Genomic DNA, 115,343 nt, shown 5'->3' with positions numbered 1-115,343 from the left:
TCCCAACCACAACTATATCTAAATCTTTCCAACTATTTTTCAAATCTTCAAAATATCTTGATTGCAAAATACCATCTGCTAACAATTTATTTTCTTGCACAATTGTTGCATTCATAAATGTACACTCTCCATGAAATTTTCTAGACATTTCATAAATCAGTGTATTCACATGGTATTTAGCGTGTATGTGACTAGGACCACCTGCTAGAGGATAGAAGTGAACATTTCGGACACTTTTGCTGTGGATTAGATCTACTAAATTACTTAAACTTTTCCCCCAAGAAAAGCCAATTTTCATATTATCATCAATTAAATTCCTAAGGACACCTGCTGCAACTTGAGAAATTCTTTCAGATAAAATTGTTGGAGTATCATCAAATTCATTTGGAATAATTTCTAAACTTTCCAGACCATATTTTTCTTTTACATAATTTTCCAACTTAAACATATTGGTATCAAAATTCTCTATTTCAATTTTAACAATTCCTGCATTCCTTGCTTCTGTTAACATTCTACTAATAGAGGTTCTATAAATTCCTAATTTTGCCGCTATTTGTGACTGATTTAAGTTTTCAATATAATACAGATAAGCAATTTTAGAAAGCAGTTTATTCCTATCTTGATTCATACACTTAACCTCTTACGAAACTACCTTAACCATTATCCCAGCATTTTCTAATGTAGCTATATTTTGTTTAGAAAGTTTTTCGTCTGTTATTACTTCATAGACTTGACTTAAAGCAAATCTTCTTACTGTACCCCTTTTATCAAATTTACTTGAGTCAGTTAGCACAATGACTTTATCCGACGCTGCTGAAATATATTGAACTACCTCACTGCGCATTAAATCTTTTCCTGTAAAGCCCATCTCTTTATCGTAGCCATCTGTCCCAACAAAAGCTTGACGAACATGAAAAGTCTGTATCATTTCTTTTAATAAAGGTCCTACGGTAACCTGTGAATCTTTCTGAAACTCTCCACCAAGAACAATAACACGACATGAATCATAACCTCTTACAAAATTTGCTATAAAAAATGAATTTGTTACAATAGTGACATTTCTTTTTTGCTTGCAAATTTCCTCAGCAAGTAAAGCACAGGTCGATCCAGATTCTATCATTATTGTTTCATTATCTGACACCAATTTTACTGCTTCTTGAACAATTTTTCTCTTAATTTCATAATTAATTGACAAGCGTACATTTAAGTCATCTCCACTATTTAACACAGCATATCCATGCTCTCTGTGTAATAAGCCTTTTGACTCTAATTTATCTAAATCTTTTCTAATCGTTACTTTCGATACATTTAATTTTTCCGATAATGTATTAACATCAATCTTTTCATATTCTGATACTAATTTAATAATTTGTTCCAATCTTTTCATTTTACACCTCCGTTTTATTCTACCAAAATAAAAAGCAAAAAACAACAAATTAAACTTTCGTTCGTAATTGTTTTTCTTTCGTTTTTGTGATAGGATAGAATTATAAAGAGGAGGAACTCTTATGGAAATATCTAAAGGAATTATTTTTAATATTCAACACTTTTCAATTCATGACGGTCCGGGTATTCGTACAACTGTTTTTTTAAAAGGATGTCCTCTGCGCTGTCCATGGTGTTCTAATCCTGAATCTCAAAGAATGAAACCTGAAAAAATGAAAGATGCTCAACGAGAGAAATTCACTTTAGTAGGTGAAGAAAAAACTGTAGAAGAAATTATTACAGAGGTATTAAAAGATAAAGAATTTTACGAAGAATCCGGTGGAGGTTTAACTTTATCAGGGGGTGAAATATTTGCTCAGTTTGAATTTGCTAAAGCCATCTTAAAGTCAGCTAAAGAACATCACATACACACTGCCATTGAAACTACTGCCTTTGTTGATCATGAAAAATTTGTTGATTTAATCCAATATGTGGATTTTATCTATACAGACCTAAAACATTATAATTCTATAAAACATAAAAAAGTGACTGGGGTTTTTAATCAAATGATTATAAAAAACATTCATTATGCTTTTTCTCAAAATAAAACTATCGTTTTAAGAATCCCAGTTATTCCTGATTTTAACAATAGTTTAGAGGATGCAGAAGAATTCGCTACTCTATTTAACTCATTAAATATCGACCAAGTTCAACTACTCCCTTTTCATCAATTTGGTGAAAACAAATATCGTTTATTAAATCGGAAATATGAAATGGATGGAGTCAACGCACTTCATCCTGAAGATCTCATTGAGTATCAAAAGGTATTTCTGAACCATCATATTAATTGTTATTTCTAGTGGCTCTATAATATTTGTAGTGGGTAAATCCCCTATGGATATTATGGAGCCTATTTTGTTGTAGAAAAAAAGTTCCATAAGATCTATAATGAAAAGCGACTAAACAACTCACTAGAAAGAATCATATGGAACCATTACATTTTATCACAAAACTCCTTGATATCAAAGACCCAAATATCCAAATTATAGATATCATCAATAAGGATACACACAAAGAAATCATCGCTAAACTGGACTACGACGCCCCATCTTGTCCTGAGTGTGGAAGTCAAATGAAGAAATATGACTTCCAAAAACCGTCGAAAATTCCTTACCTCGAAACGACTGGTATGCCTACTAGAATTCTCCTTAAAAAGAGACGTTTCAAGTGCTATCAGTGCTCGAAAATGATGGTCGCTGAGACTTCTCTCGTCAAGAAGAATCACCAAATTCCTGAGATTATGTCCTGGAACGTTGAAACAGTCAGGGGAGTGACTGTTTCAATCGGGAGATAAAGATGAGTTTCATTGCGCAAGATTTTGAAAAGCTCAATATCATCACCCTTCTTGAGGGGAGAACACAAGCTATCATCCGAAATCACTTTCTTCGCTACGATAGAGCCGTTCGTTGTCAGGTGAAAATCATTACGATGGATATGTTTAGTCCTTACTATGCCTTGACTAAACAGCTTCGCTTTCGAATTTCTAGGCTCAGGCTAAAACAGTCCACTGGACTGTTTTACTCCAACATCTTAGCCGTGCTATGAGTCGTGTCCGTGTCCAAATCATGAACCAATTCGATCGAAAATCCCATGAATACAAGGCCATCAAACGCTACTGGAAACTCATCCTACAGGATAGTCGAAAACTCAGCGATAAACGTTTTTATCGCCCTACTTTTCGTATGCATCTAACCAACAAAGAGATTCTAGACAAGCTTTTGAGCTATTCAGAACAAGGAGCCAGACAAATTTTTCGGACTCATTGAGGACAATCTTAAGCTGGTTCATCCTCTTTTTCAGACTGTCTTTAAAACCTTCCTCAAGGATAAAGAGAAAATCGTCAACGCCCTTCAACTACCCTATTCTAACGCAAAATTGGAAGCCACTAATAATCTCATCAAACTTATCAAGCGCAATGCATTTGGCTTTCGGAACTTTGAAAACTTCAAAAAACGAATTTTCATCGCTCTAAATATCAAAAAAGAAAGGACGAAATTTGTCCTTTCTAGATCTTAGCTGACTTCAACCCACTACAGTTGACAAAGAGCCGAACTTTCAATTTTTAAAAGGAAAAAGAGAAAGTTTACGAAAACTTCTCTTTAAAAATGTTTTGTTTTTCTGTTTTTATCTCAATTTACATTTATATCCAATTAGATTTCCAAGAATCGACGCATGGAAATCCCTGAACCAATTGAACCAATGAAAATTCCGATTACAAATAGTAGAACTGTCATCAAAGGGACAAACACATCTGGTGTAATCATCGATAAGTTTTGACCTACCAAGGATTTATTGATCGATTGATAAACCATATTGTAAATAAAGAATACAAGGACTGAAGGAATCGCTGCACCAAGCAAGCCAATAAAAGCACCTTCTAGCAAGAATGGACCACGGATATAACCATTTCTCGCTCCAACAAGACGCATAATCTGAATCTCACGACTACGTGAAATAATGGTGATACGAATGGTATTGGAAATAAGGAAGACTGCGATAAAAATCAATAACCCTGCAATAATCAATCCCCAAACACGGATAAAGGAAGCCAGTTCGAAAAGTCGTTGAGTGTTGGCTCCACCATCTTGAACTTCTGACACTCCCTCAATTTTCTTAGCTTCGTCAGCTACCGTTTTAACATCACTCGGAGAATTTGTATCAACGATATAGGCATCATAGAGAGGGTTTGCATCCCCTTCAAAGACCTTCCAATCGTCACCCATTGTTTCCGTCAGTTTCTCGTATTGTTCTTCTTTACTTGAAAAGGTAACACTCTTAACAGCAGGCATCGCCTTTAAAGCATCATAGACCTTGTGGTAGTCATTATTGGTAACTGTCTGACCTTCTTTTACAATCGTCTCACTATTATCAGCTACGTCCTTACGAATGTATACCATTACTCGGACATTATTTTCAATATCTGTAGCTAGTTTCGCTGTATTGAAAATAACAGAAACAAATATTGCCACCAAGGTCAAAGTAATCATGACTGAGCTGACAGCAGCCACTGTCATCCAACCATTTCGTTTCAAGCTTTTTAACGATTCAAATAAATGGCGAAAAAATCTACTAATCATCGTATCCGTACTCTCCTTTTGATTCGTCACGAACAACACGGCCATTTTCAATGGCAATGACACGGTGGCGCAAGGTATTTACAATCTGGCTATTATGAGTCGCCATCAAAATAGTTGTCCCTTGAAGATTGATGCGTTCCAAGAGATTCATAATTTCCCATGAATTATCTGGATCCAAGTTTCCTGTTGGTTCATCAGCAATCAATACTTTAGGATTGTTGACAATCGCACGGGCAATCGCAATCCGTTGCTGTTCTCCACCTGAGAGTTCATTCGGGAAAGAACGAACCTTGTGTTTCAAACCCACTAGGTCCAAGACTTCCATAACCCGTTTCTTAATATTGCGGCGGTTCTCTCCGATAACTTCCATTGCGTAGGCAATATTCTCATAAACCGTTTTCTTTGGCAAGAGTTTGTAATCTTGAAAGACAACCCCAACACTACGACGTAGAAGCGGGATATCTTTCTTCTTGATTTTAACCAAATTAAAGCCTGCAACTGTTAGGCTCCCTTTTTCAATCTTTACTTCTCGATATAAAGATCGAATAAAGGTTGACTTCCCTGCTCCTGAAGGTCCTACGATGTAGGCAAATTCTCCTGGTTCAATGGTGACAGAAACACCACGCAGGGCAGTCGTTCCATTGTCATACTTTTTGACAACATCTCTCATTTCAATGATTGACATATGAGTTCCTTTCTATCTTAGCTAATTCGCCACTTGAGGTAGGCATCGATGAAACCATCAAGATCTCCATCCATGACCTTATCTACTTGGGAAACTTCAAAGCTTGTACGGTGATCTTTTACCATAGTATAAGGTGTGAAGACATAAGAACGGATCTGACTTCCCCATGTGATTTCTTTTTTCTCACCTTTGAGGGAATCGACTTCCGCAGCTTTCTTTTCTTGCTCCATCTGATAGAGTTTAGCCTGCAACATCTTCATGGCACGATCTCTATTTCCATACTGGGTACGATCAACCGTTGACTGGACGACAGTTCCCGTAGGAATGTGTGTCAAACGCACACCTGTTGAAACTTTATTGACGTTTTGTCCACCGGCACCACCTGAACGGAAGGTATCCATCTTGATGTCATCTTCCCGGATTTCCACTTCAATAGTATCATCCAATTCTGGCATCACTTCCACAGATGTGAAAGAGGTATGGCGACGTTTGGCAGAGTCGAACGGCGAAATTCGCACCAAGCGGTGCACACCCATTTCTGACTTGAGAAGGCCATAGGCATTAGGTCCTTCGAATGATAAGGTTACTGACTTAATACCAGCTTCATCACCTGCTTGGTAATCCAATACTTCCACTTTAAAGCCTTTAGCATTACCATAACGAGTATACATACGAAGCAACATATCGCCCCAGTCCTGCGCCTCTGTACCACCAGACCCTGGATGAATTTCCAGAATCGCATTATTATGGTCATAAGGTTCTGACAAGAGTAGAGTCATCTCATAGCTGGTCATCATCTTATCAAGTTCGGCTAACTGCGTTACCAGTTCTTCATTCACTGACTCGTCTTCTGCTAAAAAGTCCAATAAAATCTCAACTTCATCCTGCAACTCTTCCATTTTACGGAAGATGTTGTAGGTGTTTTTTAATTCATTTAATTCTTGCGACGTTTTTTGGGCCGCGATATTATCGTTCCAAAAATCAGGTTCTGTCATCTTGTTTTCCAAGATGGCAATCTCTTCCTCTAAACCTTCGAGGTCAAAGAGACCTCCTAAAAGAAGCTAATTTTTCACGATTTGCATCAATTTTTTGACGAATTTCTGAAATGTCCATAGATACTCCTTTTCATATCATTTTATTATACCATAATCTCTCATTTCTTTCCATATTTTGCCTTTCACCACTTTTTGTGTCAAAAAAATAGAGACCCGAAAGTCTCTGGTTTAAAAGACTTTAGAAGAGGTATGAGTGATTTCCTCCACTTGAATTCCTTCTTTTTCAAACTTATCCTTTAATGAAGTCAAATCGATTTTTCCATCAATTTGCACTTCGATGACGACCTTCCCATCCTTACGTGGAATGTTAACTGTATGCGAGATATTTAGATTTTCTTCTACGATTAAAGCTACAATTTTCCCCAGCACACCGACTTCATTTTCTGTGATAAAACGAACGCGGATTCCCTCTTCTCCGTATCCGGCAATTTCCAAGAAGGCCAGAAAGACATCGCGATCTGTGATTACACCATAAACTTGATGGTTGTCTACGACTGGTAATATCCCAATTTTATTTTTCAGCATCAGATAGGTCGCATCTTCTAGACTAGCATAGCCAGAAACAGTCACGACATCTCGAATCATTACATCTTTTACTTTAGTTTTATTCAAAAGATAATTCATCTCATAGATAGAGAGACTGGTTGCTTTAGATGGGCTGGCTTCCGCAATGGTTCCTTCTGTTACCAATCCGACTAATTGATCATTTTCGATAACAGGTAAACGGTGCAAGCCTTGCTCGCGCATCAAATCTGCTGCGTGTGCTACAGTCGTATCTGGACTGATATAAACTACCTTACGGGTCATGAAATCTTTAACTGCCATGGGACTTCTCCTTCTATATTGCTACTTTTATTATACATTTTCTTAGAAAATCTATCAAACGCTTTCATCTCTTTTTCAAAATTTTGTAACATTCAATCACAAAAAAAGAGAGAAATAGCCTTCTCTCTTAAACTGAAATCGTAACAGAATCTCTATCCTTAATCATATAGCGTTTTAAAGGAGTTAAGCTAGCTAGCCAGTACAATAGACCACCAAAGATTGCAGTAAAACCACTACCGGTTGTGAGCAGAAACATAGGACTCTGGATATGCTTTGTTATAGGGTTGTAAACAAATAGTACTGCAACTAACAAAGAGATGATTACACAAGATAATCCTACCAGATTAAAGCCATTTGTAAACTCATAGGCATCATGTCCTTCAAGGAAATAGGCTGAACGCAAATCGAGTTTTCGTTTTCTTAAGATAAAGTAGTCAACAACAATCATTCCGATAATGGGGCCTTGAATATAGGCAGCCAGCGAGATGAAGGAACCGAAGTATTCATCCACTCCTCCCCAAATAGTAAGCAGGCTCACATAAACCATCGCAATCCAAACCATTAGTTTATAGCTTACTTTGGGCATCCCACTTTTTACAATCATACAATTCACGTACGATCCTGTACCCTGGGTTCCAATATTAGCAAAAGCTACCAGTAATAAACTTAAAAGGGCAAAGGCTGGTGTGCTCAGAGTTGAAAGCATGGTTGTTGGATCACTTTCATAAACACCTGTTTTGACAAACATGGCTAGAGCCATCACCCCACCTATCGCAGCAAAGAATGGCGCAACAACCCCGTATGACAAGGCTGTAGCCCAATAGCCACTACGTTCTGATTTTGCCAAACGTGGTAAGACAAATGCTTGTGTAGACCAAGAAAAGGCTACAGCCACATTTCCTTCCCCTGACATCATAAAACGTTCAATAGGTGTTAAATTTTCTTGAATGGCAGGTTGGACATTCATAATATCCCTAATCGGAACCGCAACAAAACAGATTCCAACGATGATTAGCCCAACAAATAACAAGGCTACCACTAGAAAGCGATTAGTTCCTTTAATCACCTCTGGGCCCCCAAGAGCAATCAGCGTCCCAAGGAAAACACAGAGGGTGCCTAGAATCGGTGCCCATATTCCCTTGTCTAAACCAAGTCCAAAATTATTTGCCAAATGAATCATGGAGCTGGCAAAAAGATTGGCGGTAACGGCGTACCAACCAAAATTTGCCAGACTAATCACGGTTGATAGAACGGCCACCCCTTTTCTACCTAGAACGGCTCTCAACCAAATCCATAAATCAATTCCATATTTAACAGCAAACAAAATTGGAAGACATTCAATAAAGACCCAGATAATATTGAAACTAAAAATATTAATCAACATTTGATTAAAGGTCAAATATTGAGCCACATAAGTCCCTTGGGTATAACACCAAGTTGCGATGGCAAAACCACTTGTCGATAGGAAAAGATCCCAAAAAGAGTATTGGCGATCCTTGTTGGTCATAGGAACGATTCCCGTTATGGTCTCCTGTTGAATGAAGTCATTCATCTTGGACATTTTATTGAATACCTCCTGTCATGGCCAGGATAATCAGGATAAAATTAATTAGAACTAGGACGATAACTATAGTAAAATCACTTTTTAGAAATGGCTGGACAAACACATAGTTTGGTGATTCCATTTCTTCTAGCCTTATTTTCGTTTCATTTGCTATTAATTCTTCAATTTCAGATGTCGGCTTCATCTCAATTCTTCTCCAAATATAAATCTAATGCAAGTTTTCCATACTGTTTGGTATAACGATACCAGATGTAGAGAAATTCACCTACTAGTTTTCCAACGCTTTCTTGGAACAGGGCCCACAAAAACCAATAATATGAAGTCACTGATATATAAGCAAAATAGTGGCGTTTGGTTTTCTTATCTGGAACTTCTTGTAAATAGATTTCCAGTACCTTTTCAACTTCTTCCACTGTATAATTCGAACATCCAATAAAGGTTCCTAAATCTCCTGCTGAATCTCCCATACCAGAATATTCCCAATCAATCAAGCTCATTTCCCCAGCTTCATTCAACAAGAAATTTGGGCTATAAGAATCTCCGTGACAGAGAACCTTTTTCGTCTGTTCTTCCTGTAGAAACTGTTCGAGGACTGAGATATTCTTATCCAACTCTTCAAGTCCATCAAATTCAAAACGATTGCTGGCTTTTAATTTTTGTCTAAAATCATCAATTCCATCAAATTGATTAAAGGAATGATTCGTTTTTTCTCCAGATTGGTGCAAGCGTCTCAAGAGCTCCATTGCTTTTGCTACATCATCCCAATTATCATAATCTAGTTGCTTAGCATTAGGGACAAATTCTGAAATTTTCCAGCCCTCATCCTTGTTCATGGCAACAAAGGTACGGTCAATCTCCAATTTTGCAGCAATTTCCATGGAAGCTGCCTCGCTAGCACGATCGATATAATTTTCCGTTCCTCTACCTGGATGACGGTAAACATATTTCTTCCCTAGGCAGTCAAATGAAAACGAAGTGTTGGTTAAACCGTCTTTTAGGGGTTTAATATTGACAATATCTGAAGCTATACATCCTAATGTCTTACAGATGTTATCAATGATTCCCGAATTAGTATTCACCAAATAGTGTTCATCAAACTGACGCAACTCATCTAGTGAATCAAACTCCTTAACAATGTCTGCTGAATAATGCCGAGCTTCCAAAGGAAGCTCCTTGACGTGACGACTATAATAATCTTCCCAGAGCTGTTCGCGATATGGTTCGTGCTTAAATTCAGTTTCTAAAATATCTACGAACTTTTCACTAAATGCACGATCAAAATAAACGTGCCCCACCATAGCCCAAGTATTAGTTCCACCGATTTGAATGTCGATAATCGTATGATTGGAATCTTCCTTAGAGCAGTATTCGTCTGTGTCCCCTTCTAAAAATATTGTAGAATAGTAACCTCTGTAAATGTATCGTTCAAACGGATTTTCTACAAAATAATTATCCGAAGAGCAAATATAAGTGTTAGAAAGTTGATCTCGAACTAGCATGAGAGAAGAACAGTTATTGTACTTGTAGTAATCATTATTCACAACAATTTTAACGCCAAACTTTTCTGCCAGATAGAACATTTTTTCTTGCAGATAGCCTACGATAACGGTAATGTCCTCTATCCCAGCTTCTTGCAACTGCTTGATTTCTCTCTCAATCAAACGCTCACCTTTAACTTGGAGAAGTCCTTTGGGTAGCTCATAGGACAAAGGAGCAAAGCGGCTACTCATACCTGCAGCCATGATAATGGCATTCTTCACCTGATACGGAGTTAAAGCCTTCTCACCTAAGTCAGTTAAGTGATTTTCCTCACTGATCCACTTCTCTTCTTTACATTCCTTGAGAAGATTATTTACTGTCCCCAAAGCGATATCTAGCTGTTCAGCCAATTGTCTCTGAGTAAAGTTTTCATATTTGTGAGTCAACAAAAAACGTAAAAGTTTAAATTGTTTTTCTGATAGCATATCCTCAGCCTCTTTCGTTCAATATTTTTGTTTATTTAATTATATGATGAACACATGCTTTTGTCAAGTTAGATTCTATATTAAGAAAATGGGTGCTCAAATCAGGTGCATCAAAATAGGGAGCAAACGAAGAAAGAGCCCCAAATTGGAGCTCTTCAAACTCATCTATAAAATAATATACTGGATTAGATGATTGCTTCACAATCTCCATCCACCGACTAAAAAGGTCCCCGGACTATTAATGATGATTACTTCGTAATCTCCATCTACCGACTAAAACAATCCACTGGATTGTTTTAGCCACCTAGATATGCTTTTCTGACTTCTTCTGATGAGGCGAGTTCTTTTCCTGTTCCTGATAGGACAATCTTTCCTGTTTCAAGGACATAACCACGGTCAGAGATAGCGAGGGCCTTGTTAGCGTTCTGTTCAATTAGGAGAACTGTTGTCCCTTGCTTCTGAATATCTTGAATGATATCAAAAATTTCTTGGATAAAGATAGGGGCAAGTCCCATTGACGGTTCATCCAAGAGAAGGAGCTTAGGTGTAGACATGAGAGCGCGTCCCATAGCCAGCATCTGCTGTTCACCGCCTGAAAGAGTTGCCGCATCTTGGTTTTTACGCTCTTCAAGACGTGGGAAGCGTGAGAAAACTTTTTTCAAGTTGGCTTGATTTTCTTCACGATTTTTCTTTAAAAAGGCTCCCATTTCCAAATTTTCCATAACAGTCAAACCTGGGAAAACATGGCGTCCCTCAGGGACTTGTGAAAGACCTCCTGCTACGATTTTTTGCGCTGGTAACTTTTGAATTTCTTTTCCTAAAAACTGAATTTTACCAGCACTTGGACGAACCAAACCTGAAAGGGTACGAAGAATAGTTGTTTTACCAGCACCATTGGCACCGATAAGGGAAACAACTTCTCCTTCATTAACCTCGAAACTCACATCACGAACTGCTTGGATCATACCGTAATGTACAGAGAGGTTTTCAACTTTTAACATGGGCATTAGGCTTCACCTCCTAGATAAGCTTCGATAACGCGTTTATTGATCTTAATTTCGTCAGGAGTTCCCTGAGCAATCAAGCGACCATATTCCAGAACATAGATACACTCAGTGACTTCCATAACCAAATTCATGTCATGTTCGATGAGCATGATGGTAATTTTAAATTCATCTTTGATACGGCGAATCAGTTCTGTCAATTCAGCTGTTTCCTGTGGGTTCATACCTGCTGCTGGTTCATCTAAGAAGAGAATTTTAGGCTCCGTAGCAAGGGCACGAACAATTTCCAAACGACGTTGTTGTCCGTAGGCGAGGTTTTTAGCAAGAGTCTCTGCATCACCATCTAAATCAAAGATTTTCAGCAATTCCAAAGCTTTGGCCTTTAATTCTTTTTCACTCTTGTAAAAAGCTGGTAAGCGTAAGAAACTAGCAAAAACATGTTGTTTGTGATGGTTGCCAAAAGCAATTAAAACATTATCCAAAACTGTTAAATCTTTAAAGAGACGGATATTTTGGAAAGTACGTCCAAGCCCTAAAGAGGCAATCTTATAAGGTGACTTTCCATTCAAAAGGTGACCATCTAAAGTAACTGTTCCCTCACTTGGTTCATAAACACCCGTCAAGAGGTTGAAAAGCGTGGTTTTCCCAGCTCCGTTTGGACCGATTAGTCCAACCAATTCCCCTTCGTTCAATTCAAGAGTCACATCTCCAACAGCTGTTAGACCGCCAAAATGTTTAGTTAACTGTTTTACTTCAAGTAATGCCATTAGTTTTGTCCCTCCTTCTTAGATTTTTTAAAGAAACGTGATAGACTCAATTCCCATGTTCCAAGGAGTCCACCTGGTCTGAAAATCATGACCAATACAAGAGCCAAGGCGTAGATAATCATACGCACGCTAGCTACATCTTGAAGGAGCATATTTAAAATTCCCAAAACAATCGCTGAAACGATGGTACCAGTAATAGATCCAAGTCCACCAAAGACAACAATAATCAATACGTTGATTGAGTTGATGAAGGTGTAGTCTTTCGGTACAACAGAGCCGATAAATCCTGCCTGAAGTGATCCTGCAATACTTGCAGTAATGGCACCAAAGACAAAAGCGATAATTTTAATCTTAGTCGTATTAACCCCAACTGACTCAGCAGCAATTTCATCCTCACGAACGGAGAGGGTTGAACGACCAATTGGACTACGCAAGAAGTTCAAGGTTGCAATGGTTGTAATCACGACAAAGAAGTAAACCATTTGCCAAGTTGTAAAGTTAGGAATTCCCAAGATACCTGCCGCACCATTTGTAAGGCTTCCACCATTGATGATAAAGATACGGATAATTTCAGATACACCGAGAGTTGCTACCGCAAGATAGTCCCCCTTCAAGCGCAAGGTTGGAATTCCGACAAGTAAGGCAACTGCTCCTGAAAGCAAAGCCCCTGCAAGCATAGCTCCAAAGAAGGCACCGTAGGTTGGTGATTTAGAACCAATAATAGCTGCTGCGTAGGCACCAATCGCCATGAAACCAGCATGACCAAGTGAAAATTGACCTGAAAAACCAACGATTAAGTTAAGGCCAACAGCCAAAATAATATTAATTCCAATTTGTTGTAAAATTTGTACATAGAATAGATTGAGTACTCCGACTGAAACCAATACACTAATCAAGCCATAGCCAGCTAACAAAAGGAGTAACCATAGAATATTAACTTTTAAATTTTCTTTCATCGTTTACACCTTCTCTTTCACATTTTTACCAAGGATACCAGCTGGGCGGACAATCAAGATCAACAACAAGATTCCATAAACAATGGCATCACGGAAGTCTGACATCCCAAAGGCTGTCGCAAAGGTTTCCAATAGACCAATTACAAATCCACCAAGCGCCGCACCAGGAATGATTCCGATACCACCAAGTACTGCAGCAACGAAAGACTTAAGACCTGGAGTAACTCCCATCAAAGGCTCAAGAGAGTTATAATAAAGGGCAATCAGAACACCAGCCGCACCCGCAAGAGCAGAACCCAAAGCGAAGGTAAAGCTGATAGTACGGTTCACATTGATCCCCATCAATTGGGCTGCATCGCTATCTACGGATACTGCACGCATGGCTTTCCCCATTTTTGTTTTTTGGACGATTAATTGCAATAAAACCATCAAGAATACAGAAACTGCTAAAATCATCAATTGAACATTTGTCAAGCTAATTGGTCCCAAATCATAGCGAACTGTTTGAATCGCTTGAGGGAAGGCACGGGTATTGGCACCAACCAGATAGACCATTCCATACTCCAGCAGGAAAGAAACCCCAATAGCTGTAATCAAAACAGCAATACGAGTAGAGTGGCGCAAAGGTCGGTAAGCAAGGAACTCAATCACGACACCAAGAATGGCTGTCGCTAGCATAGCTACAATAAGCGCTACAAAGAAATTCATTTGGAAAGAATTAATCAAGAAATAACCGATAAAGGCTCCCATCATATAAATATCACCGTGGGCGAAGTTGATGAGCTTGATAATTCCGTAAACCATGGTATATCCTAGGGCTAACAGCGCATAAACACTACCTAGAATCAAACCATTTACTAGTTGTTGGAGCATAAGATTCACTCTTTCTATTTATAATTTCGAGGGTTTTCCCTCACTTTTTGATAGGTTCTTATACTCAATGAAAATCAAAGAGCAAACTAGGAAACTAGCCGCAGGTTGCTCAAAGCACTGCTTTGAGGTTGTAGATAAGACTGACGAAGTCAGTCACATATATAATCCAAGGCGACATTGACGCGGTTTGAAGAGATTTTCGAAGAGTATTAAACATCGAAACAGGGAGTGAGTCAAAGGCTCATTCCCTATTTCAACATTTTCTATTATGGTTTTACAACTTCTGCTGCTTCAACCTTACCATTGTTCATGGTCATCATGTAAGCAGTTTTGACTGTGTTGTGGTCTGCATCGAAGCTTGTTTGACCAGTTACACCTTCAAAATCTTTGGTTTTAGCAAGGTTATCCTTGATTTCACCTGAATTTTTAGCACCTTTTGCTGCATTTGCTACAAGGTGAACTGAATCATAAGCCAAGGCTGCAAATGTTGAAGGCTCTTCATTGTACTTAGCACGGTAAGCGTCAAGGAAGGCTTTAGCTTTAGCTGAAACTTCTACAGTAGTTGAGAAGCCTGAGATAAAGTAGATGTTTGATGCTTTTTCAGCAGTTGCTTGTTGTACAAACTCCTCACCGTTGAATCCATCACCACCAACGATTGGTTTGTCAATTCCCATACCACGGGCTTGGTTTACAATCTTACCAGCCTCATTATAGTAACCAGGAACAACGATTGCATCAAAGTCTTTTCCTTTCATTTTTGTAAGTGCTGCTTGGAAGTCTGTGTCACCTGCTACGAAAGTTTCATCCGCTACAATCTCACCCTTGTAGGCTTCGCGGAAAGATTTAGCAATACCTTTAGCATAGTCACTAGCATTGTCAGTATAAAGAACAACTTTCTTAGCTTGCAATTTTTCAGAAACATAGTTTGAGATAATTTTTCCTTGGAAGCTATCTTGGAAAGTTCCGATAAAGAGGTAATCTTGACCTTTAGTCAATCCATCTTGAGTCGCACTTGGTGAGATCAATGGAACACCTGCTTTGGTAGCGTTCGCTACCGCAGCTGCAGTCGCACCAGATGTCGCAGGTCCTACGACTGCTGATACTTTAGATTGGGTTACAAGGTTAGTTGTTACTGAAGCCGCCTCAGCTGTTTCGGACTTATTATCTTTATCGACTACTTCGATTTGTTTTCCATCGATACCACCTGCAGCATTGATTTCATCAACGGCCAATTGGGCACCTTTTTGTTCAGCTGTTCCGTAGGCTGCTAAAGAACCTGATTCTTCGAAGTTAAATCCGATTTTGATTGTCTTTTCATCTACTGAGTTACCAGCAGCGTTTGACGCTCCAGACTTCACTTCTCCACAGGCTGCAAGAAGTGCTACACTTGCAAGCGCCACAAACGATAGGGCAAATTTTTTCTTCATCTTTTTGTCTCCTTATTTCTTAAATAAATGGCATATTAAGAATATACCGAATTATCAGAAAATTGTCAACCTTTTTCCACTTTTTTTAAATAATAACGCTTTCTTCGTTTCGATAAAGATTGCCAACAAAGGGAGTTTCCAGCTCTTGGATATGACAAACTCTGACTTTTTTTATAAACTTTTCCTTGCCCAAGCGCCCGACCAATTGCTCCACTTCTTGAGTTGGAACATAAAGCTGTAAGTAACGATGTTTCTTGGAATGATAGGTAATATCTCCATAATCCTGCAGTTTTTTGGCATCCCGATTATAGTAAAGATAGATAATCAAGCCAGATCGATTGACTTTTTCAAACATGATAAATCCTCTTTCTAAGAAATCTCTCCCCATTATACCAAAAAAAGCAAACCCAGTCGAGTTTGCCTTCTTTCATCATTAATTCAATGAATTGTTGGCCATGATTTCATCAATAAAGCCATATTCAAGTGTTTCTTGGGCACTCATCCAGTTATCACGTTCTGCATCTGCATGGACTTTTTCGATTGACTGACCTGAATTTTCAGCCAAGATTTTTTCCAAGGTGTTACGAGTTTTAAGCAAGTGTTCTGCAGCGATTGCCATATCAGTTTGTTGGGTACCACCACCTGTACCACCCATTGGTTGGTGGATCATATACTCTGCATTTGGAAGCATGAAGCGTTTTCCTTTTGCTCCACTTGATGCAATGACCGTCCCCATAGATGCGGCCATTCCCATAACGATGGTTTGGACATCTGCCTTAATAAAGTTCATGGTATCAACGATTGCCAAACCAGCTGAAACGGAACCACCAGGTGTATTGACATAAAGGTAAATATCTTTTGTACTATCCTGGGCATCCAAGAAAAGTAACTGGGCAATAACGGAGTTGGCCATATTGTCTTCAACTGGACCTGTCAGCATAATGATGCGGTCTTTGAGAAGACGTGAGTAAATATCGTAAGAACGTTCTCCACGGCTTGTTTGTTCAATAACTACAGGAATCATTCATTTCTCCTTTTGAATTTTAATTTTGTTGGTCATACGACTCAATACAGAACTATTATATCTTTTTGGTCAAAAAAGGTCAAATTTTTGCTCTATTCTCTAAACAGAAACAAAAATTCAACCTCCTTTCAAGTCAAAAACGAACTCTCAGTTCCATTATTTACTTTGGGATTTTATTTGGTACCGAACAAGCGGTCTCCAGCATCTCCAAGACCTGGAACGATATAACCGTGTTCATTCAAGCGTTCATCCAAGGCTGCAGTAAAGATTTCTACATCAGGGTGAGCTTCTTGAAGAGCTTTCACTCCTTCTGGAGCAGATACCAGGCAGACAAACTTGATATTGGATGCGCCACGTTTTTTAAGCGAATCTACTGCCAAGATTGCTGAACCACCTGTTGCCAACATTGGGTCTACCACAAAAATTTGACGTTGGTCAATATCTTCAGGCAATTTCACCAAGTACTCAACTGGTTGAAGTGTTTCTTCATCACGGTACATACCGATATGACCAACTTTAGCAGCTGGAACCAAGCTCAAGAGCCCATCAACCATCCCGATACCTGCACGCAAGATTGGAACGATGGCCAATTTCTTACCTGCCAATTGTTTTTGAACTGTTTTTGTGATTGGTGTTTCGATTTCCACATCTTCTAGTGGAAGATCACGAAGTACTTCATACCCCATCAACATTGCAATCTCATCTACTAGCTCACGAAAAGCTTTTGTAGAAGTATCTGTACGACGCAAGATTGACAATTTGTGTTGAATCAGTGGATGATTAATAACTTCAATTTTTCCCATTTTTGGAATTCCTTCTTTCAATTTATTCTTCTTATTATACCAAAAAACGGTTTAAAAATCTTTCTAAACCATTTATTTTTGATAATTTTTACATTAGATCTGCCTCTTTAAGAGCGGACTGTACTGTCTCAAGTGGTAAATGGGTCAATTCTGTCCCTTTTTCTTGATAAAGGTATTGGGCATAGTCATCCATTCGGTACTGGTTGATATAAACCACGCGCTTGCAACCGACCTGCAGCAATTGTTTTGTACAGTTGAGACAAGGAAAATGGGTCACATAGGCTGTAAAGCCTTTGGGAACACCTCGTTCTGCACCTTGAAGGATAGCATTGACCTCAGCGTGAAGGGTACGAACACAGTGACCTTCAATGACCAGACATTCGTGATCGATACAGTGCTCCGTTCCTGATACGGAACCATTGTAGCCTGTTGAAATGACCTTATTATCCTTGACTAGGACAGCCCCCACTTTGGCACGTTTACAGGTTGAACGATTAGCAATCAGTAGGGCTTGAGCCGCAAAATACTCATCCCAGGCTAGTCTTTTTTCAGTCATATCTCTTCTCCTTTTTCTCTATTTTTTAAAAAATGGTAACCGTAAATCCGCTATCTTTTCAGCAGGTACCTTCATGCCATCCTTGATCCATTTTAGAAGGACAGAGACGATGGCCGAGCTCCAAAAGGAATGAAGATAAGAGCTGACACCTTTTGATTTTCCATGGTATTTTTCCAGAAACTCCTGCATGGCTTGGACAAAGATTTTTTCCAGATGGTAATCCAAGGCCAGTTGAATCACTCTGGCTTCCTTTCTTGCTTCTCGGAAAAGGTGAACCCAGACTAGATAAAGGTCTGTCTTTAAATCATAATGATGCAACTGTTCCATAATATTGTGAACAGTTCGTTTAAAGACGCTCTCTAAAATCTCCTCTTTGGAATCATAATTACGGTAAAAGGCTGCACGCGAAACGCCAGCACGCTTAACCAATTCAGAAATACTAATCTTGGTCAGGTCCTTTTTTTCCAAGAGTTGCAAGAGAGCTGTTTCAATGGCTTCTCTGGTTAATAAATTGGATTCTTGGTTTGATTTTCTGAGATTTTCAAGAGACTTTTCAGAGATTCTACGTTCAGACATAACAATTTCTTTCTACTTGTGACAACAGAGAGGTGGTGCTTTTGTTTCAAGGTCTTTCATGATATAATTGTAAAAAAAGGCAGAACCTTTGTCAATGTATAAGTGACAAAGATGGAGAATTTCTATGACTTGGAAGATTGTAGCTGACTCTGGTTGTGATTATCGTCAACTGGCAACTCCTGCTATTGATACTGAATTTGTTAGTGTTCCTTTAACCATTCAAGTAGCTGATCAGGTCTTTATCGATGATGCCAATCTTGACATTGACCAAATGATGGAAACCATGTATGCGACTTCTGAAGCTTCAAAATCAGCTTGTCCTAGCCCTGATGATTACTTGCGTGCATTTGAAGGTGCTAAGCATATCTTTGTCGTTACCATCACTGGTACTCTTTCAGGCAGTCATAACAGTGCACAGCTCGCTAAGAATATCTATCTTGAAGAACACCCTGACACTCAGATTCATGTAATCGATACATTGTCTGCAGGTGGTGAGGTTGACTTAATTGTCGAAAAAATCAATAGTTTGATTGATCAGGGACTTTCTTATGAGGAAATTGTTGAAGCTATCACTGCCTATCAAGAAAAAACCAAGTTGCTCTTTGTCCTAGCTAAAGTCGATAACTTGGTGAAAAACGGCCGTTTGAGTAAACTTATCGGTACAGTCGTTGGTCTTCTCAACATCCGTATGATCGGAGAAGCTAGTGAAACTGGAACCCTTGAATTGCTACAAAAAGCACGAGGACCAAAGAAATCGATTCAGGCAGCCTATGAGGAGTTAATAAAAGCTGGTTATGCTGGTGGCCGTATTGTCATGGCCCAACGCAATAACGAGAAATGTTGCCAACAGCTTTCAGACCAAATCCGTGAAAATTTCCCACAGGCGGATATTAAAATTCTCCCAACCTCTGGTCTCTGCAGTTTCTATGCAGAAGATGGTGGTTTGCTGATGGGATATGAAATTGATTAATTGCATTCTTGACAAGAGGTGACCATCATCTCTTGTTTTTTTGTGGTACAATAGAGCCATGAAACATTTTGATACTATTGTCATCGGTGGAGGTCCTGCTGGCATGATGGCTACGATTTCCAGTAGCCTTTACGGGCAGAAAACACTTCTCATCGAAAAAAATCGGAAACTTGGAAAAAAATTAGCTAGAACTGGCGGTGGTCGTTGCAATGTCACCAATAACGGAAGCTTAGATGACCTACTAGCTGGAATTCCTGGAAATGGGCGCTTTCTCTATAGTGTCTTCTCTCAGTTTGATAACCATGATATCATTAACTTTTTTACGGAAAATGGGGTCAAACTCAAGGTCGAAGACTACGGACGCGTCTTTCCTGCTAGTGACAAGTCTCGGACCATTATCGAGGCCTTAGAGAAGAAAATCACTGAGTTAGGTGGACAAGTTGCTACTCAAACAGAAATCGTTTCTGTTAAAAAAGTAGATGATCAGTTTGTCCTTAAATCAGCTAATCAAACCTTCACTTGCGATAAACTCATTGTCACAACTGGTGGTAAATCCTATCCTTCTACTGGTTCAACTGGGTTTGGTCACGAGATAGCCCGCCATTTTAAGCATACCATCACCGAGCTTGAGGCTGCTGAAAGTCCTTTATTGACAGATTTTCCACACAAGGCCTTGCAGGGAATTTCGCTGGACGATGTAACCCTAAGCTATGGTAAGCATGTCATCACTCACGATTTGCTCTTTACCCACTTTGGTTTGTCAGGTCCTGCTGCCCTACGTATGTCTAGCTTTGTCAAAGGTGGGGAGCTTCTCTCTCTCGATGTCTTACCTCAACTTTCTGAGAAGGGCTTGGTTGTATTTTTAGAAGAAAATCGCGAAAAATCTCTAAAAAACGCCTTAAAAACTTTGCTTCCAGAACGCTTGACAGAATTTTTTGTTCAAGAATATCCTGACAAAGTTAAACAGCTGACTGAAAAGGAACGAGACCAACTTCTCCAGTCTATCAAAGCACTCAAAATCCCTGTGACTGGCAAAATGTCCCTTGCCAAGTCCTTTGTCACTAAAGGAGGCATCAGGCTTAAGGAAATCTATCCTAAAACTCTGGAAAGTAAACTAGTCTCTGGACTCCACTTTGCTGGCGAGGTACTAGATATCAATGCCCACACAGGGGGCTTTAACATCACTTCCGCCCTCTGTACCGGATGGGTGACAGGCTCAAATCCAATATATAAATAATTGAATAACTAAAATACCAAATAAGAAAGGAAGTCCTTTGGAACATATTATTTTACTAAGAACCTGTATTCACAAAATGATAGAGCCTTTAAAAGCCGATTAATGTGTGAAAGTTTGACAAAAGCAAGCTCTGACGATAGGGATTTTTCAACATCCTTAGCTAATCTTCGAGAGTGATTCAACCAAGAAAAAGTTCGCTCAACAACCCAAGGTTTGGGGATGATTTGCCAGCTGTCCTTGATTTTTTCAGAAATATCTACTGGGCAACCAAACTCCTTCACCATCATCTCCTCAGAGCTTTTACGATAACCAGCATCGGCTGAAAAAGCCTTGATGGTTGGGAATTGTAGCATCACTTTGCGAGCCACTAAAAAACCTGATTTTGTGCCGTGCAAATGAGCTGCATGAACCACCACATCGAGAAGATTTCCCACAGTATCCACAAGGATGTGGCGCTTCCTCCCTTTGACCTTCTTACCGCCATCAATCCCACGTTCCTCTGCGGCATCTGTTGTTTTCACGCTTTGAGAATCAATGATAGCATAGGTTGGAGTGGCTGCTCTACCAGCTTTCAGTCGCTTTTTTTAACCAGTTCCGTCAAAATGGTGTCCCACAAGCCGCTCTCTCTGGCACGACGAAAGAAACTCCAGACAGTTGGGGAAGGAGGGAAATCATGAGGGAGCATACGCCATTGGCAACCTGTTTTAGTGATATACAAGGTGGCGTTCACGAGTTCTCGTTTAGCCCACTTATAGGTGCGATGTTGGGAGAAATAGGGTTCAAGTTTAGCCCATTCTTGATCGGTTAAATCGGTATCATATGCTTTTCGTATCATATCTTTAGTTTAACATTTTTTTGTGAATACAGATTCTAAGAGGTGTTACTCCTAATGGAAAAAATGCTATCCCGAAAATGTCTTATTTGATAGATATTTTAACAGAAGCTGGGTCTCAGCACGTTCGAACCTATATTCAAAGTGGGAATATCATTCTTGAAAGTGACTTAGATTTAGAAGAAATACGAGAACGTGTTCATACTCTGATAAAGGAAAAAATTGGGGTCAACTTAAAAATGGTTATCAAAAATAAGAACGATCTTGAAGAGATTGTTCATGAGAATCCGTTTAGAGAAGACTATCTTCATAATCGTGTACAGAAGAAGAAATTTGTATAGGCGATTACTGTCTCTACCTCTATCTCCCTAGAACTGCAAAACGAAAAAAGCTCAATACCAACTATCTTGAAAAACTTTTTGGTGTGGATCTGACCATGCGAAAGTTAAACGTAGTTGAAAAACTATTAACCAAATAGTACTTGAAACCAGAAAAAATCAGCAGAGGTAACTCCGCTGATTTTTATTTTGTCTGTGTCCGAACGTAAGCCGCAATGGCATCTGACGTGTACTGGGCTGTTCCAGAACCAAACTTATCAATGTTTTCCTTAAACTCTGGGTTGTAGACGTAACCTTTACCGATATGACCGAATACCTCAATAGAGCAGTCGAATCCATAAGTACGAATGGCCTGCAAGAGTTTGGCTGCCTCGTCTTGGTTTTTAGCTGCTCTTGCAGCTAGTCCATTTTTAAGGTTTTGAGCCAAAGCCTGAAAAACTTGGTTAAAGGCGACCGTAGCCTCGTCTTCGTGACCTTTTTGGCGTTCAAGCGCTTGTCCCATGACTTCTTGACCATATTTCTCTACCGCCTCTTGGTAGTATTTTTGATTGTCTTGATAACTAAATCCAGTGAATTTTTCCTCAATCGTCATTTTTCTTTCTCCTTTTTGTTCTTGAATGGTTTTTTGCAAGGTGGAAATCAAGGTATCCAGATGTTGCCTTTCTCGAGTTAGATAGTCCAACTGCCTAGTCAAATGGGGCAATAAATCTGTCCTTTCTTCGTGTAACAGCTCTGCTATTTTTTCCAAAGAAAAGCCTAGATATTTGTAGTAAAGAATGATCTGAAGGCGTTCCAAATCCTCTTGAATATAGGTTCGATAGCCGTTTTCCGACTTTAAGGGGACCAAGAGTCCTATCTTGTCATAGTGATGCAGGGTCTTGACAGAGACACCTGAAAGCTGCGCAACTTCTTTTATACGGTACATGATTTCCTCCTTACAATGATAGTATAACCCCTCCCCTTAGGTCAGAGTCAAGCGCTTTTGCGAAAATTTTTTAACTTTTTGAGAAAGGTGTGAAAACTTGAAAATGGTTTTCTTGACAGGCCTTAGAAAACATGATAGGATAGTCAAATCTATCAATCAAACAGTAGGCTCATAGAGAGTAATTGAGAGAAGGCTATTTGACAACTCAAGTAGCCTTTTCTTATTTAAAAAACGAGATTGGAGTTTCAACTATGTCAGAAAAATCACAATGGGGTTCAAAACTAGGCTTTATTCTAGCATCTGCTGGTTCAGCCATCGGGCTTGGTGCCGTTTGGAAGTTTCCCTACATGACTGCTGCTAATGGCGGTGGAGACTTTTTACTGGTCTTTCTCATTTCCACTATTTTAATTGGTTTCCCGCTCCTGCTGGCTGAATTTGCCCTTGTGGCGTTTCCACTATCAAAACCTTTGGAAAACTTGGCAACAATAACAAGTACAACTTTATCGGTTGGATTGGTGCCTTTGCCCTTTTTATCCTCTTATCCTTTTACAGTGTTATTGGAGCTTGGATTTTAGTCTATCTGGGTATTGAGTTCGGGAAATTATTCCAGCTTTGCGGAACGGGTGATTACGCTCAGTTATTTACTTCAATCATTTCAAATCCAGCCATTGCCCTTAGCGCACAAGTTGCCTTTATCCTATTGAATATCTTTATTGAATCACGTGGGGTTCAAAAAGGGATTGAAAGAGCTTCTAAGGTCATGATGCCTATGCTCTTTATCATCTTTGTTGTCATCATCGGTCGCTCTCTCAGCTTGCCAAATGCCATGGAAGGCGTTCTCTACTTCCTCAAACCAGACTTTTCTAAGCTGACAAGTGCTGGTCTCCTCTATGCTCTGGGACAATCTTTCTTTGCCCTTTCACTAGGGGTCACAGCCATGTTGACCTATGCGTCCTACTTGGACAAGAAAACCAATCTGGTCCAGTCGGGGATTTCCATCGTTGCCATGAATATCTCGGCACCCATCATGGCAGGTCTAGCTATTTTCCCAGCCATGTCAGCCTTCAATATCCAGTCTGAAGGGGGACCAAGCCTGCTCTTTATCGTCTTGCCCCAACTCTTTGATAAGATGCCTCTTGGAACCATTTTCTACATTCTCTTCCTCTTTGCGACGGTCACTTCTTCTGTCGTGATGCTGGAAATCAATGTGGGCAATATCACCAATCAGGACAACAGCAAGCGTGCCAAGTGGAGTACCATTTTAGGAATCTTGACCTTTGTTTTTGGAATTCCTTCAGCCCTATCCTATGGAGTCATAGCGGATGTTCATATCTTTGAGAAGACCTTCTTTGATGCTATGGACTTCTTGGTTTCCAATCTTCTCATGCCATTTGGAGCCCTCTGCCTGTCACTTTTTACAGGCTACATCTTCAAAAAGACTCTTGCCATGGAGGAGCTCCATCTTGATGAAAGAGCATGGAAACAGGGACTTTTCCAAGTCTGGCTCTTCCTTCTTCGCTTTATCATTCCTATCATCATTGTGGTTTTTATCGCCCAATTTATGTAATCAAAAAGGAATTGAGTAATGACTCAGGCCCTTTCTTTTTTATGGATGACTAACAATCAATTCCAAGTCTTGCCCTTCCAAGGTCCAAGCTTCAACATCACTTGGTAGGATAAAGTGGCTACCTTTTTGGATTGGATAGTTTTTTCCGTCAACAGCAAGCTGACCTTGACCAGCCAAGGCACTCAACAAGCTGTAGTCAGCTGTTTTTTCGAAATCAACTTTTCCTGTAATTTCCCACTTGTAAACTGCAAAGAAATCATTGGATACAAGAAGGGTTGAACGCAAATCATCAGCTTTGACAGTCATAGGACGACTGTTAGCAGGATCGCCAATATTCAAGACATCGATGGATTTTTCAAGGTGAAGTTCACGCAAGTTGCCATTATCATCCTTGCGGTCAAAGTCATAGACACGGTAAGTTGTATCGCTAGACTGCTGGGTTTCAAGGATTAAGATACCTGCTCCGATGGCGTGCATGGTACCACTTGGTACGTAGAAGAAATCTCCAGCCTTAACAGGCATTTTTGTCAGCAAGGCATCCCAGTTCTTGTCCTCAATTTCCTGGCGAAGTTCTTCTTTTGATTTGGCATTGTGACCGTAGATAATCTCTGAACCTTCGTCCGCAGCGATAATGTACCAACACTCTGTTTTCCCTAACTCGCCTTCATGCTCTAGCCCATAGGCATCATCTGGGTGAACTTGGACACTGAGCCAGTCGTTGGCATCGAGAATCTTAGTCAAGAGTGGAAACACAGGTTCTGGACGGTTGCCAAACAATTCACGGTGTTCCGCATACAAAGTAGCTAGGTCTGTTCCCTCAAAACGACCATTGGCAACCTTGGAAACCCCATTTGAATGAGCTGAGATGGCCCAGTATTCTCCGATTTTTTCACTTGGAATGTCATAGCCAAACTCATCACGTAGCTTGGTTCCACCCCAGATTTTTTCTTGCATGACTGATTGTAAAAATAATGGTTCTGACATCTTGATCTCCTGTCTGATTTTTCTTCCTTCATTATAGCAAAAAAAGAGTTCCATTTGAACTCTTTTTCATGTCTTATAAAGTAGGGAGAAGATTTTATAAAAATAGTAACGATATACTTTTTTCTTTGATAGAGACGAACATAAAAGACCCTCATAAAGCTAGCTGTCACTGGACTTTTTCCCTCAACTCTCATTCAAAAATTACTTTAATGAAGCATCTATTTTCATAAACGAACAAAACTGAAACCAGTCTTCTTTTTAAATCAATGCCGTAATAGCTGTTACTAAGCCAAAAACGATACCTGGTGCATTAGCAGCTGCAAGTGGAATGTCTCTTTCCTTCTTGAAAAGACCGTAATAAGACCATAGACAACAGTTAATAGATGCAACTAAGGTTGAATGAAGTTGCCTTTTTGACCAGCCAGATTGTTCATGATTTGTGGGAAATATGGCACATACATCATAACAGACATAAAGGTCGTTACCCAGCCCAACACTTTCATTTGTTTTACAGACATTTGCAAAACCTCTTTTATCTTTACTGAATCTTATTTTATAATCTTCTCACAAAACAATCAAGTTTTTTAACTTTTTATTAGAATAATGTAAACTATCGCAGTCTGGTGATAAGAAAGAAGAAACAGAAAAAGACCGGACTACTCCGATCTTTTAATAATTCACATTCTCAATTTCTGTTTTAAAAATAGCTAAGGTTAACGTCAAATGACTACGCGCCCTATTTCATATGATAAAAATCAATCACTAAACTAGCTGGACCTTTAACTAATAAGGACTCTGTTCCCCAATCGGTTACAGCTGGGTCGTTTAAAACCTGGATACCAAGATCTTTCAACCGTTGGTAGTTCTGGTCTACATCCTCAACCTCGATATGAAGAATAATTCCTGACTGAAAGTTTTCCAAAGGAACCAAATGATTTTGGGACAACATCAGACAGTGACTGCCAATCGTGAACTGAGCAAAACCATCATCAACATAATCAGCTTTTTTATCCAAAATACGCTCCAAGTCAGCACAGACTTGGGGAACATCTGAAACGATGATATCTAATTGATTTAAATCCATTTACTATCCTCCATAAAAAGACCGGATTGCTCCGATCTTTTCAAGTTTCTCTCTATGAAAATCAAAGAATAAACAAGGTGAAACCAAGTTTGATGGCAAATCTTTGCTCATCAAACTACGAAAAATCCTTTGGGACTTTTTCTAGGCTCCACACTAGATTCCATCATTGAAATTTATGGTTTCAATGATGGAATCGTCGGCAGTAATCTAATAAAGAAGTCTATAAATTTATCTTTGATTTTCGACGAGAGAAATTATTTAATTGCGCGTGATTGCAACCCTTCTTCTTCCAAGAAGAGGCGGAATGGTACGAGTTCTTCTGCTTCGTATTTTTCCTTGAAGGCTTTGATTGCTTCTTCTGAGTGAAGTTTTGGATCCAATTCAAGTACTTCTACTGGAAGTGGACGGTGTTGCGTGATGCGAGCATCGATAACAACAGTTTTACCTTCTTTGTTGAGTTTCACAGCTTCTGCGACCACTGCGTCGATGTCTTCGATACGGTCAACTGTAAATCCAACAGCTCCTTGCGCTTCTGCAATTTTAGCGTAGTCAGCGTTAGTGAAATCTACACCAAACAAGTGTTTGTTTGTATCTTCGTATTTGTTCTTGATGAATCCGTACTCAGCATTTGAGAAGACAAGGTTGATAACTGGAAGATCGTATTGAACGTTTGTGATAACGTCTGGGTAGCACATGTTAAACGCACCATCACCCATGATGTTCCATACTTGGCGATCTGGATTGTCTTTCTTAGCAGCGATACCACCAGGAAGGGCAATACCCATTGTCGCAAAGAGTGGAGATGTACGCCACATGTTCTTAGGAGTCATGTGAAGATGACGAGTTGATGTTTGAGTTGTGTTACCTACGTCGATTGAGTAGATAGCATCTTGATCAGCATGTTTGTTGATAGCATTGTAAACTTGGTACAATTGCAACTCACCCTCAGTTTTACCTTCGAGTTTGTTCATGTAATCACGCCAGTTTTGGTTGTTCTTCACGTTTGCACGCCACCATGGAGTAGATTCTACTGGGTTTACTTTGTCAAGGATTGCTTTCGCTGCTTGACCTGCATCACCAAGGATAGAAGCATCAAGGGCATGACGTTTACCAAGTTTGTATGGGTCGATATCGACTTGGATGAATTTTTCAGTGTTCTTGAAGGCTTCGTAAACTTCAGCAAATGGGAAGTTTGAACCAAGGAAAAGAACGGTGTCTGCTTCGAAGACCACTTCGTTGGCTGGTTTCCAACCAACACGGTAAGCAGAACCTGTCAAACCTTCGTAGTTCCATTCGAAAGCTTCAAAGTTTTTACCAGTTGTGATGATTGGTGCTTTGATTTTGCGTGACAATTCAGTGATCACTTCACCAGCTTTAACACCACCAAATCCAGCATAGATAACTGGGCGTTCAGCATTGTTCAAGATTTTAACAGCTTTGTCGATTTCAGCTTCGTTCAAGGCAGGAGCGATGAATGAACGTTCGTATGAACCTGAACCGTAATATGAGTTTTCGTCGATTTCTTGGAAACCGAAGTTTACTGGGATTTCAACAACAGCTGGACCTTTTTTAGAAACTGCAGCACGGCAGGCTTCGTCAATTACTTTTGGCAATTGCTCAGCGTAAGCGACACGTTTGTTGTAAACAGCGATACCGTTGTACATTGGGTTTTGGTTCAATTCTTGGAAGGCATCCATGTTGAGTTCGTTAACTGGACGTGATCCAAGGATAGCAAGGAATGGAGTGTTATCCATAGCTGCATCGTAAACACCGTTAATCAAGTGAGTCGCACCTGGACCACCTGAACCAACTGCAACCCCGATTGAGCCGCCAAATTTAGCTTGCATGACCGCTGCAAGAGCACCTGTTTCTTCGTGGCGAACTTGCAAGAAGCGGATATCTTTGTCTTCAGCCAAAGCGTCCATCAATGAGCTGAGTGTTCCTGATGGGATACCGTAGATTGTGTCTACGCCCCATGTTTTCAATACGTTAAGCATTGCTGCAGATGCAGTAATTTTCCCTTGAGTCATAATAACTCTCCTTCAAATATTTTTAAAACTTGATAAATCCGTTTTCATATACTAATTGGAAACGTTTCAGCAAATTTTTACTCTACTACTTTACCACATTTGTTTTTGGTCTCCTAAGAATGTGCTCAGAAGTTTTTATTCTCTATTACAGTACAGTTTGAAAACGTTTTATATAACTGTTTTATAATAATACTCAATGAAAATCAAAGAGCAAACTAGGAAGCTAGCCGCAGGTTGCTCAAAATACTGTTTTGAGGTTGCAGATAGAGTTGACGTGGTTTGAAGAGATTTTCGAAGAGTATAAAAAGCGAGCAAGCTCGCTTTTAGTCTATTTTACTAAAGTTTAGCATGAGTGAACTGGTTAAAACAGATACAGAACTAAAGGCCATAGCTAGACCAGCCAGTTCTGGATTGAGAACGAGACCAATTCCTGAAAAGACTCCTGCTGCAATCGGAATTCCGATGACATTGTAGATAAAGGCCCAGAAGAGGTTGAGAAGAATTCGATTGAAGGTTTTCTTGCTCATATCAAAGGCACGAACAACTCCTGTCAAATCATTGTGAGTAAGAACAATCCCTGCCGACTCAATGGCAATATCGGTTCCTGCACCCATGGCAATCCCCACATCCGCCACACTGAGAGCTGGCGCATCATTGATACCATCTCCGATAAAGGCTACTTTACCAGCCTGTTGCAGTTGATGGATTTCATGCGCTTTTTCTTCTGGTAGGACGCCTGCAATGACCTCTTCAATGCCAATCTGGTCTGCAATGGCACGCGCCACGCCAGCATTATCTCCTGTCAGCATAACTGTTTTAAGACCTCGTTTTTTCAACTGACTGATGGCAAGCTTAGCATTTTCCTTAGGAATATCTTGCAAAGCAAGCAAGCCTTTGATTTTATTGTCAACAGCCAAGAACACAACTGTCTTAGCTTCTTTTTCTAGTTCTTCTAGTTTATCTTGATAATTACTTGAAATATCCATACCATCTAGCATTTTAGCATTTCCAAGTAAGACTAGTTTCCCATGGATTTGCCCTGAAACACCTTTTCCATGAAGGGCTTGGAAATTTTCTACAGCATGAAGCTCAAGTTCTGCTTCACTCGCTCGCTTGACAATAGCTTGAGCCAATGGGTGTTGAGAAGCTTCTTCCAAGGAGGCTGCCAATCCAAGCACTTCTACTTCGTCGCCGATGATATCTGTGACCACAGGTTTCCCTTCCGTTAAAGTCCCTGTTTTATCAAAGACAAGAGTTTGAACTTTCTGGATTTCCTGTAGAACCGTTCCATTTTTGAGGAGAACTCCCATCTTGGCACTGCGTCCTGTCCCCACCATAAGGGCTGTCGGTGTTGCAAGTCCCAAGGCACAAGGGCAAGCGATAATCAACACTGCCACCCCATAGAGAAGAGAAGATATAAAGCTAGCCTCAAGCAAGACAAACCAAACCCAAAAAGTCAGAATCGCTAAAATGACAACAGCTGGTACAAAAATCCCTGAAATCTTATCTGTCAAATCCTGAATCGGTGCACGACTGGTCTGAGCTTTCTTCACAAAATCTACAATCTGTGCCAAAACAGTCTCTGAGCCAACTTTTTCTGCTCTAAAGACAAGGGTTCCACTATGATTGATGGTGGAGCCAATGACCGTATCTCCAACTGTCTTGTCCACAGGCAGACTCTCACCTGTCACCATGGATTCGTCAATACTAGAGACACCTTCTACTACGACACCATCAACAGCAATCTTTTCACCGGGACGCACTCGAATCAAGTCTCCTACCTTGACTTGCTCCAAAGGAACTTGGACATAGCGATCATCACGCAAGACTTCTGCGGTTTTAGCTTGTAAGTCCAGTAATTTCTCCACAGCTTGGGAAGTATTTTTGCGCATTTTCTCCTCAAAAACCGCCCCCAAAAGAACGAAAAAGAGGATAAATCCAGCACTTTCAAAATAAACAGGGAGACCAGCAAAGAGAGCAACTAGGCTATAGAAATAAGCCACTAGAGTTCCAAGTGCCACCAAGGTATCCATGTTGGCATTGTGCTTTTTAAAACTGGCCCAAGCACTCTGGATATATGGCTTACCTGCAACTAACATAATAGACGTTGTTGCTAAAAAGGTTCCCCAATGCATGACTTGATGACTAATGCTACCTGTCAACATCCCAATCATGAGAATCGCAAGAGGCACAGTAAAGATACTAGTAATCCAAAAACGTTGCAGGAGAGATAGAGATTTTCGAGTCTGCTCAACGACTGTATAGCTTCCCTTTTGCATCTTCATGCCACATGAAAATTCATGTTGACCTAATTCTTGAGGTGTAAAACGAATTATCTTCTCCTCGTCTACACCGATTGGTTCTAAGATGCCTTCTTCTTCAAAAAGAATTTCCTTATAACAGTTTGAAGGAGTGGCACGATGAAAGGTAATCTCAGCTGGAATCCCTTTTTGAAGCTGGATATGGGCTGGATGATAACCTTTTTCAGCTCGGATACGGATTTTTTGAATGCCATTTTCTAGGCTTACTTTTACAATTTCTGTCATCATCTCCTCCTACTCTACAATCATCTTGCCGTGCATCATGTTCATACCACATGCAAAGACAAACTCCCCAACCTGCTCAGGCGTGATTTCCACTACATACTCTTCACCCATAGGCAGGTCTGCATGCACACCAAAATCTGGAAAAACAATCTGTTCCAGGCAAGGTGAAGGATCCTTACGGTCAAAGACAATGCGGGCTGGCACTGATTTCTTGAGGATAATCAACTCTGGCGTATAGCCTCCCATAACCTCCACTCGAATCTCTTGATAGCCGTTTTTTTGCTGGGCCTTCTGTCCAGATTTTTCAGGCTTTTTGAAAAACCAAAACACGATAAATACAATAAGGGCAATACAAATAATGGTTACAATACTATTTAACATGACGTCTCCTTTACATACAATTACATCTTACTTCTGTTACAGTGCTTGATTTCTTCTTAGAAATCACAGCTTCCAAGTCTTCCAAGCCAGCCTGAGTAAAATCACATTCGGCAATCAAATCGGCCAACAAGTCCTTAATCCTACGAGAACAAACCTTGTCCTTGATATCTTGGACAAGCAAATCCCGACTTTGATCTATAGTTAAAAGTGCTGAATAAACAAAGGACTTACCCTCTTTTTTCCTGGTCAGACCCCCTTTCTCAACCAAACGAGCCAAAAGTGTCTGAACCGTGGACTTGGACCAGTCAAACCGCTCCACCAAAACCCTGATCAAATCCGTACTGGTCTGCTCTCCTTGCATCCAAATAATCTTCATGACTTGCCATTCCGCATCTGAAATCTGCATCAGCACACCTCCAAAATCTACAATTGTCAATTACAATTATCAGTATACCCTTAAAGTCTACATTTGTCAATTATAAAAAATCAAATCTTTCTCTTTTTTTAATCTTCATGACAAAAGTGTTTAAAACACAAGCAAAAACCTCCACATTCAGTGGAGGCAATCTGTTTTATCAATACAATTTCAAATCACGAGGGTCAACTGGGAAGGTTGGGTTGTATGGGTTGTGACGGAGTTTGAAATGCTTGACGTCTTCAATAGTCTGAGTTCCAGACAATTGCATGACTGTCTTCAATTCAGCATTCAAGTGTTCAAAGACTTGACGTACACCGACACTACCTCCAAGAGCCAAGCCATAGATAACAGGGCGACCAATAGCTACCAAGTCTGCTCCTGAAGCCAAGGCTTTAAAGACGTGTTGACCGCGACGAATACCTGAGTCAAAGACAATTGGCACACGTTTGTCAACTGCTTCTGCTACTTCTTGAAGTGAGTCAAAGGCAGCTGGTCCACCGTCGATTTGGCGGCCACCGTGGTTGGTTACCCAGATACCAGAAGCTCCTGCAGCAAGCGAACGTTCAACGTCCTCACGGCATTGTGGTCCCTTAACATACACAGGAAGTCCTGAGTATTCAGCGATAAATTCTACATCACGTGGAGACAAGCGTTGTTTAGCTGATTTGTAAACAAAATCCATTGATTTTCCAGCACCTTCTGGCAGGTATTCTTCAACAATCGGCATGCCAACTGGGAAGACAAAACCATTACGCTTATCCACCTCACGATTACCCCCTACAGTAGCATCTGCAGTCAAGACAATCGCCTTATAACCTTCAGCCTTCACACGGTCCATGATGTGGCGGTTAATACCATCATCTTTACTAAAGTAAAATTGGAACCAATGAGGTGTCCCTTGAAGGGCTTCCGTAATTTCTGGAAGGTCGACAGTAGAGTAAGAGCTGGTTGTATAGAGAGAACCAAACTCATGCACACCACGCGCAGTAGCTACTTCACCTTGTTCATTTGCCAATTTATTAGCTGCAACAGGCGCCATAATGATTGGTGAAGACAATTTTTCACCTGCAAATTCAATCTCTGTACTTGGATTTTCAACATCACAAAGAGTATGCGGAACGATGAGTTTGTGGTTAAAAGCACGAATATTCTCGCGTAAAGTGAAAGTATCTTCCGATCCACTAGCTATATAGCCAAAGGCTGCTTTAGGAATAACTTGTTGCGCCATGGGCTCCAAATCATAGGTATTGATGAAATCTACATGGCCTTCTGCATTGCTTGTTTTGTATGACATAAAATGTCCTCCTTAATAAGTAAGCGTTTACTTTTTTCTTACAAAAATATCTTAACTCTTTTTTCGAAACTTTTCAAATACTTTGTTTGGAAATTTTAAAAATTTTATTTCTATGATAAAAAATCCTTATCACGGTAATAAAAAACACCTAGCTTGGGCGCTTGAAAACAAAGGATTTGAAGTCGGAATTACTTCCCTCGGTGATCCAGATACCATCGCAGCAGCAGTTCAAAAAGGAAACCAAGAATTGCTAGACTTCATCAATAAAGATATTGAAAAATTAGGCAAGGAAAACTTCTTCCACAAAGCCTATGAAAAAACACTTCACCCAACCTACAGTGATGCTGCTAAAGCAGATGACCTAGTTGTTGAAGACGGAAAAGTTGACTAATTATTAACTCTTAAAAGGGAACTGGATTTTAAGCTCCAATCCCTTTTTAAGAGTTTTTCTATAACATCCTGAGTCTATCTAAGATGATCAATATGGACACAGTGTGCATACTTTATCTTCTATTGCATATACTTTATCACATAAGATACGAATATCTTCTTCACTATGACTAGCAATCAAAATTGTTGTTCCTTTTTCACTAGAGAGTTTTCTAAACAATACTCTCATATTTTCTACACTAGATTTATCCAAGGCATTCATAGGCTCATCTAGTAAAAGAATAGAGGGATTCTCCATAATTGCTTGAGCAATCCCTAGCTTTTTCCTCATACCCAGCGAATAAGTTTTAACTTTCTGGTCTTTTTGCTCATATAGACCAACTATTTTCAGTGTATCATTAATTTCCTGATTACCAACTACTCCTCGTATGCTTGCTAAATATTGTAAATTCTTAAAGCCACTATAATAATTTATAAAACCAGGTTCTTCAATCAAAGCTCCCAAATTAGCTGGAATTTTTCTCTCAGTAACAATATTTTCCCCATTGATTAACACTTCTCCATAAGACGGACTATATAAACCAGCTATTAATTTAAACAAGACACTTTTCCCTGAGCCATTCGCACCAGTGATTCCTATGATTTCCCCTGGTTTACAACTAAAGTTAAGGTTTTGAAAAACACATGTCTTTTTTAATTTCAACTCAATATTTTTTAATATAATTATTTCATTCATTCTATAAACCTCCTCTTTTGACGAGTGAAATAGAAAATGCTTTGAAAAAGAAAGACTAAAAATAGCAACTGAAGAAACAAATCTCCTCCTACATCCCCATTCCCTCGATTCAAAATATAAAATAGATAATTAGTTCGATTTCCTACAAATAGACCACCAAACACAATCATGAGTAAAAAGAAACTAACGCAAGCAAAGTTCATTTGTACATTCGCTCCTAGTGCGTATAACATAAAGCAAAACAAGACTAACACACAAGCATTCAAAGAATCAACTATAAACAAAACTCCTATATCCCAGTTTGGTAACTGTAACATAAATTGAATCACTAGAACTTTTACCATGATTAAAATGAGTCCATAAAGAAAACAGGTCCAAATCTGATACCTAATCCAGAGCTTAATAGAAGAAAATCGAATCACTTCCATAAAGAAATCGGATGCTCTTCTACGATATACAACTGCTAGAAAAAATGTATGAATAATAAACCAATGAAGCAACCATATAGATAAGACTAAAAAAGAGTTTTGACTCAGATTAGGCCCTTTTAAAATTTCTATAACAAGTCTATCATTTCCTTCTAACCAATACCATAATCCTAAACAAATCAATATCCAAAAAAGAACATAACCCCAAAAGTACTTGGTATAGATTATCTGATTCAACCTCCACATGTGACTACTTAACTTTCCCATTTCCAACTTTTACACTCTCCTCCAGTTTCTATGAACAGAAAATACAGTCAATGGAATTATGATAGATAGTAATGTAAGCCAATAAATCAATGCATACGGATTGGAATTTACCATATACTGAAAAATTGGCAATAATCCAATTATCCCATTGTTCAACTGATAAATCCAGAATAAGGATTCTACAAATAAAAAAGTAAACAGAAATACTAAGCTCATGTTTGATTTTTTAAACCAAGAAAAACTGCTAATAGTAAGTAAGGATAGAAAGAAATAGTATGCTATATAAGAGAAAAAAATCCTATAAAGAAACTAGCATTGTTTGCAATACTTATACCATAAAATTCTCTTAAAAAATCAACCTCCTTTATCTCCAAAGAGAAGCTAAAACCATTACTAAATGCAATTAGAAAAATCAATAAAAATAAAGTCGCCGTCCAAATCCCCGTACTAAGAGCTGCTAATTTGAAACTAAAACTGGTAAAGTGCTTAATTGATTTCAGACGAATGCGACACTCCAACCTATTAAAATAGTTATTCATCAAATAAAAAAAGAACAATATATATATGAACGGAAAGCAATATACTCCAGTTGTCATATCTTGAAGTAAGACTAAGATCCATTCTAATACATTTGGATGGATTGAATATTGGCGACAGCGCAATAAATATACTGTGCTAGATAAAACACAGGATAGCAGTAATATAAAATAAACCAATACTCCTAAGAAATCTTTTTTATAAAATTGAACAAATTGTTTCATTATACATAGTCCTCTGAATGTAGAAAAAATGTACCATAAACAACCAAACAACTAACAAATAAAATAAAAGCAAGATGCCCACTAACTAAGGAAAGACTGATATCTTTCTGGTATCCCAAAGCTAACGTTGTCACAGGTTCTAAGTAAGATAGCCCTAAAATAGCCCATAAAATACCCCCAACCATCATATAGGCAATTGGGATGAAAATAGCTCCTAATTTTTTCTTCACTAGCAAAGCACTAGCTAGTCCAAAAATAGAGAACACAGCTCCCCAAACTCCATACCAGAGAGTCGTCACAAGACTATAGAGCAACTGATTGGAATCAAATAATTCTTTTAAGGCACCACTATAATCTCCAATATAAATTTCCTGATAAGGAGTCACTAAAAGATTAATTCCTAATAATAATAAATAGGGGAGAAAAAAGACTAGAAAAGAAGAAATAATTGCAGTACTACTCACAATAGCTAGATACCTCTTTTTAGAAATTCGGCACAATTGTGCTGTTAGAAAATGACTCTCAGCATCCTCTATTATCTGACTAGAATAAGGCAGTGTACAGATAAGTGCAGCTACTAGACTAATCGGTGAAAATCCTCGAATAGAAGAGGCAGCAAAAAAAATCGATAAACCTTCAATTTTATAAATACCATTGAAAGCAAGAAGATTTCCTAAAAACATGCAAAGAAGGGTCAAAAATAAAGACATATAAAATCGAGGTGATTGAACGACTCGTACAAGATTACAAATGAAAAATTCCATCCTTACTCCTCCTTATAATAAAAATAGGGTGTAGCATTCTTTTTTCATGCTACACCCACAATCAACCATCTTTAAGGCTTACTCTGACAAGTAAGTTAATAAGAATCTGGACTCCAAGAACCTGAAGTATGAATTCTTACATGATTTCCAAACTGTGGCGCCATAGCTAATCTAGTACCAGAACCAATATAATTATCACCACCTCCATTATAGTACATGACAATCCTAGAGCCAGAGCTCAATTGATATACTGGAGTGATATCTGCCCCACTATAGGCGCTACGAATAGAGGTATTTAACGTTTTACCGCCACCAGTGCTGTCATTATTATTAATTCCAGCAGAGGCGTTTTCTTTCTCAAGCTCACTAGTTGTATCCGAACCCCAGCGCGGCAACGTTAAATCATAATCTCCAATCTGTCTAGCTAAAACTGTAGGGAGAAACAAACTAGATGCAATTGTAACTACGCAAAAAAGGGAATATATTTTTCTTCTTTTCATGACATCGTCCTCCTAAGAAGTGATAAACAAGATAGTTGATTGATCAATTTGATACATATTATGTTTTCATTATAACTAAAAAAGAAAGCGTTGTCAATTACTTTTATAAGACCGTATCATATTCATAAAAGCTTATAAAAAGAGACTCGGCACCCTCGTCTCTCTTTATCTTACTAACTTAGCCTTCCAGCCAATTTTCTTGATCTTCTTTAAAGCGTTTTAGGAGAGCGAGTCCTTCTGGTGTGATGTAACCTTCTTCTTGGGCTAGGTGGATGAGTTCGCTGTAATTTGAAAGTGTCACCAATTTCACATCAGCATCCGCAAAATTCTTATCAGCTTTTGGCAATTGATAACTGAAAATCGCTACAACTCCAAGCACATCTGCTCCTTCGCGTTTAGCGGCTGCTACGGCTTCAAGAACTGAACCACCCGTTGAAATGAGGTCTTCAACAACAACCATCTTTTGCCCCTGAGCTACACGACCTTCGATTTGGTTGCCTGCTCCGTGGTCTTTTGGTTTGCTGCGGATATAAGCAAATGGCAAGTTCATCTTGTCAGCGATAATAGCTCCGTGAGGAATCCCTGCTGTTGCAGCTCCTGCAATCACTTCTACTTCTGGAAATTCTGCTTTAATAGCTTCCACAAAACCATTTTCAATTAGGGTACGAGTCTCTGGATAGGCAAGCGTCACACGGTTGTCAGTATAAATCGGCGATTTGATACCAGATGCCCAAGTGAAAGGTTCCTCTGGTTTGAGGTAAACGGCTTGGATTTTCAAGAGGTGGCTAGCGATATCTTTAGCAAGTGTCATAGTATTCTCCTTTTATTTTTATAATCTATTTCTTTAATTTCAGTCTTGGTTCCATTCATCCTTAATAGCATGATAAGCTGCAACAGGATCCTCAGCTTGGGTAATGGGACGTCCTACTACGATATAGTCACTACCGATTTGATAAGCGTCAGCAGGTGTCATGACACGTTTTTGGTCTCCTACCGCAGCTCCCGCCAGACGAATTCCTGGTGTCAGACAGATAAAATCTGGATTGGTGGTCTGCTTGATGAGTTGTACTTCCTGAGCCGAGCAAACGACACCATCCAAGCCCGCTTCAGCTGTCTTCTTGGCATAGTGAATCACAGACTCTTGCAGGCTGGTTTGGATATTTTGAAAATCTTGCATCTGGCTTTCCGACGTCGATGTAAGCTGGGTCACAGCGATCAATTTGGCTTGTGTCCCCAGACCTTCACGCGCAGCCTTCATCATCTCCACACCACCAGCAGCATGAACATTGGTCATGTCCACACCAAGCCGAGACAAGACCTTCATGGCAGATTTGACTGTATTGGGAATGTCATGTAGCTTGAGGTCCAGAAAGACACTATGCCCCAATGACTTCAAATAACGGACAACTTCCGGCCCTTCCGCATAATAAAGCTCCATCCCCACTTTTAGATAAAGACTTTCTTCTGCTGGGAAAAGAGATAAAAATTCCTTGACCGCCTCAAAACTAGGAAAATCAAGAGCAATAACTGGACGATGTTCACGCATACTTTTCTCCTTTTACCTTTGCGAGCAAGAGAGGATGGTCAAAAACAAACCACGAAAAAAGGAACCTGCCAACAGCAAGGTTCCACGAAAAATGGGTAGTCTCCACCCTTTCACCGTCTAACCTTAGCTGCCTCTCTGGACTGCTTTAAAGGTTTTCTATTATTCTATTATTTATAGTAGAACTTGTCAAGCAAAAACTCGAAACTGGACTTCTATACCATTCAAAATCAAGAGGAAAAGTTAGTCTAACGACTCTGTGATTGCTGGCTCGTTTGGCTTTGACTTCCCTGTTCTTCTTGTTTTTTCTTTTCTTCTTCCTGTTTTTTCTTCTCAGCTTCCTTGGCCTCTTGCTTGGCTTTTTCTTCTGCTTCTTCTATCAGCTTATCCGCTATGGTATAGCTGTATGCCCCAGCCTCCATATCGACTACACTCGGTTCGGTCAATTGTGGTTTGATCTTGCTGTAATAAGGCAATTTCTTGCTCAATTCTGACAAGGGAACCAAAATCTCATCTGTGTCCAGCATAGTAATTTTTAAAAGATCTGCTGTTGCCTTGCTTGGCGTTAATTCGATTTTCTGGATTTGACTCTTGATATCCTCACTGATGGTAGACAATCCTGTGATCAGTTCTTTCACCTGTTGCTCGTCATTAAAGGTAACTGTCAGATAAGTCTCGGGCAAGTTTAAGCGATTTACAGGAGTTGACTCACCCCTACCGCTAGAAAGAATTGGATAATATTCTTCACCAGACACATAATAGCCGACAATATCAAACTCCTTAACCTCAATCGTAAAGTTAGTCGGAAATTGATAGTCAATCTTCGCTGATTCTATCCAATGGTTGGACTTGATTCGCTCAGCGTATGTTTCCTTATCCAACAATAGGGCTAAGGTATAGTCACTATCTTGAATTCCAGAAGCCTGTTTGATGTCATCCGCCTGGGTGTTACTATTCCCCTTAACCTCGATATTTTTGATGGTCGACAGCGGAGTCAACAGATAGACTGAAAGAAGGAGGACCAGGACACTGGGTACTAAGATGCTCACAGCTCGCCAAATATGAACAGGTGTAATTTTAGGCTTGGCAGGTTTCTCTGGTTTTTCTTTTTTCTTCTTCTCTTTTTCTTCTTTGACTTTCCGGTCATCCTTTTGAGATTTTTCTTCTTTTTCGAATGATTCTTCGTCTGGAACAGTTTCGTTCTGATCGGAATCACTTGATAACTTCTTACTTTCCTCTAACGACTTAGAGTTGTTCCCCATTCGAGCTTGTTTTTCCTTTTCCTTCTCCTCAGCTAGGGCAGCTTCTTCCTCAGCCTTTTTTTTCAGGTATTCCTGGTTTCGTTTCTGCCATTCAGACAATTCTTGCTTCTGGTTTGATTCTTTGTTCTTATCCTTTGACATTGATATTCCTTATGATAGGTCTTTTCTTAGTAGATCGTAAAAATCCGCAAGAGATTTCAATTCAGTTGATACCTTCATGTTAGCTTGGTACTGATCCTTGTGACTAAGCAAGTGACTGAGTTTCGCCTCCAAGCTTTTCAAGGTCAAGTCGCTTTCTTGAAGTTCTTCCGCGTAGCCTTTCTTAACAAAGTAGGCTGCATTCTCAATCTGGTCTCCTCGACTTGCTTCACGACCCAATGGTACAATGAGATGGAGTTTCGCCATGGCTAAGAGCTCGAAAATCGTATTGGCACCACCACGCGTCACCACCACATCTGCCATCTCCATCAAAGGTTGATAGAGATCCGTCACATAATCAACACGAAAGAGATTTTGACTCAACTCATTGAGGCTTGAATCTCCAGTTAAATTGATAATATTGTAGCGTTCGGTCAGTTCTTGCTTATGATCTGCCACCAATTGGTTAAATACACGAGCTCCTGCAGAACCACCGATAAACAATACCGTTGGCAATTTAGGATTGAAGTGGGTTTGAATATCCACCAATTCATCTGGTTCAGGAGTTTTTTGATCTGAAACCTTGGTCACTGCTCCCACATGCTCAACCTTAGACAAACTTGAAGTTTGCTCAAAGGTTGAATACATCTTCGTCGCAAATTTATAGGCAATTTTATTGGCCAAGCCCATAGACAAGTCAGATTCATGAATAAAGACAGGCACTCCTGACACTCGCGCTGCTATAACCGGCGGCACAGAGACAAAGCCCCCCTTTGAAAAAAGGGCCTGTGGACGCAGTCGTAACATGATAAAGAGGGATTGGACGATTCCCCAGCCAACTTTAAACACGTCCAACATATTTTGCCAAGAGAAATAGCGGCGCAACTTCCCAGTCGCAATGGAGTGGAAGGTAACATTCAAGCCTGATTTGAGGATTTCTTGGTGTTCGATTCCGTGTTTATCACCAATGTAGTGAACTTCCCAGCCATCTTCGATGAACTTGGGCATTAACAAAAGGTTGAGGGTGACGTGTCCAACCGTCCCCCCACCTGTAAAGACAATTTTTTTCATATTATTCCTTTAACTCCGCTACTGTGTCGATAAAGAGGTCGCCACGTACTTCAAAGTTAGCATACATATCCCAGCTAGCATTTGCAGGACTGAGAAGGACTACATCTCCTTGAGTCGCAAGCTCATAGGCCTTGCGGGTCGCATCTGCAATATCAGTGGCATCCACATAAGCCACACCAGCCTTATCCGCTGCCCGTTTGACACGCTCAGCAGATTGACCAAGGATAACCATCTTCTTGAGCCCTGTGATATCTGGTACCAATTCGTCAAACTCATTCCCACGGTCCAAACCACCTGCAATTAAGATGACCTTGCTGTTGTCAAATCCTGATAAGGCTTTTTGAGTAGCCAAGATATTGGTTGACTTGCTATCGTTATAGAATTTGACCCCCTTGATTTCATCCACAAACTGGAGACGGTGTTTGACACCACCAAAGGCTGAAAGAGTTTCCTTGATGGTTTGGTTATCCACACCACGGAGCTTGGCCACAGCAATAGTCACAAGGGCATTTTCTACATTGTGGCTACCTGGAACTCCGATTTCACTAGCTGCCATGACCACTTCCCCACGGAAGTAGAGTTGACCATCTTCCAGATAAGCTCCATCAACCTTTTCCAATGTTGAAAATGGTACAACAGCAGCCTGTGTTTTGCTAGCCAATTCTTTTGCCAAGTCTTGGTTAAAGTTCAAGACAAGGAAATCAGCTGCTGTCATATTATTTTGGATATTCCACTTAGCTGCTACATAGGCCTCAAAAGAACCATGGTAGTCGATATGAGTTGGCATGAGGTTGGTAATAACCGCAATCTCAGGATGGAATTCTTGAACACCCATCAGCTGGAAAGAAGAAAGTTCCATGACAAGCGTGTCCTTGTCTGACGCAGTTTGAGCCACTTGACTGGCAGGATAGCCAATATTTCCTGATAGGAGACCATGTTGCCCAGCAGCTGTCAAAACTTCCCCAATCATGGTCGTTGTAGTTGTTTTACCATTTGAACCAGTGATACCAACAATCGGTGCTTCTGAAATCAAGTAAGCCAATTCCACCTCAGTCAAGACTGGAATTCCCTTGGCCAAAGCCTTTTCAATCATGGAATTGCTGTAGGGAATACCTGGATTTTTCACCATAAGGGCAAACTCTTCATCCAAAAGTTCCAAAGGATGGCCACCTGTGATAACCTTGATCCCTTCTTCCAACAAACTTTGGGCAGCTGGATTGTCCTCAAAAGGCTTCCCATCATTTACTGTCACAATGGCACCCAGCTTATCCAACAAACGAGCTGCAGATTCACCAGACTTGGCCAAACCTAAAACAAGGACTTTCTTATTTTTAAATTGATCGATTACTTTCATGTCTCGAACTCCATTTCTACTCTTACTATTTTACCATTTTTATGGAAATAAAAAAGCCACAAAGTGTGTTTGTGACTCTTTCTTCTAACTGAATCTTGCCATATCATCTATGTGATAAATCGGTAACTCGAATAACTTGGTCCACTTGCTCCCAAATCAGAGGATTGTGGGTCGCAATAATAATGGTTCGATTCGGATTTTTTAAAGATTCTAGGATGGAAAGTAATTCCTCAGAGTTTTTAGGGTCTAAGGAAGCGGTTGGTTCATCTGCAAGAATCAAAGGCGGATCCTTTAATATTATCTTCGCTAGTGCAACACGTTGTGCTTCTCCTCCTGATAACTCAAATATAGGTTGCTTTAAATCCAAATAAGAGAGGTTGACACGGTTTAGAGCTTGTTTCATCAAAGACATTTTCTCTTTTTCTTTCAACTTTTTACCAACTAAACCCAGATTGAGATTCTCTTTGACTGTTTGGCTTTCAATTAAGCCAAAATCTTGAAATAAGTATCCCAAGTAATCCCTAAAGAAAACAGAAGGCCTGATGTCCTTAAGAGAAGTGCCATCATAGATGATTTGTCCTTTGTCATATGGCTCTAATCGTCCAATCATATTCAAGAGTGTTGTCTTACCACAGCCACTTGTACCGATTAAGGCATAAATTTTCCCACCTTCAAAATGAAGATTCGTATCTGAAAATAGCTGACGGCTTCCAAATTTTTTAGATATATTCTTTAGTTCAATCATCCTATTTTCCTTTCATAATTGTCATAGAAACACGAGATTCTTTCTGCGCTTGACGGTAAAGCGTCAGAACTGCACTAGCTAGAAAGACGAATAAAGTGAGCAAGCCAATCACCCAGTCTCGACTGCTTAAAATAAAAAGACTAGCACCAAATACAAAACTGGCAAATTGACTAACCATATACTGAGCATGTGTTTCAAAAAATCGTAAACCTGAAATTCGTTTAATCAAGATATCTCGGCGGAATTGCTCGAAATATAGAAGATTGACAGAATAAAAGAGTAACAAGGAACTAGCTATCCCCACAATAGCTCCTAGGATTAAAGTTGCTGTTTCAGTTTGAACTTCATTATAACGAGTTAGATAAACACTTCTTCCTTCTTTAAGATAGGATACTTGCTCATAAATTCCAGCTTTCTTTAAGAGTTCTAGGCCACTCTCATATCCTTTGATAAAGAGTTGTTTTCCAGCATTGATAGACCAACTAGATTTGGAAATGATACTATCACCTGTAGATGTTGGAGTAAATACAACTAAAATCGGATCGGTTAAGTACTGGATGGATACTGGGCTTTCACCGTTATTATAAATAAATCGCTTTTCTCCAGTTGGAAGATAACTAACAATCGCTCTCATTTCATACTCTAAAGGAGCACTTGCCTCCTCACCAGATTTTCCATAATAACTCAATCTTTCTTCAAAAACTTTCTTAAGTTCTGCTTCTCGAGAGCGCAAATGCTCTGGGAGCAAGAGGATAAACTCACCTTTTTGGAGATGGGCTAACTTCTGTTTGGTCTCAGCATCTACCACGACCTTTTCCTTGTCCAAATAACTGGGACTAACATAGAGCGTATTAGCATCTGGACTATAGGTATCCAGTGTCTCTCCCTGTTCATTTTTTCCTTGTGGATTGGCAAAATGGAGCAGATTATCCTTTACATAAAGGGCTTGTTCTTCTTCGATTGCTTCCTTGGCAAAGGCATACCACTTATTCTGATTTTCTGTATCTTTTCCTCTATCACCTAAGCCAAAAGAAATTTGATAATAGTCTACTCTATCCTGCCATGCTTGTTTTGAAATTTCAAGTTCTTTCAATCGTTGGTAAGACGTCAAGCCTGTCTTAACAGCGTAGCCTACTGTAAAGACAGCTACTAACTGACACAATAGGGTTAAAATCATCAGGCGTTTAAGGGGTAATCTCCCCTTAATAACGGGAACTAATGCTTTGTAACTCAAACTCATTAGATAAAGGAGCATTAGTAAAATTGAAATCGCCAATAAAAACAACAGATAGAAACTAATCCCAAAACCATAGGTGGCTAACAAGATAGGATAAAACAAACCTTGACTAAAAAGAACGACTCCCCCACCTAGGAAGGAAAGGAGGGCTGATAGAAGGAGCCACTTGATATCAGTCGATAAAGAATGCCCCATGATGGATAAGAGAGTCTGACCAGAAAAGAGTTTTATACCTGCAGCTCTCATTTCCTTAATCCGAGTGATAATCACTAAAGCAAAGAAAGATAAGCCAAATATTGCTAAACTAATTAAAATAAGGGGATTTAGTAATATTCGAAAAGCAAGAGAATAGGGCGGTATCTTTCGGTCAGCAATTGCTTTATAACCCAAATCTCCTAATTTATCGGCAAGCTTTTCTTTCGTCAAGGAGCCTGACAAAAGGAGATAACTATTTAGCGGATCACTACGTTCACGACTTTCTTGGCTAGCTTCTTGGAATTCTTTTGGTAAAGTTCCCTGACCATAAGTTGCATAAGTAAAGCGAGTCGTCCCATCCTTACTCGGCTCTACAATTCTTCTAGCTATTAAACTCTGTTCTGAGTTTACAAAATTCTCCAATTCCTGTTCAAATACCTCACGCGTCGGTTCCTGAGTATCCTTTTTGACACGAAGTAAGGAGACGGAATCATAGCTTACATATAAATATTGTGGCGCACGTAAGACAATAATCCAAGCAAGGAAGAAGCTGAGAAAAAAAGTTGATAATAATATGAATAGTTTCTTCATAGTAGACTCCTTGTAAACAAAATTCCCCCTGTAATTTCTTACAAGGGGAATTATATAAGAAAACTAAATATTAGTCATAGTCATAATAAAATGCTACTTGTTCTCCCCATTTAGTCCAAATCCATGCGTAGGAGGTTTTTCCAGCAGGAGCTTCTCCTTTATCAGAATGACCATCCCATCTGCTCACGATGGATGAATAATGATATTTTTTACCATGATAGTAATTTGAAAAAGCCCAACCACCTCCTGAACCTTCTCCATACGTCCATACTCCTCCATCTGGATATTGTACAGCAGCTGATGCAGCTCCCAATAATGTAAAGCTTGAAATAAGAGCTAGAGCAAGTAATCTATGTTTTTTCGTTTTCATTTTATTTTTCCTTTCAAAAAAAGCACACCCTGAGCAGCAATGCAACAAAATAAATCTCTCTCTCTTTTTTTGAAACCGATTTCTTATATGATGAGAATATCATTTTTATTATTTGTTGTCAAGGAAAAAATCGAATTTTTTAGATATTTTACTATATTACCTCTATGAATAATATTATATAGTAGTTTTATTTCAAAATAATATGCAACCAGTACTAACCAAATATAAAATAGATGTCGGAAAAGAATTTTATTCCAGTTTTTCTCATTCATATTATTCAATCAAAAGAGATGGTGATAACTCAAAAATGTAGTGGATTAAAGTTAGAATAGTATAATATGGCTTCTAATTCATTTTTAGAAATTCATTGAAATCAGCTAATCGATTTGTTCACATTTTATTTCAATCCACTATAAATTGAAATCTTGTAAAATTCCTACCAAAAAAAGAGAGCCAAAACTCTCTTTTTATCTTCTTTTACTTTTATTAACCGACATGAGGGTAATATCTCGCAAGCTAAAGTATGCTAGGAAGAGCATGGCGATTGCGATAAAGAATTCTGTCGGTAGCTGAAAGATTTGCAGGATAGACAACATGAGCAAAATCAAAAGTGCTACGAAAGCAAAGACGACAAGGACGATATTGACTGTCCCTTTAATGCTTTCTGGTGTCGCAAATACATAGAGTAGTAACAAGAGGATTCCTATGATTAAATAAACCATCTTTATCTCTTTCTAGCTCTTATTCAGCTGATTTTTTCTTCTTGTTAGCTTTCTCACGCTCTGCTTTGTTAAGGATTTGTTTACGCAAACGGATAGACTCAGGCGTTACTTCCATGTACTCATCATCGTTCAAGAACTCAAGAGACTCTTCAAGTGTCAAGATACGAGGTGTCTTGATAACCGCTGTTTGGTCCTTAGTAGCTGAACGGACGTTGGTCATTTGTTTGGCCTTCGTGATGTTAACTGTCAAGTCGTTTTCACGAGAGTTTTCACCAATGATCATTCCTTCATAAACCTCAGTACCTGGGTTGACAAAGATCGTACCACGTTCTTCGATAGACATGATTGAGTAAGTTGTAGCCTTACCAGCATCGATGGAAACAAGGGCACCACGGTGACGACCACCAATTTCCCCTGGAATCAATGGCAAGTATTGGTCGAAGGTATGGTTCATGATACCGTAACCACGAGTCATTGACAAGAACTCAGTTGAGTATCCAATCAAACCACGCGCTGGAACAAGGAAAACCAAACGAGTTTGACCGTTACCAGTTGAAATCATATCCAACATTTCACCCTTACGTTCAGAAAGGCTTTGGATAACAGATCCTTGGTATTCTTCTGGAGTGTCGATTTGAACACGTTCAAATGGTTCACATTTAACACCGTCGATTTCTTTTACGATAACTTCTGGACGAGATACTTGAAGTTCATATCCCTCACGACGCATTGTTTCGATAAGGATTGACAAGTGCAATTCTCCACGTCCTGAAACCGTCCATTTATCTGGTGAGTCAGTTGGGTCAACACGAAGGGAAACGTCTGTTTGCAACTCTGCCCGCAAACGTTCTTCTACCTTACGAGAAGTCACCCATTTACCTTCTTTACCAGCAAATGGTGAGTTGTTAACCAAGAAAGTCATTTGAAGAGTTGGCTCATCGATGTGTAGGATTGGAAGAGCTTCAACTGCATCAGTCGGAGTGATGGTTTCACCGACAAAGATATCTTCCATACCTGAAACGGCAATCAAGTCACCTGCTTTAGCTTCTTGGATTTCACGACGTTCCAAACCAAAGAAACCGAAGAGTTTTGTAACACGGAAGTTCTTCGTTGTACCATCTAGCTTAGAAAGGGTAACTTGGTCTCCAACTTTCACACTACCACGGAAGACACGACCGATACCGATACGACCCACGAAGTCATTGTAGTCCAAAAGTGACACTTGGAACTGCAAAGGCTCATCTGAGTTGTCTACTGGAGCTGGGATGTAGTCGATAATCGTATCAAAGATTGGTGCCATAGTAGCTTCTTGGTCAGCTGGATCATCTGACAAGGAAGAAGTTCCGTTGATCGCTGAAGCATATACCACTGGGAAGTCAAGCTGGTCGTCATCTGCACCAAGCTCGATGAAAAGTTCCAATACTTCGTCCACTACTTCTGCTGGACGAGCTGATGGTTTATCGATTTTGTTGACAACCACGATTGGGACAAGGTCTTGTTCCAAGGCTTTTTTCAATACGAAACGAGTCTGTGGCATGGTTCCTTCGTAGGCATCTACGACCAAAACAACCCCGTCAACCATTTTCATGATACGTTCAACTTCCCCACCGAAGTCCGCGTGTCCTGGTGTGTCCATGATATTGATACGAGTTCCCTTGTAGGCAACGGCTGTATTTTTAGCAAGGATGGTAATTCCACGCTCTTTTTCGATATCATTCGAATCCATAGCGCGCTCTGCTAATTCAGTACGTGCATCAAGAGTTTCAGATTGTTTCAATAATTCGTCAACGAGGGTTGTTTTACCGTGGTCAACGTGGGCGATAATCGCAATGTTACGGATATCTTCTCTTAATTTTGTCATGATTTCCTCTAATATTTAAAATTTATTTTCTAACTGAACGATTATACCATAATTTCAAGTAAATAACATAATTCAAGCAAGTGTAAGTGTTTTCACTCCGCTTTTCTTTTCACGTTCAGCCTTTTCAAAGAAGGCGACTTATGATAAGATAGGTAGAGTATGCGTTTAAATAGATTATTAGCCCAAGAAAAGATCAGTCGCAAGGCTATGAAACAGGCACTTCTGAAAAAAGAAATCCTAGTGGACAATTGTCCAGCCAACTCCCTCACTCAAAATGTCGACACTGGATTGCAGAAATTAGTCTTTCAAGGACGGCAAATCCAAGGATACAAGCACAGCTACCTCATGCTTCATAAACCAGGTGGAGTGGTGACAGCCAGTCAGGATAAGAAACTTCCAACCGTCATGGACCTACTCCCAACAAAACTCCAGTCTGACCAGCTCTATGCTGTCGGCAGGCTAGACCGCGATACGACAGGACTGCTCCTTTTGACAGACAATGGACCTCTTGGCTTCCAGCTCCTTCATCCCCAGTACCATGTCAATAAATCCTATCAAGTGGTGGTCAACGGACTGCTCACACCAGAACATATCCAGCAGTTTAAGGAAGGAATCGTCTTTTTAGACGGAACCACTTGTAAACCTGCTCAGCTCGAAATTCTGTCCTCAAGTCTAACAGAGAGCCGTGCATCCATCACCATCTCAGAAGGCAAATTTCATCAGGTCAAGAAGATGTTTCTCTCAGTTGGTGTCAAGGTGGTCTCTCTCAAACGAGTTCAGTTCGGTGATTTTACGTTAGATTCAGAACTTGCAGAAGGGCAATACCGTCCCTTGAATCCAGAGGAATTGGAAATCATTAAAAACTATTTAGAGAAAAGTGGATAAAAGAAAAAAGCTTTAAATTTAAAGCTTTTTTCTTTTTCGCTTATCTAAAAACTATTGCGATTGCTAGAATCCAGTTAAGAACAGAAACTACAAGTCCTACGATATTGAGAATTTTTTCTGTTTTATAATCTAGTCCAGATTCTTTTTGGTATGAAAAAGCCAAGACCAATCCTATGATCCCCAAAATCAGACCCACTATTGGAGATAGCAAACCAAGGACGATAGGACGATAGATAAGATAGCTAAAATAAGTGAAGGTTTTTTCTTTTGTTGTGAATTCATATTACAAAATCTCCTTAAAATTAATATAAATGATGACACCATAAAATGCTAGCTTTATCTATCATTCGACAGTTTTTAACAGAATGTTAGCTAGTCTTGACCTTCCCGTTCCAAGAATCCAACCCATAAGAAAGGATATAAATCTCAGAGAAACCTTGTTTTTTCAGATATAGTGCTGCATTGGTCACTCGTTGTCCGCGTTGGTTTTCGTAGAGAAGGACAGGTTTATCCTTGCGAAGGGCTGCAAGGCTTGACTTCAACTGATTTGAAGGAATATTGCGAGCTCCGAGGATATGTTTTCTGTGAAATTCTGCTGGTTCACGGACATCAATCAATTGCCCTTTCCGAATCAAGGCTTCAAATTCTGCATTATCCACAATCTTAGCCGCACGACGAATACGAAGGTAGTTATACCCCATCCATGCCGCCATCGCCAATACGATTCCCCAAACAATCCAAATTGTCATAAGTTCTTATCTCCATTTTTCTCTATGTAGTCTAATTCTATCTTGTGCTCTCTACGAAGAACAGCTTCCGCCTCTAGATAGTCTAGCTTGTCCATCAGACCTGCATCGTAGATCCGAGAGAGTTCGAGCTTCATCAGTTCAATATCATACAAGCGCTTCCCCATGTAAACAATAATGCCAAACTGTTTGAGAAATTGCTGCACATCATAGAATGTTTTCATAGCTTTCATTCTAACAAATTTTAGACTTTTTTTCAATACTGGACCGCCTCTTTCCCCCTATTTTCTTCGTCTTCATTGCCCATTCTTCCGCAAGTGTGGTACAATAAAAACATGAGAATTCAACAACTACACTATATTATCAAAATCGTCGAAACTGGCTCTATGAATGAGGCAGCCAAGCAACTCTTTATCACCCAACCCAGTCTCTCTAATGCTGTTCGAGACTTGGAAAATGAAATGGGCATTGAAATCTTTATCCGCAATCCCAAGGGCATTACCTTAACCCGTGATGGTATGGAGTTTCTCTCCTACGCTCGTCAGGTTGTCGAGCAGACCCAGCTTCTGGAGGAACGCTATAAAAATCCTGTCGCCCACCGCGAACTTTTCAGCGTCTCCTCTCAGCACTATGCTTTTGTAGTCAATGCCTTTGTCTCCTTGCTAAAGAAAAGTGATATGGAAAAATACGAACTCTTCCTTCGTGAAACTCGGACTTGGGAGATTATCGATGACGTCAAGAACTTCCGTAGCGAGGTCGGTGTCCTATTTTTAAATAGCTACAACCGCGATGTTTTAACGAAAATGCTAGATGACAATCACCTGCTAGCGCACCACCTCTTTACCGCTCAACCCCATATCTTTGTTAGCAAGACCAACCCTCTAGCTAAAAAAGACAAGGTCAAACTGGTTGATTTGGAAGACTTCCCTTATCTGAGTTATGACCAGGGGACGCACAACTCCTTCTACTTTTCAGAGGAGATTCTTTCACAAGAGCACCACAAGAAATCCATTGTAGTCAGTGACCGTGCCACTCTCTTCAATCTCTTGATTGGTTTGGACGGATACACGATCGCAACAGGAATTTTGAACAGTAACCTCAATGGAGACAATATCGTTTCTATCCCACTGGACATTGACGATCCGATTGAACTAGTCTATATCCAGCATGAAAAAACCAGCCTGTCTAAGATAGGCGAACGCTTTATCGAATATTTACTAGAAGAAGTTCAATTTGATAGTTGATAGTTGAAAAACTATCAGGTATATTTTATAATATTTCTTAGAAAAAATGATTGGAGAGTATCGTTGAAAAAGTTTATATTGGCAAGTGCTGTTGTCCTTTCAATAGCAGGATTGGCACAGGCACCTATCTATGCGGAAGAAAATAATGCTAATCCTCCTGCTACCACCGAACAAAGCAACTCTGAGGAAGATAAGAAAGATCTTTCAATTAAAAATGAAGAAGAGACTACAACACTTCCAAAAGACAAGGTAAAAGAAGAAACCCCTAAAAGAGAAGGATGGCAGGAGGAAAACAAACACTGGCGTTTCTATGAAAACAATCAACCTGTCCTCAAATGGAAAAAAATTCAAGATAAGTGGTACTATTTTGACAACGATGGGAACAGACTCAGTGATACCATCTTTGATGGCTATATTCTCAGTAAAGACGGGGCCATGATAGAAAATGGCTGGGTAGCTCTTGAGGGTAAATGGTACTATGCCAGTGAGGCTGGAAAAATCATCCAACAAACATGGAAAAAAATCGGAGGAGTTTGGTACTACTTTGACAAAGATGGTGTCATGCTCAGTCAGACTATCGTTGATGGTTATCTCCTTACCAAAAGTGGGGCTATGGCTGAGAATGGCTGGGTGAAGATTGACCAAAATTGGTATTATGTCACACCATCTGGCAGAATCTCACAAGACAAATGGGAGAAAGTCAACGGTTCATGGTATTATTTTGACAAAAACGGCGTGATGCTCAGCAAAACGACCGTTGGTGCTTACCTGCTCGGCAGTAGCGGGGCCATGGCGGAAAACTCTTGGGTGAGAATCAATGAAAATTGGTATTATGCTAATGAATATGGGAAATACAGCCAAGATAAGTGGGAGAAAATAAAAGGAACTTGGTATGCCTTTGAACAAAATGGAGTCATGCTTTCCAATAAATGGAAAGGAAGCTACTATCTTAAATCTAGTGGAGCCATGGCAGAAAAAGAGTGGATCTTTGACAAGGCCTACAACAGTTGGTTCTATCTAAAAGCGAATGGAACCTATGCAGCTCGTGAATGGATTGGATCTTACTATCTCAAGTCTGGTGGCTATATGGCCAAGAATGAGTGGATTTACGACAACTCTTACAAAGCCTATTACTACTTAGATGATAGTGGACATTATGTTTCAGGAACTTACAAGATAGACGGCAAGGAACACTTATTCCAAAAATACGGCCAATGGATTTCTGAACTTTCAACTGAAGGTGGATTTACAAAAGGTCAATACAGCAATACCATCTTCCTAGATCCTGGGCATGGTGGTCGAGATTCGGGTGCCTTTTACTACAATGTCGCTGAAAAAGATCTCAACATGCAGATTTACCGTAAACTTCGTGCTAAGTTAGAGGAACTGGGCTACAAGGTTCTCACCTCTCGTGATAGCGATATTGACGTTGACTTTGTTACCGAACGTTCTCGTATGGTTAATAAAACCAACTCTGACATCTTTATCAGTATTCACTTCAATGCAACTGGTAGCGCATACTCAAAAGCGAGCGGTATTCAAACCTACTCCTATAGCGATGAACCTGATTATCCAAGTAAGATTAATAAATACTGGCACAATCACCCTGATCGTATGAGTGAAAGCAAACGCCTCGCCGCTGCCATCCACTCCTCTCTTCTAGCAGAAACAGGAGCTAAGGATGCTGGTCTGTTGGAGAGCAGCTATGCCGTACTACGAGAAACAGCCAAACCAGCCGTTCTCCTAGAACTTGGTTATATGGATAATTTCTCCGAAAACCAACAAATCAGAGATGGCCACTACCAAGATAAACTGGTCGCAGGCATCGTAAAAGGTATCCAAAAATATTACGCTGGTCAATCGAGTAGGGGATAATCTCTAGCCCCTCTCACACCACCGTACGTGCCGTTCGGCATACGGCGGTTCAACTAACTTTTAACGCATGTCGTTCAAGGTAATAATCCAAACACGAACCAGTCCACGTTTTTCAAGGACTGGTTTTGATATAGCACGCTTAAGTACCGACTTCTGAGCTACTAATTGATAGTGGTCGCCCCAGCCAGATACCTTATCTGCTATCCATTTAGGAACTCCTAACTTAAGCAATCCCCACAATCGTCTAGATTTCTTCTTCCATTGCTTCTAAATAATCACTAGTAGGCGAGTACGCAAGCGTTCATCTATGCTAGTGACTATACTTTTCATATTTCTCAATGAGAAATAGTTTATCCATCCTCGAATGGACAAATTCAGTTGCTCAATACGTCTTGTTAGGTCTATACTCCATTTCCTCTGTGTTAGTTTCTTCAATTTAAGCTTAAATCTCCGAACACTATCTTGATGTGGACGACTTTTCCAATCATCTGATGATTTCCAGAACCCAAAACCTAGATATTTCAACTCTCTTGGTCTAGTAATCTTAGTCTTGGTCATGTTTACTTTCAAACCTAGCCGTTTCTCAATAAAACGACTGACTGAATACATCACACGCTTAGCGGAGGCCTCGCTTCCGACCGTAATCACACAATCATCTGCGTAGCGCACAAATCGAAGTCCCCTCTTTTCTAATTCCTTGTCCAATTCATTCAGCATGATATTGGATAAGAGAGGAGATAAATTTCCTCCCTGTGGCGTGCCAACTAGCGTTTTATGACGCTGACCTTTAATGATAACACCTGAATGAAGATACTTACGAATCAAGGATTCCGTATCTCCGTCTTCGATAATGTTATGTACTAAGGACATCAATCTATCTTGAGGAACCGTATCGAAAAATTTCTCTAGGTCTATATCCACTCATAGCCGTCATTTAAGTACTCTAAGAGCTTTATGATGGCTTTTTCACATGACCTATTTGGTCTGAAACCATAACTCGCATCTGAGAAAGGGGGTTCACAAATGGGGCTAATGACTTGGACAATGGCCTGTTGAATCATTCTATCCATAGCTGTTGGAATTCCTAGTTGACGGATGCCTCCGTTTGGTTTAGGAATCTCAACTCTGAGAACTGGTTGAGGCTTATATTTTCTCTGTTTTATCAGTTCCTTAGTCAGGCGCCAGTTTTGTTTGAGATAATTATCCATCTCTTCGATAGTCATTCCATCAATCCCAGCTGAGCCTTTATTGGATTTTACTTGATGGTAGGCTTCCAGCATATTTTCGCATGATAATATCTTATCTAGCAATTTTGACATGTGCGTATTCCTTTCTTGTGTTGGTGCCTGAGGGACATCTTATATTGGTGAACCTTCATCTAGTCAATACGTGATAGAGTCCAGTTCTATCAGACCGTTCGTTTTACAGACGCAAGTGAAGTAGGATTACTTCGATCTGTCGTTTTCTCTCTCTAGCGACAGACCTCAAACAGTCTCTCCCCAAACTGTTTGAGTATTCTCCCCTTCACTCTACCTCTATTATAGAGGTTTCTTCACTACTATGGGCTCGACTGACTTCTCATGATTCGTTGTTACTACGCTTTCAGCGCTCATGAGACCTCACGGGATAAGTCGTACTCAAAAAAAGACCTGCCCACTGGACAAGTCTCATTTTATTGGTCAAAACTAAATTAAGCTCTACCTTCTGAACCGAATACATCGATACGTTCTTCAACTGATGCTTGGATAGCTTTTACACCGTCAGCCAAGAATTTACGTGGGTCAAAGAGTTTTTTCTTGTCGTATTCTGCTTCATTTGCTTCGTAGTCACGAGCAAATTTACGAGTTGCGTTAGCGAATGCGATTTGGCATTCTGTGTTAACGTTAACTTTCGCAACACCAAGTTTGATAGCTGCTTGGATTTGCTCATCAGGAATACCTGAACCACCGTGCAATACGATTGGGAATCCTGGAAGAGCTTCAGTCAATTTTTGCAAGTGGTCAAGGTCAAGACCTTCCCAGTTTGCTGGGTAAGGACCATGGATGTTACCGATACCAGCTGCCAAGAAGTCGATACCAGTTTCAATCATTGCTTTAGCGTCTTCGATTGGAGCCAATTCACCTTTACCGATGATTCCGTCTTCTTCACCACCGATAGTACCAACTTCAGCTTCTACTGAGATACCTTTAGAGTGCGCTTTTTCAACAACTTCTTTAGCCAATTTAAGGTTTTCTTCAACTGGAAGGTGTGAACCGTCAAACATGATTGAAGTGTAACCAACTTCGATACACTCAAGTGCATCTTCGTAGTGACCGTGGTCAAGGTGGATAGCTACTGGTACAGTAATACCCATTGATTCAACAAGGTTAGCGATCAAGTTGCGAGCAACTTTGTAACCACCCATGTATTTAGCAGCACCCATTGAAGTTTGGATCAAAACTGGAGCTTTTTTAGCTTCTGCTGCGCGCAAGATAGCTTGAGTCCACTCAAGGTTGTTTGTGTTAAATCCACCAACTGCATAACCGTTGTCACGAGCTGCTTGGACAAATTTTTCTGCTGAAACGATTGCCATTTTGTCAGGCCTCCTGTATATTTTTATGGGTCATCCCATTTACATTGTTCATTTTATCACTTTTTGACAAAAAAATCTAGTTTTTCCCGCAGTTTCGATTGAATTTCTTCTAGCTTCATCTATGTAAACCCTTTCTCTCTAGTCTTAGTCTACTTTTGGAAAAGCTATAAAGAAGGTTAAACGATTCTCCTGCATATCGAAATGATAGGGTAATTTTTCATGTTCTAATAAACTTTTGACCACAAAGAGACCCATTCCCGAACCCTTGGCCTTGCGACTAGCATTGTCAGAAAAAGACTGGGCCAGTTTTTCTTGTTCTTCTGGGCTACAGCTATTCTCAATAAAGAATTCCCCTTCTCTTTCTCCAATTCGAACCAATCCACCTGGAACAGAGTGCTTGATGGCATTGCTGATGAGATTAGATAGAATCAGTTTCATAACTGATGGATTTAGATAGGCCTGCTGATGATTCAAACTATTTTCAATCTGGAGTTCTCTTTCCTTTGCTAGCAAGGCATAATCCTTGACTAGACTTTGCGTGATCTGGAGGAGGTCAATTGTTTCCCTATCATCTCGTAATTCCTGCACAGAAGAGAGAGAAAGTATCTGCAGAACATGGTGATTGAGTTCATCCACAATCCCCAAGGCAACTCCCAGATAGTGGTCTCTATCCTTATAGCGACCGATATTCTCTTTCATGTTTTCAATCAGGATTTTCAAACTGGCCAGTGGTGTTTTCAGTTCATGAGAAGCCCCTCGTAGAAATTCGACCTTCATCTTCTCAAGCTGGAGAATGGCTTCATTCTTCTCATGCAAGTCCGCAATAACAGTCAAAAGGTGCTGGTAGAGGCTATTGATTTGTTCCTTGAGATCACCAATCTCATCCTTAGAATCCACGCGCAAACGTACTTGGGCATCCAAATCCATCATACGACGGGTCACCCGCTTGATTTCCAAAATCGGTGCAACAATAGTCCGAGCGTAGATGTAGGCCACCAAGAGGGAAATCAGAAAGGAGGCCAGCAAGGTATAGGGAAGAAACTGGAGACTGATTTGCTCTGCTTCCTTTTGTAAATCCATGGAAGCTAAAAATTGGAGAGTCATGGTACTTCCATCTTGCGTTTTCACCTCACGCTCCTCGATAAAGAGGGAGGTGGTCTGGCGGTCCGTGTCCAGAGGAAGACTGTCCTTGACTTCTAACTTGTCCTCGGTCATCTCTCCCTTGACAGTTCCCTTGATCTCACTGGTCTGGGAATACAAGTCTAAGACTTGCTCAATGCTCTGTCTATCCTTTCCCTCTAGGGACTGGGCAATAGCTGTCGCTTTCTGGCCAATGGTTTCCTGACGATGGCTCAGATAAGTCGAGGGAAAGAGAAAATAAATGGCTAAATGGAGGCAAATAACCAGAACACTAAAAATCGAGAAGGTGTAGATAAATATCTTTGTAAATAAACCTGTTCGTTTCATTTTCGCTCCAATTTATAACCAACATTGCGCACAGTAAGGATGCAGTCCAAGTCTAGCTTTTTCCGCAGTTCCTTGATATAGACATCAATGACACGGTCAAAGGGGATCTCATCTGTCGCCTTCCAGACAGCGTCGATAATCTGAGATCGAGTCAAGGCCCGACCTTCATTTTTCACTAGATAGTCCAGAATTTCCAACTCCTTGGCATTAATAGCCACTTCTTCTCCTGCTAGACTTGCACTATAGCTTTCAAAATCCACTTGCGCATCCTTATAGGAGAAAACTCGTCCCGTATCGTAGTAGCGCTTGAAAATCGCGTCCACCCTCACTTTTAAGAGAGACAGGGAGAAGGGTTTTTCCAGATAGCCATCTGCCAGAGAAGCAAAAGCACTCATCTTGTATTCTTCATCCTGAAAGGCGGTCAGCATCAAGATAGGAACCTGACTGGTTTTACGAATCTCAGCTAGGACTTCTAGACCATTAAGATTGGGCATCTGGATATCCAGCAGTACTAGAGCTACTTCATAGCTGAAAAATTGCTCTAAGGCTTCTTGTCCATCCGCCGCCTCAATGGTTTCATAACCACAATCCGTCAAATAGTCACTGATCCCCTCACGGATCATCTCCTCATCTTCTACAATTAAAATTTTCATACTTTAACTGCTCTCTATTTTTTATTTTTCTTATACTCAATGAAAATCAAAAAGCAAACTAGGAAGCTAGCCGCAAGCTGTACTTGAGTACGGTAAGGCGACGCTGACGTGGTTTGAATTTGATTTTCGAAGAGTATTAGAATAAATACCTACTCTATTTTCTATTATAGCCTCTTACTGGCCTTTTGTCTTTAAGAAACTTTCTACTAGATAAAACAAAGAGAGCCTATCGCTATCTCTGCTCACATTTCACTCTCTATGGAATAGAAGTTATTTAATTGCTTTTGAAAATGTTACAACATAGTTATAATCTTTCCCATTAGCCTGATATACATAGTCCTATTTGAGAGTATAGCCACGTTTGCGCAACTCTTCTTTCTTAACATCAACATTTTGAGGTTCCTCAATACTTCTACGACGACGAGTTACTCGAGGTTGGTAAGTTCCTGCTCTTCGGAATCCTGAGTGACCAGTTGTAGAAGTGTCTGACGTTGCCACAGGTTGTGTTTGTGATGAATCTCCAGATGAGGATGACTAAGAAGATAGATTGCTAGAAGTTAGTGCGCTGTTTGCCACTGTACTATTTTCATCTATAGTTGTACCTCCAGCATGACTTTCGATTGGTTTATTGAAATCTGTCTCTGGATATTCAACATCTGGTACATTAATAGTTAATAAATCTTCTTCATATTGGTCAACTGCTTTTGCCTGCTCTTCAGAAGTGCTTGCTACTTTTATTGATTTTAATGCCTTTTCAGTAAATTCATCTACTTTAGCAAGAGCAGATTGCTTTTCTTCAGGTGATAATGAACTCTGTTGAATTTCTGAAATTTTATTTTCTTTATGTGACTCCAAGGCTTCTGTATTTGCTACTGTTTCTTCCTTATTAACTTTTGCCGAATCTTCATTAGACTCACTTGGTTTTGCTTCAGGGTGAGTGTTTACACTTGAACTTGCATCATTACTACCTGATTCAACTGTTGCAACTCCTGAAGTTTCTTTTCCAGACTCTCCATTAGACGTTGATACTGAGGAAGTTGAATCGCCTGAATTGCCATCCTCATTTGACTCACTTGTAGATGATACTGGTTTTGCTTCCTCTGTTACTCCATTACCGTGCGATGTTACATCTCTTGTTTCTGAAGTCGTTTCCTGTGAATTAACATCTTTACTGTTAGTCACTTCTTTAGATATGTTTTCGATAATATCAGCCTTTGTTTTAAGTGAGGCAAGTTGAGATTCCGTCACCTCTGCTTCTTGAATTGCTGATCCATAATGTCCAACCAAAGCCTCCGAGTCGACCTTATCTCCTAAAATTTGTGCAACAGCAATCCAGTGATGTTCATGACGAGGGTTATTAAATGCACCAAGACCTGTATAAGTATATCGAGGATTAATCAATGATTTATAATGACCAGTTTGACCTGCAACTGTCTCACCCTTTAATTCTTTAATATAATCGGCTTTTTCTGAATACCATTGATCAATAGCTTCTGTAAATCCTTTATAATTCCACGCCAAGTTTTCTCCAAATGTTCTAGTACCAGTCGGAAAAGCTGTCCAAATATCTTTGGTAGAGAGACGAGCATGGGCATTCGTAATAGAAGACTCAGCAGCTCTCATAAGCGCCGTTTTTTCCAGTTGTGTTGACCACTTAATCGGAACATACTTATCTACTAATTTCTCCTCAAAAGCCTCTTTACGAATCTTATTAAGAGAATCTAAGATAACTTGTTGATCTGGTGTTAAAAATTCTCCTTTAATTCCCACCAAAACATGGCCAGCAGATGCTTGATTCACTTCCGATTTAAATACAGTCTGGACTTCCTTTTGTGGTACAGCCGCTACTTCCCCTTTCGGTGTTACTGGCTCTTCAGATTTTGGTACAGGTGACGCTGATTCCTCTGCTTTTGGTGATGGCGAAACTGCTTCTTCCGATGTTGGCGTTGTAGCTACCGGTGCTTCTATGTTGGGCTCTGATACTGATGGCGCTAGCACTTCAGAACTTGGATTTGAAGCTACAGGTTGATTTGTAGTCCCTGTATTTGAAGGGGCATTGTCTGTTATTGGACTTGATTCAGTTGAGTTAGCTGACTCATTTGTAGTATCCGCAGATGGCGCATTTAAAGTTTCTGACCTTGTTTTAGCTTTTGGCGCATCTGAGACTGGAGTTTCTGATTTCGGTGCTGATACTGCTGGTGTTTCCACAACCACTGGTGTCGTTTGTTTAACAGTAGTCGTTTGCTCTCCAGTTACAGTATCTGTCTTTGTTTCAACTTCATAACTTTGACGGCTACCAGAATTATCAATCGACACTCGCTGTCTTCTGACTTCTGTATCTCCATCTTTTAGAAAAGCCTCTTCGCTAAAATACAATTTATTATTGGCAAAAATCAAATCTCTATTTGCAATACGATTTATCTCAACCAAACTATCAACAGAGATGTCCGTTGCACCACTAATAGCACTCAATGTATCACCCCACCTAATTGTATAGTGTGACAAATTGTCTATATTTTGAATATCAGCTTTCACTTCTTCAACTGTTCTGGCTACCCAAACACCATCTTGTTCACTGGCTGATACAGTTGGAGCTAAAAAGCCCAGCCCCAGCAAAATAACACCTGTCGCAACAATTGCACCAGTTCTCAATTTTCTAAAGCCACGGAGGGACAAGCTTCCTCTAACATTTGTTTGTCTCATAATGTTTATTTTTCCTCACTATTCTATATTTTCCAAAGTAGAGCCTGCCTAAGTCTACTAGCCTATGTTTGCAATATGGATAGGCTTCTACAGATTTATCTATCTATTTTCAAGATAAAATTTCTATAGATTTTTATGCACGATTCCATATATAAGTTATGAAACCCCTTTCTAATAAATTCCTTAATTCTAGTATATCATATTTAAGCACTAAGGGACACAGAAAAAACTGAAGAGTCTGGGACAAAAAGATTTTGATTTTAGGAATTCTTTAGTATAAATTTTTAAAATCGATAGATTAGACAAAAAAGCGAACAAGATCGAACTCTGAATGTCAGATAACTCGTTTTGTTCGCTTTTTATATTTAAGGTTAGACTTTTGTCACAGACTCTTCTGCTTCATTTATTATTTTAAAACTTTCAGTTGCTAGCCTCATTTTTCAGTCTATCATCAGTATTATTCACCATCTAGCAAGAGCTCCTTTGGTTGTTTCCTGAGGAGATTGCTTGATGCAAGCGCCATAACGAGAACTACTAGAACCAAGGCTAGGACAAAGACGATGATAAAGTCTGATGTCTGAATGGAAATGTCTAGGCTCGACAAGGTCTTGCTAAAGCCATCTACTTCTGCACCACCACCAAGGTTAGAGGCTTGAGCCGCCTTACTAGCCTGTTTGGCAACACCTGAAGTCACATTGGCAAGAACAGTATTTCCGATTGCACGAGCAGTGTAATTTGCTAGGAAGTAAGCGGAAATAAGTGCAGGAATTGCAATCAAGATAGATTCAGTGATGAATTGACCCAAGATACTTGCCTGCTTGAGACCGATAGAAAGGAGAATTCCCACTTCCTTGCGACGGGCGTTGATCCAAAGACTAAGCAAGAGTGCAAGGAGAAGAACTGAGAAGCTCAAGCTGCCCCAGAAGAGGAGGTTGGCCATCTTGTACATACCAGAGATGGATTGCTCAAGAGCTGGGTAGTTAGAGGAGCTCTTCACGAGTGTGTAGCTCTTCCAGTTGATACCACTGATACCATTCAACTCTTTCATGATGTCATCCAAGTTCTTGTCCGCTGTTACAAAGAAGGTTGCGTCCCCATAAATAGCTGTGTCTTCTGTGTATCCATAAAGTTTTGCAGCAGTGTGAATGTCTGTGATGGCTGTGTTTTCATAGAGTTCTTGTGAGTAGGTTACTGCTGACTTATTGTGACCATCAAAGAGTCCCTTAATTGTCACTTCAACTGTTTCCTTAGCTCCTTTTTCATTGTCTGCATCATAGACATTAGAGTCCAACTTGACCTTATCTCCGACTTTCCATCCGTGTTTGGCTGCCAAGTCCTTGTGCATGAGAAGCTTGTCTTTGTCGTCGTTGGTTAGGTGCTCACCTTCAACTAGCCTATATGAGCCAGAGACAAACTTATCTTCTTTAGAGGAATCATTGACACCTGTAATCATCAAACTGCTTCCAAACCGTTTTGCTCGGTCAGCAGTGAGATTTTTCTTGGTTTCTGGAGTTTCAATGAGTTCATATCCAGTCAAATCTCCGATAGCATTGATGCGTTTAACATAAGACTCGATGGCCTTATTTTCGGTGATTTTTTTGATATCTTCACCCTTAATATTCCCAGCACCACGTGGCGTTCCTTGATTGACGCGACGATTGATTTGCATGGAGAAACTATTGGTGATATTTTTAAAGGTCTCCTGAGAGGCCTTGGCTGTAGCCCCTTTGATTGACAAGCCGACCAAACTCAAGCTCGCCATGAGGAGAATAATCAGGAAGATAACAATCGATTTGAAAAACTTCCTTGTAACATAAGCAAATGCGTTGTGTAACATAGGTTCCCTTTCTAGATTTGATTCGTTTTTATCATTCTATCAAAACAAGATCATCTTATTTTGTAGTATTGCGAGTTTCAGTCAGTTTCTTGTCCTTCAATTCAAGTGTAATATCTGACGCCTGTGCCACTTCTTTGCTGTGGGTGACGACGATCACACATTTACCTGTTTTCTGGGCAAGTGATTTGAGCAATTCAATAATATCTCCAGCAGTTTTAGGGTCCAGATTTCCTGTTGGCTCATCCGCTAGAATAACTGGAGCTTCTGAGACTAAACTGCGAGCGATGGCAACACGTTGCTGTTGACCACCTGATAACTGGAGAACGTTCCGCTTGATCTGGCTTTCATCCAAACCAAGCTCAAGAAGTGTATCCTTGCTTGCTTTTTTGTTGACCAAGCGGATATTTTCCAGCGGAGAAAGATAATCTATCAAGTTATAATTTTGAAAGACCAGGGAGATATGGTGCATGCGATGGTAAGAATAGCCCTTCTTACAAATGTCCTCTCCTTGAAAAAGGATAGAGCCTTCAACAGGACTGTCAAGACCGGCAAGGAGAGACAAGAGAGTGGATTTTCCTGCTCCTGACTCACCAATAATACTGTAAAATTTCCCGGGTTCAAAATGATAATTGATCTGATATAAAACTGCCTCAGCAGTGTTCTTATAACGGTAGGTAACATCTTGTAATTGTAATAAAGTCATGATTTCTCCTTCTTATACTCAATGAAAATCAAAGAGCAAACTAGGAAGCTAGCTGCAGGTTGCTCAAAGCACAGCTTTGAGGTTGCAGATACAGCTAACGCGGTTTGAATTTGATTTTCGAAGAGTATTAACTAATAGATGATAAAATTTCTTTCGGCGATTTTCTAAATAAGAATAGGAAACAAAGGGCTACAGATAACCAACTAATCAGTAGCAGAAAAACATAGGATTCTGCAAAGGATGGGAGACTAGTTGATAGACCGCTTGCTTTGGCTAGTGTGTCTTGTAAGGTTGCCTGATCTCCACTTGCTAGTAGAGTTTGGAGGAGATAGGATGTGATGACCTTTCCTGAAACAAATGCTGGAAGCAAAGCTCCGAGAGACACCAACACTACCTCTAAGCAGAATTGTAGGAAGATTGAGATCTTGCTTTTTCCAAGTGCCAGAAGAATCCCCACTTCGTAGACCCTTTCTCTCAACCAGAGAGACAAGACCAAAATTAAGGCTCCTGCTCCAGCTATCAACATCCCATAAAGGAAGATGGTGAGGAAGGTTTGGAAGGTTACCACTGAGTCTTTGATTTGTTCAAAGGCCTTGTTTTCCTTCTCTACTTGGTAACCTTGACTTTCTAAAGCTAAGTTTTCCACCTGCTTCATGAGTCCGTCCATTTCCTTGGGATTTTCTACATAGAAGCGCGCTGCACTGACTTGCGGTTCACTATTTCCCAAAAGGGTTTGGCTACTTTCATAGTCTGTAAAGACCTGGTTTTCACTGAAATCAGAAGACAAGCCTGTGAATTTCTCTTGTTTTTTACCAGAAAAGATTCCGACAATCTCAAACTCTACTGTTTGCCCTTTTCCAGCTTCGGACTGTCCAGCATCCAAGCCAATCTTGTCATGAAGGGAAAGACTATTCTTCTTAGCCAACTCTTCGTGGATCAGGATTTTCTTTGCATCCCCTTTTTGAAGGTGTCGCCCTTCTTTTAGATTGAAAGCTGAACTGGTAAAGGTAACATCCTTGGATGAATCCTCAAGAGCCGTTAAGCTAACCAAGTTCTTGTCCGCTGCTGACAAATCATCACGTTCTACGCTCTGCTCACCACTCACCGCTTCCTTGTCTTTCAGTTTTGCAACCGTCTCGAGTTCAGGAGAGACATTTTCCAGTCCCTTAATCTTGCTCACGGATGATAAGTCCGACAACTTGAAGGTCTGTCCATTTTCTATCTTTTTGATAGAAAAGGAAGTATTGAGTGATTTGTAAAGATTGGTTTCCACTGTTTTGTTGGACTTCATCAGAGTTAAACAGGCTGAAATTCCTGCTAACAGGACAAATAAAATCAGAAATAAAATAAAACTTCTCAGTCGTTTTCTGCTGACATAAGCCCAAGTTCTTTGAATTGGATTCATTTGTCACCTCCATATTTGTAAGACTATTATAAAATCAAAATATGAAATGTTTATGAAATACGAAAAAAATTTTTGATTTATTTTTTGAAAAAAAGCTGGTATTTCTACCAGCTCCATTTTTATAACTTTATCCACTAAAAGCAAAGAAAATGCAGAAACTAAACCAGAGAGGATGTTGGCTGTGGCATGCATTAGCCAACTTGGTATAATTGATCCTCCTGCTTTCTTTTCATTAACAAAACCAAGATAAGCTACTATTGCTCCAGTAAAAAATACAATGAAAAAAGTAACTTCCAAACTTAGAATCTGTATTCACAAAAAAATGTTAAACTAAAGATATGATACGAAAAGCATATGATACCGATTTAACCGATCAAGAATGGGCTAAACTTGAATCCTATTTCTCCCAACATCGCACCTATAAGTGGGCTAAACGAGAACTCGTGAACGCCACCTTGTATATCACTAAAACAGGTTGCCAATGGCGTATGCTCCCTCATGATTTCCCTCCTTCCCCAACTGTCTGGAGTTTCTTTCGTCGTGCCAGAGAGAGCGGCTTGTGGGACACCATTTTGACGGAACTGGTTAAAAAAAGCGACTGAAAGCTGGTAGAGCAGCCACTCCAACCTATGCTATCATTGATTCTCAAAGCGTGAAAACAACAGATGCCGCAGAGGAACGTGGGATTGATGGCGGTAAGAAGGTCAAAGGGAGGAAGCGCCACATCCTTGTGGATACTGTGGGAAATCTTCTCGATGTGGTGGTTCATGCAGCTCATTTGCACGGCACAAAATCAGGTTTTTTAGTGGCTCGCAAAGTGATGCTACAATTCCCAACCATCAAGGCTTTTTCAGCCGATGCTGGTTATCGTAAAAGCTCTGAGGAGATGATGGTGAAGGAGTTTGGTTGCCCAGTAGATATTTCTGAAAAAATCAAGGCCAGCTGGCAAATCATCCCCAAACCTTGGGTTGTTGAGCGAACTTTTTCTTGGTTGAATCACTCTCGAAGATTAGCTAAGGATGTTGAAAAATCCGTATCGTCAGAGCTTGCTTTTGTCAAACTTTCACACATTAATCGGCTTTTAAAGGCTCTATCATTTTGTGAATACAGGTTCTTACTACTGGAGCAAATAATACTCCATGAAGCAATCCAAAAACGAAGGCCTGTATGGTATTTGCAAAGACAAACGGCATGTGATTTGCCATTCGTTTCAGTAGAAAACCTCTAAATAATAGTTCCTCTGGTAAAGATGTTTGCAAAATACTGTAAATTAGAATACTTGGTAAAGCCTTGGAGCTCATAGCAGAAAAAGCCGAAGTAGCTGTTTCTAGACTACGCGTAAGAGGAAAGATAAGGATAGAAAAATAGTAAATAAGGAAAATCCCCCTACCATCCATAAAATCAGTTGCAAAGTTTTTACTCTTTTGATAGCTTTTAGCCCAATCCATTCCATGAATGGGACTTGAACCCTCACAGTCAGAAACCACCAGATAGAAGGTAGTAAGATAATAAAGAGAATTTGAATAACGGCGCTCATTATTCGTTGAAGTTCATTACCCATCGTAATCCTCCTTTACTCTTTTGAAATACTCATTTCAAATACAAAGCGACCATCTACTCCTCCTTTCCTAACTTATATATTCGCTTTAACTAAACCTATTAATATCCATTACTCGATGATCTTTCATATAAGACTTTTTGCAGTTACTTTCTATCTATATTATAGCACCATTTAAAAGAAAAGAAAAAAAACAAGAAAGGTAGACCTTACTTGTTGAATAGTCACTATGCACGCTAACAAAAAAGAGCTATCCTAAGCTAACTCTTATCCTATGCGGAGAGAGGGACTTGAACCCTCACGACCTAAAGCGGTCACAGGATCCTTAGTCCTGCGCGTCTGCCAATTCCGCCATCCCCGCGTCGATTACTTTACTAGTATATCAACTTTTAGGATGCTTGTCAATACTTTTTTCAGATTTTTTTCATTTTTACTAAGCAAGTTAGTCTGAAATTTCATTTAGATTTTCATCTACTAACTTAGCTCCAAGCGTGTTTTTGAAATGGCCTAGGGCAAATTGGTGATTTTCAGACCAGATAGAAGCAACAGCTGGTTTAACAATCTCGATATCATATCCTAGATTATAGGCATCGATAGCTGTATGCAGGACACAGATATCCGTCAAGACACCTGTTAAGATAACGGTAGACACTCGACGCTCTCTCAAACGAATATCTAGGTCAGTCCCTGAAAAAGCTGAGTAATGGCGCTTATCCATCCAAAAGACACGACTGTCTGAACCATGCTCTTGATAAAAGGTCCCCAAATCTCCGTATAAATTCCGTCCACTAGTCCCAATCAAATTATGAGGAGGAAATAGTTTACTTTCTGGATGGAAACAGTCGTTTTCTTCGTGAGCATCGATGGTAAAAAATATGTAATCTCCTCGTTCAAAAGCTAATCGAGTTACCTTGCCAATGGCATCTGAAATAGCTTGAGCTGGAGCACCTGCTGTCAATTTTCCACTATCAGCAACAAAATCTTCCGTATAATCAATTGAAATTAAAGCCTTAGTCATTAGTAATCTCTTTTCTTCACTTCTTCAAAAATAGCTGTATTCAAGACCTTAAGGTAGGTTCCCTTCATGCCAAGCGAGCGACTTTCAATAATCCCTGCCGACTCCAGTTTACGAAGGGCATTGACAATCACCGAGCGTGTAATGCCAATACGGTCTGCAATCACAGACGCAGTCAACTGTCCTTCATTTCCATCCAATTCAGCTAAAATAGCTGATACGGCACGAAGTTCTGAGTAAGAAAGGGTATTAACCGCCATAGTAACAGCAGTACGACGGCGAATATTTTTCTCATCCTCTTCACGTTGGAAGTTCAAGAGTTGAATCCCTACCACCGTGCTCGCAATCTCAACAAGAATCAAATCTTCATCTTCAAACTTCTTGTCATTGCGCCAAATGATCAACGAACCTAGGCGAATCCCTGATACATGAATCGGAGCAATGGTCGTCAAGCCATCTGGAAAATCATCTCTACTCTCAACAGGGAAAATACTCATATCATGTTCAACAGGCAAATTTGCTTCTGTTTCGTAAATCATATTAGCCCCTTGAACGTAGTCATCTGGGAAAATCTTAGTTTGGAAAAATTGCTCTACACGATCTGTATTTGTTTTATAGCGCATAAAATAGCCAAGAAGACATCCCTTGCTATTGATAATACAGGCATTGCAATGAATAATATCCGCTAATTGACGCGTAATAGCGTTGTAAGGAAGTTCATCCTGCAACTGCTCCTCTGAGCGCTTCAAAATTGATGTAATTTTTCTTGTTTTTTCTAATAAATGTGCCATTTTTTACCTCGCATTTAATCACTACCATTATAACATAAAGAGCGTGAATTTTCAATTATTATCTGAAAATTGCTTATTTAATTACAATTTTGAACAGCAAAAATAAAAATATTTTAGAAAAATAAGATCTTTTGTGTTGACAGCTGAATTATTTTTATTAATATAACATTATAAAAAATGATATGGTAAATCCCTTTCCGTTTCACCTATCTTTTACTATCACCATCTTCTTTTACCCTTGGTCTCCTTATATATAAAAACGATTCATTTTGAACCGCTTTTTCTTATTTATCACCCTTGTTACGAATAACAAAGCCTGTTTTCTTTTCGCTTGAAGTAGTGCGTGGTTTTTTATTATCCTTACGGTAACGTTTTTCCTTATCAAAACGATCGTTTCCGCGGTTGCCTTTTTTGAAATCATCACGGCGACCACCACGACGGTTATCTCCTCGACGATTGTCGCGTCCACGATTACCTCCAGAACGTCCATTTCCTGACGGTTTGAACGGCAGTGGTTTTTCACGCGCAATCTCCACTTCAGGAAGGCTGTCTGGATTTTGGACTGTCAGACTCAAGATATACATAGCCAATTCTTCTGGACTAAATTCGGCAGCTAACTTACGAGCATCTTTAGCAAATTTCTCAAAGTTTCCACGAATAGTTTCATCCGCAAAATCACGTTCGATTTTCTTGAGAGCTACGTGTTTCTTAGCTTGGAAGGCTTCTTCTGCTGTCGCTGGTTTCAAGCCTTTCATGCGTTTCTTAGTCAAATCCTCTATAATTTGAAGGTAGCCCATTTCGTTTGGAGCTACGAAAGTAATAGACTGACCTGACTTACCAGCACGACCTGTGCGGCCGATACGGTGAACGTAACTTTCAGGATCTTGTGGAATATCGTAGTTGTAGACATGGGTCACACCTGAAATATCCAAACCACGCGCTGCAACGTCTGTTGCAACTAGAACATCAAGGTTTGCATTTTTAAAATCACGAAGGACACGAAGACGTTTATTTTGGTCCAAATCACCATGAATTCCTTCAGCACGGAAGCCACGGATTTTCAGGCCACGAGTCAATTCATCTACACGACGTTTGGTACGACCAAATACGATAGCAAGTTCTGGTTGTTCCACGTCCATGAGACGGGTCATAGTATCAAATTTTTCTTGTTCCTTAACACGGATATAGTACTGATCCACTAGCTCTGTTGTCAATTCCTTGGCAGCAATCTTTACATGCTCAGGATCTTTCATAAACTGAACGCCGATACGTTTGATAGCATCTGGCATGGTTGCTGAGAAGAGTAAGGTTTGACGATTTGCAGGGACACGAGAGATAATAGATTCGATGTCTTCAAGGAAGCCCATGTTGAGCATTTCATCCGCTTCGTCAAGGATAAGCGTTTCAATGTCTTGTAATTTCAAGGCCTTGCGTTTAATCAAATCCAAGAGACGGCCTGGTGTTCCTACCACGATATGGGCACCAGATTTAAGAGCCTTGATTTGTTTTTCAATGCTGGAACCACCATATACTGAACGGACTTTCACTCCCTTACTACGGCCAAAGCGGAAGAGTTCTTCTTGGCTTTGAACAGCAAGTTCACGAGTTGGAGCGATGACCAAGGCTTGAATGGTCGCTTCTTCTGTACGGATTTTTTCAAGGGTAGGCAAGCCAAAGGCTGCTGTTTTACCTGTACCAGTCTGAGCTTGACCAATGACATCCTTGCCTTCGAGAGCCAAGGGAATAGTCTGTTCTTGGATAGGACTTGCTTCTACAAATCCAGCATCTTCAATCTCTGCTAGCAATTCAGCAGACAAGTTAAATTCATTAAATTTCACGTTTTTCTTCTTTCTAAAGGTGGTGCGAAGCCACCCTATAAGGCGCTTTAGTGTATACTTTTCTTTTCATGACGTATCTTCTTAAAAAATGAGATACAGTGTTGCTTCTTTTCCACGAAAGAAAAGTACTGGTTTCTTTGCAACTTATCTAGTATAACACAAGAGAGAAGCAAAAGATAGTAGAATCCATTAGGAAAACCATGTAAACGATTTATTATCTATTGAATTAGAATTATAGAAGTTTTTGATAGACTTTTTGACCGGAAATCATTTCCCGTAGCAGATTTGTGCAAAAAGTGTTTTCTTGTGCTAGAATGAAAATCAAACAGGAGGGCTATAAATATTAACATATGATTTAATCGTTATCGGATTTGGTAAAGCTGGTAAAACACTAGCTGGTAAATTGGCTTCAACTGGCAAAAAAGTTGCCCTCGTTGAACGTAGTAAAGCTATGTACGGTGGAACATGTATAAACATCGGTTGTATCCCAACTAAAACCTTGCTAGTTGCTGCTGAGAAGGACTTGTCTTTTGAAGAAGTCATTGCTACCAAAAATACCATCACTGGTCGCCTCAACGGTAAAAACTATGCGACTGTTGCGGGTACAGGCGTGGATATCTTTGATGCGGAAGCTCACTTCCTTTCAAACAATGTCATCGAAATCCAAGCTGGTGATGAAAAACAAGAACTGACTGCTGAAACTATCGTCATCAATACTGGTGCTGTTTCAAACGTCTTGCCAATCCCTGAACTTACTACAAGTAAGAATGTCTTTGACTCAACAGGTATCCAAAACTTGGACAAATTGCCTGAAAAACTTGGTGTCCTTGGTGGTGGAAATATCGGTCTTGAATTTGCAGGACTCTACAATAAACTTGGTAGCAAGGTTACCGTCCTAGATGCCTTGGATACTTTCCTTCCTCGTGCAGAACCTTCTATCGCAGCTCTTGCTAAACAATACCTGGAAGAAGACGGTATTGAATTGCTTCAAAATATCCATACTACTGAAATTAAAAACGACGGTGACCAAGTGCTTGTCGTAACTGAAGACGAAACTTACCGTTTCGACGCCCTTCTCTACGCAACTGGACGCAAACCAAATGTAGAACCACTTCAACTTGAAAATACAGATATTGAACTAACTGAACGTGGCGCTATTAAAGTAGATAAACACTGTCAAACAAACGTTCCTGGTGTCTTTGCAGTTGGAGATGTCAACGGTGGTCTTCAATTTACTTACATTTCACTTGATGACTTCCGTGTTGTTTACAGCTACCTTGCTGGAGATGGCAGCTACACACTTGAGGACCGTCTCAATGTGCCAAATACTATGTTCATCACACCTGCACTTTCACAAGTTGGTTTAACTGAAAGCCAAGCAGCTGATTTGAAACTTCCATACGCAGTGAAAGAAATCCCTGTTGCAGCCATGCCTCGTGGTCACGTAAATGGAGACCTTCGCGGAGCTTTCAAAGCTGTTGTTAATACTGAAACAAAAGAAATTCTTGGTGCAAGCATCTTCTCAGAAGGTTCTCAAGAAATCATCAACATCATCACTGTTGCGATGGACAACAAGGTTCCTTACACTTATTTCACAAAACAAATCTTCACTCACCCAACCTTGGCTGAGAACTTGAATGACTTGTTTGCGATTTAAGTTGAGACTTCTTCGTATCTCACAGCCCTCATCGGGCTGTTTTTGTTTCTGCGAAATCTCAAATCTGTCTTTTCTCTCTTTTATGATATAATAGAAACATGAAATTAAAAACTACTTTGGGTCTCCTAGCTGGGCGTTCTTCTCACTTCATCTTGAGCCGTCTTGGCCGTGGAAGTACGCTCCCAGGAAAACTCGCCCTTCAATTTGATAAAGATATTTTACAAAATTTAGCTAAGAACTACGAGATTGTCGTGGTCACTGGAACCAACGGGAAAACCCTGACAACTGCCCTCACTGTCGGCATTTTAAAAGAGGTTTATGGTCAGGTTCTGACCAATCCAAGCGGTGCCAATATGATTACAGGGATTACGACAACCTTCTTGACGGCCAAATCCTCTAAAACTAGGAAAAACATTGCCGTTCTAGAAATTGACGAGGCCAGTCTATCTCGTATCTGTGACTACATCCATCCTAGCCTTTTTGTCATTACTAATATTTTCCGTGACCAGATGGACCGCTATGGTGAGATTTACACAACTTATAACATGATTTTGGATGCCATCTGTAAGGTGCCTACGGCTACTGTCCTCCTAAATGGTGACAGTCCCCTTTTCTACAAGCCAGCTATTCCAAATCCTGTAGAGTATTTTGGTTTTGACTTGGAAAAAGGGTCAGCCAAACTAGCTCACTATAATACCGAAGGAATTCTCTGCCCTGACTGTCAAGGCATCCTCAAATATGAACACAATACCTATGCTAACTTGGGTGCCTATATCTGTGAAAATTGTGGTTGCAAACGTCCTGACTTGGACTACCGTCTGACCGACTTGGTTGAGTTGACCAACAATCGCTCCCGCTTTATCATTGACGGACAAGAATACGGCATCCAAATCGGTGGATTCTATAATATCTACAATGCCCTTGCTGCGGTCGCTATTGCTCGTTTCCTCGGTGCAGATTCGCAACTCATCAAGCAAGGATTTGACAAGAGCCGTGCTGTCTTTGGTCGTCAGGAAACCTTCCATATCGGCGACAAGGAATGTACTCTCGTCTTGATTAAAAATCCTGTTGGCGCGACCCAAGCTATCGAGATGATTAAACTAGCTCCTTATCCATTTAGCCTATCTGTCCTCCTAAATGCCAACTATGCAGATGGAATTGACACTAGCTGGATCTGGGATGCGGACTTTGAACAAATCACTGACATGGACATTCCTGAAATCAACGCTGGTGGTGTTCGTCATTCTGAAATCGCTCGCCGTCTACGAGTAACTGGCTATCCAGCTGATAAAATCACCGAAACAAGTAATCTGGAACAAGTTCTCAAGACCATTGAGAAGCAAGACTGCAAGCATGCCTACATCCTAGCTACCTATACTGCTATGCTTGAATTCCGTGAACTACTGGCTAGTCGTCAGATTGTTAGAAAGGAGATGAACTAATGGTTTATACTTCACTTTCCTCAAAAGTTGGCAATTACCCTTATCAGCTCAACATTGCCCACCTCTATGGCGACCTCATGAATACCTACGGAGACAATGGAAACATCCTTATGCTCAAGTATGTAGCTGAAAAACTAGGAACCCATGTAACGGTTGACATCGTTTCTCTCCATGATGACTTTGATGAAAACCACTATGATATCGCCTTTTTTGGTGGTGGTCAAGATTTTGAACAGAGTATCATTGCAGACGACCTACCTGCTAAGAAAGAGAGCATTGACAACTACATCCAAAACGACGGAGTGGTTCTAGCCATCTGTGGTGGTTTCCAACTATTGGGGCAATATTATATTGAAGCTTCAGGTCAACGTATCGAAGGGCTAGGGGTTATGGGGCACTACACCCTCAACCAGACTAATAACCGCTTTATCGGTGACATCAAGATTCATAATGATGAATTCGATGAAACCTACTATGGCTTTGAAAATCACCAAGGTCGTACCTTCCTCTCAGATGACCAAAAACCGCTGGGGCAGGTTGTCTATGGAAATGGAAACAACGAAGAAAAAGTTGGTGAAGGGGTTCATTATAAGAATGTCTTTGGTTCCTACTTCCATGGGCCTATCCTCTCTCGTAATGCCAATCTAGCTTATCGCCTAGTCACTACAGCCCTCAAGAAGAAATATGGTCAGGACATCCAACTCCCTGCCTATGAGGACATTCTCAGCCAAGAAATCGCTGAAGAATATAGCGACGTCAAAAGCAAGGCTGACTTTTCTTAAACAAAGTGAAACTATATCAAAGAACTCCGTTATCTTGTCGGAGTTCTTTTTGTCTTTTCTTTTACCCTTCTCCCTTGCATTTTCTATCATTTTTTGCCAAAATAGAGGGGTAGAAAGAAGGTAGCATATGTCTAAATTACAACAAATCGTAACATATCTTGAATCAGAAACACTAGACGTCGCTGTCGTATCTGACCCCGTCACTATCAATTACCTCACTGGCTTTTACAGTGATCCCCATGAACGCCAGATGTTCCTTTTTGTCCTAGCTAATCAGGAACCTCTCCTCTTTGTCCCAGCCCTTGAAGTTGAGCGTGCTACTAGCACTGTTTCCTTCCCAGTTGTGGGCTATGTGGATTCTGAAAATCCATGGCAAAAAATGAAACATGCTCTTCCACAGCTTGATTTCAAACGTGTCGCTGTTGAGTTTGACAATCTCATCTTGACCAAATATCATGGCTTGAAAACAGTCTTTGAAACTGCTGATTTTGAAAACCTCACTCCTCGTATCCAACGCATGCGCCTCATCAAATCAGCTGATGAAGTGCAAAAAATGATGGTTGCAGGTCTCTATGCGGACAAGGCTGTCAATGTTGGTTTTGACAATATTTCTCTTGATAAGACTGAGACAGATATCATCGCCCAAATTGACTTTGCCATGAAACGTGAAGGCTATGAAATGAGCTTTGATACCATGGTCTTAACTGGCGATAACGCTGCAAATCCACACGGCATTCCAGCAGCAAACAAGGTCGAAAAAGACGCCCTTCTCCTCTTTGACCTGGGTGTCATGGTCAATGGCTACGCATCAGATATGACTCGTACAGTCGCTGTCGGCAAACCAGACCAATTCAAAAAAGATATCTACAACTTGACCCTTGAAGCCCAACAAGCTGCCCTTGACTTTATCAAACCTGGTGTGACTGCTCATGAAGTAGACCGCGCTGCCCGTGAAGTCATCGAAAAAGCTGGTTATGGTGAGTACTTCAACCACCGTCTTGGTCACGGTATCGGTATGGATGTTCATGAATTCCCATCTATCATGGAAGGAAACGACATAGTCATCGAAGAAGGCATGTGCTTCTCTGTTGAACCAGGTATCTATATCCCTGGTAAAGTCGGTGTTCGTATTGAAGACTGCGGTGTTGTAACCAAGGATGGCTTTGACCTCTTTACAAGCACCAGCAAAGACCTGCTTTATTTTGATTAAGATAGCAACAAATCCTAGTTAGACAGGAAGAATCACTTCTGTTTTATGACGTCCATTCTGAATGAAATTCTTTATTATTCCCCTATGATTGGTTACAAGTCTCTCGATATTTTTAAGCCCCCATCCCTCTGTCTGACGTTCCTTTCGCATTACCAATTCATCCTCATCAAATGAATTCTCGATAGCAATAAAGAGTTTCTTCTGAAAATATCGTATTCCTAATATCAAGACCCTATCTTCTTTATTACTCAAGCGCATACAGGCTTCAAGACTATTGTCCAACAAATTACCAAGTAAAACCGCTAAAATATCTGGATTGATTTCTAATCGTTGAGGTACAAAACAATCAATTTCCAATTGTATGTCCTCTACCTTGTCCTGTAATTTTTGATTGAGTAAAAAGTTAATTGTTGTATTCTTGGAGTAACAGACAGTTTGATTCTCTATACTATTTGTCATGCTTTGAAGATAAGACTTCGCTTGTTCAGGATTTTCTTTTAAAAGTGCAAGGAGGATTAAATGTTGATTTTTCAAATCGTGTTGAATCCTTTGAATTCTCCTATAATCTTTTTTAGATTGTTTCATTTCTCTCAATTGAAAGGTCAGCTGTTCCGTCTCTAGTATGCTTTGATAATACCTCTGTTGTTGCTGAGAAAGATATAGGGTGAAATAGAGAGAAGAGAACGTTAACACAATGAGGGCTAATACAGAAACAAAAGAAAGATAATCCTTCTCAAACACTTGCCCTTGAATCGCTGATATTGTAAAAGCAAAACAAATGGACAAAAATGGTACAATAAACTGGTATAACCAAGTCCCTTTAGAAACAGAAGCAGTATAAACTAACTTTTGATGTGCACGAAAAAGTTGTCGAAGAACCAGGGTCACTAGCAATGATAAAAGAAAAGCTACAGCGAGATAAAAAAGCATGGCTATTAGATTTTCTGAAATGACTGATAAAGGGGAAAATAGTTGCACTGCTTGATTGAGTATAGTACCAGCTAGTAAAGTTAGACTCATCTGACAAAAAATCCAAAACGAAGATTCTTGAACAGCATATCCAAAATAAAGACCTAAAAAATAATACTCTGCGATACTGAGAATAAGATTCCCTACTAAGAAAAGATTAGCTCCTGAAAATAATATCGTCAACAAGGCATGGAAAAATAAAAGGAGAGAAGTAAAGATACAAATTCTCCTAGACTTTTCTTTTTGGGACAAAGGTCTATAAAAGAAAATAACTCCCAAAAATAAATCAAACAGAATACTCACAATCCGCAAACTGACTAACATTAAAAATTCCTCTCACTCAGATAATAATAATACTTTTCTCTAAAAGCCGCTTGAAATTTCCGGCTAATTGGAAGGTGATTTTCATCCATTCCATTTAAAATTGTGACTATTTGCGAATCAAACTCTGTCACATATCTAGGATTGATAATATAGGAAGAATGAATTTGAATAAAGTAATCAGGTAATTTCTCTAAAATATCTTTCGTTTTAAGCAAAGCTTTATAAGTCTGATCTTTAGTGTAAATAAAGACAGCACGCTTATCCTTTTCAAAAATACAATGTCATTTAAAGGCAGTGAATAATGCTGCTTTCCAAAAGTAAACGTAAATACAGCTTGCCCTAAATTCAAAAAACGTACCACTCTATCCAGAGTTTTATATAATTTTTTAGAAGTCACTGGTTTAAGTAAATAATCAAAAGTCTGCACTTCAAAAACCTGCTCCATATAATCTCGATAACTGGTAACAAAGATAATCGGGATAAAAGGGTTTACCTTACGGATTTTTTGTGCCATATCAATTCCTGTTATCTGTGGCATCTCGATATCCAAAAAAACACAACTGTACTTCTCTGTCAATTGTTCTAATAGTTTTTGGGGATTCGTATAAACACTCGTTTCTATTTTGATGTCCTTATAAGATAAGAGTAAGTTTTCTAGCTGACTACCATCCCTATTAGAATCATCACAAATCGCAATTTTTAACATCAAATTCCTCACTACAAGCATGATTTTGCCAATTATAACGTCAAATACGTCAATTATGACATGCTGATAAAAAAATCGTTAATTTATTATACAATATTCTTATCAAATATGAAAGGAGTTACAAAAATGAAAAATATTCAAGTGCGTAAAGTTATTGCTAAAACTGATATTAGCTGGGGTGTTTTCTAAATTTTGGGCACCTCTAAAAACTACCGGTTTTCTATGTTTAGTAACCAGAAAAGGTTGAAAAATTAGCATTTTAAAATTGAGTTTTTAGAGGAGTTCTTTTCTATTTATTTCTACTATTGGAATTGAGTAGATAGGTTCACCATTTTCTTTCTACTTATTTCCATTTGTAATAGGAACTGGGATTTGCAAGACGAGGATATATGATTTATAATCACCTCGTCTTCCTTTTTAATAAAATAGTGAGGTTAAAATGAAATTCTATCATCCAAGAATAAAAGAAATATATCCTGTTTATAAACTTCATAAAAATTTATTTAGGATTGGGCTACAAATTGGTATAACCACAGAAATTAAGGATGATAATAATAAAATGTGGAATTTAGTCAATATTTTAGACGGACGTCCTCTTCAAGATATTCTCAATATCATGCTAACAAAATATGATGATTTAACTGAAGAAGACATCACAGGCGCTCTTGAACTCTTAGATAATGAGGGGGTTCTCGAAGAAGCGAGCGAAATTCAGGATATTAAAGAACGTTATCATTCAAATATATATTATTTCAGTCGCTATTTAAATAACTTCCAAGATAGTATTGCAACACAGAAAAAAATTCATCAGTCTACTATCCTTTTACTAGGTCTTGGTGGTGGGGGCTCTAACATACTGACATTACTAGCAGGCTTGGGGCCTAAAAAGATAAAAATAGTGGATTTTGACATTGTTGAGCAAAGTAATCTAGGAAGACAATTTCTATACAAGGAAGATGATATTGGCTTATCTAAAGTTCAAATTGCCCATAGAGAAGTTACAAAAATGAATTCCGATATTGAAGTAGAAACCCATAATATACGTATCACCTCTGTAAGTGACTTGATTCCTTTACTTGATGATGTTGATATTACGATATGTGTGATTGATGAACCTCAATATGATATTCAACGTATCGTAAATAAAGCAATCGTTACAAAAAATATTCCCTGTATATTTGGCGCCAGTCAAGTTAGTCGTGGTCGTGTCTATTCAGTTATCCCTTACCAAACAGGCTGTTTTGATTGTTTAAATATTCATTATACAAAAATTGACAATCTATTCCTTGAACAATTTCATGGTATTCGTACGATTACAAAAACAATCCCTACAATAGCCTATGGCCCAGCAATATTTCAACTGACTTCTGCCATTGTTGATGAAACTATCCGATTATTAACTCAATATACAGAACCAATTAGCCTTAACCATCAATACGAAATCAATTATGAAAACGGAGCCTCATTCACACACGATTCTTGGGGACGCTATCTTGATGAATGTCCAACATGCGGCACAGGTAAAGAAGACGATTGGGAAATTTTTTCTAAGTACGGAGAATTAAACTTATGACAACTGCAAAACTCGTAATTGATAATTTGACTAAATCTTTTGATGGTCAGCACTTAGCCAATAATCATATTTCCTTAGAAATATCACCAGCAAAAATCACGGCTTTTTTGGGACACAATGGAGCTGGAAAATCTACTCTATTGAATCAAATGATTGGTTTTACTAAACCTGACCAAGGAGATATTTTGTATGGCGATATTTCTTTTATATACAATCGTAAACAAGCACGCACCTTAATTAGTTATATGTCTCAACAATATGCCCCACTCGACAAATTAACCGTAGAAGAAAATTTAGAAATACTTGGAAAAATGCGAGGATTGAGTTCCCAAGAACTAAAAAAAGCAATCAGCCAGCTTCTCACTGATTTAGAAATTGAAGACTATCGTTACAAAAAAGGTAAGGATCTTTCGGGCGGTCTCAAAAGACTTACTTCCTTTGCTATGACACTAATCGGTAGCTCAGACATCATTCTTCTTGACGAACCAACAAATGATGTTGACCCCATTCGTCGTGAAAAGCAATGGCAATTATTGCAAAAGTTAGCTAGCAAGGGGCATACCATTATTATCGTTACTCATAATCTTCTGGAGGTTGAAAAATATGCAGATAATTACGCCCTCTTTAATAATGGTAAATTGCTTAAATCAGGAAAGGTTAAGCAAATCATCCATGACAAACTGTATCAGATAAGCTTTGATTTTATGACTAAAAGTATATTAGACAAAATAGAAGATTATACAATTATCAATGGTGTTAGTTGTCAATTAGAGATTGAGGAAAAAAGTCTAGCTCCATTGATAGCACAACTGACAGAAGAGCTTGGTCAAAAAACAATTTTCAATCTCTCTCTTCATCAAAAAACATTGACTATTTCTGACCTTTATAGAGAGGAGCTAATCAACTAATATGACTCAATTTTTTTACTTACTTCGTTGGAACTACTTGCGCCAAAAAGATCTTTTCATCCTTTTTACACTGGCCCAGCTTCTCTTATCTATTTCTCTTCTTTTTGGCTACCCTCTAGTTATTGGCGATATTGATTCGACTACTGCCTACTATCTTTCGTCTGGTTCTGTTTTAATTGGAATTATCTCTATCGGTTGTACAATTTCCTCCCCTGTTATAGCAAATGATAAGTTGGAAGGGCATTTGGATTATATTCGTGCCTTACCCATCCCTAGGATATTCATTTCTCTCGCTGACTTGTGGATGTGGTTAATTGCCATTTTGCCGGGAGTTTTTATTTCTATTCTACTTGGGTATGTCCGCTTTTCTGTTCGTCTCCATCCATCTTTTCTTGGTGTTTTTATTGTGCTTCTGATTTGTCTTACTATGATTAGTCTGGGATTTGCTATAGCCTACACCTTTTCTCCAAATACCGTAACCCTTATGTCGCAGCTAATTCTTATGATTGGACTCATGTTCTCACCACTCATGTATCCTGCAGATCGACTACCTGAGTGGGTAAACCATCTTTACCGTGCCCTCCCTTTCGTCCCTTCCTCAAATCTTCTGCGAGCCAGCCTTTACGACTACGGAGATGTTTCTCTATTGGACATGAGTATTCTCATTCTTTGGATTATGTTAACACAGTTAGTTATTTTAAGAACTCTTCATAAAGAAAAATGATTGCCCCTAAAGCTTTTCTTATAGACTAATCCAATAAAAAGAACCTTCATGACTATTCGAAAAGCTAAACAAGAAGATATTCCTAAATTACTCGATTTATTACAACAAATTCTTACGGTTCACCACCATACTCGACCAGATATTTTTAAGCAAACTGGGGCTAAATATAGTTCCTCTGAGTTGCAAACCATTCTCTCTCAAGAACATACCCCTATTTTTGTTTTTGAAGATGAGAAGGGACAAGTTCTCGGACACCTATTTTGTACCATAAAAGATAAAACAGATAATTCTGTTCTCCAAGAAATCAAAACCCTTTTTATCGAAGATTTATGTGTAGATCAAAATGCTCATGGTCAAAAAATTGGTGATCAACTCTATCAATTCGCTCTCAATTATGCTAAAGAAATTGGCTGCAATAACCTAACCCTAAGTGTCTGGAATGATAACGAGGGTGCTCTCCGCTTTTATCAAAGACAAGGGATGAAACCCCAAGAAACAACAATGGAAATGATAATTGATTAAGAAGTAATCTATAAAAAGATGTTAGAAAAAGTTCAATTTCACTAGAAAATGAGGAAAATCTTCCCACAATAAAACGTATAGTATCAAGGTTTTTCAACACCTGATACTATGCGTTTTTTCTGATTTTTAGGACTTTCTCCACAGCCTCTTTACTTAATCTTCTTGATACTCTGACTAAGCACAAACCCTACAATCATCCCTACAATATTTTGCAGGAAGTTTGGTAGGATTTCTGGTAGGGCTGCTGCCCAGCCATTCATCAAAGTTGAACCCAAGGCGTAGCCCCCTACCATGACAATGGTTGCTAGGATAAGTCCTAGCAACTGAGTTTTTCCTTTAAATCCTGCGAGAAATCCTTGCAAGCCATGGTTGACCAAGCTAAAGAACATCCACTGAGGGTAGCCTGATAAGAGGTCAATCAAGAAACCTGCTAGTCCTCCGACTACAGCCCCTTCGCGACTACCAAAGTAGAAGGCCGTGAAGAAGACACCCGCATCTAAAAGAGTTAGAATTCCTGTCGGTGTTGGAATTTTTACGAAATAGCCTAGAACCACAGAAAGGGCGGTTAATAGGGATACAAGGGCAATTTTAGTTGTTTTGGTTTGCTTCATATTGTCTCACTCCATACTGATCTGCTTGTGCAATGGCACGGTAAACGAAAGCCTTAGAGCTTTCTACTGCCGGTAAAAGTTCATCACCTTTGACCAAGTGACTGGCAATGCTAGAGGCAAAGGTACAACCTGCCCCAGCATTTTGACCTTGGATAACAGGATTTTCTAGGACTGTAAAGGTCTGTCCATCATAAAAGACATCCACAGCCTTGTCCTGACTAAGGCGATTGCCTCCCTTAATAATGACTGCTGGCGCTCCTAAGGAATGCATTTTCTGCGCTGCAGTTTTCATGTCTTCCAAGGTTTTAATTTCCTGACCAGCTAATAATTCTGCTTCAGGAAGATTAGGTGTAATCACACTGACATGAGGGAAAAAGCGAATCAACTCTTGGCAAAGTTCACTTACAGCTACATCATGCGTTTCCTTGCAGACCAAGACAGGATCCAGCACCACAGGCACTCCTGGGCGTTGTTTGATAAAGTCCAAGGCCTTCTCAGCCACACTGACAGTTGGTAGAAGACCAATCTTAATTCCTGCAAACTCCACATCACGCAAACTATCTAATTCATGTTGAAAAATGGCATCATCAGTTGGAAAGACTTCAAATCCTTTTTCTGTCAAGGCTGTCAAACAAGTCACTGCTACAAAGCCATGCAAGCCGTTCAAGGTATAGGTAGCCAAATCAGCTGACAGGCCACCACCACTAAAAATGTCATTTCCAGAAAGTGCCAAAATACGATTATTCTTCATAACGAATCTCCTTTAAATACAAACCATTAGGTGCTGCAGTGGGACCTGCAAGTTGCCTGTCCTTTTTCTCCAAGATGAGAGCAATCTGCTCTACTGGCATACGATTGTTTCCGATTTTGAGCAGTGTCCCCACCATATTGCGAATCTGCTTATACAAGAAACCATTTCCTGAAAAGGTAAAAGTCAAAAACTGGCCTGTCTCATCAACCCTAAGACTGGCTTCTGTAATGGTACGAACCTTGTCCTCCACACTAGTCCCAGAGGCTGTAAAGCCGGTGAAATCATAGGTCCCCTCTAGCTTTTTAATTGCAATCTGCATCCGTTCCACATCGAGTGGGTAGGGGAAGTGAGTGGCATAGTGACGGCGCATAGGATTCTTGGGACGCCCCCTATCCACGATAAACTCATAGGTCTTACTGTGCTTGGCATAACGGCAATGAAAATCATCCGCCACAAGCTCAATCGAAATCACATCAATATCTTCAGGGGACTGGGTGTCCAAAGCAAAACGGAGCTTCTCCTCATCCATCTGATAAGGTAGGTCAAAATGAATAACCTGTCCCAAGGCATGAACCCCACTATCTGTCCTACCAGCACCGTGAACAGTGATAGATTGCCCCTTATTCAATCTAGTCAAGGTTTTTTCAATTTCTTCCTGAACACTCCGCGCATGAGGCTGGCGCTGAAAGCCAGCAAAGGCATAACCATCATAGGAAATAGTTGCTTTATATCTCGTCATAATTTCTATTCTATCAAGAAATTAGTCTCGTAACAAGCTACAAAATTTAAAGTTGTCCGGGTACAATATTTCCAAAAAGTAAAACTTAGGAAACCAATCCTAAGCTCTCTTCTGAAGTAGGTACATGACAAAGATAGAGGTTACAATCAACCAAGATCCTAAGATGGCAAAGACCAGCATCCCATTGTGAGTTAGTAAGCCAATCGCACCTAGAACGAATGGAGTCGTAAAGGCTCCGAAACTACAGCCTAAAACCGCAAATGAAGTGGCTTGATTGAGGAGCTTAGCTGGAATTCGTTCAGAGACAAGTTGAAAGACCGTCGTCAAGGCTACACTGTAGGAAAAACCAGCCAGAATGCTTCCTGCCACCACCACCCACAAGGATGGAGACAAAGCAATCACAATTTGCCCTAAGCCAAAGGTAATACCAGACCAGAGGAGCAGTTTCTCTTTAAAGATAGAAATCAAGAAAGAGAAACTCACACCAGCCACAATCCCGATTAACTGCATGACACTAAGAACCAAACTAGATAACTGGGCATCTCCAAGCCCTCTTTCCACCATCAAACTTGGAATACGGATGGTAATAGCTGTATTGGTACAAACTACAACTGCGGCTTCGATAGCTAAGATAAAAATCAAGCCTTTCATTTCTCGAGTTAAACGACTTGCTTCCTTCGCTTTTTTCTTGACTTCTTTCTTTTCTTTTCCATAAGGGACAAAGAGCAGATAGAGGGTCAGCACTAAAAATCCAGCACTATAGGCTAAGAAAGTAGCTGTCCAACCAAAGACCAACAACTGGCCAACTGCCAAGGTAATGAGAGAAGCTCCAACGACCTCTGCAGAGCCACGTAGCCCTAGCATCTGAATTCGTGTTTTTCCTTGATAACGTTCACTGATAATAGAAATAGCCTTGGCATTGATCATCCCAACACCCAAACCAAAAAGAAGCCGCGTTCCAAAGACAAAGGGATAGGCTTGGTACCGGAAGGGAGCCGTCCCGCTCAGTGATAAAATCAGCAAGCCCAAACTAATCTGTAAGCGCTCAGGAAATATTTTTTCTAAGAAACCATTTAATAGTAACATCATCATGATTCCAAAGGATGGCAAGCTCGCCAAGAGCTCAATTTGTTCCTTAGGATAGCCTTGATAATAGTCAAACATAGCTGGTAGGGCACTTGAAATCGAAAAGGACGTAATCAAAACGAGGGAGAGAGACAAAATACTAGCCCGTTCTAAAAATTGTTTCATGAATTTTCTTTCTATATATTTCTCACTGTTAATCCTTTTAAAAGGAAGATGGCAAGAAAAGAAGGAGCCCGATTGAACTAAAGGCTTCGTCCTAACTTTCCTAATAGGAAGACTATTTTCGATTGATTTGCTTGATCAGATAGAAGATGAAGCCTGCAACCATATAAGCCGCAAAAATGATCAAACACCATCTGATGACCACGTCCCAACCCTTGTTCACATTCAAAAAGAAATATGGGAAGGGATTGTCCTTGGAATTCGGAATATTCAGCTTCAAGACCAAGCCGTTAAACAAGGCAAAAACCATATAAACCAAGGGCAAGATGGTCCACAAGACTGGATCCCAGATCTTGTATTGACCCTGTTTGTCAAAAAAGAGGGTATCTGCAAAAAACCAGAGTGGAACGATATAGTGGCAAAGGAAATTTTCTACACGGTAAAAGTCGGTCGCAATCGGAGCAAGCATAAAATGGTAAATCACACAGGTAATCATGATACTCATGGTAACGCTACCCTTGAGACGAAGCAAGGTCGGACTTTGCCAATTTTCACCTGAACAGCTCATCACACGGAGCAGATAACCCGTGAAAATCGTTACCAAAAGATTAGATAACACTGTATAGTAAAGGAGCATACCAAAACCACCATGCTTGGTAATTTCAAGATAAACTCCTGTAAAAGCCGCTAAGAACAAGAGCACACGACTATAAAAGATAAATTTGTAGTTCAGTTTCATGGCTGGATTTTCTTAACAAATTCTGACTTCAATTTCATAGCCCCAAAACCATCAATCTTACAGTCGATGTTGTGGTCACCTTCTACGATACGGATATTTTTAACGCGAGTTCCTTGTTTCAAATCCTTTGGCGCACCTTTTACTTTCAAGTCCTTGATTAAGGTTACAGTATCGCCGTCAGCCAATTTATTTCCGTTGGCATCGATAGCGACAGCACCTTCTTCTTCTGCAACTTCAGCAGGATTCCATTCATAGGCACACTCTGGGCAAACCAGTAGGGCACCGTCTTCGTAGACATATTCTGAATTACATTTTGGGCAATTTGGTAAGTTGTTCATAAGTCCTCCTTAAACTAACAATTATTCTTTAAAATTCATATGTTATTGAACAGCAACTATTATACCGTAAAATCCTACTTTTGACAATGTATCCTAAGTCCAGCAGACAAAAAAATCATGCAACTTTTTACAGTTACATGACTTTTAAAAGATGATTGGTCATGGGCACTTATCAAGTACCTCATGATAAAAGGGGTAGCAACTATATCTTACAAACCAGGAGCTTGTCCAAGTTCTGCTGCAAGCATCCAAACTGTTTTCTCAAGTTCAGCCTTAGCACCAACAAAGATATCGTTTGTAACATCATCGCCTTCTTCATCAGTCACATCCAAAGCTTTTTGGAAAAGAGCGATGAGGTAGCGATAAATCGCTAGAACACGTTCCAAGCTTTCTTCAACGTTACGGAATTCTCCCTCTTCTTCTTCGATTTCACTGTGTTGAAGGAATTCTGTCAAAGTTGAGTAAGGTTTGCCACCAAGAGTAAGCAAGCGTTCGCTGATTTCGTCAAGATAGCCATCAAGGCTGTCCATATATTCATCCATTTTTGGATGCCATACGAGGAAACCACGACCACGCATATACCAGTGAACTTGGTGAAGGGCAATGTGAGCCACATACAAGTCTGCTACTGCTTGGTTCAATACTTCTTTTGTTTTTGCTAATGCTGCTGGCGCTGTTTTAGATAATGTTGTAACGTCTTTTACTGCTTCTTTTTTCAATTCAACCATATTTCTTACCTCTTTCATTTTTTTGTAACCATCTTATTAGTGGTTACAATATAAGTATACTACTACCAGAAAACAATAGCAAGGAAAATGTACTATCTGAGAAAAGTTGTAATAGACTGATAATTTAAGAATAGTCTAACCGTTTTGATTAGCCGGATTGCCCAGACTTACTTGAAAATTGGCTTTGGTACAAATCATAATAAAAGCCTTTTTCTTGGAGCAAACTTTCATGATTTCCCTGCTCAATAATCTGTCCATCCTTAAGAACGAGAATCTTGTCTGCTTCTTGAATGGTAGAGAGACGGTGGGCGATGACAAAGCTGGTTCTTCCCTTCATCAACCGTTTCATGGCTTTTTGAATCAAGAGTTCCAAACGGGTATCAACAGAGGAAGTTGCTTCATCCAGAATGAGAATTTTAGGATTGGCTAGAAGAGCACGCGCGATGGTCAAGAGTTGTTTTTGCCCAAGGGAAATATTGCTCGACTCTTGGTTCATCTCCATGTTGTAACCACCAGGAAGAGTTCGGATAAAGTGGTCTACATTTGCTGCTTTAGCTGCTTCTATTATTTCCTCGTCACTGGCGTCAAGATTTCCAAAACGTAAATTTTCTTTGATCGTACCTTCATAAAGCCAAGCATCCTGCAAGACCATCCCAAACTGACGGCGATAGTCTTGACGCGACAACTGGCGAATATCCTGCCCGTCAACCAAGATTGCACCTGCTGTAACATCGTAAAAACGCATAAGCAGATTGATCAAGGTCGTCTTACCAGCTCCAGTAGGACCAACAATCGCTACCATCTCTCCCGGTTGAACTTCTAGATTAAAGCCTCGAATCAATGGCTTGTTTTCAACATACTGGAAGTCAACCTGCTTAAAGGTCACCTGACCTGTTAAGGGTTCAAGGATTTCGAGTTCTTCTCCCTTGACTTCCTCTGTCTCATCCAAAATATCGAAGATACGGTCTAACGAAGACTTGGCACTTTGCATTTGCCCCGCAAGTTGGGTGATGTTTTGGATAGGCTGGCTGACCTGCCAAACGTACTGAACAAAGGCCTGCATATTCCCCACTGTCAAACGCCCCGCAATCACTTGCAAACCACCAAGAACCGCAACGATCAGATAGGTCAAGTCCGATACAGCATGAAGGGCTGGCATCATAAGCCCAGAGATAAAGCTGGCTTTAAAACCAACACGTTGGAGATCATCTGTAATCTTAGAAAATTCTTTATGAGAGGTTTCCTCACGACCATAGAGTTTCAAAACATTAAAACCTGTGAGATTTTCCTGCACATAGCCGTTCATACAACCTAAAATAGCTGCCTGCTCTTTAAAATAAGGCTGAGAACGTTTCAAGATACTTCTGGCACCAAAATAGGTCACTGGAATGGATAGAATCACCACTATAGCCAGTTGGAAGTTCAAGTATAAAACCATTCCCATGACGAGAACAATCGTCAAAACAGCATTGACAATTTGCAGAAAAGACTGTTGAAGAGCATTAGACACTGTCTCAACGTCACTGGTAAAGCGCCCCAATAAATCGCCAAATTGGTGTTTGTCAAAGAAAGATACTGGGATACGATTGATTTTCTCGGTCATTTCATTTCGCAAATCCTGAGTCATAGACTGGACCGCATTGGTCATGAAATAGTTGGAATAATAAGACCCAAGTTCATACAAGAGACCTCTAAAGAGGTAAATGATTAAAACAGTTCCAATGTAGCCAGTATTGATACGAGCGCCTGAAAGACCATTAGCCATATCTAAGAGATTCTTTGTCAACTCCGTAATGGCTAACCCCAATACAAAAGGTTCCAAGACACTCATGACCACACTCAAAATTTTTAGAAAGACTGCAAAGAAGACAGAAAAACGGTAGGCTTTCAAATAGCTCCACAAACGAGCCAAACTAGATTGTGTTTTCATATTTCCTCCTATTCTTCTGTTAGAGATGCATTTTTCAACTGCGACTCAGCAATCTCACGATAGATATCATTGGTTTCCATTAATTCCTCATGGCGACCGCGACCCACGATTTCTCCCTTATCCAGAACGATGATCTGGTCAGCATCCATGATGGTTCCGACACGTTGAGCAACAATTAAAACCGTTGCATTCTGTGTGACTTCCTTGAGACGACGACGTAAAATAGCATCCGTACGATAATCCAAGGCTGAGAAAGAATCGTCAAAAATATAGATATCAGGATTCTTTATAACCGCTCTTGCAATTGAGAGACGTTGTTTCTGTCCCCCAGAAAGATTGCTTCCACCTTCAGCTAGATGGGTCGCAAAGCCTTCTTCTCGGCTTTCGATAAAATCTTTGGCTTGCGCCACATCCGCTGCCTGATGTAAATCTTTGTGACTAGCATCTTCCTTCCCATAGCGGATATTTTCAGCGATAGTTCCTGTAAAAAGCAAGGCCTTCTGCGGGATAAAACCAATCTTTTGACGGAGGGACTTGAGGCGGTAATCCCTCACATCAACACCATCTACTTTGATTTTTCCAAGTGTGACATCGTAAAAACGAGGAATCAATTGCACAAGAGAGGACTTGCCCGATCCGGTCGATCCGATAAAGGCAATGGTTTCACCCGGTTTAGCGCTGAAAGAAATATTATGCAAAACAGGGTTTTCCGTCTCACCAGGATAGGCAAAGGTGACATTTTCAAATTCCAAATAACCGTGGGTTGCTGTCTCTCTGACGCCTCCTTCATTGGGATCAATAGAAATCGGCATATCCATGACTTCTTTCAAACGTTCACTCGAAACAGCTGTACGGGGGTACATGGTGAAGAGATTGGATAGGAAAAGGAAGGACAAGAGAGCGTGAAAACTATATTCGATAAAGGCAACCAGGTCCCCAATTTGTAAGTTCCCTTGTTTGATAGGGTCCAGAGCAAGCCAGACAATAGCTACTATCATAGCAATGATAATCTGAACAAACAAAGGTTCCGTTAATCCGGTTAGTTTAAACAGACGATTGGAATTGGCTGCATAGACTGCATTTTGTCCTGCAAAACGTTCCTCTTGAAACTCCTCACGAGCAAAGGCACGAATGACACGGAGTCCCATCAGATTTTCCCTGGCATATTGGTTTATCTTATCTAAGGTAGCCTGCTGTTTCTCTGATAATGGTCGAGTCTTGACCGCTACATAAATGACTACCACAGCCAAGAAAGGTACTGCAAAAGCCACTATCCAGGCTAATGACGGGCTGGTCAGAAAAATCATTAAGATACTAGACAGCATCATCATGGGAGTGATGACACCCAGTTTTAAGGTCTGTTCTGCAAATTGCATGAGAACAAAGGCATCACTGGTAATGCGAGTAACCAGTGAAGACACTCCAATCTTTTCATATTCATGATGAGAATACTCTTGTAATTTGGCATAGAGATCATCCCTCATATCCTTGACCATATTGGTCGTCAGTTTACTAGCTGCATAAGCTAAGACTATACGTCCCAAGGTTCCACATAGGATAATCACCAGCATAATTGCGGCCCAAACATACAATTGCTGTTCATTCCCTTTATTCACACCTTCATCAATCATCCGAGCTAGAACAGTTGGCAGTCCAAGATTGACGATAACAAAGAAAATAGCTCCAAAGAAATCCAAGAATAACCACTTAGGGTATTTTTTCAAATAAGACCAAATATAGAGCATAACTCCCCCTTTCATAACTTTTTGATATAGAAAAGAGCGCGCATCTGCACGCCTTTCTTTCCCTAAGGAACTTTCCTAGTCTAGAAAAATCCCTCTTTCACAAGAATGCTCCAAGTAAAAATAAGACAGGCAGTCAAAGTCACTTAGTACTTTTAACTGTCTGTCTGGAATAAGCTAGATTATTTTACAAAATCAAGCAATGCCAAGAAGCTTTCAGCTTCAAGTGACGCACCACCAACAAGGGCACCGTCAACGTCTGGGCAAGCCATGTATGAAGCAACGTTTTCAGGTTTAACAGAACCACCGTATTGAACACGAACTTTGTCCGCAACTTCTTGACCAAAGTCAGCTGCTACGACGCCACGAACAACTTTACACATTTTTTGTGCATCGTCTTGTGAAGCTGATTTACCAGTACCGATAGCCCAGATTGGCTCGTAAGCGATAACTGTTGAAGCAACTTGTTCAGCTGTCAAGCCAGCCAATGCAGCAGATACTTGAGCACCTACGAATTCAGCCGCTTTACCAGCTTCGTAAGTTTCAAGTGACTCACCACAACAAATGATTGGAAACATACCGTTTGCAAAGATTGCTTTTGCTTTTTTGTTGATATCTTCGTCAGTTTCATGGAAGTAGTCACGACGTTCTGAGTGACCAATCACAACGTAGTCTGTACCGATTTCTTTCAAAACTTGTGGGCTAGTTTCACCAGTGAACGCACCTGCATTTTCAAAGTAGCAGTTTTGAGCAGCAACTTTAAGGTTTGAATCTTTAGCAGCAGCAAGAACAGCTGTCAAATCAAGAGCTGGAGCTGCGATACCTGCTTCAACAAGATCTGATGAAGGAAGTTTTGATGCAACGGCTTCAACGAATGCTTTTGCTTCTTCTGGATCTTTGTTCATTTTCCAGTTACCAGCGATAAATGGTTTACGTGACATTTCACATACCTCTTTTTTCATTTTATTCACTATTATTCTATCATATTTATAAGGAGCTTGCAAACCTTACTCTAATTTTCAAGATTTTTCAAGCGACTAATCGTGCCACAAATTCATGGCATCGAGGAAATCAGCTGAAGCCTGAACTTGTTTGGGATTGTTCGTTTCTCTCTCTGCTCGTTTAGCCTCTATCTGAGCCACAGATTGGATACCTTCATGGCGCCAGTTTCGTAGGATTGCCTGAATGTACTTCCAGTTTGGTTTGCCATTAAAAACGGCCTCTCGGAGAGCTTCCTTAATCAAATCCGCCTTGATTCCATCTTCTTTGACAGTCTTGGAAAGATCTTCGATTTCAAATGGTGTTAATAAGCGTCCCAATTCCTGCTGAAAAGTTTCAACTAGATCCTTCAATTGATTTTTGGGGTTTGGAGCAGTCGCAGTTGAAGTTTGAGTATCTAACAAGCTATCCAAGCGTTCAAAAGCCAGACTAGCATCAAAAATGAGCTCAATTTCCCCATTTAATTCAATGGTCCGATATTGCAACAAACCATTTTCAGTCAAATTCGAAATAGATTGGTTGACATCTGCCACCTCTTTCCCAATGATTTCAGCTATTTGGCTAGGCGAAACATCTCCTAGAGCTGTGGTATTTTGTAAATAGAAAAATTGCCAGACCAGAAAATCATCGCTGGAAGGAAAGAGTTCCTTAAAATGCAAGAGTAGTGCACTTGGCAAAACCAAGTTCCCTGTTTTAAAAGCGTCAAAATATGTCATGATTCCTCTTATAAATATCCAAATGCAGCCGCATCATTCTCTACCTTTCTCCAGTCAAAAGTTTTTTTGATAAACTGCACAGTTTACCCAATTGCTGAAAAAGAGGGCAGCTGATGAAGAGAAAACAGCCCCAAGGACTGTTTTTTCATTAATAGTGCAGAAGTACCTTGTAATCGTAATCTCCGATTTTTTCACGGCCTTTAAGCTCATCCAGTTCAATCAAGAAAGCACAGCCTGCTACAATACCACCAAGTCTTTCAATCATCTCAATTGTTGCCTTGACAGTTCCACCTGTTGCCAAGAGATCATCTACGATGAGAACGCGTTGACCTGGTTTGATTGCATCAGCATGCATGGTCAAGGTATCAATACCGTACTCTTTCTCATAGTCAGCAGAAATCACTTCACGTGGTAATTTCCCTGGTTTACGAACAGGTGCAAAGCCAATTCCCAACTCGAAAGCAACTGGGCATCCGACAATAAATCCACGAGCCTCTGGACCCACAATCATGTCAATTTTTTTGTCTGTTGCATACTGAACAATTTCACGAACAGCGTAGCTATAAGCATTCCCATCTGCCATCAAAGGGCTGATATCACGGAAGGTAATACCTTCCTTAGGATAATTTTCAATCGTTGCGATATAATCTTTTAAATTCATCTTTTTCTTTCTTTCAAAGTTTTTTACTCTCTATTATACCATATTTTCTGTGAAAGAAGAAGAGGAAAAGCACTATTGCCACAAAGCTGATTGATGAACTGATTTTTCTAAAAGGTAATACTCATCAAAAAAACGAGCACTTTCGTACTCGTCTTCTCTTTTATAAACTACTGATTAAAGTGAGTTTACGTCAACTTTGATACCAACACCTTGAGTAGTTGTGATAGTCAAGTTTGTTACGTAAGTTCCTTTAGCTGTAGCTGGTTTTGCTTTTTGGATTGTTTCGTTGAAAGCCTTGAAGTTTTCAACCAATTTTTCAGCTTCAAATGATACTTTACCGATGATTGCTTGAACGTTACCTGCACGGTCAGCACGGTAAGTGATTTTACCACCTTTAGACTCTTCAACTGCTTTAGCAACATCCATTGTTACAGTACCAGTTTTAGGGTTTGGCATCAAGTTACGTGGTCCAAGGACACGTCCAAGACGTCCAACAAGAGCCATCATATCAGGTGTAGCAATAACTACGTCGAAGTCCAACCAACCGTCGTTGATTTTAGCAACAAGGTCATCTTCACCAACAAAGTCTGCACCAGCAGCTTTTGCTTCTTCAGCTTTTGCACCACGTGCGAAAACAAGAACGCGTGAAGTTTTACCAGTACCGTTTGGCAATACCATTGCTCCACGGATTTGTTGGTCAGCTTTTTTAACGTCGATGTTCAAGTTGTAAGCAACTTCTACAGTTGCGTCAAATTTTGCAAAGTTAGTTTCTTTTGCAAGTGCTACAGCTTCTTCTACGCTGTATGCTTTTGTGCTGTCGATTTTCTCAAGAGCAGCACGAAGTTGTTTGCTTTTTTTAGCCATTTTCTATTCTCCTTGTAAGTGGTTCAATCGATTTTCATCTCCCACGTCACTCCTCGAAATGATGAAGTCTTGCGGGTTTTCAGTCTATTAGATTCTTTTCCTACGGCCTTAAGTTCCCTTGCTGTATCCAAGTACAAGCATCAGTCACTTGCCTAGTATGAAAAGCAACGAATAGACTGCTGTGAGATTTTTACTGTGTTATTGATTAGTCAACAACAGTGAATCCCATAGAACGAGCAGTACCTTCTATCATACGCATTGCAGACTCTAGGTTTGCTGCGTTCAAATCTGGCATCTTAGTTTCTGCAATTTCTTGTACTTGCGCACGAGTAACTGTAGCAACTTTAGTTTTGTTAGGTGTACCTGATCCTTTTTCAACACCTGCAGCTTTTTTCAAAAGAACAGCAGCTGGTGGTGTTTTTGTAACGAAAGTAAATGATTTGTCTTCGTATACTGAGATAACAACTGGAATGATCATACCAGCTTGGTCAGCTGTACGAGCGTTGAACTCTTTTGTGAATCCCATGATGTTGATACCAGCTTGACCAAGAGCAGGTCCAACCGGTGGAGCTGGTGTAGCTTTACCAGCAGGGATTTGCAATTTTACAAGTTTTTCGACTTTTTTAGCCATTTTTAAATCCTCCTTTGTGGTTTTGGCGGTAAGTAATTAGAGATTTTTACCTCCCACAAGTATGCTTTACACATACTCATCTATTATACACTATTTATCTGGAATTGCAAGAGAAAAGTTTATTTTTTATACTCAATGAAAATCAAAGAGCAAACTAGGAAGCTAGCCGCAGGCTGCTCAAAGTACAGTTTTGAGGTTGTGGATAGAACTGACGAAGTCAGTAACCATACCTGCGGTAAGGCGACGCTGACGTGGTTTGAAGAGATTTTCGAAGAGTATTAATCGACGTAATCTCCGCCTTCAAATCCATAGTACTCTTCCAAACTGAGACCACTTTCAGCTATTTCTTTTGCTTCTTTTCCGACATAACGAAGGTGCCATTCTTCAGCCATATAGCCAGTCTCTTTTTCCTTACCTTTGAGATAGCGAACAACAAAGCCATAGTCAGCCGCATGATCCAAGAGCCACTGGGCTGCCTTCTCTTCTGTCACCAAATCACCATCAGTCCCAATCACATCAAAGGCCAAGCCCGTCTGGTGTTCGCTATAGCCAGGACGAGCAGAATAACGGTCGGCAGCTTCTTTCCCATCTTGACTGACATAGTCTTGATAGAGCTTAGTCTGAGTTTCATAACTTCTAAAACCGCTGTAATGATTGCTGATTGGGAATCCCGCCTCTTGCATAGCTTTTATGAGTTTGACAAACTCCGCCTTGGCAGTTGGATTTTCACCCGGATTGTAGTCTTTTGACAATGGATAGTGTTTATTGGCTACGATGATTTCATCGTATTTTCCTTGAATGCTGTAGTAGTCTCCTTTATTAACCACTTCTGCTTTTTTCTGGGCAGTTCCTTGAGATTTACTTCCGACTGTTCCATCAGCTTTGGCTGTTTGTTCTGTCTTAGCTGCGCCATCTTCATTTTTTGCTTTTTCTTGTGAACAAGCTGCTAGACTCAAGGCTAGCAAGGCTGTCAAGACTAGGTATCTTTTTTTCATTTCTACTCCTTTATTTCTAATAGTTTATCTAGTTCTAATGATAAACGTTTGACTAATCTTTTAATCTCATCTGGTTTTGCTTGGCAGGTTTCTGAGGTCATTTCTTCAAAGGGAACCCACCAAACTGGCCCACGACCTTTAAGACCGTGGCTATTCATATCACCTGATCGTCTGGGAAACAGATGCCAGTGGAGATGAGCATCGCCATTTCCTAGAAGTTCAACATTCATTTTCTCAGCAGCAAAGGCCTTAGCAACTGCCTCTTGGACCACACTCATTTCTTCCAGAAAACGGAGTCTTGTCTCCTTTTTCAAATGGTGCAATTCGGTAACGTGTTCCTTGGCTAGAAAAAGACTATAGCCTGCAAAATACTGGTGATCTCCAATCACAAGATAGCCTGTTCCCAACTCTCTTACAAAATAGGGATTTTCTCCCTTCTTGATGAGCTCAATTCTCTGGCAAATAAGACACATATTAGTCTACCAACCCACTCTTAAGGTAAGCATCAACCATACGCTCTGTTGCAACCACCGAGTCAATATGGGTACGCTCATAAGAATGGCTAGACTCGATACCCGCGCCAAGCAGAGCGTGTTTAACCTCTGCCCCTGCAGACATGGCTGCTGAAGCATCAGAACCATAAAATGGATAGATATCCAACTTAAATGGAATATCTTGCTCTTTCGCCAAAGCCACCAAGTGTTGACGGAAATCATAGTGATAAGGTCCTGAAGCATCCTTGACACAGATGGATACTGTGTACTCATCTGTCTGCTGGTCATCCCCCATAGCTCCCATATCCACAGCCAGATATTCTACTACCTGAGCAGGAATATTGGAGTTAGCACCGTGTCCCACTTCTTCAAAGACTGAAAAAGCAAAATGGGTTGTTACGGGCAATTCAATCTTCTCTTCCTTATAAATACGAAGCAGGTTAAGCAAAATCGCTGCGCTGACCTTGTCATCCAAATGACGAGACTTGATAAAACCTGTCTCTGTCACGACCGTTCGTGGATCAAAGCTGATAAAATCACCGACCTCAATCCCAAGAGCACGAGTTTCTTTTTCATCGCTTACTTTTACGTCCAAACGCACTTCCATATTGTCCTGCGTGCGTTCTGCAATTCCTGCATCCTTGTAGACATGGCAAGAAGTTTGGTGGATAAGGATGGTTCCAGATAGCTTTTGACCTGTACTAGCCACATGAACAGTACAGTTTTCTCCCTCAATCATGTTCCAAGGAAAACCACCGATACGGTCCAATTTGAGACGGCCGTCTGGTTTAACAGCACGGACAATAGCACCAAGCGTATCCACATGGGCAGTCACATAGCGGTGTTGCTCATCATTTTGACCTTTGATGGTCACATTGACACCGCCTTTGGCTGTGCGAACTGGCTGGTAACCAAAACCTTCTAGAGTCTTGACTAAATAGTTCGAAATCTCACGAGTGAAGCCTGTTGGCGATGCGATGGCTGTCAGTTCTTTGATATATTCTACTGTTTGATTCATTTCTTCACCTCTTTTGCTACCTATTATAACACATTATAACACATTTATCATCGGATAAAAAAAGAAAATCACTCCTGTAGACTTGGCTACAAAAGTGATTTAAGTGATTATTCCATTTCAAAAACATCGCTTTCTTGCTTGTTTGGTAGAACCAATGAAAGCAAGATTCCAACAATGGCTGGCACCAACCATGGGAGAGATGCCTTGGCAAAAGGAAGAACGCTAACAAGATTTGCAAGAAACTCAACCTTAAACGAGCTTCCTAGTACGCTTGCAATAGCAATAGCTGTAACCACAGCAATTGTCAACTGCATACCTGGTTTTGAAAGTGCCACAAATTTGTTGACAATGACAATCATAACGATGGCAATGGTGATTGGGTACAAGATAACCAATACTGGAATGGAGTACTTGATAATCGCATCAAGACCCAAATTAGCAATGGCAAATCCAATCAAGGTAAAGGCTGTCGCATAAACCTTGTAGCTGATTTGTGGGAAGCGTTCATTAAAGAACTCAGCTGTAGACACAATCAAACCAACAGTTGTTGTGAAGCAGGTTACGGTAACCATAGCTGCAAGGAAGAGTTGAGCTGTTGAACCAAAGATTTCTTGAGTAGCTTGTGACAAGATGTAAACACCTGGTGTTCCACCCTTCATCGCTTCAGCTGGTACTGGGAAATGATTTCCAAGGAAACCTAAACCGATGTAAAGAGCACTGAAGGCAAGGGCAACAACGATACCAACCACCCAAATAGTTGAAATGTATTCTTTCTTACTTGAAAATCCAAGTTGTTTCAAGGTTTGAACTGCGATTACGCTAAAGGCAACTGAAGCAAGGGCGTCCAAGGTATTGTAACCTTCTAGGAAACCTGTACCAAAGGCAGAAGATTGATAAGCTACTGAAGCAGCTTGAGAACTTGTTCCACCGTATTTGAAAGCTCCCAGAACAACCAAGATAACAATCAAAATCGCAAAGACTGGCGTTAAAATACGTCCAATGCGGTCTAAGATTTTTGATGGATTAAGCGAAATTAGATAGGCTGCTGCAAAATACAGAACTGTAAAGACAATCAAACCAAGACCTTTATTTGAATCCGACAAAAGAGGGCTGATCCCTACTTCGTAAGCTGTTGTAGCAGTACGTGGGATAGCAAAGAATGGACCGATTGACAAGTAAAGAACTGAGAGGTAAAGAGTCGCAAACCAAGGCGCTATCTTTGTTGAAATCTCGTAGATATATCCTTTAGGATTGAGCGTTCCAATAATAAGAGTCAAGACGGCGATACCGACACCTGAAAAGACAAAACCTGCGATGGCAGGAAGAAAATGTTCTCCAGATAGAGCACCTAGAGAAGGCGGAAAAATCAAGTTCCCCGCACCAAAAAATATTCCAAACAGGAGCAAGCCTGTTAGGACACCTTTTTTAGCCATGAAAATCTCCTTCATATTTATAAAATACTGACCTAGTATATCATGAATAGGAGTATGAAAAAAGCTTCACGAAGTAAATATTGAATGTTTTCAAGATTCTCAAAAATGAGAATTGTCTAAAAATAACATTCTCCCACCCAGTCCACACCAAGTAGGAGAAATGCAAAATTTTAAAGTTCTTCAAAGGCTAACATGCCACCCTGAACATTGATAACTTCATAACATTGTTCAGCTAGAAATTGACAAGCACGCGGCGATCTCATTCCAGATTTGCAAATAACATAATGTAACTGGTTCTTATCCAACTGATCATAGGTATCAGCCAATTGACTAAGCGGTAGGTTGTGGGCACCTTCTAAATGAAGTGTTTCAAACTCATCCACTTCTCGCACGTCCACTAGAGAAAGTTGGTCGTTTTGATAAAGCTGGTAAAATTCATCGAAGGAAATTTCTTTCATTCTTTTTCTCCTAAAATCGTTTTAATTCTTTTTTTCAACTCTGGCACCACTTCTGACTCAAACCAAGGATTTTTGGCCATCCAGATTTGATTTCGTGGTGAAGGGTGAACCAATGGAAAATAGGTTGGCAGATAGTCTTTATAGCGTTTTACTCTCTCTGTCACCTTGCCACTGATTTTCTCCTGTAAATAGTAGGCTTGGGCATATTGCCCAATCAAGAGGGTCAATTGGATGTCTGGTAATTCTTGCAAGAGCTGGGGATGCCATTTTTCAGCAAAGCCAGCTCGAGGTGGTAAATCACCTGAATTGCCATGCCCTGGAAAGTAGAAATCCATAGGCAAAACAGCAAAATAACCTGAATTGTAAAAGGTATCTTCATCCACACCTAGCCAGTCTCTCAAGCGGTCACCACTTTTATCTTTCCAGTAAAGGCCTGCTTCTTGAGTTTTAAGTCCCGGTGCCTGACCGATGATATTGATGCGAGCAGTTTTTGGCGCTGCAAAGAGAGGCTCAATGCCACGCTCTGTATAGCTGGCATTCTGCAGATCCGCCATGATAGCCTGCTTGATTCTCTCGATTTGAAACATCTACTTTCCCTCCAAAAAGAAGTCTAAGCATACAATCTTAGACTTCTATCGTTTTATTTGATCAATTCGTAAATAGCTTCGGCGTAGATTGCTGCTGCTCGGAAGAGATCATCCAAGGCGATAAATTCATTGGCTTGGTGCATGGTGTCAATTGAGTCTTGGAACATGGCACCGTAGGCAACTCCGCGTTCGAGCAAGCGACCAAAGGTTCCACCACCGATGACTTGTTCATGACCTTTAAGTCCAGTTTGTTTTTCATAGACATCCAACAAGGTTTGCACAAGTGGATCTTCCATTGGCACATAGTGAGGCGTATGACCGTGTTCAGAAAGGCTAACAGAAGCAACTGGCAAGTTTTCAAGGATTGACTTGATTTGCTCTGGACTTGTTCCTTTTGGATAGCGGATGTTGAGGGCAATGGTATTGTCAGCGCTTGTTTCGTCAAAGCGGAAGACACCCGCATTCATAGAAAGGGCACCCATCTTTTCATCCACATGAGCAATCTTGAGATTTTCACCCTCATGGTCGTTCAAGAGAATTTTACCAGCGATGTCAAGATAATCTTTGGCTGGACCAGCAAAGTCAAACTGGCTAAGGAAGAGGGCTAGGTAAGTCGCACCATTGACACCTGAAGCAGGCATAGCACCATGGGCTGATTTACCAATGATGGTCACCTTGTATTGACCAGCCTCTTCTTGGAGTTCTCCTCTAAGTTTGTGTTCTGCAACAAAGAAATCTAGTTTCCCTTGCAAGTCAGCCAAATCACCTGAAACGACTGCTGTTGCTGATTCTGGTACCATGTTTTCACGCAAACCACCTGTGAAGCTGTGAAGACGGGCAGCACCATTGTTTTCTCCTGCAAAGTGGAGGTATTCAGTAATATTTCCTTTTTCACCATTGATGATAGGGAATTCAGCGTCAGGTGAGAAACCGAAGTCTGGTTTTGCAAGTCCTACATGTTCAAAATAGTAGTCCATGTCTGCCCAGCCTGATTCTTCATCAGTTCCGACAATAAAGCGAACTTTCTTAGAAGTTGGAAGACCCAATTCTTTGATGATTTTCAAACCATAGTAACAAGCTGTTGTAGGACCCTTGTCATCTGAAGCTCCACGTGCATAAAGGCGACCGTCTTTGATAGTTGGTGTGTAAGGGTCTGTGTCCCAACCGCTACCAGCTGGCACCACGTCCATGTGGGCAAAGATTCCGAGAACTTCTTCTCCATCACCAAACTCAAAATGTCCTGCGTAGTTATCAACATTCTTAGTTGGGTAGCCATCACGGTCTGCGATTTCAAGGAATTTCTCCAAAGCTTTTACCGGACCAGGTCCAAATGGATGTTCAGCATCAACCTTGCTGTCATCACGTTCAGAGTTGATTTCTAAAAGGCTAAACAAGTCAGCCAAGAGGTCTTCTTTGCGTTTTTCTACTTCTGCTGTAAAATCAATTGTTGTCATTTTTTTCTTCCTTCTATCTTTTCTCGATAATTTCATCTACTGGCAAGCGGTAGCTTGGTTCTAATTTTTCGTCTGTGTAACCCACTGTAATCAAGAGTTCTGGACGGAAACGGTCTTCGATTTCCAAAACTTCGTTGGCTTTTGACTTGTCAAATCCAAGGATCAAATTTGATCCGATTCCTTGGTCTGTCAATGCAAGAACCAAATTCATGGCAACTAAACCTGCATTGAGTGCTAGGTAGTCGCTGACTTGTTGTTCATTGTAGCGTGCAAATTCAGCTGGCAAATTTTTCATGAAGTATTGTAGTTGTTCTTCTGAGAAGTTCTTTGCTCCACCGACACGGGCAATCTTGCGGGCACGTTTGGATAAGTCCGTATCTGTAAAGAGGGCAATGGTTACAGGTGCTGATGATACCTGTTCAAAGTTGGCACCGTAAGCCAATTTTGCCAATTCGGCATTTTTCTCACGCACCACTACAAATTTCCAAGGCTGGCTGTTGTGGGCACTTGGTGCCAAGGTTGCAATTTCGATAGCCGTACGCACATCTTTTGGATCAACTGGCTTGTCAGTGAAATGCTTAGTCGCATGACGTTTTTTATTTAATTCAAGAAATTTCATAATCGATTTCCTTTTCTATTTCTACTGCTTCCATTCTACCATAATTTGAAAGAGCTTGCAGGGATTTTTCATAGAAAGAAATTGGATCAAGGATAAGCATCAGAATCAAGTACATCATTTAAATCAGGAATCCCCTCATCCAGTTCCAACTAATTTTCAGCAACTTAAAAAAACTAGTCTACCTTATATTCTGACTTTATAGCCTCCAAGAATTCTTTCACATCTTCTACATACCCATGCTTTTCTATTAAGTTGGATAAGAGTTTCAGATTGTGTCCCTGATAGTTGTCTTCTCTTCGTAGTTCTTCATACATTTCGATAAAGGGAAGTCCCTTGGACTTGGCCAGTTCTAACTCAGCTTCGTAATCATAAGCGACTTTACGAAATAGGATATTGACCAATTCCCCATCTTCAACTTCTATCACGGCATACTGGGCACGGTGATTTTTTAACGCCTCCCAATTAAAATAGGGCATACCAATCGAACCTGGATTGATGATTTGTTGCCCCTGACTTCCATAACGAAGCAATTGCTTGTGAACATGACCATAGACTGCCACGTCCGTTTCCTCATCTAGCAGTTGGTCAAATTTTTCTGTATCATTCCCAACCAGTAGGTCCCCACCATAGTTTTTGTCAGGTAAATTATGAGAGATAGAAAAGTGTATCCCCTCAACTTCTTTCTTTTCCAGCAAAGGCAAGCTTCGTAGCCAGACAATCGTTGCAGGATCCATTCGCTCCATCAAAAACTGGGTCATTCGCATTGATTGGATTTCTTGTGGATGTTCCAAACCATATTCACCATCCAAGGCCTCAAGGACACAATCATCCCAATTGCCTCGAACACTGGCTGTGATAGGAAGGTCCTTTAACAGAGCGACCAAGTCATTTGCACCTGGACCGGGAAGAAAAATATCTCCCAGAAGCCAGTATTCACTAACTCCTTGGTTTTTAGCATCTGCAATCACTGCTTCTAAGGCTGTCGCATTGCCATGAATATCTGATAAAATTGCGATTTTATGGTTCATTGTGGTTTCCTTCCGTTTGGTAATCTACTTGTTCTTCCGCAACTTGAGCTAATTCCTCTTCTTCCTGCGGGTTCAACTTTCTTTGCACAGCTTCTGCTACTGCTCTTGGTACTCCAACTTCGACAATCTCATCCACACTGGCTTCCTTGATTTTAGTTAGAGACTTGAAGTGCCTCATGAGATTTTGCTTGCGTTTAGGTCCCAGACCTTCAATTCCATCCAGTTGTGATGAAAAGGAATTTTTAGAGCGCAATTGGCGGTGGAAGGTGATGGCAAAGCGGTGCACCTCATCTTGAATGCGTTGGAGGAGGAAAAATTCCTGAGAATTGCGAGACAACTCCACTACCTCAAGCGGATCTCCAAAGAGCAATTCATGGGTTTGGTGCTTGTCATTTTTTTGCAAACCTGCAATGGGGATATCCAAGCCCAGTTCCTCTTGGATGACTTGCTTGGCGATATTGACCTGACCTTGTCCCCCATCAATGACAATCAAATCTGGCGGAGTTAAACCTTCTCTTTGTACTCGACCATAACGTCTGCGAATGACTTCTCTCATACTGGCATAGTCGTCTGGTCCAACCACAGTCTTGATTTTATACTTACGGTAATCCTTCTTACTCGGTTTACCATTAACAAAGACCACCATGGCTGAAACAGGACTAGTTCCCATGATATTAGAGTTATCGAAGGATTCGATACGGACTGGAGTCGGGATTTGGAGTAAGCGACCTAGATTTTCAATAGCCCCTTGAGTCTTTTCGACAGATTTTTCTAACAGATTGAACTTCTGCTCTAGGCTAACTCGAGCATTCCTTATAGCCAGATTGACCAATTGCTTTTTCTCTCCACGCTGGGGTTTGAAAATCTTAGTATCCACCAAAACCTTGACTGCTTCTTCATCGATATCCTGCGGAATCAATACCTCATTAGGAACTAGATGAGATTTTTCTTGATAGAATTGTCCTACATAGGTCAAAAAATCCTCATCTGGATCATTGAAGTAGGGGAAGAGATTGACATCGCGCTCGATAAGCTTACCCTGACGGACAAAGAAAACCTGCACACACATCCAGCCCTTATCCACATAGTAGCCAAAGACATCGCGATTTTGCAAATCTTTCGCCATGACCCGTTGCTTGGTTCGAAGCGTTCCAATAGCCTGAATCAGGTCACGGTATTCCGCCGCACGTTCAAACTCCATACTTTGTGCTGCTACTGCCATTTTACTCTTGAGATCATCGATGATTTTGTCATCCTGACCTTTCAGAAAATCAGACACCTCCTGAGCCATAGACTTGAAATAAGCCTCATCCTTCTTACAGATGGTGTGGGCCATGCATTGACCGATATGGTAATAAAAACAGACCTTAGAGGGCGGGTTGGTACACTTACGAAAAGGGAATATCCGATCCAGCAACCGCTTGATTTCATTGGCTGCCCCCACATCGGGATAGGGTCCAAAATAAAGACCGCCGTCCTTTTTGACCTGACGAGTGATAATCAAGCGTGGATAGCGCTCATTGGTGATTTTGATGAAAGGATAGGACTTGTCATCCTTGAGCATGATATTGTACTTGGGCTTGTTTTCCTTGATCAGGTTAATTTCTAGGAGAAGTGCCTCAATATTAGACTCCGTAACAATAAATTCAAAATCCACAATTTCAGACACCAGAGCCTCTGTCTTGGTATCATGACTTCCACGAAAATAGGACCGTACTCGATTACGCAGATTTTTAGCCTTTCCTACATAGATAATGGTGCCATTTTTATCCTTATGAATGTAGCAACCAGGGCTGGTCGGCAAGAGCTCTAGTTTTGATTTAATCAAGTTGTTCATAGTTCCATTATAGCAAAAAAAGTAGGGAAAGATAGTACCCTACTCACTAGTCTCATATATTTTTCGGAGGTTTGCAACATCCTCTTCCTGGATACCATAAAAGGAACCTGCTGGTTGCATGACAGACTTCTCATCTGTATGGTCCAAGCCAATCGCATGACCTAACTCATGTTCTGCCGTATGGACAAGGCGTTCATAGGAATAGCCATAGTATGGATTGGACAAATAATAATGATTCAACCGCACCGTTACGGACAAGAATTGCCCTGTTAAGAGATTAGTTTGACTTTCCGCCTCTCCTGCCACAGGAGTGCCTCCGTCGTTCATCTCCGTAGCCGTAATATCCGCCTTACTAGACTCAGTCACGAGTTCAAAGTTAAAAGCACCAGTTTGATTCCAGTTCTGGATTGCTTCTAAATAAGCCTCTTGAAAGCGTGAATCCATCTGGGGATCCAGGCAAATACGAGCAGAAGACTGTAGCCACCTTCCTTCAGAATACTGATGGCTATCTGTCTGGCTTAACTTAGGCAGTTGCCCTGTTTTTTCCCATTGGTCAATACTTTACTGACCGCTCTGCTTGCTTCAGCGCTCCTTGAAAATCCCCGTTCAGATACCAGAGAAATCCAAAAGCAAGAGTGCATAAAAGCAAAACAATCCAAACCAGGCGCCAAAACAAACGCCAAACAAAAGAAAAAAAAGCCCCTATCAAACGAAAAATCCAGCGCATGTCCCTCCAACTTTCTAGAAAATAAAGACTATTTTACTAAAACAAGCTGAAAGAAAGCTAAATACTGGCTTTTTCATCTTAACGTCCTAATATTTTTTTGAATAACTGAATAGCTTTGTATTTTAAAGGCGATGGATGACAACGGAAAGTTCCTGTTTTACGTACAATATAGCCATTAAAATTTTGTTTAAAACGCAAAACACCATCACTACCATCAAAAATCCCTTGAATCCCTAGGAAGTTGTATTTAGGTATTCCACGTTTTATGCTTTCCAACATAACATATTTTTGAAGTAGCGCAGGGGCATAGAACTTATTAAATTCAGTGTAGGAACCACTAAAGAGATAAGTTGTTTCCTGAGGCATATAAACAAATAAACTCCCGGCTAAAACAATATCTTCTTCTCCATATTTTTCAATCAAGTCTCTCGCTTCTGCTTTTCGAACTTCAAACGTTTCAAATTGACTAGAATATTCTCTCAGTTGATTTTGTTTTTTCTCAGAATGAGGATTTTTACTCAAATCAAGTCGCAACTTGTCCAAGATTTCTTCTAGTTTACTTTGCTCACCTTGCAATTTACTCAAATATTCCGAAAAATTCAATGTTGCTATGAGAAACTCCGCTTGTTCTCCAAAAGCATCATAAAAATGCTCATAATATTCTAAACTTTTATCACTATATTCTCTACGCTCAGAGGTTTCTTTTGTGATGTTCTTAAAAATTGATAGTTCTTCACGTTTTAACTTTTTCAACCGAATGCCAAAAGTTTCAGCCTTTTTCACCAAAGGCTTCCCCTTTTTACTAAAACTTTTAAGTAAATTCTTTTCAGTTAAATCAGTCAAATCCTTATAATATAACCAATTCGGTTCTCCACCTGGATAACCTCTTGTCAATCCATCAAATTGATAACATAAATCAGTCAAACCTTGAATCATACTTTTTTTCTCAGTATCTATTGGATTACCTTCACTATCAAAAGTTTGATAAGTTTCATAAGGTTTTACAAGCAACTCTAATACACCATTTTGCTTGGCATATTCTTTTAACTCCGCATAAAAAACTGGAAGGGTATCTTGTTGGGTATAAATCGGCCCCGAATTGAGCTCCATATGCAGACCACCCAGCATGGGCAAGCTATAAACCAGAGCTGCAACTTGAATCTCTCCTTCTTGTTTCAAAGCAAGATAAACAATTCGAGCCCCTCTTTTTTCTAACAAGTCCCCCATCTGGACCGATTGCATAAAGGAACGAGAAGAAACCTGATCAGAATAAGCCTGAAACTCTTCTTTCGTGAGTGTTGTTAGTGCCATATACTTACTTTCTATGTTTTTTTCTTAATGTTTTACGGAAATCAAGAGCAAGTCTTAACAGAGGATAGAGAGGATGGGTAGGCATTGTAAATTCACCCAAATATTCTTCAATCGTTGGATTAAAATTAGCTTTAAAACGATAGAGTCCACCATCTAAAGCATTCTCGACGCCTCCTAAATTTTGCCACAAAATGCCACGTTCAAAGGAATATCGAGCTGTTTCATACCAGGTCAAAATAGGGGCTTTATAACGTCTAAAATCTTCATCCATTCCTGCGTATAGATTGACAGAAGTTTGTCCGAATTCTAAAGTCAAGGTAGCCGCTAAGGGAACTCTTGCTTGACCTGCATCCATATATTCCTGCAGGAAAGTCAATTCCTCTAGCAAACGTTCTTTTTCCTTCTTCTGCGCTTCTACTTTTGAAGTGCGAGTTGACTCAGTAAAGGTCTCTTCCAAGGCTCTGTTTTTCGCTAACTGTTCTTCTAATTCTTGCGAACGTTTAGAGACATCCAAGGTTGCCAAGGTGATGTAGGACTTGTCCTTAAAATTATCTAACAACTTTTTATAATAGGCTTCATTCCTCAAATGAATCTCTTTCCGCTTCTCGGTTTTTTTCATCAAAAAGGAAAAAGGATCTAATAATTCAGTTCCACCAAATTGAATCTCTACTCCCTTATTTTGCGCTGTTCGAATAGCCTGTTTTGTTGACTTGGAAAGTTTATCTTCTTCAAAATTTTCCTTGTATATTTTCGCCTGAATACGAGGTTGAATGGTGTCTCCCATTTCCTCCGTTTTTCCTGACCACCTTACCCCCATGCTGAAGTTCAAACTAAGTCAATCTCTCTTCTAATTTGAAAACAATTGGCAAGGTTGCTAAAAAGCCTTCCAATTGTTTTTCCCAGTAGTACCATTCGTGACTTCCAGCGCTATGGCTATAGGTCACATCAAAACCTAATTTTTTGAGATTTTTCACTGCTAGATTATTGGCTTCATACAAGAAATCCTGCTCGCCACACCAAGCCCAAAGCTTGGTCTTTTTATCCGATTTTTTAGCCAGACTTTCAAGAGAATAGGGGCTAGCTGTCCAATCTTTAATCTCCCCAAAAACACCTCTCCAATAAGCTGGTGTTCCCAAATCTTGGCTCTCAGGAGAAAAATCTTGAAAGCTAAGGGCGCCTGAAAAACTAGCTGCGTGAGAAAAACGATTTGTTGCAAGAGCCAGTTTGAAACAGCCGTAACCTCCCATAGAAAGACCAGCGATAAAGGTCTTTTCACGCTTGCTCGTCATATTAGGGAAGAAGCGTTTCAAAACCTCTGGCAATTCCTCTGCTAGAGCCGTGTAATAATCAAAACCATACTGGGTATCGGTGTACCAACCGTTGCTGGTATTGGGCATGACAACGATAAGATTAGTAGCTCGAAGCAAGCGTTCTACATTGGTCCGCTTGAGCCAGCTATTATGATTACCAGACATCCCGTGCAAGAGGTACAAGACAGGGATATCTGTACACTCTGGTTTTTCCACTCGATTGGCATCAGGGTAGAGGACATTCACTCCCCATTCCATATCCAAAACTTGTGAGTAATACTCGATTTTCATTACTGCCATAATTTTTCCTCTATTTTTCTATAAGAAAAAGCCGAAACTCGGCTTTCTCCCTGTTTATTCCAACAATTATTTCGCTTCCATGACTACTGGTAAAATAGCTGGACGACGCTTAGTTTGATCAAAGAGATACTTGGTCAGATTATCCCGAACCTTGCCTTTGAGATCTGCCCAGTCAAAGTCATCTCCTTGCAGATAGTCTTCTACCGTTTTGTTAATCAATTCTGAACTTTCACGGAGAATATCGCGACTCTTCTTGAGATAAACAAATCCACGCGTGTGAACACGAGCCTTGGCTACAATTTTCTTCTCACGACGGTTAACGGTGATTGCGACGATGAAAATTCCATCTTCTGACAAGACCTTACGGTCACGAAGAACCACATTTCCAACATCACCAATAGCATTCCCGTCAATCAAGACATCCCCTGCCGAAACCGCGCCAGCTGGGACAAAGTCCCCATTCTCATAAGCCATGCTGGTTCCCTTTTTAGGAATGAATATGCGTTCTGGCAACATACCAACTGCCATGGCAGCCTTGGCATGGGCATCCAACTCACGGTATTCCCCTTGAATTGGGAAGAGATATTTCGGTTGCAAGAGATTGATCATCAACTGCAAGTCACGCGCATTTCCATGCCCTGATACATGTAAACTTTGGGTAATCAATTTGACAACCCCTCCTGCCTGATAAATCATATTTTCCACACGCGCAACGAAGGCTTCTTTAGCAATAGACGGAGCCGTAGCAATATAGACCAGGTCCCCATCCTTGATTTCTACATAACGATGGCGACCAATCGACATCTTACGAAGTCCATTGATGGGTTCACCCATACGACCTGTCTCAAGAATAATCAACTCATGGTCTTCAAAGCGAGACATATCTTTCGGCTTAATCAAGAGAATTTCGTTGGCTAAAGACAACTTCTTGAGGCGAATAGCAGTACGAACGATATTTTCAATATCAAATCCTGTCAAGACGATACGTCGACCTGTTTTATCCGCAGCGTCAAAAATCTGCTGGATACGAGAAAGGTTACTGGAAACAGCTGCAACGATGATACGACCTTCCCAGTCAGCAATGGTTTGGGTAATTTCATCCCTAACTTCACTTTCACTAGCTACTTGGATATTGCTGTCCGCATTGGCCGAATCACTGAGGAGAGCCAGGACGCCGTCACGACCGATTTCTGCCAAACGAGCGAAGTCTGTCGCATAGGATTCACTAGCTGTCTGGTCAAATTTGAAGTCCCCTGTATAGACGATGCTACCTTCAGCCGTCTTCAAGACAATTCCCAGGCTCTCTGGAACGGAGTAAGTCGTAGGGAAGAAGGAAACCACTGTCCCACCAAAATCAATCTCCGTATTCTCATCAATGACATGGAAATCATTGAATTTCTTAACGGCATCATTTCCTTTGACAAAGAGTTTGGCCAACTCAATGGTCAGCTCAGATCCAAATACAGGCACCTTGGCTTCAGCCAAGAGATAAGGCAGGGCACCAATGGCATCCGCATGTCCGTGGGTCAAGAAGACACCAGCGATACGGTCGCTATTTTCAAAAAGGTAGTCCATATTTGGAATAACGACGTCTACCCCTAGTTGTTCATTTTCGGGATATTTTAACCCTACATTCAAAACAAAAATGGACTCTCCAATTTCAGCAATGTACATATTTTTCCCATTTTCACGTACACCACCAAGTGTTGTTAAACTAATATTACTCATTTTTCCTCCAAAATCTTAGTTTATCTTGATTATAGGGTTACTTACCCTCTTATTCTAAAAGTACTATTACTTTTATACTCTTCGAAAATCAGCTTCAAACCACGTCAGCTTCCATCTACAACCTCAAAGCAGTGCTTTGAGCAACCTGCGGCTAGCTTCCTAGTTTGCTCTCTGATTTTCATTGAGTATTAGCCGAATCTTTTCCTACCATTATACCATTTTTTTGATGATTTTCAAAATGAAGATTTGTTTTCAAAAAAGAGCTGGTTGCCCAACTCTTTCCAATCTGCTATTCTTTTTCCATCAAAAAGTCATAGATTTCTTGCACGGTACCCAGGGCCATCATTTCTTGGTCTTTAACGGTTTGTTTGAGATTTTGGTAAATCTGACTTTCTCCTATTTCTCGCTTTGGTGCCTCTTTATTGACTGTCATAACAGCATCTGTGATCGTCACAAAGCCTAGTTCTTCAAACACTTGAATCATCTTGATCAGCAAGATTTGTTGAATATTGAGATAAGCAGCCAAATCTTTCAGCTTGTAGCGAATATCAAACTCTGGGAACTGGTAAATAGTCTTGTACAATTTGGCAAACTGCTCTCTAGTTCCATAACCTGTCAGATAATAGGCTTTGTCAATGTCATTTTTGAAATAGACAGCAGAGAAATGCTGTTCCTGAAAAATGGTCTTCAGCAGGGTCATATCCTCAGGAATAGTTTTTACGATAACCGCGTCACTAGTCGCTAAATCTGGCACTTCTCCAGCAAAATCCAAGACTGGAACCCCTTCTGGCAAGACTGCATTTTTCCCACGAATGTTAAAAAGTTGAACACCTTCCACTCGCGCATCCACCATCATCAACTGGAGAGCAGTTTGGCCATTCCATTGGTTGACAGACAATTTGACTGCCAACTCTAGATTCTTGGTTTGACCAAATTCTGTTGCCCATCTCCCTTGTCCAAAGGCCACCACTTCAAAACTAGCCTCACCCTTGGAAATTTTCAGCTTGAGATGGGCATTGCCTGCTCCCATAGTACGAGCACTTTCAACCTGAAAATCCTTAATATAAAAGACTGGTTTCTGATTGTTCATTCCAAAAGGTGCCAAACGCTCAAAGTTCTTGACTGTTTCAAGACTCAAAGTCTCCAAATCCAGCTCTTCATCTAGATTTAACTTGTTCTTACCACCAGCATCTGCACCCTTTTCACGGACATAATCTTCCAAGACCTGAGATAAATCTGAAAGTTTCTCAACCTCCAGCGTCATTCCTGCTGCGCCAGCATGACCGCCAAAAGCGATAAAAAGATCGCGATGGGGATCTAGGGCTTCAAAAATATCGACCGCTTCCACACTACGAGCACTTCCCTTGGCACGACCGTCTTCTATATGAAGAACGATGACTGTCTGTCCCAATTCTTCCAACAAACGACCAGCCACGATACCTAGAACCCCAGGATTCCAGCCTTCCTTAGCCAAAACCTGGACCTTCTTCTCAGAATCCACCATGGTCTTAGCTTCTTCATAGATAGACTGAACAATTTCCTTGCGCTCTTCATTTTTCTGGTGAATCATGAGAGCAATCTCATGCGCCTCCTCATCATCAAACCCAGTCAGCAAATCAATGGCAGGATTGGGATCATCCAAGCGCCCCAAGGCATTTAAACGAGGAGCAATCTGGAAACCAACCGTTTCTTCTGCTACTTCGTTGGCAACAATCCCAGCCATATCCATCATTTCTTGCAGACCAATGCGCTGGGTATGACCCAACATTTCCAGACCATATTGAACCAAGATACGATTTTCATCCGTCAGGCTCACCATATCTGCAATGGTTCCGATAGCAACCAAATCCAGTAGTTCCACTTGCACTTCTTCTAAAAGGGCACAAGCCAGCTTGAAGGCCACTCCACAACCAGCCAAATATTTGAAAGGATAGTCCGCATCCGGATGCTCAGGATGGACAATGGCATAAGCATCTGGCAAAGTTTCAGGCATGGAATGGTGGTCGGTCACAATGACATCCACTCCCATAGACTGGGCCAATTCAATGGCTTCGTGACCAGCAACCCCATTATCCACTGTCAGAATCAAGGAAATCCCTTCCTGCTCGATAAAATATTTATAGACACTAGCATTGGGACCATAGCCATCGGTAAAACGATTTGGCAGGTAAACTCTGCACTCGGCACCAAGCTGTTCCAAACTTTCCTTCACAATCGAAGCCGAGGTCATACCATCCGCATCGTAGTCTCCATAGATGAGAATATTTTCCCCTTCTTCGATGGCCAGACGAATACGAGCCACTGCCTTGTCCATATCATGGAGCAGATAAGGATCGTGCAAGTCCTCCAGGGAAGGTTCTAAAAACTTCTTTAGACTTTCTTCATCCTGAATCCCTCTTTCAAATAATAAGCGAGCCACCTCAGGACCCAGTCCAGCCTTCTTGGCTATCTTTGTAAAATCCGCATCTTCAACCTGCGGGGCAAACTGCCATTCATAAGTAGGTGTTATCAAAAAGACATCCACTCTTTCTAAGAATTCTATTGCTTCATTATAACATGATTTCTAGATTTTCTCTATTTAGGCTTACTTTTACAAAGATAGCATCAGCCCCAGCGACAAAAGTATAGAGCCACTTTATATTAAAACCAAAGCCCAATATAAATACACTTTATAATTTCTGTGTTGTGTCACCCCACCGAAAAGAGTACAATTCTTTGATGATTGACAACTTTAAAAACCCACATTTTTATCACCCTTAACTCAAAAAGATAGACTATAAGAAAAGACAATAATTTTATCTAACATACTTCTTGTTTCAAAATTGATGATTTTAGAGTAGGGCAAAGAATCCTTGAAAAAGTCTATTTTTTCAAAAGTTATCTTGTGCTAAATTTAGAAGTTAGGTCACTTTTTGTTCGTCAAAGAGTAGCCTGTTTTTGAGGAGATAAAACAGGGTTCTGATAAGTTTTTTTGCAAGGTGAATGATGGCTAGATTGTAATGTTTTCCTTGCTCTAACTTAGTCCTAAGATAGGCCTTAAAAGCAGGGGCAAAGCGAGCACTTGTTTTGGCAGCTTGTATGAGCGCTCAACGCAGATGAGGGGAACCCCGTTTGAACACATTCCCTGCTAAATCGTTCTGACCTGACTGGTAAATAGAGAGAGCTGGCCAGCGAAAGCTTGTAATTGAGCATCATTTATCAAAGGCATGAATATTTCGAATCTCAGCCAAGATGACGACACCTAAACGATTCCTAATCCCAGTAACCGTCGTGATGACCGAGTTGATCTCAGCCATCAAGTCATTGACTTGTTTTTCCGTCTTTTCAATGAGTATGTTATAATGCTTGATGTTTTCAATGATTTCGATGAGTTCGAATTCACGAGCAGGAGATGTTGTGCCAATAGAACCACGTGCGACCGAGAGAATATCCTGAGTTTTAGGAGCGGTCAGCCATTTCATTTCTATCCGATTATCAAATCCTGTCTCAAGCATTTTCTGAGGGTTAGGGTAGCGTGTCAAGAGTTGGTAGGTATATTCTGAATGCTTTCCAACGATTTTATCCAACTCAGGAAAGATGATATCAAGACAGCGAGTGTATTGTACTTTCCAATCAGACTGTTTCTTCTTGAGTCGATGAATATGTCTAGTTAGGATTTTTAGTTCTTCTTGTCGCTTATCGTGTTGAAATTATTCACGGTTTGAGTCAGAAAGAAGTTTAAGAGCGATGACATGAGCATCTTTCTTATCCGTTTTAGTCTTTCGAAGTGATAATGATTTGGCAAATTCCTTGATGAGCAAAGGATTGTAGGTGTAAACTTTATATCCTTGTTTATGCAAGAAGTTCAATAGATTAAAGCCATAATGTCCAGTATCTTCAAGAGCGATGAGACAGTCTTGGTTGAGCTGTCGAAGAAACTGACCTAAGATTTCAAAACCAGCTCTGGTATTTGAAACAGTGAGTGGTTTGAGAACAGTTTTTCCTTGGGCATTCAAGGCTGTAACATCGTGTTTATTTTTAGCGACATCAATGCCAACATAAAGCATAGGAGTACCTCCAGATATAGTATTCAAGTCCACTTGGTTATCCACGAACTTTTTGCCTTGTTACCTTACACGAGATAAAACGCCTATGCCTTATCAAACTCATTACCAATTGAAACAAAAAGCTGTGGTTAGAGCCTTTCAGAAATCGTCAAGCGATTGGAGGAAATGAACTAATCCACAGCGGCTTATTCCAAGTGTACCACTTGGGTTTCGGCAGTAGCTAACTGTACTATACATAATATAAAGAGAAGACCAAACTGGTCCTCTCCAAATTTTAGTTTTTATGAACCAATTATAGTTGACAGAGAGCCTACGTTTTCTAAATCTTTATTCATCTTTTTTCTTCATCAAGAGCACTCCTGTCAATGCCATTAGGAGGCCGAGAAGGAAGGATGAATCCGATGCTGTTCCTGTATTTGGTAATGTTGCAGCTTTCTTGTTTACCTGCTCTTGGGTAGGAGATTCTGTTTTGCCTTTCTTCACTTGTGTCACAGTCGACTTGTTCATTTGGTCCTGTGTAGGAGTTTCTGGCGTACTTGGCAGTGTTGGTTTCTCTTCCCTAGTTCCCACTTCCACAATCTGATCCACTGGGATTTTGGAGATAAAGCTATCACGTGTCATGCGCCCTGTTTCTTGGCCATTCTTAACAGTAATTTCAACCAAAGTTGTCTTCTCACCGACCTTACCTTCTTGAACAATTTTTCTTGTTCCCTTAGGCAATTGTGGATTTGCTCGTTCTATGGTCTGGAATGGAACCGTTTCTGTCACCACATCCAAGCGTGGTTTCTCTTCTATCGGCGCTGTTGCTCCCTCATCTGGAGTAACCTGTTCTACCGGCTTACCAATTTCTACAATCTGATCCACTGGAGTTTTAGAGATAAAGCTATCACGTGTCATGCGCCCTGTTTCTTGGCCATTCTTAACAGTAATTTCAACCAAAGTTGTCTTCTCTCCAACCTTACCTTCTTGAACAATTTTTCTTGTTCCCTTAGGCAATTGTGGATTTGCCCGTTCTATGGTCTGGAATGGAACCGTTTCCGTCACTACATCCAAGCGTGGTTTCTCTTCTACCGGCGCTGTTGCTCCCTCATCTGGAGTAACCTGTTCTACCGGCTTACCAATTTCTACAATCTGATCCACTGGAGTTTTAGAGATAAAGCTATCGCGAGTAACACGACCTGTTTCTTGACCGTTTTCAATAGTCACTTCAACCAAAGTCGTCTTCTCTCCAACCTTACCTTCTTGAACAACTTTTCTGGTTCCTTTCGGTAATTGTGGATTTGCTCGTTCTATGGTCTGGAATGGAACTTCTTCCGTTACTACATCCAAGCGTGGTTTCTCTTCTATCGGCGCTGTTGCTCCCTCATCTGGAGTAACCTGTTCTACCGGCTTACCAATTTCTACAATCTGATCCACTGGAGTTTTAGAGATAAAGCTATCGCGAGTAACACGACCTGTTTCTTGACCGTTTTCAATAGTCACTTCAACCAAAGTCGTCTTCTCTCCAACCTTACCTTCTTGAACAACTTTTCTGGTTCCTTTCGGTAATTGTGGATTTGCTCGTTCTATGGTCTTGAATGGAACTTCTTCCGTTACTACATCCAAGCGTGGTTGTTCTACTGATGGAGCTTTGACACCTTCATCCGGAGTAACTTGCCATACTATCTTCTCATAGGTTACCGTGATTTCGACATTTATTTTTGTGCTTTGAGCTGGAACTTCAGATAGGTTATTGCTGGGTTCGCTAGTCTGTTTGACCTTATATCCTTCCACTTGTGGATGCGGAACTGCTTTGAAGTTATATTCTGATTCTAATACCCACTTGACATTCTCTGTATCTACTGGTTTTCCATCAGCACCAAGTATCACCTCACCATTTGCAACTGTCAATTCTCCTTGAGCATTAGTTGCAATGTAGTTTTTCTCGATGATCTTATCCTCTTGTGAAACTCCATCAAGGATGTTTTGACGGTAACCCAGTACCTTTTCATTCTCCGCACCGATACCAGATTTTACATAGCTGAATTTCTTTTGAGGGTCTGTTTGCTGTACTGTTACACGTGTTGTTTCTTGGACTTTATCAGGAGAAACTGTTTCTCCATTTGTATTGACATAGCGGATGGTTTCGCGTACAACACTCTCGTTTGTAATCTTAGCTTTTGGTAAGTATAAGATTGTCGCAGACAGCTTATCCATCGTGATAGTCTTACTACCGTTAACTTTGCCAATCTTGTCATACAAGTTCTTAGAGTTAGTAGCGACCACATAAGCATTGCTAAAGTCGTTAATATCGCCGCGGTTCTTGTCAGAACCATAATAATAACTGTTTTCTCCCAAAGTTAGGCTAGAGTTGTTGTCTGAAAAAGTATTATTATTAAAGACAGCAAGATAGCGATCACCGTTTTCCTTGGTCAATTCATAAGTAACGATACCTGATCCTTTTTGAGCATTGGTGATTTTCATGTGTTTGAAAATCTCCTTTTGATAGTCAGACAGGTGCCACAAAGGTTCATTTTTTCGCAAGCTGATCAGTGATTTAGTGAAGTTTACTGCATCTGCATTTTTGTTGACAAGCCCCCAATCAATCTTGTTTTTCTCATCACCAGCATTATAGGTGTTATGTGAGTTTGACTTGGAACGGAGAAATTCTTGACCATGTTGTGAAAAATGAATCCCTTGAGAGAGAGCACTCATGGCTGTGGCTAACTCGACACGATTCATGTGTTCTTCTTCTGTATCATCAGGATTATAATGTTTGAGCAAGTCACTCAAGGTCATACCATCATGTACTTCTACATAGTTGAGTTGTTGAGAAGCATTAGCAAAACTACGACCATGACCCCCCATGAGACTGTCGACTAAGGTCTTTATTTTTCCTTCATCATGCTTATAATCTGATTGACGATTAACGAATCCTGGAGGGTTGCCATTGTCATAATGAGAACCTGCGATGGAATCACGTCCAACACTATCAAAATAGCCAACTTCTGGGGTATCTTTGGCATTGCCG

Annotated in this window: 107 protein-coding genes, 1 tRNA gene and 13 pseudogenes (2 of these 121 running past the window's edge); 20 read left to right on the top strand and 101 right to left on the bottom strand. The window is 40.3% G+C overall.

The genetic code is table 11. From position 1 onward, the window contains the following. On the bottom strand, window positions 1-628 hold the 5' portion of the coding sequence (locus OVN21_RS03350; protein WP_267247265.1) for a sugar-binding transcriptional regulator. Its footprint begins 353 nt before the window's first position; 628 of the gene's 981 nt are visible here — the first part of the coding sequence; it begins with the start codon at window positions 626-628; its stop codon lies beyond the left edge, outside the window. A 12-nt stretch (window positions 629-640) separates the two neighbouring features. Continuing rightward, complete coding sequence (locus OVN21_RS03345; RefSeq protein ID WP_000824973.1) at window positions 641-1,387, bottom strand: DeoR/GlpR family DNA-binding transcription regulator; 747 nt, start codon at window positions 1,385-1,387, stop codon at window positions 641-643. A 121-nt stretch (window positions 1,388-1,508) separates the two neighbouring features. Between OVN21_RS03345 and OVN21_RS03340 the strand changes: the two genes are divergently transcribed. Together OVN21_RS03340 and OVN21_RS03335 are read left to right on the top strand one after the other, a co-directional pair. Then, the gene (locus OVN21_RS03340) at window positions 1,509-2,285 is read left to right on the top strand and encodes a glycyl-radical enzyme activating protein (protein WP_267247264.1); all 777 of its coding nucleotides are present in this window, start codon (window positions 1,509-1,511) and stop codon (window positions 2,283-2,285) included. A 125-nt stretch (window positions 2,286-2,410) separates the two neighbouring features. Beyond that, window positions 2,411-3,501 (top strand): annotated as a pseudogene (locus tag OVN21_RS03335) (transposase). Window positions 3,502-3,635: 134 nt separating this feature from the next. Here the strand turns inward: OVN21_RS03335 and ftsX are convergent. The 17 genes from ftsX to OVN21_RS03250 form a co-directional block, all read right to left on the bottom strand. Further along, window positions 3,636-4,562: a permease-like cell division protein FtsX gene (gene ftsX / locus OVN21_RS03330; RefSeq protein WP_267247263.1), complete on the bottom strand. Its 927-nt coding sequence runs from the start codon at window positions 4,560-4,562 to the stop codon at window positions 3,636-3,638. Beyond that, complete coding sequence (gene ftsE, locus OVN21_RS03325) at window positions 4,555-5,247, bottom strand: cell division ATP-binding protein FtsE (protein ID WP_267247262.1); 693 nt, start codon at window positions 5,245-5,247, stop codon at window positions 4,555-4,557. Before ftsE ends, ftsX begins: the two co-directional genes overlap by 8 nt. A gap of 17 nt (window positions 5,248-5,264) precedes the next feature. After that, a protein-coding gene (prfB, locus tag OVN21_RS03320) for a peptide chain release factor 2 (RefSeq protein WP_267247261.1) occupies window positions 5,265-6,360 on the bottom strand; the annotation gives its coding sequence in 2 pieces (ribosomal slippage) (window positions 5,265-6,287 and window positions 6,289-6,360; 1,095 coding nt in all). A 110-nt stretch (window positions 6,361-6,470) separates the two neighbouring features. Next, a complete protein-coding gene (locus OVN21_RS03315) occupies window positions 6,471-7,127 on the bottom strand; it encodes a CBS domain-containing protein (protein ID WP_267247260.1) in 657 nt (218 codons plus the stop codon). Window positions 7,128-7,254: 127 nt separating this feature from the next. Further along, a complete protein-coding gene (locus tag OVN21_RS03310; RefSeq protein ID WP_267247259.1) occupies window positions 7,255-8,688 on the bottom strand; it encodes a cytosine permease in 1,434 nt (477 codons plus the stop codon). A 1-nt stretch (window position 8,689) separates the two neighbouring features. Then, window positions 8,690-8,875, bottom strand: coding sequence for a hypothetical protein (locus tag OVN21_RS03305; RefSeq protein ID WP_267247258.1), 186 nt, complete (start codon window positions 8,873-8,875; stop codon window positions 8,690-8,692). Window position 8,876: 1 nt separating this feature from the next. After that, window positions 8,877-10,655 carry a phosphotransferase gene (locus OVN21_RS03300; RefSeq protein WP_267247257.1) on the bottom strand — a complete coding sequence of 593 codons (1,779 nt, stop codon included), beginning with the start codon at window positions 10,653-10,655 and terminating at the stop codon, window positions 8,877-8,879. A gap of 296 nt (window positions 10,656-10,951) precedes the next feature. Continuing rightward, window positions 10,952-11,662, bottom strand: coding sequence for an ABC transporter ATP-binding protein (locus tag OVN21_RS03295; protein WP_033584957.1), 711 nt, complete (start codon window positions 11,660-11,662; stop codon window positions 10,952-10,954). Further along, window positions 11,662-12,426, bottom strand: a complete 765-nt coding sequence (locus OVN21_RS03290; protein WP_267247256.1) for an ABC transporter ATP-binding protein — start codon at window positions 12,424-12,426, stop codon at window positions 11,662-11,664. The genes OVN21_RS03295 and OVN21_RS03290 overlap by 1 nt, the downstream gene beginning before the upstream one ends. After that, window positions 12,426-13,382, bottom strand: coding sequence for a branched-chain amino acid ABC transporter permease (locus tag OVN21_RS03285; protein WP_267247255.1), 957 nt, complete (start codon window positions 13,380-13,382; stop codon window positions 12,426-12,428). Before OVN21_RS03285 ends, OVN21_RS03290 begins: the two co-directional genes overlap by 1 nt. Window positions 13,383-13,385: 3 nt before the next feature. After that, a complete protein-coding gene (locus tag OVN21_RS03280; RefSeq protein WP_267247254.1) occupies window positions 13,386-14,255 on the bottom strand; it encodes a branched-chain amino acid ABC transporter permease in 870 nt (289 codons plus the stop codon). A gap of 266 nt (window positions 14,256-14,521) precedes the next feature. Beyond that, window positions 14,522-15,682, bottom strand: coding sequence for an ABC transporter substrate-binding protein (locus OVN21_RS03275; RefSeq protein WP_267247253.1), 1,161 nt, complete (start codon window positions 15,680-15,682; stop codon window positions 14,522-14,524). Between the two features lie 85 nt (window positions 15,683-15,767). Then, window positions 15,768-16,037: a YlbG family protein gene (locus tag OVN21_RS03270; protein ID WP_267247252.1), complete on the bottom strand. Its 270-nt coding sequence runs from the start codon at window positions 16,035-16,037 to the stop codon at window positions 15,768-15,770. 78 nt (window positions 16,038-16,115) lie between these two features. After that, window positions 16,116-16,706: an ATP-dependent Clp protease proteolytic subunit ClpP gene (clpP, locus tag OVN21_RS03265; RefSeq protein ID WP_000613475.1), complete on the bottom strand. Its 591-nt coding sequence runs from the start codon at window positions 16,704-16,706 to the stop codon at window positions 16,116-16,118. A gap of 173 nt (window positions 16,707-16,879) precedes the next feature. After that, window positions 16,880-17,509, bottom strand: a complete 630-nt coding sequence (gene upp, locus OVN21_RS03260) for a uracil phosphoribosyltransferase (protein WP_000515974.1) — start codon at window positions 17,507-17,509, stop codon at window positions 16,880-16,882. Between the two features lie 88 nt (window positions 17,510-17,597). Continuing rightward, window positions 17,598-18,065: a deoxycytidylate deaminase gene (locus OVN21_RS03255; protein WP_267247251.1), complete on the bottom strand. Its 468-nt coding sequence runs from the start codon at window positions 18,063-18,065 to the stop codon at window positions 17,598-17,600. A gap of 18 nt (window positions 18,066-18,083) precedes the next feature. After that, entirely contained in the window at window positions 18,084-18,641 is a 558-nt protein-coding gene (locus OVN21_RS03250; protein ID WP_000004136.1) for a TetR/AcrR family transcriptional regulator, read from the bottom strand. A gap of 124 nt (window positions 18,642-18,765) precedes the next feature. On the opposite strand from OVN21_RS03250, the gene OVN21_RS03245 reads away from it, so the two are divergent. Together OVN21_RS03245 and OVN21_RS03240 are read left to right on the top strand one after the other, a co-directional pair. Continuing rightward, window positions 18,766-19,611 (top strand): DegV family protein, encoded by an 846-nt coding sequence (locus tag OVN21_RS03245; protein WP_267247250.1) that lies wholly within the window; start codon window positions 18,766-18,768, stop codon window positions 19,609-19,611. A 58-nt stretch (window positions 19,612-19,669) separates the two neighbouring features. Further along, window positions 19,670-20,848, top strand: a complete 1,179-nt coding sequence (locus OVN21_RS03240) for an NAD(P)/FAD-dependent oxidoreductase (protein ID WP_267247249.1) — start codon at window positions 19,670-19,672, stop codon at window positions 20,846-20,848. A 47-nt stretch (window positions 20,849-20,895) separates the two neighbouring features. On the opposite strand, the gene OVN21_RS03235 is transcribed toward OVN21_RS03240, so the two are convergent. Continuing rightward, window positions 20,896-21,384 (bottom strand): transposase, encoded by a 489-nt coding sequence (locus OVN21_RS03235; RefSeq protein WP_267247300.1) that lies wholly within the window; start codon window positions 21,382-21,384, stop codon window positions 20,896-20,898. A gap of 35 nt (window positions 21,385-21,419) precedes the next feature. Next, complete coding sequence (locus OVN21_RS03230) at window positions 21,420-21,683, bottom strand: transposase (RefSeq protein ID WP_267246958.1); 264 nt, start codon at window positions 21,681-21,683, stop codon at window positions 21,420-21,422. A 77-nt stretch (window positions 21,684-21,760) separates the two neighbouring features. Here OVN21_RS03230 and OVN21_RS03225 point away from each other — a divergent pair. After that, window positions 21,761-22,158: pseudogene (locus tag OVN21_RS03225) on the top strand (DUF1697 domain-containing protein). A gap of 44 nt (window positions 22,159-22,202) precedes the next feature. Here OVN21_RS03225 and OVN21_RS03220 read toward each other — a convergent pair. Further along, window positions 22,203-22,943 carry a MerR family transcriptional regulator gene (locus OVN21_RS03220; RefSeq protein WP_267247248.1) on the bottom strand — a complete coding sequence of 247 codons (741 nt, stop codon included), beginning with the start codon at window positions 22,941-22,943 and terminating at the stop codon, window positions 22,203-22,205. Between the two features lie 103 nt (window positions 22,944-23,046). Here OVN21_RS03220 and OVN21_RS03215 point away from each other — a divergent pair. After that, window positions 23,047-24,529, top strand: a pseudogene (locus OVN21_RS03215) (sodium-dependent transporter). A gap of 20 nt (window positions 24,530-24,549) precedes the next feature. Here OVN21_RS03215 and manA read toward each other — a convergent pair. The 8 genes and pseudogenes from manA to lctO form a co-directional block, all read right to left on the bottom strand. Then, window positions 24,550-25,494, bottom strand: coding sequence for a mannose-6-phosphate isomerase, class I (gene manA / locus OVN21_RS03210; protein ID WP_267247247.1), 945 nt, complete (start codon window positions 25,492-25,494; stop codon window positions 24,550-24,552). A gap of 258 nt (window positions 25,495-25,752) precedes the next feature. Continuing rightward, window positions 25,753-26,012: pseudogene (locus OVN21_RS03205) on the bottom strand (SemiSWEET family transporter). 218 nt (window positions 26,013-26,230) lie between these two features. Continuing rightward, a complete protein-coding gene (locus OVN21_RS03200) occupies window positions 26,231-26,578 on the bottom strand; it encodes a VOC family protein (RefSeq protein WP_267247246.1) in 348 nt (115 codons plus the stop codon). A gap of 254 nt (window positions 26,579-26,832) precedes the next feature. Next, the gene (gene spxB, locus OVN21_RS03195; RefSeq protein ID WP_267247245.1) at window positions 26,833-28,608 is read right to left on the bottom strand and encodes a pyruvate oxidase; all 1,776 of its coding nucleotides are present in this window, start codon (window positions 28,606-28,608) and stop codon (window positions 26,833-26,835) included. Window positions 28,609-28,931: 323 nt separating this feature from the next. After that, entirely contained in the window at window positions 28,932-31,154 is a 2,223-nt protein-coding gene (locus tag OVN21_RS03190; RefSeq protein ID WP_267247244.1) for a heavy metal translocating P-type ATPase, read from the bottom strand. 9 nt (window positions 31,155-31,163) lie between these two features. Then, a complete protein-coding gene (locus OVN21_RS03185) occupies window positions 31,164-31,535 on the bottom strand; it encodes a cupredoxin domain-containing protein (protein WP_267247243.1) in 372 nt (123 codons plus the stop codon). 10 nt (window positions 31,536-31,545) lie between these two features. Next, window positions 31,546-31,941: a CopY/TcrY family copper transport repressor gene (locus tag OVN21_RS03180; RefSeq protein ID WP_267247242.1), complete on the bottom strand. Its 396-nt coding sequence runs from the start codon at window positions 31,939-31,941 to the stop codon at window positions 31,546-31,548. Window positions 31,942-32,110: 169 nt separating this feature from the next. After that, complete coding sequence (lctO, locus tag OVN21_RS03175; protein ID WP_267247241.1) at window positions 32,111-33,247, bottom strand: L-lactate oxidase; 1,137 nt, start codon at window positions 33,245-33,247, stop codon at window positions 32,111-32,113. A gap of 136 nt (window positions 33,248-33,383) precedes the next feature. Here lctO and OVN21_RS03170 point away from each other — a divergent pair. Continuing rightward, window positions 33,384-33,638, top strand: a pseudogene (locus OVN21_RS03170) (amino acid ABC transporter substrate-binding protein); the annotation flags it as partial. Window positions 33,639-33,725: 87 nt separating this feature from the next. On the opposite strand, the gene OVN21_RS03165 reads toward OVN21_RS03170, so the two are convergent. From OVN21_RS03165 to typA, 15 genes and pseudogenes are all read right to left on the bottom strand, one after another. Then, window positions 33,726-34,373 (bottom strand): ABC transporter ATP-binding protein, encoded by a 648-nt coding sequence (locus OVN21_RS03165; RefSeq protein ID WP_267247240.1) that lies wholly within the window; start codon window positions 34,371-34,373, stop codon window positions 33,726-33,728. Beyond that, window positions 34,370-35,068 (bottom strand): hypothetical protein, encoded by a 699-nt coding sequence (locus OVN21_RS03160; RefSeq protein WP_267247239.1) that lies wholly within the window; start codon window positions 35,066-35,068, stop codon window positions 34,370-34,372. The genes OVN21_RS03165 and OVN21_RS03160 overlap by 4 nt, the downstream gene beginning before the upstream one ends. A gap of 9 nt (window positions 35,069-35,077) precedes the next feature. Then, a pseudogene (locus OVN21_RS03155) lies at window positions 35,078-35,829 on the bottom strand (hypothetical protein). Next, window positions 35,829-36,593 (bottom strand): hypothetical protein, encoded by a 765-nt coding sequence (locus OVN21_RS03150; protein WP_267247238.1) that lies wholly within the window; start codon window positions 36,591-36,593, stop codon window positions 35,829-35,831. The pseudogene OVN21_RS03155 and the gene OVN21_RS03150 overlap by 1 nt, the downstream one beginning before the upstream one ends. Window positions 36,594-36,688: 95 nt before the next feature. Continuing rightward, on the bottom strand, window positions 36,689-37,093 hold the full coding sequence (locus OVN21_RS03145) for a hypothetical protein (protein WP_267247237.1): 405 nt from the start codon (window positions 37,091-37,093) through the stop codon (window positions 36,689-36,691). Between the two features lie 178 nt (window positions 37,094-37,271). Beyond that, window positions 37,272-37,904, bottom strand: coding sequence for an orotate phosphoribosyltransferase (pyrE, locus tag OVN21_RS03140; RefSeq protein WP_267247236.1), 633 nt, complete (start codon window positions 37,902-37,904; stop codon window positions 37,272-37,274). Window positions 37,905-37,943: 39 nt separating this feature from the next. After that, entirely contained in the window at window positions 37,944-38,639 is a 696-nt protein-coding gene (gene pyrF / locus OVN21_RS03135; protein WP_267247235.1) for an orotidine-5'-phosphate decarboxylase, read from the bottom strand. A 245-nt stretch (window positions 38,640-38,884) separates the two neighbouring features. Beyond that, window positions 38,885-40,039, bottom strand: coding sequence for a cell division protein FtsQ/DivIB (locus OVN21_RS03130; protein ID WP_267247234.1), 1,155 nt, complete (start codon window positions 40,037-40,039; stop codon window positions 38,885-38,887). Between the two features lie 9 nt (window positions 40,040-40,048). Continuing rightward, window positions 40,049-41,107 (bottom strand): UDP-N-acetylglucosamine--N-acetylmuramyl-(pentapeptide) pyrophosphoryl-undecaprenol N-acetylglucosamine transferase, encoded by a 1,059-nt coding sequence (locus OVN21_RS03125; RefSeq protein WP_267247233.1) that lies wholly within the window; start codon window positions 41,105-41,107, stop codon window positions 40,049-40,051. A 1-nt stretch (window position 41,108) separates the two neighbouring features. Further along, window positions 41,109-42,461 carry a UDP-N-acetylmuramoyl-L-alanine--D-glutamate ligase gene (gene murD / locus OVN21_RS03120; RefSeq protein WP_267247232.1) on the bottom strand — a complete coding sequence of 451 codons (1,353 nt, stop codon included), beginning with the start codon at window positions 42,459-42,461 and terminating at the stop codon, window positions 41,109-41,111. A 103-nt stretch (window positions 42,462-42,564) separates the two neighbouring features. Then, a complete protein-coding gene (locus tag OVN21_RS03115) occupies window positions 42,565-43,206 on the bottom strand; it encodes an ABC transporter ATP-binding protein (protein ID WP_247953200.1) in 642 nt (213 codons plus the stop codon). A 1-nt stretch (window position 43,207) separates the two neighbouring features. Next, window positions 43,208-45,229, bottom strand: coding sequence for a bacteriocin-associated integral membrane family protein (locus OVN21_RS03110; RefSeq protein ID WP_267247231.1), 2,022 nt, complete (start codon window positions 45,227-45,229; stop codon window positions 43,208-43,210). 70 nt (window positions 45,230-45,299) lie between these two features. Continuing rightward, window positions 45,300-45,599 carry a lactococcin 972 family bacteriocin gene (locus tag OVN21_RS03105; protein ID WP_050235555.1) on the bottom strand — a complete coding sequence of 100 codons (300 nt, stop codon included), beginning with the start codon at window positions 45,597-45,599 and terminating at the stop codon, window positions 45,300-45,302. Window positions 45,600-46,066: 467 nt separating this feature from the next. Then, on the bottom strand, window positions 46,067-46,321 hold the full coding sequence (locus tag OVN21_RS03100) for a DUF3165 family protein (RefSeq protein WP_267247230.1): 255 nt from the start codon (window positions 46,319-46,321) through the stop codon (window positions 46,067-46,069). Between the two features lie 19 nt (window positions 46,322-46,340). Beyond that, window positions 46,341-48,182, bottom strand: a complete 1,842-nt coding sequence (typA, locus tag OVN21_RS03095) for a translational GTPase TypA (RefSeq protein WP_267247229.1) — start codon at window positions 48,180-48,182, stop codon at window positions 46,341-46,343. A 159-nt stretch (window positions 48,183-48,341) separates the two neighbouring features. On the opposite strand from typA, the gene OVN21_RS03090 reads away from it, so the two are divergent. Then, the gene (locus OVN21_RS03090; RefSeq protein WP_267247228.1) at window positions 48,342-49,067 is read left to right on the top strand and encodes a 16S rRNA pseudouridine(516) synthase; all 726 of its coding nucleotides are present in this window, start codon (window positions 48,342-48,344) and stop codon (window positions 49,065-49,067) included. Window positions 49,068-49,107: 40 nt separating this feature from the next. On the opposite strand, the pseudogene OVN21_RS03085 reads toward OVN21_RS03090, so the two are convergent. From OVN21_RS03085 to OVN21_RS03075, 3 genes and pseudogenes are all read right to left on the bottom strand, one after another. Then, a pseudogene (locus OVN21_RS03085) lies at window positions 49,108-49,349 on the bottom strand (DUF4190 domain-containing protein). 86 nt (window positions 49,350-49,435) lie between these two features. Beyond that, complete coding sequence (locus OVN21_RS03080) at window positions 49,436-49,816, bottom strand: rhodanese-like domain-containing protein (RefSeq protein ID WP_000158121.1); 381 nt, start codon at window positions 49,814-49,816, stop codon at window positions 49,436-49,438. Continuing rightward, the gene (locus OVN21_RS03075) at window positions 49,813-50,046 is read right to left on the bottom strand and encodes a YqgQ family protein (RefSeq protein WP_000646473.1); all 234 of its coding nucleotides are present in this window, start codon (window positions 50,044-50,046) and stop codon (window positions 49,813-49,815) included. Before OVN21_RS03075 ends, OVN21_RS03080 begins: the two co-directional genes overlap by 4 nt. A 102-nt stretch (window positions 50,047-50,148) precedes the next feature. Here OVN21_RS03075 and OVN21_RS03070 point away from each other — a divergent pair, with 102 nt between their 5' ends. Further along, window positions 50,149-51,057: a LysR family transcriptional regulator gene (locus OVN21_RS03070; protein ID WP_267247227.1), complete on the top strand. Its 909-nt coding sequence runs from the start codon at window positions 50,149-50,151 to the stop codon at window positions 51,055-51,057. Between the two features lie 63 nt (window positions 51,058-51,120). Then, window positions 51,121-52,932 (top strand): N-acetylmuramoyl-L-alanine amidase, encoded by a 1,812-nt coding sequence (locus OVN21_RS03065; protein ID WP_267247226.1) that lies wholly within the window; start codon window positions 51,121-51,123, stop codon window positions 52,930-52,932. Window positions 52,933-52,981: 49 nt separating this feature from the next. Here the strand turns inward: OVN21_RS03065 and ltrA are convergent. The 10 genes and pseudogenes from ltrA to OVN21_RS03015 form a co-directional block, all read right to left on the bottom strand. Next, window positions 52,982-54,251, bottom strand: a pseudogene (gene ltrA, locus OVN21_RS03060) (group II intron reverse transcriptase/maturase). A 371-nt stretch (window positions 54,252-54,622) separates the two neighbouring features. Then, a complete protein-coding gene (locus OVN21_RS03055; protein WP_267247225.1) occupies window positions 54,623-55,504 on the bottom strand; it encodes a class II fructose-bisphosphate aldolase in 882 nt (293 codons plus the stop codon). A 144-nt stretch (window positions 55,505-55,648) separates the two neighbouring features. Beyond that, complete coding sequence (gene vncS, locus OVN21_RS03050) at window positions 55,649-56,971, bottom strand: sensor histidine kinase VncS (protein WP_267247224.1); 1,323 nt, start codon at window positions 56,969-56,971, stop codon at window positions 55,649-55,651. Further along, window positions 56,968-57,624: a response regulator transcription factor VncR gene (vncR, locus tag OVN21_RS03045; protein ID WP_267247223.1), complete on the bottom strand. Its 657-nt coding sequence runs from the start codon at window positions 57,622-57,624 to the stop codon at window positions 56,968-56,970. The genes vncS and vncR overlap by 4 nt, the downstream gene beginning before the upstream one ends. A gap of 339 nt (window positions 57,625-57,963) precedes the next feature. Continuing rightward, window positions 57,964-58,122: a hypothetical protein gene (locus tag OVN21_RS03040; RefSeq protein WP_187416438.1), complete on the bottom strand. Its 159-nt coding sequence runs from the start codon at window positions 58,120-58,122 to the stop codon at window positions 57,964-57,966. 36 nt (window positions 58,123-58,158) lie between these two features. Beyond that, on the bottom strand, window positions 58,159-60,327 hold the full coding sequence (locus OVN21_RS03035; protein ID WP_267247222.1) for a CAP domain-containing protein: 2,169 nt from the start codon (window positions 60,325-60,327) through the stop codon (window positions 58,159-58,161). 457 nt (window positions 60,328-60,784) lie between these two features. After that, window positions 60,785-62,164: an ABC transporter permease subunit Vex3 gene (gene vex3 / locus OVN21_RS03030; RefSeq protein ID WP_267247221.1), complete on the bottom strand. Its 1,380-nt coding sequence runs from the start codon at window positions 62,162-62,164 to the stop codon at window positions 60,785-60,787. Window positions 62,165-62,219: 55 nt separating this feature from the next. Beyond that, complete coding sequence (vex2, locus tag OVN21_RS03025) at window positions 62,220-62,867, bottom strand: ABC transporter ATP-binding subunit Vex2 (protein WP_267247220.1); 648 nt, start codon at window positions 62,865-62,867, stop codon at window positions 62,220-62,222. 127 nt (window positions 62,868-62,994) lie between these two features. Continuing rightward, window positions 62,995-64,272, bottom strand: a complete 1,278-nt coding sequence (locus OVN21_RS03020; protein ID WP_267247219.1) for an ABC transporter permease — start codon at window positions 64,270-64,272, stop codon at window positions 62,995-62,997. Window positions 64,273-64,275: 3 nt separating this feature from the next. Further along, window positions 64,276-64,569 carry a hypothetical protein gene (locus OVN21_RS03015; RefSeq protein WP_267247218.1) on the bottom strand — a complete coding sequence of 98 codons (294 nt, stop codon included), beginning with the start codon at window positions 64,567-64,569 and terminating at the stop codon, window positions 64,276-64,278. Between the two features lie 41 nt (window positions 64,570-64,610). Here OVN21_RS03015 and OVN21_RS03010 point away from each other — a divergent pair, with 41 nt between their 5' ends. Then, on the top strand, window positions 64,611-64,874 hold the full coding sequence (locus OVN21_RS03010; RefSeq protein WP_267247217.1) for a transposase: 264 nt from the start codon (window positions 64,611-64,613) through the stop codon (window positions 64,872-64,874). Then, window positions 64,871-65,131 (top strand): annotated as a pseudogene (locus tag OVN21_RS11060) (transposase); the annotation flags it as partial. The gene OVN21_RS03010 and the pseudogene OVN21_RS11060, both read left to right, overlap by 4 nt. Before the next feature lie 211 nt (window positions 65,132-65,342). Here OVN21_RS11060 and OVN21_RS03000 read toward each other — a convergent pair. The 6 genes from OVN21_RS03000 to OVN21_RS02975 all read right to left on the bottom strand — a co-directional run bounded on the left by OVN21_RS03000 (window position 65,343) and on the right by OVN21_RS02975 (window position 69,474). Then, complete coding sequence (locus OVN21_RS03000) at window positions 65,343-65,573, bottom strand: CPBP family intramembrane glutamic endopeptidase (protein WP_267247299.1); 231 nt, start codon at window positions 65,571-65,573, stop codon at window positions 65,343-65,345. A gap of 26 nt (window positions 65,574-65,599) precedes the next feature. Further along, a complete protein-coding gene (locus tag OVN21_RS02995; RefSeq protein WP_267247303.1) occupies window positions 65,600-65,833 on the bottom strand; it encodes a hypothetical protein in 234 nt (77 codons plus the stop codon). 272 nt (window positions 65,834-66,105) lie between these two features. Then, a tRNA-Leu gene (locus OVN21_RS02990) sits at window positions 66,106-66,191 on the bottom strand. Between the two features lie 81 nt (window positions 66,192-66,272). Further along, window positions 66,273-66,848: a cysteine hydrolase family protein gene (locus tag OVN21_RS02985; protein ID WP_267247216.1), complete on the bottom strand. Its 576-nt coding sequence runs from the start codon at window positions 66,846-66,848 to the stop codon at window positions 66,273-66,275. Further along, window positions 66,848-67,636: a GTP-sensing pleiotropic transcriptional regulator CodY gene (gene codY, locus OVN21_RS02980; protein ID WP_267247215.1), complete on the bottom strand. Its 789-nt coding sequence runs from the start codon at window positions 67,634-67,636 to the stop codon at window positions 66,848-66,850. The genes OVN21_RS02985 and codY overlap by 1 nt, the downstream gene beginning before the upstream one ends. A 284-nt stretch (window positions 67,637-67,920) precedes the next feature. Then, entirely contained in the window at window positions 67,921-69,474 is a 1,554-nt protein-coding gene (locus tag OVN21_RS02975) for a DEAD/DEAH box helicase (protein ID WP_267247214.1), read from the bottom strand. Between the two features lie 340 nt (window positions 69,475-69,814). On the opposite strand from OVN21_RS02975, the gene OVN21_RS02970 reads away from it, so the two are divergent. The 4 genes from OVN21_RS02970 (at window position 69,815) to OVN21_RS02955 (ending at window position 74,565) form a co-directional block, all read left to right on the top strand. Then, window positions 69,815-71,131 (top strand): FAD-containing oxidoreductase, encoded by a 1,317-nt coding sequence (locus OVN21_RS02970; protein WP_267247298.1) that lies wholly within the window; start codon window positions 69,815-69,817, stop codon window positions 71,129-71,131. 98 nt (window positions 71,132-71,229) lie between these two features. Beyond that, the gene (gene murT / locus OVN21_RS02965) at window positions 71,230-72,573 is read left to right on the top strand and encodes a lipid II isoglutaminyl synthase subunit MurT (protein ID WP_267247213.1); all 1,344 of its coding nucleotides are present in this window, start codon (window positions 71,230-71,232) and stop codon (window positions 72,571-72,573) included. Then, window positions 72,573-73,355: a lipid II isoglutaminyl synthase subunit GatD gene (gene gatD / locus OVN21_RS02960; protein WP_267247212.1), complete on the top strand. Its 783-nt coding sequence runs from the start codon at window positions 72,573-72,575 to the stop codon at window positions 73,353-73,355. The genes murT and gatD overlap by 1 nt, the downstream gene beginning before the upstream one ends. 127 nt (window positions 73,356-73,482) lie before the next feature. After that, window positions 73,483-74,565, top strand: coding sequence for a M24 family metallopeptidase (locus tag OVN21_RS02955; protein WP_267247211.1), 1,083 nt, complete (start codon window positions 73,483-73,485; stop codon window positions 74,563-74,565). An 18-nt stretch (window positions 74,566-74,583) separates the two neighbouring features. On the opposite strand, the gene OVN21_RS02950 is transcribed toward OVN21_RS02955, so the two are convergent. Genes OVN21_RS02950 through OVN21_RS02940 form a run of 3 tightly spaced genes read right to left on the bottom strand, consistent with a single transcriptional unit; the run spans window position 74,584 to window position 76,564 of the window. Continuing rightward, window positions 74,584-75,858, bottom strand: a complete 1,275-nt coding sequence (locus OVN21_RS02950) for a GHKL domain-containing protein (protein WP_267247210.1) — start codon at window positions 75,856-75,858, stop codon at window positions 74,584-74,586. Then, on the bottom strand, window positions 75,858-76,073 hold the full coding sequence (locus OVN21_RS11125; RefSeq protein ID WP_267247209.1) for a LytTR family transcriptional regulator DNA-binding domain-containing protein: 216 nt from the start codon (window positions 76,071-76,073) through the stop codon (window positions 75,858-75,860). The genes OVN21_RS02950 and OVN21_RS11125 overlap by 1 nt, the downstream gene beginning before the upstream one ends. Continuing rightward, window positions 76,049-76,564, bottom strand: a complete 516-nt coding sequence (locus tag OVN21_RS02940; RefSeq protein WP_267247208.1) for a LytR/AlgR family response regulator transcription factor — start codon at window positions 76,562-76,564, stop codon at window positions 76,049-76,051. Before OVN21_RS02940 ends, OVN21_RS11125 begins: the two co-directional genes overlap by 25 nt. Window positions 76,565-77,003: 439 nt before the next feature. On the opposite strand from OVN21_RS02940, the gene OVN21_RS02935 reads away from it, so the two are divergent. Genes OVN21_RS02935 through OVN21_RS02920 form a run of 4 tightly spaced genes read left to right on the top strand, consistent with a single transcriptional unit; the run spans window position 77,004 to window position 80,291 of the window. Then, window positions 77,004-78,137: a ThiF family adenylyltransferase gene (locus OVN21_RS02935; RefSeq protein ID WP_267247207.1), complete on the top strand. Its 1,134-nt coding sequence runs from the start codon at window positions 77,004-77,006 to the stop codon at window positions 78,135-78,137. Next, the gene (locus tag OVN21_RS02930) at window positions 78,134-79,045 is read left to right on the top strand and encodes an ABC transporter ATP-binding protein (RefSeq protein ID WP_267247206.1); all 912 of its coding nucleotides are present in this window, start codon (window positions 78,134-78,136) and stop codon (window positions 79,043-79,045) included. The genes OVN21_RS02935 and OVN21_RS02930 overlap by 4 nt, the downstream gene beginning before the upstream one ends. A gap of 1 nt (window position 79,046) precedes the next feature. Next, entirely contained in the window at window positions 79,047-79,769 is a 723-nt protein-coding gene (locus tag OVN21_RS02925) for an ABC transporter permease (protein ID WP_267247205.1), read from the top strand. Window positions 79,770-79,817: 48 nt separating this feature from the next. Beyond that, on the top strand, window positions 79,818-80,291 hold the full coding sequence (locus tag OVN21_RS02920; RefSeq protein ID WP_267247204.1) for a GNAT family N-acetyltransferase: 474 nt from the start codon (window positions 79,818-79,820) through the stop codon (window positions 80,289-80,291). Window positions 80,292-80,440: 149 nt separating this feature from the next. On the opposite strand, the gene OVN21_RS02915 is transcribed toward OVN21_RS02920, so the two are convergent. The 34 genes and pseudogenes from OVN21_RS02915 to pulA all read right to left on the bottom strand — a co-directional run. After that, window positions 80,441-80,902, bottom strand: coding sequence for an ECF transporter S component (locus OVN21_RS02915; protein ID WP_267247203.1), 462 nt, complete (start codon window positions 80,900-80,902; stop codon window positions 80,441-80,443). Continuing rightward, window positions 80,880-81,653: a bifunctional hydroxymethylpyrimidine kinase/phosphomethylpyrimidine kinase gene (locus OVN21_RS02910; RefSeq protein ID WP_267247202.1), complete on the bottom strand. Its 774-nt coding sequence runs from the start codon at window positions 81,651-81,653 to the stop codon at window positions 80,880-80,882. Before OVN21_RS02910 ends, OVN21_RS02915 begins: the two co-directional genes overlap by 23 nt. Beyond that, on the bottom strand, window positions 81,643-82,392 hold the full coding sequence (gene truA, locus OVN21_RS02905; protein ID WP_267247201.1) for a tRNA pseudouridine(38-40) synthase TruA: 750 nt from the start codon (window positions 82,390-82,392) through the stop codon (window positions 81,643-81,645). The genes OVN21_RS02910 and truA overlap by 11 nt, the downstream gene beginning before the upstream one ends. 99 nt (window positions 82,393-82,491) lie before the next feature. Beyond that, entirely contained in the window at window positions 82,492-83,643 is a 1,152-nt protein-coding gene (locus tag OVN21_RS02900) for an MFS transporter (protein ID WP_267247200.1), read from the bottom strand. A gap of 112 nt (window positions 83,644-83,755) precedes the next feature. Then, window positions 83,756-84,379: a Pr6Pr family membrane protein gene (locus OVN21_RS02895; protein ID WP_267247199.1), complete on the bottom strand. Its 624-nt coding sequence runs from the start codon at window positions 84,377-84,379 to the stop codon at window positions 83,756-83,758. After that, window positions 84,376-84,717 (bottom strand): zinc ribbon domain-containing protein YjdM, encoded by a 342-nt coding sequence (locus OVN21_RS02890; RefSeq protein WP_267247198.1) that lies wholly within the window; start codon window positions 84,715-84,717, stop codon window positions 84,376-84,378. The genes OVN21_RS02895 and OVN21_RS02890 overlap by 4 nt, the downstream gene beginning before the upstream one ends. A gap of 209 nt (window positions 84,718-84,926) precedes the next feature. Next, window positions 84,927-85,445: a Dps family protein gene (locus tag OVN21_RS02885; protein ID WP_267247197.1), complete on the bottom strand. Its 519-nt coding sequence runs from the start codon at window positions 85,443-85,445 to the stop codon at window positions 84,927-84,929. A 148-nt stretch (window positions 85,446-85,593) separates the two neighbouring features. Then, window positions 85,594-87,375: an ABC transporter ATP-binding protein gene (locus tag OVN21_RS02880; protein WP_267247196.1), complete on the bottom strand. Its 1,782-nt coding sequence runs from the start codon at window positions 87,373-87,375 to the stop codon at window positions 85,594-85,596. A gap of 8 nt (window positions 87,376-87,383) precedes the next feature. Further along, the gene (locus tag OVN21_RS02875) at window positions 87,384-89,120 is read right to left on the bottom strand and encodes an ABC transporter ATP-binding protein (RefSeq protein ID WP_267247195.1); all 1,737 of its coding nucleotides are present in this window, start codon (window positions 89,118-89,120) and stop codon (window positions 87,384-87,386) included. Window positions 89,121-89,299: 179 nt separating this feature from the next. Beyond that, window positions 89,300-90,058 carry a triose-phosphate isomerase gene (gene tpiA, locus OVN21_RS02870; RefSeq protein ID WP_267247194.1) on the bottom strand — a complete coding sequence of 253 codons (759 nt, stop codon included), beginning with the start codon at window positions 90,056-90,058 and terminating at the stop codon, window positions 89,300-89,302. Window positions 90,059-90,154: 96 nt separating this feature from the next. Further along, the gene (locus OVN21_RS02865) at window positions 90,155-90,832 is read right to left on the bottom strand and encodes a DnaD domain-containing protein (protein WP_267247193.1); all 678 of its coding nucleotides are present in this window, start codon (window positions 90,830-90,832) and stop codon (window positions 90,155-90,157) included. Between the two features lie 8 nt (window positions 90,833-90,840). After that, a pseudogene (locus OVN21_RS02860) lies at window positions 90,841-90,955 on the bottom strand (homoserine O-succinyltransferase); the annotation flags it as partial. 25 nt (window positions 90,956-90,980) lie between these two features. Further along, window positions 90,981-91,493, bottom strand: a complete 513-nt coding sequence (locus tag OVN21_RS02855) for an adenine phosphoribosyltransferase (RefSeq protein ID WP_267247192.1) — start codon at window positions 91,491-91,493, stop codon at window positions 90,981-90,983. Between the two features lie 174 nt (window positions 91,494-91,667). After that, window positions 91,668-92,357 (bottom strand): 50S ribosomal protein L1, encoded by a 690-nt coding sequence (gene rplA / locus OVN21_RS02850; RefSeq protein WP_001085675.1) that lies wholly within the window; start codon window positions 92,355-92,357, stop codon window positions 91,668-91,670. 205 nt (window positions 92,358-92,562) lie between these two features. Next, on the bottom strand, window positions 92,563-92,988 hold the full coding sequence (gene rplK / locus OVN21_RS02845) for a 50S ribosomal protein L11 (RefSeq protein ID WP_003025466.1): 426 nt from the start codon (window positions 92,986-92,988) through the stop codon (window positions 92,563-92,565). Between the two features lie 278 nt (window positions 92,989-93,266). Beyond that, a complete protein-coding gene (gene ldcB, locus OVN21_RS02840) occupies window positions 93,267-93,983 on the bottom strand; it encodes an LD-carboxypeptidase LdcB/DacB (protein WP_267247191.1) in 717 nt (238 codons plus the stop codon). A gap of 2 nt (window positions 93,984-93,985) precedes the next feature. Continuing rightward, window positions 93,986-94,456 (bottom strand): HIT family protein, encoded by a 471-nt coding sequence (locus OVN21_RS02835; protein WP_267247190.1) that lies wholly within the window; start codon window positions 94,454-94,456, stop codon window positions 93,986-93,988. Window position 94,457: 1 nt separating this feature from the next. Then, complete coding sequence (locus OVN21_RS02830; RefSeq protein WP_267247189.1) at window positions 94,458-95,495, bottom strand: M42 family metallopeptidase; 1,038 nt, start codon at window positions 95,493-95,495, stop codon at window positions 94,458-94,460. A gap of 107 nt (window positions 95,496-95,602) precedes the next feature. Further along, entirely contained in the window at window positions 95,603-96,928 is a 1,326-nt protein-coding gene (gene brnQ, locus OVN21_RS02825) for a branched-chain amino acid transport system II carrier protein (protein ID WP_267247188.1), read from the bottom strand. A 170-nt stretch (window positions 96,929-97,098) separates the two neighbouring features. Continuing rightward, complete coding sequence (locus tag OVN21_RS02820) at window positions 97,099-97,386, bottom strand: rhodanese-like domain-containing protein (RefSeq protein WP_267247187.1); 288 nt, start codon at window positions 97,384-97,386, stop codon at window positions 97,099-97,101. Then, on the bottom strand, window positions 97,383-97,973 hold the full coding sequence (locus tag OVN21_RS02815; protein ID WP_267247186.1) for a uracil-DNA glycosylase family protein: 591 nt from the start codon (window positions 97,971-97,973) through the stop codon (window positions 97,383-97,385). The genes OVN21_RS02820 and OVN21_RS02815 overlap by 4 nt, the downstream gene beginning before the upstream one ends. 53 nt (window positions 97,974-98,026) lie before the next feature. Next, window positions 98,027-99,427: a dipeptidase PepV gene (gene pepV, locus OVN21_RS02810; protein ID WP_267247185.1), complete on the bottom strand. Its 1,401-nt coding sequence runs from the start codon at window positions 99,425-99,427 to the stop codon at window positions 98,027-98,029. 13 nt (window positions 99,428-99,440) lie between these two features. Beyond that, window positions 99,441-100,046 carry a nitroreductase family protein gene (locus tag OVN21_RS02805; protein ID WP_267247184.1) on the bottom strand — a complete coding sequence of 202 codons (606 nt, stop codon included), beginning with the start codon at window positions 100,044-100,046 and terminating at the stop codon, window positions 99,441-99,443. Next, window positions 100,033-100,164, bottom strand: a complete 132-nt coding sequence (locus OVN21_RS02800; protein WP_267247302.1) for a hypothetical protein — start codon at window positions 100,162-100,164, stop codon at window positions 100,033-100,035. The genes OVN21_RS02805 and OVN21_RS02800 overlap by 14 nt, the downstream gene beginning before the upstream one ends. 55 nt (window positions 100,165-100,219) lie before the next feature. Further along, window positions 100,220-101,074, bottom strand: coding sequence for a metallophosphoesterase family protein (locus tag OVN21_RS02795; RefSeq protein WP_267247183.1), 855 nt, complete (start codon window positions 101,072-101,074; stop codon window positions 100,220-100,222). After that, complete coding sequence (gene uvrC / locus OVN21_RS02790; RefSeq protein ID WP_267247182.1) at window positions 101,064-102,911, bottom strand: excinuclease ABC subunit UvrC; 1,848 nt, start codon at window positions 102,909-102,911, stop codon at window positions 101,064-101,066. Before uvrC ends, OVN21_RS02795 begins: the two co-directional genes overlap by 11 nt. A 39-nt stretch (window positions 102,912-102,950) precedes the next feature. Beyond that, a pseudogene (locus tag OVN21_RS02785) lies at window positions 102,951-103,638 on the bottom strand (M57 family metalloprotease). Window positions 103,639-103,716: 78 nt separating this feature from the next. Beyond that, window positions 103,717-104,949 (bottom strand): peptidoglycan bridge formation alanyltransferase MurN, encoded by a 1,233-nt coding sequence (gene murN / locus OVN21_RS02780; RefSeq protein ID WP_267247181.1) that lies wholly within the window; start codon window positions 104,947-104,949, stop codon window positions 103,717-103,719. 4 nt (window positions 104,950-104,953) lie between these two features. Then, window positions 104,954-105,766: pseudogene (locus OVN21_RS02775) on the bottom strand (peptidoglycan bridge formation glycyltransferase FemA/FemB family protein); the annotation flags it as partial. 13 nt (window positions 105,767-105,779) lie between these two features. Continuing rightward, a complete protein-coding gene (locus OVN21_RS02770) occupies window positions 105,780-106,559 on the bottom strand; it encodes an alpha/beta hydrolase (RefSeq protein ID WP_267247180.1) in 780 nt (259 codons plus the stop codon). A 66-nt stretch (window positions 106,560-106,625) separates the two neighbouring features. Then, window positions 106,626-108,287: a ribonuclease J gene (locus OVN21_RS02765; protein ID WP_267247179.1), complete on the bottom strand. Its 1,662-nt coding sequence runs from the start codon at window positions 108,285-108,287 to the stop codon at window positions 106,626-106,628. 289 nt (window positions 108,288-108,576) lie between these two features. Beyond that, window positions 108,577-110,799: a single-stranded-DNA-specific exonuclease RecJ gene (recJ, locus tag OVN21_RS02760; RefSeq protein WP_267247178.1), complete on the bottom strand. Its 2,223-nt coding sequence runs from the start codon at window positions 110,797-110,799 to the stop codon at window positions 108,577-108,579. Window positions 110,800-111,187: 388 nt separating this feature from the next. Continuing rightward, window positions 111,188-112,333: pseudogene (locus tag OVN21_RS02755) on the bottom strand (IS110 family transposase). 327 nt (window positions 112,334-112,660) lie between these two features. Then, window positions 112,661-115,343: the 3' portion of a type I pullulanase gene (gene pulA, locus OVN21_RS02750; protein WP_267247177.1), read on the bottom strand. Its footprint extends 1,688 nt past the window's final position; only the last 2,683 of its 4,371 coding nucleotides appear in the window; its start codon lies off the right edge, out of view; its stop codon occupies window positions 112,661-112,663.

The organism is Streptococcus sp. Marseille-Q5986 (genome assembly GCF_946902915.1).
GTDB lineage: Bacteria > Bacillota > Bacilli > Lactobacillales > Streptococcaceae > Streptococcus.
The sequence above is the reverse complement of the archived record's forward strand: the minus strand, read 5'-3'. Positions and strand labels throughout refer to the sequence as shown.

What these genes read in the sequence shown, in the direction of transcription:
- OVN21_RS02935 (WP_267247207.1), top strand. Translation starts at nt 77,004, where the DNA reads ATGAAATTCTATCATCCAAGAATAAAAGAAATATATCCTGTTTATAAA.
- OVN21_RS02800 (WP_267247302.1), bottom strand. Translation starts at nt 100,164, where the DNA reads ATGATGTACTTGATTCTGATGCTTATCCTTGATCCAATTTCTTTCTAT.
- OVN21_RS02875 (WP_267247195.1), bottom strand. Translation starts at nt 89,120, where the DNA reads ATGCTCTATATTTGGTCTTATTTGAAAAAATACCCTAAGTGGTTATTC.
- OVN21_RS03185 (WP_267247243.1), bottom strand. Translation starts at nt 31,535, where the DNA reads ATGTTAAATAGTATTGTAACCATTATTTGTATTGCCCTTATTGTATTT.
- pepV (WP_267247185.1), bottom strand. Translation starts at nt 99,427, where the DNA reads ATGACAACAATTGATTTTACAGCAGAAGTAGAAAAACGCAAAGAAGAC.
- OVN21_RS03055 (WP_267247225.1), bottom strand. Translation starts at nt 55,504, where the DNA reads ATGGCAATCGTTTCAGCAGAAAAATTTGTCCAAGCAGCTCGTGACAAC.
- OVN21_RS03020 (WP_267247219.1), bottom strand. Translation starts at nt 64,272, where the DNA reads ATGAATCCAATTCAAAGAACTTGGGCTTATGTCAGCAGAAAACGACTG.
- OVN21_RS02915 (WP_267247203.1), bottom strand. Translation starts at nt 80,902, where the DNA reads ATGAAGCAAACCAAAACAACTAAAATTGCCCTTGTATCCCTATTAACC.
- OVN21_RS03340 (WP_267247264.1), top strand. Translation starts at nt 1,509, where the DNA reads ATGGAAATATCTAAAGGAATTATTTTTAATATTCAACACTTTTCAATT.
- OVN21_RS03345 (WP_000824973.1), bottom strand. Translation starts at nt 1,387, where the DNA reads ATGAAAAGATTGGAACAAATTATTAAATTAGTATCAGAATATGAAAAG.
- vex3 (WP_267247221.1), bottom strand. Translation starts at nt 62,164, where the DNA reads ATGTTACACAACGCATTTGCTTATGTTACAAGGAAGTTTTTCAAATCG.
- OVN21_RS03230 (WP_267246958.1), bottom strand. Translation starts at nt 21,683, where the DNA reads ATGATACGAAAAGCATATGATACCGATTTAACCGATCAAGAATGGGCT.
- brnQ (WP_267247188.1), bottom strand. Translation starts at nt 96,928, where the DNA reads ATGGCTAAAAAAGGTGTCCTAACAGGCTTGCTCCTGTTTGGAATATTT.
- codY (WP_267247215.1), bottom strand. Translation starts at nt 67,636, where the DNA reads ATGGCACATTTATTAGAAAAAACAAGAAAAATTACATCAATTTTGAAG.
- OVN21_RS02995 (WP_267247303.1), bottom strand. Translation starts at nt 65,833, where the DNA reads ATGGGTAATGAACTTCAACGAATAATGAGCGCCGTTATTCAAATTCTC.
- OVN21_RS02795 (WP_267247183.1), bottom strand. Translation starts at nt 101,074, where the DNA reads ATGAACCATAAAATCGCAATTTTATCAGATATTCATGGCAATGCGACA.
- vex2 (WP_267247220.1), bottom strand. Translation starts at nt 62,867, where the DNA reads ATGACTTTATTACAATTACAAGATGTTACCTACCGTTATAAGAACACT.
- vncR (WP_267247223.1), bottom strand. Translation starts at nt 57,624, where the DNA reads ATGAAAATTTTAATTGTAGAAGATGAGGAGATGATCCGTGAGGGGATC.
- OVN21_RS03255 (WP_267247251.1), bottom strand. Translation starts at nt 18,065, where the DNA reads ATGACTGAAAAAAGACTAGCCTGGGATGAGTATTTTGCGGCTCAAGCC.
- OVN21_RS03285 (WP_267247255.1), bottom strand. Translation starts at nt 13,382, where the DNA reads ATGAAAGAAAATTTAAAAGTTAATATTCTATGGTTACTCCTTTTGTTA.
- OVN21_RS03000 (WP_267247299.1), bottom strand. Translation starts at nt 65,573, where the DNA reads ATGAGCTCCAAGGCTTTACCAAGTATTCTAATTTACAGTATTTTGCAA.
- spxB (WP_267247245.1), bottom strand. Translation starts at nt 28,608, where the DNA reads ATGACTCAAGGGAAAATTACTGCATCTGCAGCAATGCTTAACGTATTG.
- OVN21_RS03305 (WP_267247258.1), bottom strand. Translation starts at nt 8,875, where the DNA reads ATGAAGCCGACATCTGAAATTGAAGAATTAATAGCAAATGAAACGAAA.
- OVN21_RS02765 (WP_267247179.1), bottom strand. Translation starts at nt 108,287, where the DNA reads ATGAGTAATATTAGTTTAACAACACTTGGTGGTGTACGTGAAAATGGG.
- OVN21_RS03200 (WP_267247246.1), bottom strand. Translation starts at nt 26,578, where the DNA reads ATGGATTTAAATCAATTAGATATCATCGTTTCAGATGTTCCCCAAGTC.
- OVN21_RS02925 (WP_267247205.1), top strand. Translation starts at nt 79,047, where the DNA reads ATGACTCAATTTTTTTACTTACTTCGTTGGAACTACTTGCGCCAAAAA.
- OVN21_RS02835 (WP_267247190.1), bottom strand. Translation starts at nt 94,456, where the DNA reads ATGTGTCTTATTTGCCAGAGAATTGAGCTCATCAAGAAGGGAGAAAAT.
- OVN21_RS03180 (WP_267247242.1), bottom strand. Translation starts at nt 31,941, where the DNA reads ATGCAGATTTCAGATGCGGAATGGCAAGTCATGAAGATTATTTGGATG.
- ftsX (WP_267247263.1), bottom strand. Translation starts at nt 4,562, where the DNA reads ATGATTAGTAGATTTTTTCGCCATTTATTTGAATCGTTAAAAAGCTTG.
- murD (WP_267247232.1), bottom strand. Translation starts at nt 42,461, where the DNA reads ATGAAAGTAATCGATCAATTTAAAAATAAGAAAGTCCTTGTTTTAGGT.
- OVN21_RS03075 (WP_000646473.1), bottom strand. Translation starts at nt 50,046, where the DNA reads ATGAAAGCTATGAAAACATTCTATGATGTGCAGCAATTTCTCAAACAG.
- OVN21_RS03105 (WP_050235555.1), bottom strand. Translation starts at nt 45,599, where the DNA reads ATGAAAACGAAAAAACATAGATTACTTGCTCTAGCTCTTATTTCAAGC.
- OVN21_RS03245 (WP_267247250.1), top strand. Translation starts at nt 18,766, where the DNA reads ATGACTTGGAAGATTGTAGCTGACTCTGGTTGTGATTATCGTCAACTG.
- OVN21_RS03125 (WP_267247233.1), bottom strand. Translation starts at nt 41,107, where the DNA reads ATGAAAAAAATTGTCTTTACAGGTGGGGGGACGGTTGGACACGTCACC.
- typA (WP_267247229.1), bottom strand. Translation starts at nt 48,182, where the DNA reads ATGACAAAATTAAGAGAAGATATCCGTAACATTGCGATTATCGCCCAC.
- OVN21_RS03250 (WP_000004136.1), bottom strand. Translation starts at nt 18,641, where the DNA reads ATGTCTGAACGTAGAATCTCTGAAAAGTCTCTTGAAAATCTCAGAAAA.
- murT (WP_267247213.1), top strand. Translation starts at nt 71,230, where the DNA reads ATGAAATTAAAAACTACTTTGGGTCTCCTAGCTGGGCGTTCTTCTCAC.
- OVN21_RS02930 (WP_267247206.1), top strand. Translation starts at nt 78,134, where the DNA reads ATGACAACTGCAAAACTCGTAATTGATAATTTGACTAAATCTTTTGAT.
- manA (WP_267247247.1), bottom strand. Translation starts at nt 25,494, where the DNA reads ATGTCAGAACCATTATTTTTACAATCAGTCATGCAAGAAAAAATCTGG.
- OVN21_RS02880 (WP_267247196.1), bottom strand. Translation starts at nt 87,375, where the DNA reads ATGAAAACACAATCTAGTTTGGCTCGTTTGTGGAGCTATTTGAAAGCC.
- truA (WP_267247201.1), bottom strand. Translation starts at nt 82,392, where the DNA reads ATGACGAGATATAAAGCAACTATTTCCTATGATGGTTATGCCTTTGCT.
- pyrE (WP_267247236.1), bottom strand. Translation starts at nt 37,904, where the DNA reads ATGACACTTGCTAAAGATATCGCTAGCCACCTCTTGAAAATCCAAGCC.
- uvrC (WP_267247182.1), bottom strand. Translation starts at nt 102,911, where the DNA reads ATGAACAACTTGATTAAATCAAAACTAGAGCTCTTGCCGACCAGCCCT.
- OVN21_RS03310 (WP_267247259.1), bottom strand. Translation starts at nt 8,688, where the DNA reads ATGTCCAAGATGAATGACTTCATTCAACAGGAGACCATAACGGGAATC.
- OVN21_RS03150 (WP_267247238.1), bottom strand. Translation starts at nt 36,593, where the DNA reads ATGGAATTTTTCATTTGTAATCTTGTACGAGTCGTTCAATCACCTCGA.
- pyrF (WP_267247235.1), bottom strand. Translation starts at nt 38,639, where the DNA reads ATGCGTGAACATCGTCCAGTTATTGCTCTTGATTTTCCTAGTTTTGAG.
- OVN21_RS02955 (WP_267247211.1), top strand. Translation starts at nt 73,483, where the DNA reads ATGTCTAAATTACAACAAATCGTAACATATCTTGAATCAGAAACACTA.
- OVN21_RS03115 (WP_247953200.1), bottom strand. Translation starts at nt 43,206, where the DNA reads ATGATTGAACTAAAGAATATATCTAAAAAATTTGGAAGCCGTCAGCTA.
- OVN21_RS02820 (WP_267247187.1), bottom strand. Translation starts at nt 97,386, where the DNA reads ATGAAAGAAATTTCCTTCGATGAATTTTACCAGCTTTATCAAAACGAC.
- OVN21_RS03190 (WP_267247244.1), bottom strand. Translation starts at nt 31,154, where the DNA reads ATGACAGAAATTGTAAAAGTAAGCCTAGAAAATGGCATTCAAAAAATC.
- OVN21_RS03165 (WP_267247240.1), bottom strand. Translation starts at nt 34,373, where the DNA reads ATGAATGAAATAATTATATTAAAAAATATTGAGTTGAAATTAAAAAAG.
- ftsE (WP_267247262.1), bottom strand. Translation starts at nt 5,247, where the DNA reads ATGTCAATCATTGAAATGAGAGATGTTGTCAAAAAGTATGACAATGGA.
- OVN21_RS02815 (WP_267247186.1), bottom strand. Translation starts at nt 97,973, where the DNA reads ATGTTTCAAATCGAGAGAATCAAGCAGGCTATCATGGCGGATCTGCAG.
- murN (WP_267247181.1), bottom strand. Translation starts at nt 104,949, where the DNA reads ATGGCACTAACAACACTCACGAAAGAAGAGTTTCAGGCTTATTCTGAT.
- OVN21_RS03290 (WP_267247256.1), bottom strand. Translation starts at nt 12,426, where the DNA reads ATGGCATTACTTGAAGTAAAACAGTTAACTAAACATTTTGGCGGTCTA.
- OVN21_RS02910 (WP_267247202.1), bottom strand. Translation starts at nt 81,653, where the DNA reads ATGAAGAATAATCGTATTTTGGCACTTTCTGGAAATGACATTTTTAGT.
- OVN21_RS03100 (WP_267247230.1), bottom strand. Translation starts at nt 46,321, where the DNA reads ATGGTTTATTTAATCATAGGAATCCTCTTGTTACTACTCTATGTATTT.
- OVN21_RS03300 (WP_267247257.1), bottom strand. Translation starts at nt 10,655, where the DNA reads ATGCTATCAGAAAAACAATTTAAACTTTTACGTTTTTTGTTGACTCAC.
- OVN21_RS03010 (WP_267247217.1), top strand. Translation starts at nt 64,611, where the DNA reads ATGATACGAAAAGCATATGATACCGATTTAACCGATCAAGAATGGGCT.
- OVN21_RS03160 (WP_267247239.1), bottom strand. Translation starts at nt 35,068, where the DNA reads ATGGGAAAGTTAAGTAGTCACATGTGGAGGTTGAATCAGATAATCTAT.
- OVN21_RS02985 (WP_267247216.1), bottom strand. Translation starts at nt 66,848, where the DNA reads ATGACTAAGGCTTTAATTTCAATTGATTATACGGAAGATTTTGTTGCT.
- OVN21_RS02890 (WP_267247198.1), bottom strand. Translation starts at nt 84,717, where the DNA reads ATGAACAACTTACCAAATTGCCCAAAATGTAATTCAGAATATGTCTAC.
- tpiA (WP_267247194.1), bottom strand. Translation starts at nt 90,058, where the DNA reads ATGTCACGTAAACCATTTATCGCTGGTAACTGGAAAATGAACAAAGAT.
- OVN21_RS02900 (WP_267247200.1), bottom strand. Translation starts at nt 83,643, where the DNA reads ATGAAACAATTTTTAGAACGGGCTAGTATTTTGTCTCTCTCCCTCGTT.
- clpP (WP_000613475.1), bottom strand. Translation starts at nt 16,706, where the DNA reads ATGATTCCTGTAGTTATTGAACAAACAAGCCGTGGAGAACGTTCTTAC.
- OVN21_RS03280 (WP_267247254.1), bottom strand. Translation starts at nt 14,255, where the DNA reads ATGCTCCAACAACTAGTAAATGGTTTGATTCTAGGTAGTGTTTATGCG.
- lctO (WP_267247241.1), bottom strand. Translation starts at nt 33,247, where the DNA reads ATGTCATACAAAACAAGCAATGCAGAAGGCCATGTAGATTTCATCAAT.
- OVN21_RS03220 (WP_267247248.1), bottom strand. Translation starts at nt 22,943, where the DNA reads ATGTACCGTATAAAAGAAGTTGCGCAGCTTTCAGGTGTCTCTGTCAAG.
- OVN21_RS02770 (WP_267247180.1), bottom strand. Translation starts at nt 106,559, where the DNA reads ATGGCAGTAATGAAAATCGAGTATTACTCACAAGTTTTGGATATGGAA.
- ldcB (WP_267247191.1), bottom strand. Translation starts at nt 93,983, where the DNA reads ATGAAAAAAAGATACCTAGTCTTGACAGCCTTGCTAGCCTTGAGTCTA.
- OVN21_RS02920 (WP_267247204.1), top strand. Translation starts at nt 79,818, where the DNA reads ATGACTATTCGAAAAGCTAAACAAGAAGATATTCCTAAATTACTCGAT.
- OVN21_RS03275 (WP_267247253.1), bottom strand. Translation starts at nt 15,682, where the DNA reads ATGAAGAAAAAATTTGCCCTATCGTTTGTGGCGCTTGCAAGTGTAGCA.
- upp (WP_000515974.1), bottom strand. Translation starts at nt 17,509, where the DNA reads ATGGGAAAAATTGAAGTTATTAATCATCCACTGATTCAACACAAATTG.
- rplK (WP_003025466.1), bottom strand. Translation starts at nt 92,988, where the DNA reads ATGGCTAAAAAAGTCGAAAAACTTGTAAAATTGCAAATCCCTGCTGGT.
- OVN21_RS03145 (WP_267247237.1), bottom strand. Translation starts at nt 37,093, where the DNA reads ATGAAAAGAAGAAAAATATATTCCCTTTTTTGCGTAGTTACAATTGCA.
- OVN21_RS03315 (WP_267247260.1), bottom strand. Translation starts at nt 7,127, where the DNA reads ATGGCAGTTAAAGATTTCATGACCCGTAAGGTAGTTTATATCAGTCCA.
- OVN21_RS02830 (WP_267247189.1), bottom strand. Translation starts at nt 95,495, where the DNA reads ATGAATCAAACAGTAGAATATATCAAAGAACTGACAGCCATCGCATCG.
- OVN21_RS03295 (WP_033584957.1), bottom strand. Translation starts at nt 11,662, where the DNA reads ATGCCCATGTTAAAAGTTGAAAACCTCTCTGTACATTACGGTATGATC.
- OVN21_RS03270 (WP_267247252.1), bottom strand. Translation starts at nt 16,037, where the DNA reads ATGTTTGAAAAAGTCAATCGATCTGGCTTGATTATCTATCTTTACTAT.
- OVN21_RS02895 (WP_267247199.1), bottom strand. Translation starts at nt 84,379, where the DNA reads ATGAAACTGAACTACAAATTTATCTTTTATAGTCGTGTGCTCTTGTTC.
- OVN21_RS03035 (WP_267247222.1), bottom strand. Translation starts at nt 60,327, where the DNA reads ATGAGACAAACAAATGTTAGAGGAAGCTTGTCCCTCCGTGGCTTTAGA.
- gatD (WP_267247212.1), top strand. Translation starts at nt 72,573, where the DNA reads ATGGTTTATACTTCACTTTCCTCAAAAGTTGGCAATTACCCTTATCAG.
- OVN21_RS02940 (WP_267247208.1), bottom strand. Translation starts at nt 76,564, where the DNA reads ATGTTAAAAATTGCGATTTGTGATGATTCTAATAGGGATGGTAGTCAG.
- OVN21_RS02885 (WP_267247197.1), bottom strand. Translation starts at nt 85,445, where the DNA reads ATGGTTGAATTGAAAAAAGAAGCAGTAAAAGACGTTACAACATTATCT.
- OVN21_RS03130 (WP_267247234.1), bottom strand. Translation starts at nt 40,039, where the DNA reads ATGTCAAAGGATAAGAACAAAGAATCAAACCAGAAGCAAGAATTGTCT.
- OVN21_RS02865 (WP_267247193.1), bottom strand. Translation starts at nt 90,832, where the DNA reads ATGACATATTTTGACGCTTTTAAAACAGGGAACTTGGTTTTGCCAAGT.
- OVN21_RS03070 (WP_267247227.1), top strand. Translation starts at nt 50,149, where the DNA reads ATGAGAATTCAACAACTACACTATATTATCAAAATCGTCGAAACTGGC.
- OVN21_RS03080 (WP_000158121.1), bottom strand. Translation starts at nt 49,816, where the DNA reads ATGACAATTTGGATTGTTTGGGGAATCGTATTGGCGATGGCGGCATGG.
- OVN21_RS03090 (WP_267247228.1), top strand. Translation starts at nt 48,342, where the DNA reads ATGCGTTTAAATAGATTATTAGCCCAAGAAAAGATCAGTCGCAAGGCT.
- OVN21_RS03240 (WP_267247249.1), top strand. Translation starts at nt 19,670, where the DNA reads ATGAAACATTTTGATACTATTGTCATCGGTGGAGGTCCTGCTGGCATG.
- OVN21_RS03110 (WP_267247231.1), bottom strand. Translation starts at nt 45,229, where the DNA reads ATGAAGAAACTATTCATATTATTATCAACTTTTTTTCTCAGCTTCTTC.
- OVN21_RS02855 (WP_267247192.1), bottom strand. Translation starts at nt 91,493, where the DNA reads ATGAATTTAAAAGATTATATCGCAACGATTGAAAATTATCCTAAGGAA.
- rplA (WP_001085675.1), bottom strand. Translation starts at nt 92,357, where the DNA reads ATGGCTAAAAAAAGCAAACAACTTCGTGCTGCTCTTGAGAAAATCGAC.
- vncS (WP_267247224.1), bottom strand. Translation starts at nt 56,971, where the DNA reads ATGAAACGAACAGGTTTATTTACAAAGATATTTATCTACACCTTCTCG.
- OVN21_RS02805 (WP_267247184.1), bottom strand. Translation starts at nt 100,046, where the DNA reads ATGAAATTTCTTGAATTAAATAAAAAACGTCATGCGACTAAGCATTTC.
- OVN21_RS02950 (WP_267247210.1), bottom strand. Translation starts at nt 75,858, where the DNA reads ATGTTAGTCAGTTTGCGGATTGTGAGTATTCTGTTTGATTTATTTTTG.